The organism is Sphingomonas chungangi, assembly GCF_013778325.1.
In the GTDB taxonomy this organism is placed as follows: domain Bacteria; phylum Pseudomonadota; class Alphaproteobacteria; order Sphingomonadales; family Sphingomonadaceae; genus Solisphingomonas; species Solisphingomonas chungangi.
In genome coordinates, this window is record NZ_JACEIB010000007.1 from 225,044 (window position 1) to 337,561 (window position 112,518).

Here is a 112,518-nt window from a genome sequence, read left to right on the forward strand (position 1 = left end):
CGCACAGACCCAGCAGGCGGCCGCCGCCCACGCCGAGGCGGCGCATGCCCAGGCGGCCGAGCGCATGCAGGCGGAGCGTGCCCGGCCCGAACCGGCGATGCATGCCGCCGCCCCCCAGCACGCTGAGGGCCAGCATGCCGAAGGGCCGCATCGCCACGAATGATCGGTGGCGACGGCCTTGCCGTCATGCTTGAACGGGTCCGGCACATGGAGAGACGGGGCAGATGCTCAAGCTGATCGGCAAGGACGGCCGCGAGACGGATATCGGCACGGCGGTCTGGGCCGACCTCTGCGAGCCCGAGGAATCGGAGATCGCAGAGGTCGAGCGCCGCTTCGGCTTCAAGGTGCCGGATCGTGAGGATCTGTCCGAGATCGAGCTCTCCAGCCGCCTGCGCACGCACGAGGGCGCGCTGGTGATGAGTGCCCCGCTGATCGCCCGTCACGGCGATGCCGGCGTGCTGTCGCCGACCGGCTTCATCCTCGCCAAGGATGCGCTGGTCACTGTGCGCTTCTGCCAGATGACCGCGTTCGACCAGGTGCATGAGGAGTTTGCCAGGGGCGATCATGAGGTCGGCGGGCAGGAGGTGCTGGTGCGCCTGCTGGAGGATATCATCGATCGCTCGGCCGACCGGCTGGAGCGTGTCGCCGAGGACCTTGCCAAGGCCAGCCACTCGATCTTCCGCGAACCGGAGAAGGATGCGCCGAAGAAGCGGCTCGGCCGCGAGACGCGGCGGCTGCGCGCGCTGATGGTCGGCGTCGGGCAGGCCAGCGAGCAGATGGTGAAGGTGCGCCACGCGTTCCTCGCCATCGGCCGCATCGCCAATTTCGTGCTCGATCGCTGCGAGCCGAAGATCCCCGAGGCGCTGCACGACCGGCTGGTGGCGGTGAAACACGACATCGAATCGCTCGACGAGTTCGAAAGTTCGCTCACCGGCCGCGTGCAGCTGCTGATCGACGCCGCCACCGCCTTCATCTCGATCGAGCAGAACGATGTCGTGAAGGTGCTGACCGTCGTCTCGGTGGCGGGCGTGCCGCCGGTGCTGGTGGCGGGCGTCTATGGCATGAACTTCCACGACATGCCGGAACTGAGCTGGCCGTGGGGCTATCCCTTCGCCTGGGCGCTGATGATCGTCAGCACGATCCTGCCGGTGCTGTGGTTCAAGTGGCGGGACTGGTTGTAAGTCTCCGCAGGATCGCGCCCAGCTTCTCCTCCATCGCCGGATCGCGCGCCGCCGGCACGGTGAGCAGCGCATGGTCGAGCACCGTGTCGATCGGCGAGGGCGTGCGCTCGGCCGGCAGCGCCTTGGCGAACGCCTGCACCAACTTGCGCGCGGTCGCGCCGTTGGCGTGCATCTGCGCCACCACGTCGGTGGCGACCACGCCGGCCTCGTCCTCCCGCCAGCAATCGTAATCGGTGACCATGCCGACCAGGGCGTAAGGCAGCTCCGCCTCGCGGGCGAGGCGCGCCTCGGGCATGGCGGTCATGCCGATGATGTCGGCACCCCACTGGCGATACATCAGGCTCTCGGCCCGCGTGGAGAATTGCGGGCCTTCCATCGCCAGATAGGTGGCGCCGGTCGCCGCGTCGCCCCCCGCCGCCTCGACCGCCGCCGCCGCGGAGGCGGAGAGGCGCGGGCAGGTCGGATCGGCGAGCGAGACGTGGGCGACGAGGCCGGTGCCGAAGAAGCTTGCCGGCCGCGCCACCGTCCGGTCGATGAACTGGTCCACCACGACGAAGCGCCCCGGCGGTAGCTCCTCGCGCAGCGATCCCACCGAGGAGATGGCGAGCAGGTCGGTCGCACCCAGCTGCTTCAGCGCATCCACATTGGCGCGGGCGTTGATTTCAGAGGGCGGGATGCGGTGCCCGGCCCCATGACGCGGCAGGAACAGCAGCCGCGTCGTTCCGATCCGACCTTCGAGGATCGCATCGGACGGCCTGCCCCACGGCGTCTCGACATCGTGGCGAGCGATCTCCTCCAGCCCCGGCAGCGCGTAGAGGCCGGAGCCGCCGATGATGCCGATCGTCCAGCCGCCCATGCGCATGCCCTTCTCGGTTGACGCGGGCTTCACGCCCCAGCAAGGCCTTGCCCATGCGCTTCTTCTCCGACAACGCCGCCGCCGTCCATCCCGCCGTGCTGGAGGCACTGGCCGCCGCCAACCGTGTCGATACCGCCTATGACGGCGATGCGCTGAGCAAGAGCCTCGACGGCGCCTTCTCGGATCTGTTCGGGACGGATTGCGCGGCGCTCTGGGTCTCGACGGGAACGGCCGCGAACTGCCTCGCGCTCGCGGCGATGGTGCCCCCGCACGGCGGCGTGCTCTGCCATCGCGAGGCGCATATCAACACCGACGAGGCCGGCGCACCCGAATTCTACACGCACGGCGCCAAGCTGATGCCGCTCGACGGCGGGGGCGCCAAGCTCGTGCCGGAAACGGTCCGTGACGCCCGCCGCGCGATCCGCGCCGACGTGCACCAGGTCCAGCCGCACGCGCTCTCGATCACCAACGCCACCGAATACGGGCTGGTCTACCGGCCTGACGAGGTGGCGGCGCTGGGCGAGGTGGCGAAGGAGCTGGGTCTCGGCTTCCACATGGACGGCGCGCGCTTCGCCAATGCGATGGCGACGCTGGGCGGCCATCCCGGCGATGGGACGTGGCGCGCAGGCGTCGACGCGCTGAGCTTCGGCTTCGTCAAGAATGGCGGGCTGTCGGCCGAGATGCTGATCTTCTTCCGCCGGGAATGGGCCGAGGTCGCGAAGATCCGCCGCAAGCGCGCCGGGCATCTGAACTCGAAAGGCCGCTATCAGGCTGCGCAGGTGCTGGCGCTGCTGGAGGCGGATCGCTGGCTGGACAATGGCCGCGCCTCCAACGCCGGCGCGGCGGCGATCGCCGAGGCGGCCGGTGCCCGGCTGGTGCTTCCGGTGGAGGCCAACGAAGTGTTCCTGCGCCTGACGCCGGACGAAGCCGCGAGCCTGCGCGCGCAAGGCTTCGACTTCTACGACTGGGCCGAGGGCGAGGCACGCCTCGTCACCTCCTGGGATCAGCCCCGCGCCGAGATCGAGGCGCTGGCGGGCGCGATACGCGCACTCGGATCATGAGCGAGACGCTCGCCGGCACCAAGCCGCTCGGCGCATCGCAGCGGGCGCGGGTGGCGGTGCCCTTCATGGTCTGCACGCTCGTCTGGTCGTCGACCTGGCTGGTGATTCGCTACCAGCTCGGCGTCGTGCCGCCGAGCTGGTCGGTCGCCTATCGCTTCCTGATCGCCTGCGTCGCCATGATGGCCTATGCCCGCTTCACGGGCACGCGCCTGAAGCTGGCGCCGCGCGGACATGGTCTCGCCGCCGTCTATGGCCTGGCCCAATACTGCCTGAACTATTATTTCGTCTATCTGGCCGAGCGGACGGTGACGTCGGGCCTCGTCGCGGTGGTGTTCGCGCTGCTCGTGGTGCCCAATGCGCTGTTCGCCTGGATCTTTCTCAAGCAGGGCGTGTCGCGCGCCTTCATCGCGGGATCGGCGGTGGCGCTGGTCGGGCTGGCGCTGCTGTTCGGGCACGAGCTGGCCGCAGCACCCGCCTCCCGCGCGGTCATCCTGATCGGCATCGGCTGGTCGCTGGCCGCCGTGCTCTTCTCGTCGATCGCCAACGTGATGCAGGCGAGCAGGCCGGCCGCCGCCATCCCGGTGGCGACACTAATCGCGTGGGGCATGGCGTGGGGATCTTTATTCAACTGCGCGGGCGCCTTCGCGATGGACGGGCCGCCGGTGTTCGATCCGCATCCGGGCTACTGGCTCGGCACGCTCTATCTGGCGCTGATCGGATCGGCGCTGGCGTTCAGCTGCTATTTCTATGTGATCCGCGCGATCGGTCCGGGCCGCGCAGCGTATTCGAGCGTGCTGAGCCCGGTGCTGGCGATGCTGTTGTCGACGTTGTTCGAGGGCTATCGCTGGTCGCTTCAGGCGGGATTCGGCTGCCTGCTCGCGATCGCCGGGCTGGTGGTGGCGCTGCAGGCGAGACAGGCCGCCAGGCCGGCGCGATAATCGGGATAGCGAGGCTGCCAGCCGAGGATGCGCTTGGCCTTGCCGTTCGCGACGCGGCGGTTCTCAGCGTAGAAGGCGCGGGCCATCGGCGAGAGGCCGGCCGCGTCGAGCGAGCGCAGTGGCGGAGGTGGCCGACGAAGCAATCGGCAAGCCTCCTCGATCACCGCATTCTGGCTGCAGGGCGCATCGTCGGCGATGTTGTATGCACCGGGCGGGCCGTCGAAGCCGGCGATGATCGCGTCGACGATGTCGTCGACGTGGATGCGGCTGAACACCTGCCCCGGCAGGTCGATGCGCTGCGCGCGGCCCTCCGCCACCCGATCCAGCGCCGATCGGCCGGGGCCGTAGATGCCGGGCAGGCGGAAGACACGAGCACCGCGCTCCAGCCACTGCGCATCGGCCTCGGCGCGGGCGGAGCGGCGGCCTGAGCCGGTCGGTGCGCTCTCGTCCACCCACGCCCCGCGGGTGTCGCCATAGACGCCGGTGGAGGAGAGATAGCCGAGCCTATGGTCTGGCAACAGCGCGCCGTACCGGTACAGCACCGGATCGCCGTCGTCCGGCGGCACGGAGGACAGGATGTGCGTGGCGCCCGCGATCGCGATGCGCACCGACTCTTCGTCCTCGAACGCCATCGCATCGGCCGAAGCCTCCCGCCGCGTGCCCAGCACCGTCCACCCCGTTGCCCGCCACCGTTCAGCGAGCCGCGAGGCGGTGTAGCCCAGGCCGAAGATCAGGATTCCCGCCATTCGCGTCGTTGTAACCACGTCGCCCCGTCCGTAGAAGCCTCACCATGGATCAGCACAGCGCCATCGCGACTCCGCCCGCCCCGACCCTCCGCCTCGATTACCGTCCGCCGGCCTGGCTGGTGCCGTCGATGCGGCTGGATTTCGATCTCGATGCGGCGGCGACTCGCGTGCGCGCGACACTAGAGGTCGAGAAGAACCTCACCGACGGCGCGCCGCGCGGGCCGCTCGCGCTGGACGGTGCGCCGGGGATGAAGCCGGTGTCGGTAAAGATCGATGGCCGACTGCTCGCAGAAGGCGAGTGGCGGGTCGAGGACGACCAGCTCGTCATCGACCTCGTCGGCCCCAAGCACGTCGTCGAAACCGAGGTGGTCATCTCGCCGGATAAGAACACGCAGCTGATGGGGCTCTATGCGTCCGGCGGCCTGCTCTGCACCCAGTGCGAGGCGGAGGGATTCCGCCGGATCACCTTCTTCCCCGATCGGCCCGACGTTCTCTCGCGCTACACCGTGAAGATGATCGCCGACCGCGCGCTCTATCCGGTGCTGCTCGCCAACGGCGATCTCGTCGGTGAGGGTGAGGCGGAGGATGGCCGCCACTGGGCCGAATGGCGCGATCCCTTCCCCAAGCCCTGCTACCTGTTCGCGATGGTTGCGGGCGACCTGAAGGCCAATCGCGACAGCTTCACCACCATGTCCGGCCGCGAGGTGCAGCTCGGCATCTGGGTACGCGAGGCCGATCTGCCGCGCACCGAACATGCCATGGGGGCGCTCAAATCCTCGATGGCGTGGGACGAAACGGTCTATGGCCGCGAATATGATCTCGGCATCTTCAACATCGTGGCGGTAGCCGATTTCAACTTCGGCGCGATGGAGAATAAGGGCCTCAACGTCTTCAACTCGCGCTACATCCTCGCCGATCCCGAGACGGCAACCGATGCCGATTACGATGCGATCGCGGGCGTCGTGGCGCACGAGTATTTCCACAACTGGTCGGGCAACCGCGTCACCTGCCGGGACTGGTTCCAGCTGAGCCTGAAGGAAGGCTTCACCGTCTTCCGCGACCAGGAATTCTCCGCCGATCAGGGCAGCCGCGCGGTCAAGCGGATCGAGGACGTCCGCGTGCTGCGCGCGGCGCAATTCCCCGAGGATGGCGGACCGCTGGCGCATCCGATCCGGCCCGACAGCTATCTGGAGATCAGCAACTTCTACACCGCGACCGTCTACAACAAGGGCGCCGAGGTGATCCGCATGCTGCACACCATGCTGGGGGCGGACGGCTTCCGGCGCGGCACCGATCTCTATTTCGAGCGTCACGACGGCACCGCCGCCACCTGCGAGGATTTCGTCCGCGCGATGGAGGACGCCAACGGTGCCGATCTCGCGGATTTCCGACGTTGGTACAGTCAGGCCGGCACCCCGCGTGTCCGTGCCGCGCTGAGCCACGAGCCCGGCACCGCCAGGGCGCGGCTGACGCTGGAGCAGACCGTGCCGCCGACGCCGGGGCAGGACGATAAGCAGCCCATGCCGCTGCCGCTGCGCCTGGCCTTGTTCGGCGCAAAGTCCGGCAAGCCGATCGTGCCCGAGCGTATCCACGTGCTGCACGATGCGAGCGCCGAGATCCTTTTCGAGGGGGTGGACGAGCAGCCGGTGCTCTCGATCAACCGCGGCTTCTCGGCGCCGGTGATCGTCGAGACCAACCGCAGCTCGGCCGATCTCGCCTTCCTGTCGGGCCATGACGACGATCCCTTCGCCCGCTTCGAGGCGATGCAGCAGCTGATGATCGACACGCTCGTCGCCGCGATCGAGGGGCGCGCGTTCGACGAGGAGGCGGTGATCGAGGCGGTGCGCAATACGCTGACCGACAAGGCGCTCGACGCCGCCTTTATCGGGGAGGCGGTGCTGCTGCCGAGCGAGGCATTCCTCGGCGATCAGCTGGCGGTGATCGATCCGTCGGCCATCCGCAAGGCGCGCTCCCACCTGCGCCAGCGGCTCGGCCGCGAGCTGGAGGCGGAGTGGCGCGCCGCCTACGCCGCCTGCGCCGGCAACCGCTTCGAATATACGCCGTCCGCCAAAGGCCTGCGCCGGCTGCGCACGGTGGCGCTCGGCTATCTCGACGATGGCGGCGCGGCCGATGCGGCGAAGCTGGCGCTCGCCCAGTTCGAAGGCGCCGACAACATGACCGACCGGCAAGGTGCCCTCTCCACGCTCGCCAACGGTACCGCGCCGGAGCGTGAGACGGCGCTCGCCGCCTTCTACGATCGCTACAAGGGCGATGCGCTGGTGCTGGACAAATGGTTCACCACGCAGGCGATCTCGATGCGCGACGATACCGCCGAGGCGGTGGAGAAACTGGCCCAGCATCCCGATTTCACATTGGCGAACCCCAACAGGATGCGCGCGCTGGTCGGTGCCTTCGCGGCCAACCAGTTCGCCTTTCACGTGGCCGACGGGCGCGGCTACCGCTTCGTGGCGGACATGATCCTGAAGGCGGACAGGCTCAATCCGCAGTCGGCGGCGCGGCTGGTGCCGCCGCTCGGCCGCTGGCGGCGGTTCGAGCCGCGCCGCGCCGCGCTGATGAAGGCCGAGCTGGAGCGGATCGTCGCGACGCCGGGCCTGAGCAAGGACGTATTCGAGCAGGCGAGCAAGAGTTTGGCCTAGCCGCCTGATCCTCCCCCGCCAGGGGGAGGGTGGCGCGCGTAGCGTGACGGAGGGGGCGGGCGGCGGAGTTTGATCGGCCGGGGTATCGCAGTCCTCCCCTTCCGTCGCCACCTCCCCTGGCAGGGGAGGATGAAGACGTTACCGTCCCACCCAATCCGCGACCTGAGCCGCTACATCATTCGCGGCGGCGTTGATCGCAGCACCGGCGCTGCTCTCGTCGATCTTGCCGTTCACCGGCGCCTTCGCCTCGAAGCGGCGAGTCTCCACCTGATCGCCCGAGCGAACCAGCGTCGCGTCATAGACCACCGACGCCTGGTTGCCGCTGGCGTCGATCCCGAACTCGCTGATCCGTCCGCCGAGCCGCGGGCCGGACGTCAGGGCGGCGTCGCGTGGGGTCAGCGTCGGGCGGCCGGTGCGCGCCGTGATCGTCTCGGCAAGCAGGTCGCGGAAGATGTGGCTGGGCGCGTCGATCCACTGCGCGTCCTTCACATAGGCCACCTCGGTTGCGCCCACGCGCACCGGCACACGGTTGTTCGACAGTTCCACCGGCGCCGACGGGAAGCTGACCGACACCGCCATGCCCTTGGCCAGAACCACGCCGCTGTTGGCCGGCGCCTCGGTGACGGGCGTCAGCCGCAGCAGCTGCGGCGGCACCTTGGCGCCGAAGCTGACACAGCCGGCCAGCACCAGCGGCAAGGCGATCAGGGGAAGGACACGCTTCGTCATCATATTCTCCCCCATCTCAATGCCCCTTATAATCCGGCAGCTTGCGGCCGAGCACGCCGCCGCCGCCCGAATTGAGCCGGTTAGCCGTCTGGGTCAGCGCCTCGGCCATGTCGGAGAGGTCGCGGACCAGCTGGTCGATCTGCGGCGCGGTCTGCTTGCTGAGCCTCTGCACGCCCGGCTTGGCCTGGTCGATCATCTCGTTGAGATTGTCCGCGGCCTGCTTGGCCGACGCGATCGTCTTGTTGAGATTGTCCATCAGCGGGCGGCCCTGCTTGTCGAGCAGGTCGTTGGTCGTGCCGGCCACCTTGCTGATCTGCTCGGCCGCATCGCCCGCCTGCTTGATCGCCACCTGCGTGTTGGCGAGCGTCTGCTTCAGCTGCGGCGTCGCATCGGCGAGGTCGGACGAGACCTTGTCGATATTCTGCAGGATGTGGCGGATCGAATTCTGGTTGCGATCATCGAGCAACTGGCCGAGCCGGTCGGTCAGCACCTGCAGCTTCTTCATCAGCTCCGGCGCGGAATTGAGCAGGCCGGCGAGCGCTCCCGGCCGCGTCGGGATCACCGGCACGCCGAACGGCCCGACGTCGGTGATCGGCGGCTCGCCCTTCTGCGCGCCGCCGAGATTGACCTGGGAGACGCCGGTGAAGCCGACGCCCGCGACGGTGGCGGTGGTGCCCTTCAGGATCGGGGTGTTCTCGTCCACCGAGATGCGCACGCGCACGAGGCTCGGCTGGTCCGGCATCAGCTTGATGTCGTCGATCTTGCCGACCGGCACGCCCGAAAAGGCGACCGCCGAACCCTTCGCCAGACCGTCCACCGAATTGGGGAAGAAGATGTCATATTCCCGCTGGTGGCCGTTGCCGACCTGCATCATCCAGATGATGAAGGCGACCGCGATGGCGACGATGGCGAGCACCACCCCGCCGACGAGCACATGGTTAGAGCGCGTTTCCATCAAGTCCCCTCGTCGGTGCCAAGTTCGTCACTGCCGGTGAGCTTGGTCGCCTCTTGCGGGGAGAGGGCGTGCTTGCTCTCCTCCTCGGCGCGCTCGGCAGAGTCCTCGGCCGCGCGGCCGCGCGGTCCGTTGAAATATTCCTGGATCCACGGGTGATCCAACGCCACCAGTTCCTCGATCGTTCCGACCGCCACCACCTTCTTGTCGGCGAGCACCGCGACGCGGTCGCAGATGGCGTAGAGCGTGTCGAGATCGTGGGTGATGATGAAGACGGTGAGGCCCAGCAGGTCGCGCAGCGTCTTGATCAGATTGTCGAACGCGGCGGCGCCGATCGGATCGAGGCCGGCGGTCGGCTCGTCGAGGAAGATCAGTTCCGGGTCGAGCGCCAGGGCGCGGGCGAGGCCGGCGCGCTTGCGCATGCCCCCCGAAAGCTCGGACGGATATTTGCTCGAGCTTTCCGGCGGCAGGCCGGAGGCGACGATCTTGTAGGTGGCGATCTCGTCGAGCAGCTGGTCGTCGAGCTTGGGATAATATTCGCGGATCGGCACCTGCACGTTCTCGGCCACCGAGAGCGTCGAGAAGAGCGCGCCGCCCTGGAACAGCACGCCCCAGCGCTTGCGCACCGCCTCCGATTCGACATCGGAGCTGCCGCCGGTGGTGAGCTCGCCGAACACCTCCACCTCGCCGGCGGTGGGCTGCTGCAGCCCGATGATCGACCGCATCAGCACCGACTTGCCGGTGCCCGATCCGCCCACCACGCCGAGGATCTCGCCGCGCTTCACATCGAGATCGAGATTCTCGTGAACGACCTGCTCGCCGAAGCGGTTTTCGAGGCCGCGCACGCGGATGATGATATCGTCCTCGGGCTCCGGCGCGGGGCGGGGACGCTGGGCGCGGCTCGCCATCAGATCCACCCGATCGAGGCGAAGAAGACGGCGAAGAAGGCGTCGAGCACGATCACCAGGAAGATCGACTGCACCACCGCGCTGGTGGTGCGCAGGCCCACCGCCTCGGCATTGCCTTCCACCTGCATGCCCTGGAAGCAGCCGGCCATGGCGATGATCAGCCCGAACACCGGCGCCTTGATGAGGCCCTGATAGACGTCGGTCATTGGCACGACCTCGCGGATGCGCGCGACGAAGGTGACCGGCGGCAGGTTGAGCGACAGCCAGCTGAACAGTCCGCCACCGATCATCGCCATCATCGCCGCATAGAAAGCGAGGCAGGGCATCATCAGCACTGCCGCGATCACGCGGGGCAGCACCAGCGCCTCCATGGGGGCGAGGCCGATGGTGCGCATCGCGTCCACTTCCTCGGCGAGCTTCATCGATCCGATCTGCGCGGCGAAGGCGGAGCCGGATCGGCCGGCGACCATGATCGCGGTCATCAGCACGCCGAGCTCGCGCCAGGTCAGGCGGCCCACGAGGTTGATCGTATAGACCTCGGCGCCGAACTGGCGCAGCTGGATCGCGCCCTGCTGGGCGATGACGATGCCGATCAGGAAGCTCATCAGGCCGATGATCGCGAGTGCGTCCACGCCGACCACCTCGAACTGCTTGATCGTGGCGTTGGTGCGGAAGCGCTTGGGGTTCAGGATCACGTTCCAGAAGGCGATCAGCGTCGCGCCGAAGAAATCGACGAGTCCGATCAGCGTGCGCCCGGCGATCGACGTCGCAGCGCCGACATGTTCCAGCACGCGGCGGAAGGAGGGGCCGTCGTCGGGCTTGATCTGGAACGGCTTGTCCACCGTGCCGACCTTCTCGATCAGCTCCTCGGCCTTCTCGCTCGCGCCCTCGACCTTGACGTCGTGGTCGCGCTTCAGCCGGTGGACGATCCAGGCGCCGACCGTGTCCATGCGATCGACGCCCGACAGATCGACCGTGTCGGGCGAGGTGTCGAGCCGCTCCAGCCGGTTCGGCACGTCGCCCAGCTGCGCGAGCGTCCAGCCGCCCGTGAAGCGGAGCGTCCGGTCTTCCTGCGTGAAGTCGGCGGCGGCGGCTTGGGCGGTCGTCATGCGGTGCGGAGGATGCGGCAGAACGAAGCCCCCGGCAAGCGGGCAGAATTTGTGTCGCGGATGAGATGCGTTGCGGCCGGAAACCTGCCAAAGGGGCGGCCATGGGTTCGGAAGTGCATCAGGGCGTCGCGTTCCTCGGCGTCGCGCGAAACGATACGCGCGTCTTCGGGCTGACCCCCGCCGAGCGCGCGCGCCGCTTCGCCGCCAAGGCCAAACTGGCGCCGGTCGATCGGGTTCCCGCGCAAGGCCCGGTGATCGTCGCCGATCTTGGTTTCGCCTGGGATCCGGCCTGGCTCGCTTACCTACGCGATCATCGTGACCTGGCCGTGACATGGCGGGGCCGACCGGCGCTGGTCAGCTGTGCCGACGCTGCGCAGGCGGCCGCGGTGGCTGCCGCGATCGAGGCGGGCGCGCCGTTGCCGCCGGGCCTTGCCGTTCAGGATGCCGAACTCGACGCCAGCCTCTACAATGCGTCGCTGCGCAAGCGCGAGAACGCCTATCTGCTGCCGCTGGCGCCCGAAGCCGTGCGGGTCATCGAGAAGGCCAGCTACGACGCCAGCTACAAGGGGGTGACCGATATCCTCACCCTCTATCTGTGGCGGGGCGCGGCGTTCTACATCACCCGCTGGGCAGCGTACATGCGGATGACGCCCAACATGATCACCCTGTTCGGCATGATACTGTGCGTCTGGGCCTTTTTCCTGTTCTGGGAAGGGCATTTCGCCGCGGGCCTGCTGGTCGGGCTGGTCTTCATGGTGCTCGACACGGTCGACGGCAAACTGGCGCGCTGCACCGGCACTTCGTCCGAATGGGGCAACATCCTCGATCACGGCGTCGACCTCGTCCACCCGCCCTTCTGGTACTGGGCGTGGGGGATGGGCTGTGCGGCGTGGGGGCTGGCCTTCGGATCGACCGAGTTCTGGACGATCATGATCGTGCTGGTCGCCGGCTACGCCGTGCAGCGCGCGATCGAGGGCGCGTTCATCGCGGCCTTCGGCATCCATATCCATGTCTGGGAGCGGATCGACAGTCGCTTCCGCCTGATCACCGCGCGCCGCAACCCGAACTACATCCTGATGTTCGCGAGCCTGATCGTGATGCGGCCGGACTGGGGGCTGATCTGGGTGGCATGGTGGACGGCGCTCTCCTGCCTGTTCCATCTCGTCCGGCTGGGGCAGGCCTATGCGGTACGGGCAAAGGGGCGAGAGGTGGTCTCTTGGTTGGTCTGACCGCGCTGCTGCTGGCGGGGCGGCGGCCGGGCACCGATGCGCTGGCGGCGAGCCGGGGCGAGACGCTCAAGGCACTGATCCCGGTCGCGGGCACGCCGATGGTGGCGCGCGTGGTCGAAACCCTGTTCGCGACGCCCGACATCGCGCAGGTCCGCGTGATGACGCAGGACACGGCGGCGATCGGCGCCGTGCTGCCGGACGATCCGCGCCTCGGCTTCCTGCAATCGGGCAGCGGCATCGCGCTGTCCGTCTCGTCGGCGTTGAGAAGCGGCGATGCGCCATTCCCGCTCTTCCTCACCACGGCGGATCATGCGCTGCTGCGGCCCGAGACGATCGTCGAGTTCCTGTCCGCCGCACAGGGCGCCGATGTTGCGGTCGGCGTGGTCGAGCGAGCGGTCGTGGAAGCGCGCTTCCCGCAGACGAAGCGCACGTGGCTGCGCTTCCGCAAGGGTGACTGGACGGGCGCCAATCTCTTCTATTTCGCCTCCCCCGCCGCACTGCCGGTGATCGAGAGCTGGGCCTCGGTCGAGCAGGACCGCAAAAAGGGCTACCGACTGATCGCCGGCTTCGGGATCGGCCTGCTGCTGCGTGCCGCCACCCGGACGATCACGCTGCACGACGCGGTGGCGCGAGCCGGCAGGCGGCTGGGCGCCAACGTGCGGATGGTCGGCCTCTCCGATCCGCTGGCGGCGGTGGACGTCGACAAGATCGCCGACCTCGAACTGGCCGAAGCGGTGCTGGAGGGCCGGGCGTGACCGAGATCGCCATCTACGACATGGACCGGACGATCACGCGCACCGGCACCTATACGCCTTTCCTGATCCATGCCGCGCTGCACCGTGCGCCGTGGCGGCTTCTGTTCCTGCCCTTCGCACTGCTGGCGATGCTCGGTTACGCGCTCAAGATGATGACGCGCGCGCGGCTGAAGGAGATCAACCAGTCGCTGCTGCTCGGCCGCCGAATTTCACGCGCGGACCTCGCCCCGCTCACCGCCAGCTTCGCCGAGCGCGTGTGGCAGCTCAACACCTTGCCCGGCGCACTCCGCCAGATCGAGGAGGATCGTGCCGCCGGCCGCCGCCTCGTCCTCGCTACAGCCTCCTACCGCCTCTATGTCGAGGCGATCGCTGCGAAGCTGCGCTTCGACGACGTGATCGCCACCAACTCGATCATCGGCATCGACGCGCGGGTGACGGCGAAGATCGATGGCGAGAATTGCTACGGCCCCGCCAAGCTCCGCATGATCGAGAGCTGGTTCAGGGCCGAAGGAATCGATCGCGCGAAGGTGAAGGTGCGCTTCTATTCGGACCACGCCTCCGACGCGCCGGTGATGGAATGGGCCGACGAGCCGTTCGCGGCCAATCCCAGCACGAAGATGCGCGCGCTCTCCGCGAAGCGGGGATGGCCCATCGTCGATTGGGACCTGTGATCAGGCGCAGTCGCGGATGATATTGCTGGCGTAGAAAAGGTGTCGGCCGTCCTCGACATCGGCCATCGCGGCGAGCTTGCCGGCCAGATCCTGCAACCAGCGGGCATCATCGTCATTCGCCGCGCGCTGGGCGCGGACATGGCATTGCACCGCCTGATAGCGGAGCTCGATCTGATCCAATTTCGCCTCCCTTCGCTGCAATGCCGCATGAACGCGGATCAGCCATTCGGGTCGTAGTTAACCGACGATTAGAGCTTCTTGTGCGACGAACCGAAAGAAAACATGGTTAAGGCACTTTCACCATGATTGCGGCGTTCTGGCCCGATCGAGGATAATTCGCCATGGATGTCGAGCATCTGCAAATCGCCCTGGAGACGGCCCGCCGCAGCGGGATGACCCCGCGCGAGGCGCTGATCCATTGGGATCTGGCGGGCGGCGTCGCATCGGGCGAGGGATCGGTCCACTGGGCGATCCTCGCGATCGATCTGGCGATGGAAGGGCGGCCGGTCGCACCGGCCGCCCCGCCGGTCACACCGCCCTGAGCGCCTGATCGAAGTCGGCGATCAGGTCGTCGGCATTTTCGACGCCCACCGAGATGCGCACCAGATTGTCGGTGATGCCGAGCTCCTGCTTGCGCTCGTCCGGCACCGAGAGGTGCGTCATCGCCGCCGGGCAGGAGGCCAGCGTCTCGGTGCCGCCGAGGCTGACCGCGAGCTTGGCGATCTTCAGCGCGTCGAGAAAGGCGAAGCTCTCGCGCTCGCCACCCTTGAGGTAGAGCGAGAAGGTCGATCCCGCGCCCGTGCAATGGCGGTTGTAGATGTCGGCCTGGCGGCTGCCTTCCTTGAGGAAGCCGAGATAGCCGACGCTCTCCACCTTCGGATGATCGCGAAAGAAGGCGCAGACCTTGGCGGCATTCTCGCCCGCGCGGCTCATGCGCAGCTCCAGCGTTTCCAGTGAACGAAGCAGCATCCAGGCCGTGTTCGGATCGCTGATCGTGCCGATGGTGTTGCGCATCATGCGGATCGGATCGATCCACGCCTTGCGCCCCGAGACGCCGCCTGCGACGAGATCCGAATGGCCGCCGGCATATTTGGTGAGGCTGTAAACCACTAGATCCGCGCCGTGCTGGAGCGGCTGCTGCCACAGCGGCCCCAGGAAGGTATTGTCGATCGCGATCGGCGGCTTGGCCTCACCGTCGAGCAGCCGGTCGCGCACTCGCGACACCGCTTCGATATCCACGAGTGCGTTGGTCGGGTTGGCGGGGCTTTCGAGGTAGATGAGCGAGACGTTGCCCTGCGCCTTGGCGCGCTCGACGACGGACTCGATCTCGGCTTCGGTCGCACCGGCCGGGAAATCGAGGAAGGTGACGCCGAAGCGGCCGAGGATGCGGCCGATCAGCGTCTCGGTCGCCGCGTATAGCGGGGCGGAATGGACGATCACGTCGCCTGGCTTGACCAGCGCGAGCATCAATGTCGCGATCGCAGACATGCCCGAAGAGAACACCAAAGCGTCCTCAGCATCCTCCCATATGCCCAGACGATCCTCGAGGATTTCCTGGTTCGGCCCGTTGAAGCGCGAATAGACGAGCCCGTCGGCGCCGCCCGGCCGCTTGCCGGTCACACCTTCGAAGTGGCGCTTGCCCGCCGCTGCATTCTCGAACACGAAGGTCGAGGTCAGGAAGATCGGCGGCTTGAGCGACCCTTCGGACAGTGCCGGATCGAAGGCGTGGCCCATCATCAGCGTCGAAGGGGAGAGACGGCGCCCGCCCACCTCCAGCACGTCCGCCTTGGGGCGGCGGCGGGGGGTGGCGCCGGTCAGCTCGGCCTCGGTCTCTGGGGTCTTGTGATCGGTCATGATATCCTCTCGGAGTCGTCACGGCGTGACGCTATAGTATCACTTGTAACCGATTGGGGAGGACTTGCCATGTCGATCGCCGTCGTTTCGATACCCGTGACCGATCAGGCCGCCGCAAAGGCCTTCTATGTCGACAAGCTGCTGTTCGATGTGATGCGCGACGAGGCGATGGGGCCGGAGATGCGCTGGATTCAGATGCAACCGAAGACCGGCGGCTCGTCGATCGCGCTGACGACATGGTTCGAGAATTTGAAACCGGGCGGCCAAACCGGGCTGATGAACCATGTGCCCGATATCGACGCCGAATATGAGCGGCTGGTGAGCGTCGGCATCGAGGCCTCGCCGATCGAGGAACAGCCGTGGGGGCGCTTCACGATGTTCCAGGATCCCGACGGCAACGGCTGGATCTTCGCGACGCTGACCTCGCCGCAGGAATTCGTCACGAAGTAGGCAGCCCGATCAGCGAAATCTGACGCCCGTATCCCGGCTCGCCGCGATGGGTGGCGCGGCGGTAGCTGAAGAAGCGGTCCTCAGCCGGATAGGTGTCGAGGCCGAGCGCCTCGATTCGCCGCACGCCCGCCGCCGCGAGGCGCGCAACGACATAGGCCTCGATGTCGAACTGGTGGTGGCCGGAGCGGCCGGCGAGGAAGAAGCGCTCGTTCTCCGGATCTTGGGCGACGAAGCGGGCGAGAAAGCCATCGTCCACCTCGTAGCTCGCCCGGCCGATGCACGGGCCGACGGCGGCAGCGATGCGGCTGCGATCGGCGCCGAGCGTCTCCATCGCCTCGATGGTGGCGAGCGAGACGCCGCCGATCGCGCCCTTCCACCCCGAATGCGCGGCGCCGACCACGCCGGCCTCAATGTCCGCAAATAGGACCGGCACGCAGTCCGCCGCCAGCACGCCGAGCAGCATGTCGGGCCGGTCGGTGACCAGCGCGTCGGCATGAGGGCGGGTATCGTCGGGAAAGGCGTCCGCCACCACCGCGATCGCGCTATGGACCTGGTGCACCGTCGCCAGCCTCGCACCCGGCTTCACAGCCTCGACGGCGCGCCGCCGGTTCTCGTGGATCGCGTCGCGATCGTCGTCCGATCCGAGGCCGACGTTGAGGCCGGCATGGATGCCCGTAGAGACGCCGCCGCGCCGGCCGAGGAAGCCGTGCGGCACGTCGGCCAGCGCATCCGCCCTGATGACTTCGACCGTCATAGCGCCACGCAATAGATGCGGTCGTCGTCGGCCTGTTCGCCGACCATGAAGGGGTGCGCGCCGATCTCGACCATGCCGTAGCGCGCATAGAAGCGCCGGGCTCGGTGATTGTCCGAATAGACGCTCAGCACGAGATGCGGAGCATTCGCTTCGCGTGCGAGCCCGATCCCCCATTCCATCAGCGCCTGCGCGACCCCCTGACCCTTCCAGGGCGAGAGCACGTAGAGCTGCTTCAGTTCCGCCGCGCCCTCCGGCACCGGCGGGGACGGGAGGCCGCACGGACCCATCTTGCAGAAGCCGGCGATAGCGCCGTCGTCCACGGCAACGCGAATGCGATAATCGGGGTGCCCGATCTGCGCGGGCAGGCCGGCGGGGCTGAATGCGTCGCGCAGGAAGCTTTCGAGATCTTCCCTGCGGTAGAGATGGCCGAACGTCTCGACGAAGCTGTCCGCTGCCATCTTCGCCAGCGCGGGGCCGTCCTCGGGCCGTGCGTCGCGATACTCGATCATCCAAATCCTCCCGGCATCGGCCAGCCCGGCGCGGTGATCGCCAGCGCCTTGAACAAAGTGCCCATTGCGTCGGGCGCGCACAGGCGGCGCCACGCGGCCTCGATCTCGCTCTGGCGGTTCGGGGCCGCGCGGGCAAGCGTCGCGGCACGCGCGGTGATGCCGAGTGCGCCGAGCAGGGCACCCTGCGTCGTTACCTGGTGCGCAACGGCGCCCTCGGCATGCGCCGCCTCGGCCAGCGCCGCGAAGTCGACATGGGCGGTGAGATCCTGCTCGCCGGGCGCCGCGAAGGGGTCGGCGAAGCGGTGGCGGCGCAGCGCCTGCAGCGTGTCGCCGGCGAGCGGCCCCTCATAGCCGTAATCGATCGCCAGCAGCGCGCCGCCCTGCGCGACGATCCGCGCCGCGAGATCGCGCAGGATGGCGACGGAGGCGGGCGAGGTTTCGATCACGTCGCCGTCGCTCACCGCGTCGGGCACCACCGCATCGAAGCGCTGCGCGCCCACCGTGGGGACGAAGCGATCGCCGTCGCAATCGACCATCCGCTCGCGCCAGCCCGCTTCGGTGCGGACGATCTGGCGGATCGGGAGCGCATCGAAGAATTCGTTGGCGACGACGATCAGCGGCCGGTCGGTCGGCAGGGTATCGATGCCATCGTGGTGCGTCGCGCCCGGCACCGCTCGCCGTTGTGCCTCGCGCAGCAGCGGGCTGGTCTCGACGAGATGGGCAGGCGGCGTCAGCACCGCCTTGGCGATCGCGCGCAGCGCATCGGCCGAAAGCGTCCCCCGCCCCGGACCCAGCTCCACCCATGCAACGTCCGGCTTTCCAGCACGAAGCCACAGGTCCGCCGCCCACAGGCCGATCAGCTCGCCGAACATCTGGCTGATCTCGGGCGCCGTGGTGAAGTCTCCGGCGGCGCCCAGCGGATCGCGCGTCGCGTAATAATGGGCGTTGCACAGCGCCATATAGTCGGCGAGCGGGATCGGCCCGCCGCCCGCGATCAGGCGCCGCAGCCGCTGTTCGAGCTCAGGCGACGCTCTCGCTCCCGGCGATCGGCTCGATCCGCAGGCGACGGCCCCGCGCGGTCGCGATCAGGTAGATCCCGCCGATCAGCATCGGCAGATCGAGCAGCTGGCCCATATGGATGGTGGTGGCGAGGAAGGTGCCGTCGAACTGGCGATCGGGCTCACGGAAGAATTCCACGAAGAAGCGGAAGGCGCCGTAGCCGGTCAGGAAGGTGCCGCACAGCAGGCCGGGCTGGTAGCGCGCGGTCTTCGATTTCCAGAACATCAGGTTGAGGATGGCGAAGAGCATCAGCCCTTCCAGCCCCGCTTCGTAGAGCTGGCTCGGATGGCGCGGCCAGGGGCCGGCGGCGGGATCGGGGAAGACGATCGCCCATGGCACCGTCGTCACCTTGCCCCACAGCTCGCCGTTCACGAAATTGGCGAGGCGGCCGAAGAACAGACCGATCGGCGCCACGCAGGCGATGTAATCGGAGAAGCGCAGCAGGCTGAGCCCGTTGCGGCGGCAGAAGCTCCACATCGCCAGCGCCACCGCCGCGGTCGCGCCGTGAAAGGACATGCCGCCCTCCCACAATTTCAGCATGTCGACCGGGTTCTGGAGATAATTGTGGAGGTCGTAGAACAGGATGTAGCCGATCCTCCCGCCTGCGATCACCGCGATCGTCGCCCAGAAGACGAAATCGTCGGCATGGCGCCGCGCCATCGGGGCGCCGGGCCGGTCGATCAGCCTGAGCACGTACCACCAGCCGGCGAGGATGCCGGTGATGTAGGCGAGCGAGTACCAGCGCACCGCGAACCAGCCGATGCGGAAGATTTCCGGGTGGAGGTGGAGATCGGTGAAGTGGATGTAGTGGGCGGGCAAGATGCGGTCCTCGGGCGGCGAGCGCCTTCCTTAGAAGGGATGATGCGCGGGGGCTAGGCTGTGCGCCCGGCTCGCCGTATCACGATCGTCATGGCGGGGATTACGCGGCGCGGGCTTCTGATCGGTGGTGGGGCCGGCGTCGGGCTGGTCGTCGGCTGGAGCCTCTGGCCACGTCGTTACGGCGTGAACTTGGTCGCGGCGCCCGGCGAGACGATCCTCGGCCCCTTCCTCAAGATCGGCACGGACGGGCACGTCACCATCGTCGTGCCGCAGGTCGAGACCGGGCAGGGGGCGTGGACCGCTTTGCCCCAGATCCTCGCCGACGAACTGGGCTGCGACTGGCGGACGGTCGCCATCGAGCCCGCGCCGATCGGCCCGGCCTATGCCAACCGCCTCGCCGCCGAGATGCTGGCCGGGGACGTGCCGCCGCCCGCCCTGCGTGGCCTCTCCATGGCGGGCGCCGATCGCTGGGCGGCGGCGCATGATGCGATGCTGACCGGCTTCTCCACCTCGATCCGCGCGTTCGAGCAACCGTTGCGCGAGGCGGGGGCGACGGCGCGCGCACTGCTCTGCATGGCGGCGGCGGCGCATTGGGATGTCGACTGGCGCGCCTGCGACACCGATGCGGGCTTCGTGCTGCGCGCGCCGGACCGGATGCGCTTCGCCGATCTCGCCGCCGAGGCGGCGCGCCACACGCCGCCCAGGGAGCCGCCGCTGCGCGCGCCGCGCGGTCTGTCGGGAAGCGCGGTGACACGTCTCGATGCGCCCGCCAAGGTCGACGGCTCCGCCCGCTTCGCCGCCGACGTGCGGCTGACCGACATGCTGTTCGCCGCGATCCGGCAGGGGCCGCCGGGCGACAGCCGGCTGGTCGACTGGGATCGGGACGGCGCCAAGGCGATCCCCGATCTGTTCGCGGTGATCGACCAAGAGGACTGGATCGCGGTGCTCGCCGACAATCAGTGGGCCGCCAACCGTGCGCTGGACCGGCTGGCGCCGCGCTTCGAGACGCGTGGCGGACTGGCCGACACCGCCTCGATCGGCCGCGCGCTCGACGCGGCTCTGGCGGAGGACGGCGCCAGCATCGCGAGCCACGGCAGCCCGGACAAGCTGCTCGGCGCCAATGCGGTGCGCGCCGAATACAGCGCGGGTCTCGCCGCCCATGCCGCGATCGAGCCGCCGGCCGCCGCCGCGCGCATCCGGGGCGACCAGCTGGAGATCTGGGCCGCCACCCAAGTGCCCGCCGCTGCCCGTGCGGCGGCTGCCCGCGCGCTCGGTTTCTCCGAGAGCGACGTGACGCTTTATCCCATGCCGATGGGCGGTGGGTTCGGGCAGGGCTTCGATACGCGCGCCGTCGAGCAGGCGGCGATCCTCGCGCACAACAGCGGCCGGCCGGTGCAGCTGACATGGTCGCGCGTCGAGGCCTGCCTGCACGACCCCTTCCGCCCGCCAGCCAAGGCGCGGCTCGCGGCGGCGCTGGGGCCGGGCGGGACGATCGCGGCATGGCATGCGAGGATCGCGGCACCCGCCGCCCTGCGCGCAACCGTCGAACGTCTGCACCTCGGCGTCTCGATCGGTCATGGCCGCGAACCGGTGGCGGTCGAGGGTGCGCTGCCGCCTTATGCGATCGGCGCCTATGCGGTGGACCATCATCTTGCCGACATCGGCCTGCCGACCGGCGTGCTGCGCGGCGAGGCGGCCGGCGCCAACACCTTCTTCGCCGAGAGCTTCATGGACGAGCTGGCCGACGAGGCGGGCATCGACCCGCTGTCCTTCCGTATCGCCCAGCTCGGTGCCAATCCGAGACTCGCTCATTGTCTCTCCACCGTCGCCAAGGTGGGCGACTGGCAGGGCGGCACGCCTGGCACCGCGCAAGGGCTCGGCTGTTTCGCGGGCTATGGAAGTTTCATCGCAGTGCTCGCCGAGGCGCGCGTGAACAATGGCCGGATCGTCGTCGACCGGTTGTCGGCGAGCGTCGACTGTGGGCGCACCATCAACCCCGATCTGGTGCGCCAGCAGATCGAGGGGGGACTGCTCTTCGCGCTGCCGGCGGCGATCGGCGATGCCGTCACCATGACGCGCGGGCTGGTCGATCAGCGGCGGATCGGCGCGCTGGGTCCCCCCACGCTCGCACACGCACCCGAAATCCGGGTGGACATCGTTGCGAGCAAGGCCGATCCCGGGGGTGTCTCGGGCCTGGCCGTGCCGCCGGTCGCGCCCGCCATCGCCAATGCCATCGCCGCCGCTACCGGGCACCGTTGCCGCACTCTGCCGTTGAGCCTGCCCGTATGAAGCCCGCCGACCATCCCCCCATCCCCGCGCCGAAGATCGGCGTGCTGCTGATCAACCTCGGCACCCCCGACGCGTCGGAAGCGGGGGCGGTGCGCCGCTATCTCGCCGAGTTCCTGTCCGATCCCCGCGTGGTGGAAATCCCGCGCGTGGTGTGGAAGCCGATCCTTCACGGCATCATCCTGCGCACCCGGCCGGCGAAGTCGGCGCACGCGTACAGGCAGGTCTGGACGGAGCAGGGCTCGCCGCTCGCCGCGATCACGAAGGCGCAGGCGGAAGGGCTGAAGGGACGGTTCGGCGAAGGCGTGATCGTCGATTACGCCATGCGTTACGGCCGGCCGGCCATCGCCGATCGCCTCGCCGTGCTCAAGCAACAGGGGTGCGAGCGCATCCTGCTGGCGCCGCTCTATCCGCAATATTGCGCGGCGACGACCGCCACCGCCAACGACGCCGCCTTCGCCGCGCTGGCGGCCATGCGCTGGCAACCCGCGATCCGCACGCTGCCGCCTTATTATGATGACCCGATGTATATCGACGCGCTGGCGACATCGGTTCGCAGGAGCCTCGCCGCTCTGGATTTCGCCCCGGATGCGCTGATCGCCAGCTTCCACGGTATGCCGCAGCGGACGCTGGAACTGGGCGATCCCTATCATTGCCATTGCCGGAAGACCGCGCGCCTTTTGTCCGATACGCTGGGGCGGGAACTGCTTGTCACTTTCCAGTCCCGCTTCGGCCGCGCGAAATGGCTGGAGCCGGCGACCGACACGACGCTCGCCGCGCTGCCCGCGAAAGGGGTGAAGCGCATCGCCATCGTCGCGCCCGGCTTCGCGGCCGATTGCGTGGAGACGCTGGAGGAGCTCGCCATCCGCGGACGCGAGACCTTCCTTGCGGCCGGCGGCACTCACTTCGCCGCGCTTCCCTGCCTCAATGCCAGCCACGAAGGTCTCCCCATGGCCGAAAGTGTCATCAAGCGGGAACTTGAAGGCTGGATGGCCGTCCCCTAGGCTCAGAACAATTCTCGGATAAAGGAGAGGCTTGATGACCCGCGTAGCGATCGTGACCGGCGGCACCCGTGGCATCGGCGAGGCGATCAGCGTCGCGCTGAAGGACATGGGTATCAAAGTCGCCGCCAACTATGCGGGAGACGACGCCAGGGCCAAGGCCTTCTCCGATCGTACCGGCATCCCGTCCTACAAGTGGGACGTGTCGGATTTCGATGCGGTTCATGCTGGCGTGGAGAAGGTCGAGCATGATCTCGGACCGGTCGACATCATCGTCAACAATGCTGGCATCACGCGCGACAGCACGATCCTGAAGCAGAGCTACGAGCAGTGGAAGGCGGTGATCGACACCAATCTCGGCGGCTGCTTCAACATGGCGAAGGCGACCTTCCCCGGCATGCGTTCCCGTGGCTGGGGCCGGATCGTCAACATCGGATCGATCAACGGGCAGGCGGGGCAGTACGGACAGGTCAATTACGCCGCCGCCAAGTCCGGCATCCATGGTTTCACCAAGGCGCTGGCGCAGGAAGGCGCGAAGTTCGGCGTTACGGTCAATGCGATCGCGCCCGGCTATATCGACACCGACATGGTCGCCGCCGTGCCGGAGGACGTGCTGGAGAAGATCGTCGCGAAGATCCCCGTCGGCCGTCTCGGCCATGCGAGCGAGATCGCGCGTGGCGTGGCATTCCTGGTGGCCGAGGATGGCGGCTTCGTCACCGGCTCCACGCTGTCGATCAACGGCGGCCAGCACATGTATTGAAAGGGGCATCACGCGCGCCTCCGTTCGTCCCGAGCGAAGTCGAGGTACGCGCGACAGGTGCGGCGTTCGAGGCGCGCATCTCGGCTTCGGCCGGCACGAACGGTCTGGAGGGAGGCTTGGGTTGGCAGGGCCCGTGAAGCGCTCGGTCGCGATCGCCGGCCATTCTACCTCGATCAGCCTCGAGCCGATCTTCTGGGATGCTTTGGCGGAGGCGGCGGTCGCGCTACGGCTGCCGCTCTCGGCGCTGGTCGCGCGGATCGACGCCGCGCGGATCGAGGCGGACGACCCGCCCAATCTGGCGAGCGCGATCCGCGTCTGGCTGTTCGAACGCGAGCGGAACAAGCATCTCGAAAATTACGTTGATAACGACTCGCAATAACAGATCGATTCCGTTATAGCGATTTGCGCGACCTCCACCCTCGGTCGCCTTTCCACCTGGGCGGCGCCGCATCGGCGCTGCCCTTTTTGGCGAACGAAAGGCCCCGCCGGGCTGACCAAAGACCGGCAGGGCCAGGAGAAGGGCACCACGAAGGTTCGGGTGTGTGATCATCATTGCCCGTCGCGCGCATCCCGGCAAGAAATTCCCTATCTATTGAATAGAGAATAACTATCGGGCGTGAAAGACGCCCCTTGCGATGGCGCGCGCGACGCAATCGGCGGCCGCCGATCCGATCCGCAAGATCTCCCGCTGGCGGCCCGCGTCGGCGGGGAGCGCCACCGCATCGCCAGCAATCGCGAAGACGATGTCGCCGTCGAAGGGGGTGTGTGCCGGCCGGACGGCGCGGGCGATGCCATCCTGCGCCATCATCGCGACGCGCTTCGCTTCGCCCTTGTCGAGAGCGGCGTTGGTGGCGACCACCACCAGCGTCGTGTTGGTTCCGGCCCGCGGACGGGTCAGCCGCCCTTCGGCGGGCATCGGATCGTGGGCGAGGGGTATGCCGTCCGGCGCCGCTCCGCCATATTCTCCGTCGATTTCGAACGGCCATGCCCAGAACGTCTTGCCGTCGGGCATGAACACCGAGCCGACCGGGTTCACGGCCGCCAGTGCGCCGACCATCAGGCCTTCGCCCAGATCGAGCGACACCGATCCGATCCCGCCTTTAACCTGCCCCGCGCGCGCACCGCGGCCGGCGCCGACCGAGCCGAGCGCGAAATCCTCCTCCGCCGCATCCACGGACGCGAGGCCGAGCGCGCGATAGGGCGGCATCTCGCCCCAGTCCTTGTCGCCTTCGCCGGCGAGGTCGAAGAGAATGGCCGACGGCACGATCGGCAGCGCCTTGCCCTCCGGCGCCAGCTTCAGGCCGACCCCGCGCACCGACAGCCGCGCGACCACCCCGTCGGCCGCCGCCAGCCCGAACACCGATCCGCCCGATAACACTACCGCATGGACGCCCGGCACGAGATTCTCGGGCGCCAGGGTGTCGGTCTCGCGCACGCCCGGCCCGCCGCCGCGCACGTCCACCGCCCCCACCCAGGCACTGTCGGTCAGGATTGTGGTGACGCCGGTGCCCGCCGCCTCGTCGGTCGCATGGCCGACGCGCAAGCCCGGCACGTCGGTGATCAGGTTGCGCGGGCCGGGCCTCATACGCCCGGGTCCGCCTCCAGCACCGCCGAGTCGATCCGCCGTAGCATCACGGTGAAGGTTTCCAGCTCCGCATCGGAGAAGCGGCCGAACACCGCGCGCTCCATCTCCAGCGCCTTGGGTGCGACCGCCTCGTAGAGCCGTGTCCCGGCCTCGCTCAGCGCCAGCAGCTGGGAACGCCTGTCGACGGGGTTCGGCTTGCGTTCGATCAGGCCGCGATCGGCCAGCGCGATGGCCGCCCGGCTCACGGTCACCTTGTCCATCCGGCTAAGCGACCCGATCTCCTGCTGGGTGATCCCCTCCCGTTCGGCGATCAGCGCGACCAAGCGCCATTCGGGGATCGTTAGGCCGAACAGCGCCTTGTAGGTGTCCGCCACGGCATCGCTCACCAGATTGCTGGTGTAGGACAGGCGATAGGGCAGGAAGCGCTCAAGGATCAGGTCACGGGGCATCGCGTTGGGGACGGTAGCATTTGACACCGGGCCGACAAGTCCATTATAGTTGCAATTGATACTATATCAGGAGCGCATGCCATGATCGAGGGCAACCCGCTGGGCCTCAACGGCTTCGAGTTCGTCGAATTCACTTCGCCCGATCCGGAGGCGATGGGGCGGCAATTCGAGCAGCTCGGCTTCACCGCGACGCACCGCCATCCGACCAAGAACGTCACCCGCTACAAGCAGGGCCGCATCAACCTGATGCTCAACCGCGACGAGGCGGGGCGCGTCGCCTCCTTCCGGGGCGAACATGGTCCGTCTGCCAGCGCGATGGCGTTCCGCGTCTCCGATCCCGCCAAGGCGATGGAATGGGCGCTGGCGCACGGCGCCAAGCGCACCGACGAGGACGATACCGTCATTCAGGGCATCGGGGGCTCGTACCTCTATTTCATCGCCGACGATCACGATCTCTATGCCGACTGGGCGGAGTTCCCCGGCTGGCGCGACGCGGAGGCGCGCAACTCGGTGGGCCTCGACCTGCTCGATCACCTCACCCACAACGTCAAGCGCGGCCAGATGCGGGTGTGGAGCGAATTCTACCGCACGCTCTTCAACTTCGAGGAGCAGAAATATTTCGACATCAAGGGCAAGGCGACCGGCCTGTTCAGCCAGGCGATGATCGCGCCCGACAAGGCGATCCGCATCCCGCTCAACGAGAGTCAGGACGACAACAGCCAGATCGAGGAGTTCATCCGCGAATATCATGGCGAGGGCATCCAGCACCTCGCGCTGACCACGCCCGACATCTACGAGACGGTCGAGCGGCTGCGCCAGCGCGGCGTGAAGTTGCAGGATACGATCGAGACCTATTACGAGCTGGTCGACAAGCGCGTGCCGGGCCATGGCGAGGATCTCGACCGGATGAGGAAGAACCGCATCCTGATCGACGGTGCGGTGGGCGAGGAGGGCTTGCTGCTCCAGATCTTCACCGAGAACCTGTTCGGCCCGATCTTCTTCGAGATCATCCAGCGCAAGGGCAATGAGGGCTTCGGCAACGGCAATTTCCAGGCGCTGTTCGAATCGATCGAGCTCGATCAGATCCGCCGCGGTGTGATCGCGGTGGACGCGTAACACATAAATCCGTCCGGGCTGAGCCTGTCGCAGCCCTGTCCTTCCCTTGACCCGGGTTTGAGAAGAAGGACAGCCCTTCGACTAGCTCAGGGCGAACGGAGCGGAATGAGATGACTTCGCACTACCTCCCGGGCTTCGCCAATCATGTCTCCACCGAGGCGGTGCCGGGCGCGCTGCCGATCGGGCGCAACTCGCCGCAGAAGGTGCCGTTCGGCCTCTATGCCGAGCAGCTTTCCGGCACCGCCTTCACCGTGCCGCGCGCCGAGAATCGCCGCTCCTGGCTCTATCGGATGCGGCCGACCGCCAACCATGCGCCTTTCGCGCGTTATGAAGGCGCGAAGCTGCTGCGTTCCGGCCCGTTCGATGAGGTGCCGCCCAGCCCCAACCGCCTGCGCTGGGACCCGCTGCCGATCCCGTCCGAGCCCACCGATTTCGTCGACGGCCTCTTCACCTATGGCGGCAACGGCGATGTTGCGAGCGGAGACGGCTGCGGCATCCACCTTTACGCCGCCAATCGGTCGATGCGGGATCGAGTCTTCTTCTCGGCCGACGGAGAGATGCTGATCCTGCCGCAGCAGGGCAACCTTCGCATCGTCACCGAGATGGGCGTGCTCGACCTGCCGCCGCGCCACGTCGCGCTCATCCCGCGGGGCGTGCGTTTCCGGGTGGAGGTGGACGGGCCGTCGCGCGGCTATGTCTGCGAGAATTACGGCCACCTCTTCCGCCTGCCCGATCTCGGCCCGATCGGCGCCAACGGCCTCGCCAATCCGCGCGATTTCGAGACGTCGGTCGCCTGGTTCGAGGATCGCGACGAGCCCACCGAGGTGATCCAGAAATTCCAGGGCCGGCTCTGGACCACCACCCTCGATCATTCGCCGCTCGACGTGGTGGCGTGGCATGGCAACCTCGCGCCCTGCCGCTACGACCTCGCCCGGTTCAACACGATCAACACGGTGAGCTTCGATCATCCTGATCCGTCGATCTTCACGGTGCTGACCTCGCCGAGCGACACGCCAGGCACTGCGAACGTCGATTTCGTGATCTTCCCGCCGCGCTGGATGGTGGCGGAAGGGACATTCCGCCCGCCCTGGTTCCACCGCAACGTGATGAGCGAGTATATGGGCCTGATCGAGGGCGCCTACGACGCCAAGGAAGGCGGCTTCGCGCCTGGCGGCGGATCGCTCCACAACCAGATGAACGGCCATGGTCCGGACGTCGCCAGCTATGAGAAAGCGGTCGACGCCGACCTCAAACCACACAAGATCGAGAATACCATGGCCTTCATGTTCGAAAGCCGCCGCGTCATCCGCCCGACCCGCTGGGCGAGCGAGACTCCGCTGCTGCAGAGCGACTATGACGAGGCCTGGTCCGGATTCGAGAAGGCAAGGCTGCCGCGATGATCCTCCACAATTACTGGCGATCGGGTACTTCTTACCGCACGCGGATCGCGCTCAACCTCAAGGGGCTGACCTACGAGCAGCGGGCCTATGATCTGCGGGCCGGGATGCAGAAGGATGCCGCCTACAAGACGCTCAATCCGCAGATGATGGTACCCACGCTGGAGACCGACGACGGCGCGCTGCTGACGCAGAGCCCCGCCATCCTCGAATGGTTGGAAGAGCGCTATCCCGAACCGTCGCTGCTCCCGAAAAACGCGAACGAGCGGGCCATCGTGCGTGCGATGGCCGCGCTGATCGGCTGCGATATCCACCCATTGGGCAACCTGCGCGTGCTGGGCCAGTTGCGCACGCAGTTCGGCGCGGACGGCGCGGCCGTGAAGCAATGGACGGCGCGCTGGATCGGCGACGGTTTCGCGGCGCTGGAGACGCTGATCGAGCGGCATGGCAGGCGCTTCGCCTACGGTGACGTGCCGACCCTGATCGAATGCTATCTGGTGCCCCAACTCTATTCGGCCGAGCGGTTCGAGGTGGACGTATCGCCTTACCCGCGCCTGCTCGCCGCTGCCAACGCCGCGCGCGCCTTGCCCGAGGTCGAAGCGGCGCACCCCGATCGCCAGCCCGACGCCGATCCGCAATGAGCGCCAAAAATTGACAGGGGGCGAGCGGCTGTACGCCACGCCCGCCGGCGTGCGCCTCGGCCCGCGCGACCTGATCGCGGACGGAAAGGCGCGCAACTTCGTGCTGCAGATGAAGGCCGGGCGCTTCCACGGATTCGTGGTGCGTCGGGGCGATGCGGTGTTCGGCTATGTCGATCGCTGCCCGCATGCCGGTTTGCCCCTCACACAGACGCTCGACGATTATCTGACGCCCGATGGCGCGCTGATCGCGTGCAGCTGGCACGGCGCCTTGTTTCAGCCCGAGACCGGCGCCTGCGTCGGTGGCCCGTGCATGGGTCAGTCGCTGACCCCGTGGCCGGTGGCGTTGCGCGACGGGGCGATCGTCACGGCCTGAGCCGCTGGTGGAACAGGTGCGTCGCCATCGCGGCGCCCAGCACCGGGGCGAGCAGGTTGACGATCGGCAGCAGGAACACGCCCGTCACCATCATCCCCATCACCGCCCGGTCGCCGCGCGTGCCGCGCAGCCATGCCCGCGTCGCCGGGTCGTCGAGGTGCCGGGCCGCGACCATCTCGCCGAGGTCGCGGCCGAAGGCGACGCCGTTCACCGCCACGAACAGCAGCACCGTGCCGATCCCCGTCACCAGCAGCAGGATGTAGAAGGGCAAAGCGATCAGGTTGCAGATCAGCACGCGCAGGCTCGATTTCAGCCCCAGCAGCACGCCGCGCGCCCAGCCCAGTGGCTTGGCGGACGCCAGTGCCTCCGGATAGCGCCGCGCCTCCACCGCCGCGACGATGCGGTCCATATAGGCCGAGATCACGCCGATCGCGATCGCCGGGAACAGGAACCAGATGCCGAGCGCGGTAAGCAGGAAGGCGCCGAGGCCGCTCGTGCCGCCGCCCAGCGGGCAGCTGTCGTCCTCCGACCACCAACTGCACGGATCGGCCCCGTGCAGTGCCCAGCCGAGCAGGAATCCCAGCACCACGAAGATCGCCAGCGTCGTCAGCAGCGATCGGCCGAGGATGCGCAGCACCCGGACATCGCCGAGATCGTCGAGCGCGAGGAAGAAGGCGCGGATCATGCCGCCTCTACGGGCCAGTCGCGGCGCGGTTCCGTCGCTAGAACACCCGGCGCAGGTCGGCGAGCGCGCACTGGCCCTCGACGATCGGCGGCTGCTTGGCCGCGATCGCCATGGCGCTGGCGTTCTGGCGCCAGATGTGCAGGCTCGACCGGTTGATCGTGAACGGCCCGAAGCGGACGGCATCGGGCATGAACACCGCTTTCATCTCCGATCCGCCGCCGGTGTCCGGACGCGAGGGCGTGACCGTCCCCTTCTCCTCGTTGACGATCACGTCGAGCTGATAGGGGCGGGTGGGGTCCGCCATCGTGCAGGTGAGCGTGACGACGCCGTTCTGCGCCTGCGCGATCGATCGGCCGGACGCGGCTGCCAATCGCCGGCCGCGCGGCGCGGGCGCCTCCGGCGGGGTCACGCCGGGGACCACCAGCGCCGATTGCGGCAGCGGCGCCGGGGCCGCCGCTGCCGCGTCCTTCGCGGCCTGCTTCTGCGCCTCGGCGTCGCGCTCCGCCTGGTCCGCCTTCTCGTCCTCGGGCGAGAGGTCCTCCGATCGGGCGACGAACTCCGCGACATGCTGCCCGTGCGCGGACAGCGTCTTCATGATCTCGAACTCGCATTTCAGGTTGGCGCCGCGCGGCTCGATCACGCGCACCGGCGCGCCGAGCGCCCAGCTCTGGCTGAGGGTCTTCAGATTGTCGTCGGACACGGGATGCTGGCCATATTGGACGAAGCATTTGTCGTGCCTGGCGGTCACCACGATTTCCGGGGAGGGCGGAGCCGCCGGAGCGGAGGCGGACGCGGCTTGCAGGGCGAGCAGGAGACTCAGCATCGCGATGCAGACTATCGGCTGACCGGCCCGGCGCAAAGCGCGCATCACGCAGGCCCCGGCGGGGGCGCTGCGGACGATATCGATTCTTCTTGAAGAAGCTGGTCGGGGCGACAGGATTCGAACCTGCGACCCCCAGACCCCCAGTCTGATGCGCTACCAGGCTGCGCTACGCCCCGACCTAGGCGGCGCCCACTAGGGGAAGCCTCCGCGCTTGGCAAGCGCTCTTCGCCTTGATGGAGCGCAAGCAGCATGGTAGGCGCCCGCGCTTCAACACCAGGGCTGCGAGTAGACGCGCCCCAGCCAGGCTAGACCCGCACGATGTTCTCGTCCCCCGCATATGCCCAGGCCGCCGGCGGCGCGCCCGCTGCTTCCGGCTTCCTGACCTCGTTCGGCCCGCTCATCCCGATGATCCTGATCATCGGCATCATGTACATGCTGATCATCCGCCCGCAGCAGAACAAGGTGAAGCAGCATGCCGCGATGATCGACGCGGTGAAGAAGGGCGACACCGTCGTCACCGGCGGCGGCAAGATCGGCAAGGTCACCAAGGTGGACGGCGACGAGATCGAGGTTGAGATCGCGCCCAACGTCCGCGTCCGCGTGGTCAAGTCGACGCTGAGCAGCGTGCGCGGCGCCGCCGTCGCCAACGATCGCGCATAAGGGACGCGAGGGGGCCATGCTCGATTTCCCGCGCTGGAAGATCGCCTCGATCATCGGCGTATTGCTGATCGGCATCCTGCTCGCGGTGCCGAGCCTGATGCCCGAATCGACCGCCAAACAATTGGGCCTCGGCTTCGCGCCGCGCATCAGCCTCGGCCTTGATCTCGCCGGCGGCAGCCACATCCTGCTGGAGGCGGACACCGCCGACGTCGCCAAGACACGCCTGTCCAACATGGAGGACACGGTTCGCGCGGCGATGCGCAAGAACACGCCCGCCCCGATCGCGATCGGCGACATCTCGACCGCCAACAACGCGCTCAGCTTCTTCGTGCGCGATCCGAGCCAGATCGATGCGGCGGTGGACACCGCGCGCAACCTCACCCAGCCGGTCGGCACCAGCGGCACCCGGGACTGGACGGTGCAGGTGGTCGACAGCACCCGCATCGTGATGACCCAGACCCAGGGGGGCATCAACCAGTTCATCGATCAGGCGATGGCCGGCGCGGTCGACATCGTGCGCAAGCGCATCGACGCGCTCGGCACCAAGGAGCCGACGATCGCGCGCCAGGGCAGCGACCGCATCCTCGTCGAGGTGCCGGGCGTGCAGGATCCGACCGCGCTCAAGGCACTGATCGGCAAGACCGCCAAGCTGGAGTTCAAGCTGGTCGACATGGCGCCGGACAAGGCCGCGATCGCGGCGGGCCGGGCGCCGATCGGCGAGCAGATCCTATTTACCGCGCAAGGCCAGCCGGTGGTCGTCTATCGCCAGGCGATCCTGACCGGCAGCGATCTCAAGTCCGCGCGGCAGGATTACGACCAGAGCGGCCAGCCCGCCGTCTCGATTAGCTTCAATCCGAAAGGCGCCAAGGCCTTCGCCGAGACCACCCAGGCCAACGTGAACAAGCAGTTCGCGATGATCCTCGATGGTCAGGTGCTCTCCGCCCCGGTGATCCAGGTGCCGATCCTCGACGGCAATGCGATCATCAACGGCGGCAACTTCACCACCCAGTCTGCGCAGGCGCTGGCGATCTCGCTCCAGTCGGGCTCGCTGCCTATCGCGCTGAAGACGGTGGAGGAGCGCACCGTGCTCGCCTCGCTCGGCCAGGATTCGATCCATGCCGGCGTGATCGCGTCGGCCATCGCGGTCGGGCTGGTCGTGGTGTTCATGTTCGTCACCTACGGCCGCTTCGGCCTCTATGCGAACCTCGCCGTGATCATCAACGTGCTGGTGATCCTGGGCGGCATGGCGCTGCTCACCGCGACGCTGACGCTGCCCGGCATCGCCGGCTTCGTGCTGACGATCGGCACCGCGGTGGACGCCAACGTGCTGATCAACGAGCGTATTCGCGAAGAGCGGCGGCGCGGGCGCAACGTCGTCCAGGCGGTCGAGCTCGGCTACAAGGAAGCCAGCCGCACCATCTTCGAGGCGAACATCACCCACGCCATCTCCGGCATGATCATGCTCCTGCTCGGCTCCGGCCCGGTCAAGGGCTTCGCGGTGGTGCTGCTGCTCGGTATCGTCACCTCGGTGTTCACCGCCGTCACCTTCACGCGCATGCTGGTCGCAATCTGGATTCGCCGCCAGCGCCCGCAGACCATGAATATCTGAGGCCGCCATGCGCTTGCTCAAGATCGTCCCCGACAACACCAATATCGGCTTCGTCCGGCTGCGCGGCTGGGCATTCGGGCTCACCGCTTTGCTCACCGTCGCGGCGGCCGTGCTGGTCGGCGTGCGCGGCCTCAATTTCGGCGTCGACTTCGTCGGCGGCGTCTCGATCGAGGCGAAGTTCGACGGCACCGCGCCGCTCGGCGGGATGCGCGGCATCATCGATGGATTGGGCGTTGGCGAAGGCCAGCTTCAGCCGTTCGGCGACGGCTCCTCGGTCGATATCCGCCTGCCGCTGCCCACCTCCACCGACGAGGGTGCCAGCAACGCGATGGTCGCCAAGGTCGAGGCGGCGCTGAAGGTTAAATATCCGTCCGTGCGGTTCAACCAGGTGCAGACCGTCTCGGGCAAGGTCTCGGACGAGCTGATCTGGAAGGGCACGCTGGCCGTCGTGCTGGCGATCACCGGCATCGCGCTGTTCGGCATCTTCCGCTTCGAATGGCAGTTCGGCGTCGCGACCTTCATCTCGATCTTCCACGACGTGCTGATGACGCTCGGCTTCTTCGCGCTGACGCGGATGGAGTTCGATCTCAACATCGTCGCCGCCGTCCTCACCATCATCGGCTATTCGATCAACGACAAGATCGTGATCGACGACCGGATACGCGAGAATCTGCGCAAATACCGCCAGATGCCGCTGGGCGAGCTGATCGACCTCTCGGTCAACGAGACGTTGCCGCGCACGGTGATGACCTCGCTGACCATCCTGCTGGCGCTCGCCTCGCTGCTGTTGTTCGGCGGGCACGTGCTGCGCGGCTTCACCGCGGCGATGATGCTGGGCGTGGTGGTCGGCACCTATTCGTCGATCTACGTCTCCTCCTCGCTGCTGATCACGCTCGGCCTCGACAAGTCCCGCTTCCGCCAGATGGCCGAGGCGACCGACAAGAAGAAGGCCGCGCGCGCCCGTGCCGAGCGGATCGGGCCGAAGGACTGATGGCGAAATTCTCGCCCGATCCGGTCGCGTCCGGGCCGGCGATCCAGGCCATCGCGGAAGGCGGCTTCCGCATCGACGGCGAGTTGATGGAAGCCGCGCTGCTGACGCCGGAAAGCGCGGTGCCGTGGGCGCCGCCCGCTGTCGACGCGCTCGACCCGGCTGCGCTGGGCGATCTGCTGACGCGCGATCCGGCGCCGGAGTTCCTGCTGCTCGGCACCGGGCCGACGCTGCGCCGCCCATCACCGGCCTTCACGGCTGCGCTGGAGGCGCAGGGCATCGGCGTCGAGGTGATGGACAGCCGCGCGGCGGCGCGCGCCTGGGGCGTGTTGCGCGCCGAGGGGCGCGAGATCGTCTGCGCGTTGATGGGGCTGAGTTAGGCGACCAGTTCCGCGAGATGCGTGCGAAGCGCCACCGCGTTCGCATCCCAGGTGAATCGCTCGGCCGTCGCCCGCACCGTTGCTGGAGCGGGTGGCGAGGCCAGCAGCTCCTGCACCGCCGCCGCGATCGCCGCAGGCTCACGCGCTACGATTCGCCCCGCCTCCGGCCGATCGACCAGCTCGCGCGCCCCGCCGACGTCGCTCAGCACCAGCGGCGTGCCGCAGGCGAGCGATTCGACCCAGGCGTTGGCGAGGCCCTCCGAGGCCGAAACCAGCACTCCGACATCCGCCGCTGCCGCCAGGGCTGGCAACGCCTCGTGCGGCTGGCCCCCGAGCAGGCGCACGCGATCGGCCACGCCGATCTCCCGGGCCAGCAGCTCCAGCGCGTCATGCTCCGTGCCCTTGCCGGCGATCATCAGCGTGACGCCGGGCAGCTCCGCCAGAGCGCGGATCGTCAGGTCATGCCCCTTGCGTGGGATCAGCGCGCCGACCGAAAGCAGCAGCGGCCCGGACACGCCCAGCGCCGCCTTCGCCGCGGCGCGATCCGCGACGGGCTTGAAGCGATCGAGATCGACGCCGGTATAATGGACGCGAATCTTCTCCGCCGGCAGCCCCAGCGCCGTCATGTCCGCCTTGAGCGCGGCGCTGACCGCCAACATCCCGCCCGCCTCGCGACCGGCGCGCACCACTTGTCGCCCCGTCCAGCGGGCGCGTCCGAAATGGTGGATATCGTGGCCGCGCGCCTTGATCGACACCGGTGCGCCCAGCGCCCGGCCCATCCGCGCCGCCGCCGGCCCGTCGGGGAAGAAAAATTCCGCATCGATCACGTCGAAAGGGAAGTCTGCGCGGATCGTGCGCAGCAGCGGTAGCAGCGCACGCGCCATCAACATCGGATTCAATGCGCCGACGCCCGGCAGCGAAGGGAAGCGCGGCCGGTGGATCGACAGACCCTTCCACGTCTCGCGCTCCGGCAGCGCCTCCAGCCCCGCCGATTGCCCGAACCGCCGCAATATACCCGGCGGCGCGGCGATCGGCGCCACCACCCGCACCTCCACGTCCGGCAGGGCCGCGAGTCCGAGCGTCTGGCGCTCTACGAACACCCCGAAGGTCGGCCGCGCCGTATCCGGAAACAGCGTCGAGAGGGTCAATACGCGCAGCATCGCACCGCCTTCTGCCAGCGCCCCGTTAAGAAGCCATTCAGTGCGCGGGCGAAACTGTTCCGGCCCTCGTCACAAAGGCCTCTCCGGGCCGCTTCCCACAGCCGGATCGAGCCGCTAAGGATCGTCGCCATGCCACGTCTCGCCACCCGCCCGATCCTTATCGCCGCGCTCGCCGCCGCCGTCTTCGCGCCGCTGTCGGGCTGCGCCCACGGCAACAAGAAGAAGGCCGACACCAAGTTCATCGCACGGGACGTGGACACGCTCTACAACCTCGCCCGCGATCGGCTGGACAAGAAGCAGTACAAGGTCGCCGCCCAGCTGTTCGACGAGGTGGAGCGCCAGCATCCCTATTCGATCTGGGCCCGCCGCGCCGAGCTGATGAGCGCCTACTCCTACTATCTCGGCCGCAGCTACAACGATTCGATCCAGTCCGCGCAGCGCTTCCTGTCGATCCACCCGGGCAACCGCGACGCGCCCTACGCTTACTACCTGATCGCGATCGACTATTACGAGCAGATCAACGACGTCACCCGCGACCAGAAGATCACCCAGCAGGCGCTCGACGCGCTGGGCGAGCTGGTACGCCGCTATCCGAACACCAAATACGCCGCCGACGCGCGGCTGAAGATCGACCTCGTCAACGATCACCTCGCCGGCAAGGAGATGGAGATCGGCCGCTTCTACCAGCGGCGCGGCGAGTGGCTGGCCTCGATCATCCGCTTCCGCGTGGTGGTCGACAAGTATCAGACGACCACCCACGTGCCCGAGGCGCTGGAGCGCCTGACCGAATCCTACCTCGCGCTCGGCGTGCCGGCCGAGGCGCAGAAGGCGGCGGCGGTGCTGGGCAACAACTATCCCGGCTCAAAATGGTACGGCCGCGCCTTCAACCTGATGCACAAGAAGGCGCCGACCGAGGGCGAGATCAAGGACAAGAAGTCCAGGATCGACAGGAAGCACAAGAAGCTGATGAAGGGGTGAGCGCGTCCGCGCGTTCGCACCCTGTTCTCATGGACGCGCCGATAGGGTAAGGCGGCTGCGATGCTGATCCGGCTGGCCATCCGCGACGTGGTGCTGATCGAGGCGCTCGACCTCGATTTTTCCTCAGGCCTCGGCGCGTTGACCGGGGAGACCGGGGCGGGCAAGTCGATACTACTGGATTCGCTGGGGCTGGCGCTCGGCGCGCGGGCCGACAGCGGGCTGGTGCGGCACGGCGCACCGCAGGCGGTGGTGACCGCCAGCTTCGATGCGGGCGACGATGCCGCCATCGCCGCTTTGCTCGCCGAGAACGGGCTGGAAGGCGAGCCCGGCGAGCCGCTGATCGTGCGCCGCATCGTCAAGGCGGACGGCGGATCGCGCGCCTCGATCAACGACCAGCCCGTCTCCGCCGCCTTGCTGCGCGAGGTGGGCGGGCGGCTTGTCGAAATCCATGGCCAGCATGACGATCGCGGCCTGCTCAACGCCAGGGGACACCGCGCGCTGCTCGATGCGTTCGGGCGCTTCGACCTCACAAGCGTGGCGCAGGCCCATGCGCGCTGGCGGGCGGCGGAGGCGGCGCTGGAGACGGCGCGTGCCGACCTGGAGACTGCCGAGCGCGATCGCGAATGGCTGGAGCATGCGGTCGGCGAACTCGCCGCCCTTGCGCCCGAGCCCGGCGAGGAGGAGGCGCTGGCGAGCGAACGCTCTGCTATGCAGAAAGGCGCGCGGCTGGCCGAGGACCTGTCCGGCGTCACCGCGCATCTCGACGGATCGGACGGCGCGCTGGCAGGGCTGCGGCAGGCGGCGCGGCGGCTCGACCGGATCGCGCACGAGCATGAGGCGCTGGCGACCGCGCTGGCGGCGCTCGATCGCGCGGTGATCGAGGCCTCCGAGGCGGAGGATGCGCTGACCGCCGCCGGGCGAGCGATGGCCTTCGATCCCGAACGGCTCGACCGGATCGAGACGCGGTTGTTCGATCTGCGCGGCCTCGCCCGCAAGCATCGTGTCCAGCCTGAGGAGCTGCCCGCGCTCACCGAGGAGCTGTCCGGCCGCCTCGCGCGGATGGCGGCGGGCAGCGAGGGGTTGGCGGCGCTGGAGAAGGCCGTCGCCACCGCTCGCAAGGCCTATGAGACGGAGGCCGCAGCGCTCTCCGAGGCGCGGGCGGAGGCGGCGCTCAGGCTCGACAAGGCGGTGGCGGCCGAACTGGCGCCGCTCAAGCTCGACGCCGCGCGCTTCCGCACCGCGATCGAGCGGCGGCCCGAGGCGCAATGGGGTGCGGAGGGCCGCGACCGCGTCGAGTTCCTGATCTCCACCAACCCCGGCGCGCCCTTCGCACCGCTGGTGAAGATCGCGTCCGGCGGCGAGCTCTCCCGCTTCATCCTCGCGCTCAAGGTGGCGCTGGCCGAGGCGGCGGGGGCGCGCACGATGATCTTCGACGAGATCGATCGTGGCGTTGGTGGCGCGGTGGCTTCGGCGATCGGCGAGCGGCTGGCGCGGCTGGCGGACAAGGCGCAATTGCTGGTGGTGACCCACTCCCCGCAGGTCGCGGCGCGCGCGGCGCGGCAATTGTTGATCGCCAAGAGCCACGACGGCATCGTCACCCGCACCGGCGTCCGCCTGCTCGACGAGGCCGAACGCCGCGAGGAGATCGCCCGGATGCTGTCGGGCGCCGAAGTGACCGACGAGGCGCGCGCGCAGGCGGGGAAGCTGCTGGCGGCGTGAGCGCTCGCGAAGTTGACGAAGTTGACAGGGTGAGAGGCTGAAACAAGGCATTCCTACAGGCTGATCGACGGTGAGAAGGTGCGGATCGGCTGACTCGATTCGCCGCGAGCGTGACAGACGAAATCCTAAATTGGAAGGATGACCACCCTCAACGTCCGCCCGTCGCTCCTGCGCGGGCAGGAGTCCATCACTTGAGCTTTCATCCTTGCGGAACGGTGAGGAGATAGGCCCCTGCCTGCGCAGGGGCGACGAGATAGCTGCTAACGCCCCGCAAGCGGCCCTTCCAGTCGCGATCAGCGATACCCGAAACCGGACGTTGCTGATATTAAGCGTCCGCCAGCGTGACGGAATTGGTAGACGTATCGCTACAGCGATCCCGGCGACGGGTGCGGGTTCGATCCCCTGCCGCTGGCATCGGCAACTACTGCTCCAGTGGCCGCCGTTCCCGGCGATAGTCCGCTTGCTCCGATCCTGCCATTCGTTCAGGTTTGAGCGCGAATGAGAGGTGTCGATGTCACTGTTTGATGAGAATGCCAAAATCCTCGCTGGCATGGCGAGGGATGGCAGCAATCTTGGCCCTTCTCGCCTGGTCGATTTCTCGCATGTATTCCCCGATCATGCTTCGGCGAAAGCGTTTGCCGACGAGTGCAGCATGGACGGCCTCAAGATCGACATCGTGGAAACCGAACGAGATGACGATCCTTGGGACGTCACTGTCTCAAAGGAAATGGAGCCTTCGGCGGAGAACGTCACTTCGTGGGAAGAGCGTTTCCACGCAAGCGCTCGGATATATGGAGGCCGGGCAGACGGCTGGGGTTTCTTTCGCGTCTGACGGGCGGCTAACGCCCCAGTTGTGGTCATTGGGATGCCACGGACGCTTCTCGAGAGCAGACGACGATGCCATAAAACTCTTGTTATCGCGCCCCATTGAGCGAAGGGTCATCCGTGTCGATCACTGAAACCGTTTGGGCGGTCGCTCCGCTTGTTATGGTGCTTGCTGCTCTGCTGGCATTCTCTAATAGGCGTAGGCGCACAGCAGACTACGCGGAAGCTCGGGCTGCGAAAACGGAGCTTTCGCCTTGGGTGAGATGGACTGAACTCCTGAGCGCCATTGTTTCCTGCCTCGTTCTGGGGAAGATATCTTTCGGCATCTTCGAGCTATTTATTGGTCCATCACGGACCTCTGCCGCGCAATCAGGAGCATCGGCTGTCTATGCTGTGATTGGTATCGGCGGCATCGTCCTGCCTCTCGGATTTCTTGCAGCTAACTTTTTGAGTTGGGCCGTTCCGGCACTTCGTCGCGAAAACGAAAAGGCGTTTCGAGGCCACCGCATCTCGTTCACATCCGCCAACACGGGCCTCATAAAAGCTGCTTACGTATCGGTGCCGGTTGGCATTTTGGCCTTATCCATTGCGGCGATCGAACCGTGGGCGCGGTAACGATTTGCATTTGGCATGTCCGCTAAGCCCGGTTCACCGCCCGGAACCTGCCTTGCGCCTTTCCACCAACTCCAGCCATTCCCGTAAAGGCGGATCTACCCGATCGCCAGCCAGTCGAGCGTGGTCTTCACCATCGCTCCGGCAGGCCCGTCCCCCTCCAGCCGCAGCGCATGTTCGTCCGCCTCCGGCAATTCCAGCGTAGCGAGCTGGCTGTCGAGCAGGCTCGCCGGCATGAAATGTTCTCGCCGTGCCGCCATGCGACGCTCCAGCACCGCACGCGGCGGATCGAGCAGCACGAAGGCGGGGGGCGGCTCCAGACCTTGTCGCAGCCGGTCGCGATAGCGTCGGCGAAGCGCCGAGCAGCTGACCACGCCGCCATCGCGATGCGCGTGCATCCAGTCGTTGAGCGCGGCCAGCCACGGGGCGCGGTCCGTGTCGTCGAGCGGCTGTCCGGCCCGCATCTTGGCGACATTGGCGGGCGGGTGGAGATCATCGCCCTCGCAGAAGGGTATGCCGAGACGCCGGGCCAATACCATCGCGACCGTACTCTTGCCCGATCCCGATACGCCCATGACGACGACAAGCGGGGGCGTCACTGCTCCCCCATCTCCCCGTCACCCTTATACTTGATCTCCAGAAACCGGTTCTGCGTCGCCAGCGCCTTGAGGTCGTTGTCGGCCAGCCGGGCGTTCATGCGGGCGATTTCCTCGCCGATCGTGCCGAGGCCTTCGACCAGCTGCTTGTCGGGCGAGGGGCCGCCGTTGAGCGGCTGGCGGCGGAGCGACGGCGGCACCTTCTGGTAGCCGCGCACCAGTTCGGGCAGTTCGTCGCCGATCAGGCGGCGCGCCTCCAGCGCCTCCGGGGAGCGCGCGTCCAGCGCCGCCAACTGCGGGGTGATCGCGTCGAGGCTGGCGGTCAACTGGTCGAGCTGGCGCTGCGCGGGCGAGGGGAGGGCCGGGCGCTGCTGCTCCAGCCATTCGCCGGTCTGGCTCGGCAGCAGGTGGAGGTCGGTGCTCGCCACCTTCTCGGGCGTGAAATCCGGCGCGCGGGACCACAGGATGATCGCCACCGACACCAGCGCCATCGCGATCATCGTCAGGAACACGCCCTCGGCCTGCAGCGGCATGACGAAGCCTATCGCGATCGCCACCGCCAGAATGGCGAGGCAGGCCAGCACCACGCGCTTGGCGATCCGCATGAAGGCGGCCTTGCGCCGCTCGCGCCGGCGCCGCGCCGCCGCCCGGCCCTCGGGCGAGATGCGCCGCAGGAAATCGGCGGCGTGTTCGATGATGTCGTCGCTGCCGGGCATCAGTCGATCTTGAACGCTTCTTCGCGCGCCGACGATTCGGCCTGCGCCGCGCCCTCGGCCCGCGCGATGTAGCCGCGCGATTTCTCGACCTCGTCGGTCAGCACGTCGACCGTCTGCTTCATGTTGCCGAGCGCCTGCAGCTTGAAATTGTCGATCGCGTCCATCGTCGAATAGATGTTCTGGAAGGCGCGCTTCAGCGTGTCGATCGGGATGGTGCTGGCGGCGGCCTGCTGGTGGATCGCGCCGGTCTGGTTCTTGAGCATCGTGCCGGTCGAATCGATGATGTTCGCGGTGGTGGTGTTGAGCGCGGTGATCTGGTCCAGCACCAGCTTCTGGTTGGTCAGCGCCTGCGCCACCGTCACCGCCGTGCGCAGCGCCGCGACGGTGGTGGTCGACGCGCGATCGACGCCCTTCACCAGCTCGACATTGTTCTTCTTGACGAGGTCGAGCGCGAGATAGCCCTGCACCGTCACCGCCATCTGGGTGAGCAGATCCTGCGTGCGCTGGCGGACGTAGAAGAGCGCGCTTTCGCGGATCGCCTTGGCCTTGGCGGGATCGGTGCTGTCCAGATCGAGCGCCTTCTGCTCCAGCCGGCTGTCCAGCGTCTTGGCGACGTGGATCATCTGCTCGAGCTTGCCCATCGCCGCCCAAAGCCCCTGCCGCTCGACGTCGATCGCGGCATTGTCCTTGAGCAGCTCGTCCTTGCCGCCGGCGAGGTGCTGGAGGATCGTCGAGATGTGGTTCTGTGCCGATTTGTAGCCGTCGAAATAATTGCGCATCTTCGATCCGAACGGGATGATCCCGAAGATCTTGCGGCTGGTGAACAGGTCGCCCTTGGTGGCGGGATCGAGGTCCTCGATCGTGCGGCGCAGCTCGGCGAGGTTGGTGCCGACGTTTCCGTCCTTGTCCATCGCCTTGGTCGGGCGATCGAGGAAGCGGTTGGAGTGCCCGGCCGCCTCCATGATCTCGCGGCGGCCCATGTTGGTGATCTGATCGACCTGCTTGCCGAACTCCGGCGAGTTGCTGTCGGTGGCGACCAAAGTCTCGACGAAGCTGTCGACCTTCTCGTCGAGCTTGGTGCGGACCTTGTCGTCGACGGGGACGAGGCCGATCGCCTTCTCCGGCGCGAGCGCGGGGACGGGCGCCGGCGGGGTCAGCGTCAGCTCGACGGGCGTGTCAATCGCGGTGTCGGTCGCCATCCGGTGGTCCTGTCCTCACTGTTCGGGCGTGAATGTAGGATGGAGGGACTGTCTTGTTCAAGTGACACGCTCAACTCATCCTCCCCCGCCAAGGGGAGGTGGCACGCGAAGCGTGACGGAGGGGGCGGGCGGCAAAGTCCTCACCGGAGAGCGCATCGCTGTCCTCCCCCTCCGACGCCCTGCGGGCGCCACCTCCCCCTGGCGGGGAAGGATTTGTTGGGTCACGCCCTCACCAGCCCCGGTTTTCCGCTCGCCACCGCCCACTTCGCGGCCGTGGCCACCGGCGCGTCGCGCTTCTCCACCGTCTCCACGGTGCGGTAATCGCCGACGCAGCCCTCGCGCGTCACCTCGGTCATCACATAGCCGCGCTGATCGTTGATCCATTTCACGAAGCTGTTGTTGGCGAGGATGTTGGCGCTGTTGTCGTCGTCCGGGCGATCGCCGTTGGAGGTGATCGAGGTGGAGACGAACTCGCTGGCCACGATCTTGTCGCGCAGGATCAGGTCGTTGGCATAGTTGCGATGCTCGTCGCCCGTCACCACCAGCACGTTGCCGCCGGGCGCCTTCGCGAAGATCTCCAGAAGGTGCTGCTGGGCCGCCGGATAACCGCCCCAGCTGTCCATGTTGTAGATCGGCTGGCTGCCGCCGGGTTCGCGCCGATCGGGGATGGCGAGCATCACCTGCTGCGGCACGATGTTCCAGCTGTTGCGGCTGGAGCGGAAGCCCTCCTCCAGCCAGCTCCATTGCGCGGCGTTGAGCATGTCCTGACCGGGTGCATGGCGGGCGGCGCAGTCCGGCTTGAAATTGTCGCCGCAGGGCTGGTCCGAGCGATAGAGCCGCGTGTTCGGGTAGTGGAAGCGCGCGAGGCTGCCGTAATCCACCCGGCGGTGGAAATCGACGATGCCGTCGGCGGTGGGTTTGCAGCGCACCGGCATATGCTCGTACCAGGCCTGCAGCGCGGCGCGGCGGCGATAGACGAACATTTCGGGCGGATCGTTCTCCTGGTCGTAGATCGAGGCCCAGTTGTTCTCCACCTCGTGATCGTCATAGGTGCAGTACCAGCCGCAGACGGCGTGGGCCGCCTGCAGGTCGCCGTCCAGCTTGGTGTCGGCGTAGCGGACGCGGTAGTCCTCCAGGCTCATCGGCGTCGGGCGCGAATAGCGGCGCACCGGCGTGATCGGCAGGCCCTCGCGGTCGCGCGGCCAGGGATCGTGATATTCGTAGATGTAATCGCCATAGTGGAACATGAAGTCGGGGTTCTGGCGGGCGGCGTCGCGATAGGCGGTGTACCAGCCATGTTCGAGATGCTGGCAGCCGACTGCGGCGAAGCGCACCTTGTCCACCGTGGCGCCGGGCGCGGGGAGCGTGGTGACGCTGCCGACATAGCTGGGCAGGCCCTCGCAGATGAAGCGGTAGAAATAGCGCGTCGCGGGCTTCATGCCCGTCACGTCGATGTGGAGCGAATGGGCGAGCTCCGGCCACGCCTGCTCGGTGCCCTTGGCGACGATCTGCTTGAAGCCTTCGTCGGTGGCGACTTGCCAGTCGACCGCCACCGGTTTCATCGGCATGCCACCGTTCGGCTCCAGCGGCTTCTGCGCGAGGCGCGTCCAGAGAATGAAACCATCGGGCGTCATGTCGCCCGCCGCGACGCCGAGCTGGAAGGGAAACTCGCTGAACGACAGCTGCGCGCGGGCGCGGCCGGTCAGCACGAAGGGCGCGGCGACGAGGCCACCGATGAGCGCACGGCGCGTGGGGGTGATGAGGCTGGTCATGCCTCATGGGCTATCTTTCGCCCGTGTCGGTTTTGTTGCAAGGCGGCCGCGAAAGGAGCGTGCCGATGAGCTGGGATCGCTGGTGGCTGTTCGCGGTGACGGTGTTCCTGATCTCGGGGACGCCGGGGCCGAACATGCTCCATGTCATGACCCGATCGGTGCGGCACGGCTTCGCGCGCTCGATCTGGGCGATGGCGGGGTGCATGAGCGCGGTGCTGCTGGCGCTGGTCGCCTCGGCGGCGGGTGTGGGGGCGTTGCTGCTCGCCTCGCCTCACCTGTTCGATGCGCTGCGTTATGCGGGCGCGGCCTATCTGGCGTGGCTGGGGATCAAGGCATGGCGCGGCGCGGGCAAGAGCGCGGCGGGGATGGACCCGGACGTGCCGGTGGCGGCAGGCGCCTCGGCCTTCGCCCTTTTTCGCGACGCGCTGTTCACCGGCCTGTCCAACCCCAAGCTGATCCTGTTCGCCGCCGCGCTCTTCCCGCAGTTCGTCAGCCAGAAGGCCGGCTGGGCGCCGCAGTTCGCGATCCTCACCGGCACCTTCGTGGTGATCGAGACCGGCTGGTACGTCGCCTATGCCGCCGGCGGGCGCCGCCTCGCCTCCTGGCTCGCCTCGCCGGAGCGCCAGCGGCTGTTCGATCGCGCGACCGGATCGCTCTTCTTCCTGTTCGGCGCCGGATTGATCGCAGCGCGCGCGTAGTTGCTGCATCGCGCCATCTCGGCTATGGGCGCGCCCACAACTCCGACAGGATCATATTTTCATGGCGCTCCGCAACGTGGCGATCATCGCCCACGTCGATCATGGCAAGACCACGCTCGTCGACCAGCTCTTCCGTCAGTCCGGCACCTTCCGCGACAACCAGCGCGTCGAAGAACGCGCGATGGACTCCAACGATCTGGAGAAGGAGCGGGGCATCACCATCCTCGCCAAGCCGACCTCGGTCGACTGGACGCCGCCCGGCGCGAGCGAGAGCATCCGCATCAACATCGTCGATACGCCTGGCCACGCCGATTTCGGCGGCGAGGTGGAGCGCATCCTCTCGATGGTCGACGGCGTCGTCCTGCTGGTCGATTCGTCCGAAGGCGCGATGCCGCAGACCAAGTTCGTCACCGGCAAGGCGCTGGCGCTGGGTCTCCGCCCGATCGTCGTGGTCAACAAGGTCGATCGCCCGGACGCGCGCATCCAGGAAGTGCTGGACGAGGTGTTCGACCTGTTCGTCAGCCTCGACGCCACCGACGAGCAGCTCGATTTCCCGGTGCTCTACGCCTCGGGCCGCAACGGCTATGCCTCCACCGACATGGACGCGCGCGAAGGCACGCTGATCCCGATGTTCGAGACGATCGTGAACCACGTTCCGGCGCCGAAGGTCGAGGTCGACGGCCAGCCGTTCACGTTCCTCGTGACGTTGCTCGATCGCGACAACTTCCTCGGCCGCATCCTCACCGGCCGCGTGAACTCCGGCACGGTGAAGCTCAACCAGCCGATCCACGCGCTCGATAACGACGGCAAGATCATCGAGACCGGCCGCGCCTCCAAGATCATGTCCTTCCACGGGCTCGAGCGCGTTCCCGTCGAGGAAGCCAAGGCGGGTGACATCATCAGCCTCGCCGGCCTGACCATCGCCACCGTGGCGAACACCATCGCCGACGTGACCGTCACCGAGCCGCTGCACGCGCAGCCGATCGATCCGCCGACGCTGTCGATGCGCTTTGCGGTGAACGATTCGCCCTTCGCCGGGCGCGAGGGCAGCAAGGTCACGTCGCGCATGATCCGCGACCGCCTGTTCCGCGAGGCCGAGTCCAACGTCGCCGTGAAGGTGACCGAGAGCGCCGACCGCGACAGCTTCGAGGTCGCCGGCCGCGGCGAGCTCCAGCTCGGCGTGCTGATCGAGACGATGCGCCGCGAGGGCTTCGAGCTCGGCATCAGCCGCCCGCGCGTGCTGTTCGGCGAGGACGAGGCCGGCAAGAAGACCGAGCCGTACGAGACCGTCGTCATCGACGTGGACGATGAATATTCGGGCACGGTCGTCGACAAGATGAACCAGCGCAAGGCCGAGATGACGGACATGCGCCCGTCCGGCGGCGGCAAGACCCGCATCACCTTCTCGGCCCCGTCGCGCGGCCTGATCGGCTATCACGGCGAGTTCCTGTCGGACACGCGCGGCACCGGCATCATGAACCGGCTGTTCGAGAAATACGGCCCGCACAAGGGCAATATCGAGGGCCGCAAGAACGGCGTGCTGATCTCCAACGGCAATGGCGAGGCGAACAGCTACGCGCTCGGCCCGCTCGAGGAGCGCGGCATCCTGTTCGTCGGCCATGGCGAGGCGCTCTACGAGGGCATGGTGGTCGGCGAGAACGCCAAGACGGACGACCTCGAGGTCAATCCGATGAAGGCGAAGCAGCTCACCAACTTCCGCGCCTCGGGCGGCAAGGACGACGCGATCCGCCTCACCCCGCCCAAGCGCATGACGCTGGAGCAGGCGATCGCCTATATCGACGACGACGAGCTGGTGGAGGTGACGCCCAAGTCGATCCGCCTGCGCAAGCGCCACCTCGACCCGAACGAGCGCAAGCGGGCGAAGCGCGCGGCGGCGTAAGCGGTCGACGCACGGAATGGGAAAGGCCGCGTTCCTTCGGGAGCGCGGCCTTTTTCGTGCACGCTCGGCGCTCGCAGGGCCGGCGCGCGCGGATCGATCGCGATGCTGCGGCATTACGCTCTCCTGGGACAGGAGGGTCGGATGGTGCAATTCGGGTACAAGCTGATGACGGAGGAGCATGGCCCCGCCGCCCTCATCGAGAACGCGCAGCGCGCCGAGGCCGCCGGCTTCGATTTCGTCTCGATCTCGGATCACTTCCACCCCTGGCTGGAGGCGCAGGGCCATGCGCCCTTCGCGTGGAGCGTGCTGGGCGGCATCGCCCAGGCAACCTCCCGCATCGGTATCGCGACCGGCCTGATCTGCCCCATCATCCGCTACCATCCCGCGATCATCGCGCAGGCGGCGGCGACGATCGCGGTGATGTCGAAGGGCCGCTTCACACTTGCCGTCGGGGCGGGCGAGCGGCTGAACGAGCATGTCACCGGTGATCGCTGGCCCTCGACGCCGGAACGCCACGCGATGCTGGGCGAAGCGATCGACATCTTCCGGACGCTCTGGTCCGGCGGCGTCCACAGCTGGTCCGGCGAATGGTACGTGGTCGATCACGCCCGCCTCTACGACCTACCGGACGATCCGATCGACGTCGTCGTGGGCGTCAGCGGCCCCGCGTCGGTCGCGCTCGCCATCGACAAGGCCGACGGCATCATGGCCACGGAACCGAAACCCGGGCTGGTCGACGGCTTTCGCGCCGAAAAGGCCGGGCCGGCCTATGCCGAGGCGCTGCTCTCCTACGCGCCCACCCGGCAGGCGGGGCTGGAGCAGGCGCACAGGACGTTCCGCTTTTCCGCGCTCGGCTGGGCCGTGAACAGCGAATTGCGCGATGTCGACGGGTTCGAATCCGCATCGCGGTTCGTGCGGCCGGAGGACCTGGAATCGTCGATCGCCGCGGGACCGGATGTCGATGCGCATCTCGCCGTCATCAAGACATATGCCGATGCCGGCTTCGACCGGATCGTGCTGACCTGCCCCGGCCAGGAGCAGGCCCGCTTCATCGACTTCTTCGAGAAGGAACTCCGCCCGAGGCTGTGATCCTCATTCCTCGTCGGGATAGGGACCCTTGCCGCCGTCCGCGATGAACTGGTCGGTGCGCGCATCGATCACGCGCATCGGCACCGATCCCAGCTGCAGGATCGCGTCGTGGAAGGCGCGGATGTTGAATTTCGGCCCCAGCGCCTTCTCGGCGCGCGCGCGGTCGTCGCGGATCGTCTTCTCGCCGAGATAATAGCTCAGCGCCTGGCCGGGCCAGGAGATGTAGCGATCGACCTCGGTTTCGATGTCGTGATCGGCGAGCGCGGTGTTGTCGTGGAGGTACTTCTGCGCCTGTTCGCGCGTCCAGCCGAGATGGTGGACGCCGGTATCCACCACCAGCCGCGCCGCGCGCCACATCTGGAAGCTCAGCATACCGAATTTCTCGTAAGGCGTCTGGTACATGCCCATCTCGTCGCCGAGCCGCTCGCAATAGAGTGCCCAGCCCTCGCCATAGGCCGAGATATAGCCTTCCGAGCGGTAGCGCGGCTGGTCCTTGTTCTCCTGCGCCAGCGGGATCTGGAAGGCGTGGCCGGGCGCGCTCTCGTGGAGCGTCAGCGCGGTCAGCTGGTAGAGCGGGCGGCTCGGCAGATCGTAGGTGTTGACCAGATAGACGCCCGGCCCGCCGCGCCCCGAGGTGTAGGTCGGCGCGATGTCGGCGGGGACGGGGACGATGGCGAAGCGGGCGCGGGGCAGGTGGCCGAACCATGTCGAGGCCTTGCCGTCGAACATCTTGGCGGCCCAGGCGGCGCGATCGAGCAGGGCCTGCGGGGTCTTCGCATAGAATTGCGGATCGGTGCGGAGGAATTGCAGGAAGGCCGGGAAATCGCCCTTGAAGCCGGTCTGCTTCATGGTGGCCAGCATCTCGGCATGGATCGAGGCGACCTGCTGCAGGCCGTAGGCATGGATCTGGTCCGGCGTCATGTCGAGCGTGGTGAACTCGGCGATCTTGCTGCGATAATAGGCTTCGCCGTCGGGCAGCTTCTCGGCGGCCAGCACCGGGTTGGCGTGGGGAAAGTAATCGGTCTTCCAGTAATCGAGCAGCTTCGCGTAGGCGGGCACCACCTTCGCCATGATGACCGTGCGGGCCTGCGCACGAAGCTGCTCCGCCCGCGCGGCGGGGATGTTGCCGGGCATCTCCTTGAAGGGCGCCCACCAGCCGGTTTCCTCGGCGGTCTTCGCGTTTGCGATCGTCGCGATCGATCCGTCGCGGCCCTCCAGCGTCGCCTTGGGTGCGGTGAAACCGCGCGCCTCGCCGGCCTTCATGTTGGCCATCTGCTGGTCGAAATAGCGCGGCGTCTCGGACAGCCGGCTGATATAGTTCCGATATTCCTGGTCGGATCGCAGCGGCTTGGGATCGACGTCGATCTGCCAGAATGGCGAGTCCGAATTGACCGGTTTCTCCCATTCGCGGAATGTCTGCTGGGCGGCAAGCGCCTCGATCTGGCCGCGATAGACCGCGTAATTGACGCGGTTCTCCGGGCTCAGCGCCGTTTGGGGAATGGCATCGAGTTGGTGGAGCATGTCGTTCCACTTCGCGGTGCGGACCGCCTGCGCGGCGGGCGACACGTCCGGCAGGTGAGGCGGCATGATCGCCGCCGGGCCGCGCTCGGTCGGCTCGCCGCTGTCGGCGAGGCGCCAGAGATATTCGTCGTTGGAGAGCGTGAGGAAACGCGCGTTCCAGTCCGGAGCGGGCGCCGCCGCGATCAGCAGTGGCAGCAGAAACACGGCACGGCGCATCGGCAAACTCCCCGTTGGAACGGGCGCGACCTTGCCCCGCGCGTCACGCCATCGCAACCGCTTCGGCGGAGAGCATGTAGGCGCCGCCGATCGTGTGGATCAGCGGGCGCGCGAAGCCGATGTCCACCTTGGCGCGCATCCGCGAGACGGTGACGGCGACGACGTTGGTGCCGGGATCGAAGCGCCGCCGCCAGACGCTGCGGAACAGCGCCATGCGATCGACCGGCCGGTCGCGGTGGCGCGCCAGCTCGCCCAGCACCGCGAATTCGCGCGGGTGGAGGGGCAGGGCCTTGCCCGACCGTTCGGCCTTGCGATCGACCAGATCGACGGTGAGGTCGGCGCAGGCGATCGGCGGCATGCGGCGGGTGCGCAGGATTGCGCGCAGGCGCGCCGCCAGCTCGGCCGGATCGGCGGGATCGGCCAGCACGTCGGCCGCGCCGCGATCGAGCAGGGTGGCGCGGGCGAGCGGGTCGGCGGGGCCGTCGATCACCAGCAGCGGCAGGCTGGCGGCGGTTTCCAGCAGCAGCCGGGGAAGCTCGGCGGCGTGGACGAGCAGCGCATCAGCATCGATCGCATCGGCGGGAAGGACGATGACGCCATGCGTCGACAGGGCATCGAGCAACGACGCATGCCCGCTCCCCGGCATCGCCACCCTGACGATCACGCGCTTTCCCCCATCGCCCGAGAATGGCGTGGCGGCGGTGGCGCGATAGGCGTTACGCGTCGGTTTCGGATCGACCTGCGGCCCATGCGAGGATGCCCGGCAGATCGGCCAGCGCCCGGATCGCGGCGCCGGAGACGGCGGGATCGCCGAGGCGCGCCGCGCCGTCCAGCAGGGCGTGGCGGGACACCGCGTCCGGCGTCACACCTGCCAGCGCCTGCATCGCTCCGATCCGGATGCGATCGACCGGATGCCGCCGCATCAGATGGTGGAGAAGGTCCTCGCCATTGCCGCCGCCCATGTGCGCGGCCAGCGGCAGCAGGCCCTCGATCGCGGTGGTGTTGAGCAGCCTGTCGACCCGGCCGCTCGCCGGATCGAAGCGATACTGGTTGCGCCACGGCTCGCGTCCGCTCGATTCCATGATGTTGAGCGTCACCGAGAAGGCGGCGGGCGGCTTCTGGTCGTGCACGTCGCGATGCGCGCGATAGAGCATGATGCGACCCGGCTCGAGCCGGTGCCGCCCCGTGTAGCGCAGGTCCGTCGCTTCGTCCGGCTGCAGGGTCAGCGCCTCGCCGTCATACTCCCAGTAATCGGATTCGTAGCCGGGGCCGTGGTGGCCCACAGTCAGGAAGCTGAAATTGTGATCGTGCGGCAGGTCGTAGAAGAAGGCGGAGCGCCCGCTGGCGCGCAGGATGGCATCGCCTTCCGCCGGCCACATGTTGGCGCGCAGGAACCAGTTGGTCGGCCCGCGCGCGAGCATGATCACCTGCGGGCCGTAATGATCGCGGCCATCGCGCGCGCCGCCTCGCTTCAACTCCTCGATCGCCGAGGCGGCCAGGAACTCGCGGTTGGCGCACAGCGCGGCGAGGATCGGCGCGGCGGCATCCCATGCGCCCTCCGCCTCGGGATCGAAGCCGAGATCGGTCAGCCGCTCGACGGCTTCCTCGAGCGTGATCGGCGCGGGCCGCGGGCCGGGATCGATCAGGCGGGGCACGGGATGCTCGCGGCCGCCGTCCGCGCAAGGGCACGCAGTTCCGGATCGGGATCGGCCTGCGCCATCTCGTCGAGGCGACGGGCGGCGGCATCGGCATCGAGCGCCAGCCACTCGCGCAGGGCATGCCACCGCACGAACGGCTCGGCCGCGCGGGACGCCGCACCGAAGGCATCCGCATCGGGCCGGTCGAGCGCGGCGAGCAGGGTCGTCAGCAACTGCGTCCGCGAGGCGCGCTCCGATGCGGCGCCGGTCGCGGTCAGGCGCAGCGTCGCGCGATCATATTCGCAGGCGGTCGGCGCGGTGCCGGCAAGAATCGTCGCGTGGAGCAGCAGCATGTCGGATCGGGCATGATCGACGAGGAAGCTCGTCGTCCGCCCATCGACCGCGATCAGTTCGCCATCCCGCAGTCGATGGATACCCGCCGCCTGGCAGCGATCGAGCGGTGCGCCATCGCGCCATCCGCCGGTCCACAGCGAGAGCGTCGCGCCGCCGCCCCTGAGCGCGCGGATCAGCGAGGCATGGCCGGGAAAGGCGATCGACCCGTCGATCCGCCGTCGCTTCTTCGCGGCCATCCGGTCGAGCGCGCCGACGCCGAGGCCGATCACCGCGTGGCGCCCCGCGTAAAGCAGCAACCCGGCCTGCACGTCGCTGTGCAGCGGCACCAGCGGCGGCTCGAAGAACGGATCGCGCCGCACCTCCGCGACCAGGCGCGCGACGATGGCTTCCGCCCAGCCGGCATCCTCCAGCAGCGGCCGGACATGCGCCGCGACTTCCTCGGCGGTCGGCTCGGCGAGCCGGTCGAGCGCGCAGGCCAGCGCCGGCAACGGCGTATCGCGCGCCCAGCCTCGCGCGAAGGCGGACACAATTGCCCGCGTTTTCGCACGCGCGGCGGCGTCGCCCATCCACGCGGCGAGCGCCGGGCCCATGGTCAGCCGCCCCCCGGCCCCGGCAGCGAATTGTACATGCCGATCGTCACCACCGCGCTGAAGCAGATCGATCCGCCCACCTCGGCGCGTTGCAGCGTGCCGAACAGGCCCACCGGCCGTGCCATCTCCGGTATGGCATCCAGCGCGATCCGCCGGCGTGCGCGAGTCTCCGAAGCTTCTTGCATGGTCCCTTCCCCTTCGATCGGTGCGTCCGGAGGCTAGGATTGCAGGCGGGGCGCCGGGAAATTACATCGCTGTAACCGCCGCCCGCGACATGCCGTTGCCGCCCGCGCGGGCGGCGGCTATCGCGGCAGGGATGACCCAGCGCAGCCACTTCAATTCGGGGTTGACCTTCGATCCCGCCCTGGCGGCGAAAACCGTCTCGTCCTTCGGGCACAACGGCGCGATCGGGGCGCGGTACATCGCGCACGGCGAGGACTGGGTCGAGCTGGCGCTCGATTATCGGGCCGAGCTGGTCGGCGACGAGGAGACGGGCGTGCTCGCCTCCGGCCCGATCATCGCGCTGATGGACATGGCGACCAGCCTCGCCACCTGGGTGCGGCGCGGCCGGTTCGAGCCGCAGGCGACGCTCGACTTGCGGATCGACTATCTGCGCGCCGCCGTGCCCGAGCGGACGGTGATCGGGCATGGCGAATGCTACCGCCTCACCCGCCGCATCGCGTTCGTACGCGGTATCGCGCATGACGGCGATCCCGAGGACCCGATCGCGCACGTCGCCGGCACCTTCATGATGACGGACGCGGCCTGATGGGTGCCCGGCCGAAATTGCCGCCCTATGGCCATTTCCTGGGGATATCGGTGGAAGATTGCGAGAACGGGCCGCTGTTCCGCATGCCGTTCGGCATATCGGTGACGGGGCGCCCGCACTTCCTCCATGGCGGCGCGCTCGCCGGCCTGCTGGAGATCGCCGCGGTCGGCACGCTGATGGCGGCTTTGCAGGGCGAGGCGGGGGTCAGCGTCAAGCCCGTCAACGTCACCGTCGATTTCATGCGCGGCGGGCGCGAGCGCGACACGTTCGCGGCAGCCACGGTGCTGCGGCTGGGCACCCGCATCGCCAATGTCGAGGCGCTCGCCTGGCAGGAGGATCGCGACAAGCTCATCGCGTCGGCGCGCATGACGCTGATGGTGCGCCGGCCGACAAGGAATGAAGAAGGATAGACGATGGCCTATTGGGTGCTGCGTTCGGAGCCGGACGCCTATTCGTGGGACGATCTCGTCCGCGACGGCGCGACCGAGTGGAACGGCGTGCGCAACTACACCGCGCGCAATTTCCTGAAGGAGATGGCGGTCGGCGACGAGGCGCTCTTCTACCATTCCAATACCGAGAAGGCGGCCGTCGGCATCATGGCGGTGACGCGCACCTGGCAACCCGACGGCGACGACGGCAAATGGGCGAGCGTCGCGGTGAAGCCGGTGCGGCCGCTGGCGCATCCGGTGACGCTGGTCGCGATCAAGGCCGAACCGAAGCTCGCGAACCTGATGATGCTGAAGCAATCGCGGCTGTCGGTTTCGAAGGTCGAGCCGGACGAGTGGGCGCTGCTGCTGAAGATGGCGGAGACATAATCCTCCCCTGGCGGGGGAGGATCAGATCAGGGCGCAGGGCAAGCCGCCCCTGCAGGATCGGCGTCCAGCTTGAGGCCGACGATCGAGACCGTGAGGCCCGCATCCGTCCCGAGCAGGAAGGGCTGGGAGACTTTCGAAACGTCCGTGCCCGCCTTGCGGAAGCAATCGAGCGGGATCTTGGCGCTGGTCCATGCCCCGGGTGCAGCGCCGGCGAACAGGCTGGTGGCGTCGATCACGGCCTTGTCGCCCACGCCGAGCGTCACCCTGCCTGCCGGCTTCGCATCCACACGATAGTCGATGCGCAGGCTCATCTGCGCGTTGGTCTGGCGCGAGAGGTCGATGCTCGGGCCGGTGACGCGGACATGGCCCGCGCCGGTGAAGGCATATTGCCGCGCCGCCTCCTGCCGCCCGGCGCCGTCGACATTCTTCATCGTCACCGCGCCGTCCTCGGAGAGCTTCCACGGCGGGGCGACCTTCCCCGGCGTGAAATAGGTCGAGACGTTGGCGAGCGAGGTGTCGATGCCCGGCACCTCGCTCAACTGCGGAACCGTAATGCGGCTGGCGTAGGTCAGGCCGTAGCCGTAGGCGAACAGCGGATCGTAGCCCGGCTGGCCGACATTGTTGGCGAACTGCGCCGCGTTCTTCGGCCAGCTGAAGCTGAGCCTGCCGCGGAAATCCTTGTTCGGCGTGCCGTCCTTCTTCGCGACCAGCACGTCGGCGATGCCTTCGCCCTCGGTGCCGGGCAGGAAGGCGGCGACGAAGGCGTCGGACTGGTTGAGCTCCGGATTCACCCAGAGCGGACGGCCCGAGAGGAACACCGAGACGACCGGGATGCCCTGCGCCTTCAACGCCTTGAGCTCGGCCAGCGCCTGCTTGTCGCCGGGCTGGAATTCCAGCGTGGCGATGTCGCCGACCATCTCGGCATAAGGCTGCTCCCCAAACACGACGACGGCGACATCGGGCTTCGGCCCCGTCACGCTGCCGTCCGCGCTCAGCGTCGCGGTGCCGCCGGCCGCCTCGATCGCGGCCTTGAGGCCGCCCCAGATCGTCGTCGCGCCGGGGAAATCGGCATTGGTGTTGCCGGTCCCTTGCCACGAGAGCGTCCAGCCGCCCGATTGCAGTCCGACATCGTCGGCATGGCTGCCGGTGACGAGCACCTTCTGCCCCGGCTTGATCGGCAGTAGCGCGCCGTTGTTCTTGAGCAGCACCAGCGATTCGGCCACCGCCTGACGCGCCACCGCGCGATGTTCCGGCGCGCCGAGCTCGGCCTTCACCTCATAGGGCCGCGCCGGATCGAACAGGCCGAGCTTCGCCTTCACGCGCAGGATGCGCCGCACCGCATCGTCGACGCGGGCCATCGGGATCTTGCCCTCCTGCACCTCGCGCAGGGTGTTCTCGAACAGCGCCTTCCAGTCGTTGGGCACCATCGCCATGTCGAGCCCGGCATTGAAGGTCGCGGCGCAGTCGCCGGGCGTGCAGCCGGGCACCTGCCCATGCGCGTTCCAGTCGCCGACCACGAAGCCCTCGAAGCCGAGCCGGCCCTTGAGCACGTCGGTCAGCAGGCTCTTGTTGCCGTGGTTCTTCACGCCGTTCCACGAGGAGAAGCTCGCCATCACCGTCATCGCCCCGGCGTCGATGCCGGAGATGTAGCCGGGCGCGTGCGTATCGATCAGCGTCCGCTCGTCGATCCGCGCGTCGCCCTGGTCGATGCCGTCATGGGTGCCGCCGTCGGCGATGAAATGCTTGATCGAGGCGGCGACCTTGCCGTTCTGGACGCGCGTCGTGCCGGGCGCGCCCTGCAGGCCGCGCACCATCGCGGCGGCGTACAGTTTCGTGATGTCGGGGCGTTCCGAATAGCCTTCGTAGCTGCGCCCCCAGCGATCGTCCTGCGGCACGGTGACGGTCGGCCCGAACGCCCAGTCGAAGCCGGAGGCTGCGCTCTCCGCCGCCGTCACCGCGCCGATCTTCTCCATCAGCGCCGGATCGCGCATCGCACCGAGGCCGATATTGTGCGGGAAGACGGTCGCGCCCAGCACGTTCGAATTGCCGTGCACCGAATCCATGCCGAAGATGGTCGGGATCGGGACGTGGCCGGGGCGCTTCTCGATCGCAATCTGGCGGAAGGCTTCGGCAGTCTTGATCCAGTCGCCCACCGGCCCGCGATCGTTGCCGGAGAGGGGCGGGGAGTTGCCGCCGCCCAGCACCGATCCCAGCGGATATTCGCGCAGTTCCTCCGGCTTGATCGAGGAGATGTCGCCCTGGATCATCTGGCCGACCTTCTCGCGCAGGCTCATCTGCGCCATCAGCCTCGTGACGAACGCCTCTGTCTTCGCGTCGACCAGCCCGACGCTGTGCGCTTTCGGCCAGAGTGCGGGATGGGCGGTCTGCGCCATGGCGGACGTGGTCGCGAGAAGGGCCGCGCCGGCGGCCAGAACGAAGCGCATCTCTCTCTCCCTGTCGGCGGCTCGAAGGCGGCCGCCGCTGCGATATCTTGTGGCTGACATCGTTGACAATGACAAGCGCTGTCATCATTCAGAGAACAATGCTAACAGCCCCCGCGGGAACGGTTGCCGTCGATGTGACGTACTGACGGGGCCGGAATGGAGAGGCTGAATGACTGAACTCGTTGCCGTCGATATCGGGGGGACCAATGCCCGCTTCACCATCGCGACGGTGAAGGACGACGGTGCGATCGAGCTGGGCGAGGTGGTGACGCTGCCCACCCATGCCTATGCCAGCCTGCGCAGCGCGTGGGAGGCGTTTTCGGAGAAGGTCGGCCGGCCGCTTCCCAAGGACGGCGCGATCAGTTTCGCCGGTCCGGTCGACGGCACCGTGCTCAAGCTCACCAACAGCCCGTGGGTGCTGCGGCCCGAACTGATCCCGTCCGCGCTCGGCCTCGACCGTTACGAGCTGGTCAACGATTTCGGCGCGGTCGCCTATGCGGTGAGCCGCGTCGGCCCCGAATATCTCCGCCACGTCTGCGGGCCGGACGTGCCGCTGCACAAGGAGGGCTCGATCAGCATCGTCGGCCCCGGCACCGGACTTGGCGTGGCCCTGCTCCACCGTGGCAGCCGCGGGCACATCACCGTCATCACCACCGAGGGCGGCCATGTCGATTTCGCTCCGCTCGACAAGCTGGAGGACCAGATCCTGCAGCGCCTGCGCGATCGCTACCGCCGCGTCTCGACCGAGCGGATCGTCGCCGGCCCGGGCCTCGTCAATCTCTACGAGGCGCTCGCCGCGATCGAGGGGCGGAACGTGCCCCACGATATCGATGATAAGGAACTTTGGAAGCTCGCGCTGTCCGGCTCCGACGTGCTGGCCTCGGCGGCGCTCGACCGCTTCTGCCTGTCGCTGGGATCGGTGGCGGGCGACCTCGCACTGGCGCACGGCGCGTGGAGCGGCACGGTGATCGCCGGCGGCGTCGGCGTGCGCATCGCGGATCACCTGCCGATCTCGGGCTTCGCCGGCCGCTACACCGCCAAGGGGCGGTTCGAGGCGCGCATGGCGCAGATTCCGGTGAAGCTCATCACCCACCCGCAGCCGGGGCTGCTCGGCGCGGCCGCGGCCTTCGCCGAAAAGCACTGCCGATAATCGCCTTCGCAGGTGCAGCATAGGCCTTGCGCCGCTCCTCCAGCGGCGTAAGGAAGCCCGAATGGACGGGACGACTCCCGACGCGCAGATGGCGCCCCACGTCGCCGCCGCCGGCCCGCACGCCGGCGTCGGCTTTCGCGAGTTCGTTGCCCTGGTGGCGGCGATGATGGCGATGAACGCGCTCGCCATCGATACCATGCTGCCGGCGCTGCCGCAGATCGGCGGTTCGCTCGGTATCACCGACGAGGGCCAACGGCAGTGGATCATCACCGCCTATCTGCTGGGCTTCGGCGGAGCGAACATTCTCTATGGCCCGGTCTCGGATCGGTTCGGGCGGCGGCCGATCCTGCTCGGCGGCATGGCCTTCTACGCGCTCTTCTCGCTGGGCACGGCGATCACACCCACCTTCGAGCTGCTGCTCGTCTGCCGCGTTATGCAGGGTGTGGCCGTCGCCGCAACCCGCACCGTCACCGTGTCGGTGGTGCGCGACTGCTATGGCGGGCGGCAGATGGCGCGCGTGATGAGCCTCGCGATGATGGTGTTCATCATCGTGCCGGTACTCGCCCCATCTCTCGGCCAGGTGCTGATGCTGTTCGTGCCGTGGCGCGGCCTGTTCTGGGCCTTGTGCCTCTACGGGGTGGTGGTGGCGGCCTGGGCTGGGCTGCGCCTGCCCGAGACATTGCATCCCGAATATCGCCGTCCGATCGCGCTCGGTTCGATCATGGCTGGCATACGCCGCAGCCTGACCGAGCGACAGGCGCTCGGCTACATGCTCACCCAGACGGTGATCACCAGCGCGATGTTCGGCTTCATCAACTCGGTCGAGCCGATCTTCGCCGACGTGTTCCACAGGCCCAAGCTCATGCCCGCCGTGTTCGCCGCGATCGCCAGCATGATGGCGGTCTCTTCGCTGATCAATTCGCGCATCGTCGAGCGGCTGGGCACGCGGCGCGTCTCGCACGGTGCCCTGCTGGGGTTCATCGCGATCGAACTGGTTCACCTCGCCATCGCCATGTCGGGGCACGAGACGATCCGCAGCTTCGCGCTGTGTCAGGCACTGGCGATGTTCTGCTTCGGCCTGTCGATGGGCAATTTCGGCGCGATGGCGATGGAGCCGCTCGCCGATGTGGCCGGCACCGCCGCCTCGCTCCAGGGCTTCGTCACGACGTCCGGCGGCGCGCTGCTCGGCTTCGCGATCAGCCAGAGCTTCAACGGCACCACCGTGCCGATGACCGCCGGCTTCGCTCTGGCCGGCTTGGCCGGGCTGGCGATCATCCTGGTGACCGAGGGCGGACGCCTGTTCCGCCCTCGCATGGGTGCCTGAGACCTCAGTCCGCGAACAGCAGTGCCGGCACCTCGATCAGTTTGCGCACCGCCTGGATGAACTTCGCCGCGTCCATGCCGTCGACCACGCGATGATCGAAGGACGAGGACAGGTTCATCATCTTGCGCACCTCGATGCGGCCGTCGATCACGACGGGACGCTCGACCATCTTGTTGACGCCGACGATCGCCACCTCGGGCCGGTTGATCACCGGGGTCGAGACGATGCCGCCGAGCGCGCCGAGCGAGGTCAGTGTGATGGTGGAGCCGGACAGCTCCTCGCGCTTGGCCTTGCCGCGTCGGGTGGCGTCGGCGAGGCGGACGATCTCGGCGGCGAGACCCCACACGTCATAGGCCTGCGCGTCGCGGATGACGGGGACGGAGAGGCCCGCGTCGGTCTGCGTCGCCATGCCGAGATGCACGGCGGAGTGGCGCTGGACCACGCCCGCCTCGTCGTCGAAGCGGGCGTTGACCATCGGGAAGTCGCGCGCCGCCTTGCTGATCGCGCGGATCAGGAAGGGCAGCATGGTGAGCTTGGGCCGCTCGCCGCGCGTCTCGTTCATCGCGGCACGCAGCGCCTCGACGGCGGTGACGTCCACCTCGTCCACGTAGGCGAAATGCGGGATGCGGCGCTTCGCCTCGGCCATGTTCTCGGCGATCCGGCGGCGCAGGCCGGCGACCTTGATCTCCTCGATCTCGTCCTCGCCGGCCGCGATCGGGGCGGCAGTGGAGCGCGCCGGGACAGAACCGCCGCCCTGATATTTCAGGAAGGCGTCGAGATCGGAATGCTTCACCCGGTCGCCGGCGGCGGGGTGGACGTCGCCAAGATCGACACCCAGCTCCTTGGCGCGCTGGCGCACGGCGGGGGAGGCCAACACCTTGCGCGTCTCTCCCCCGTTCGTGCTGAGCGAAGTCGCAGCACGGGCTTCAGGCGCCGCGCTCGCGGCCCGTCCTTCGACAGGCTCAGGACGAACGGTGTCCTGTGGGGCGGGCGCTGCCACCGGCTCTTCCTCCGCAACCGGAGCAGGCGCAGCCTCCTCGCCACCCTCGGTCTCGAACACCACGAGCGTCGATCCGATCGCGATCTGGTCGCCGACCGCGCCGGCCACCTCGATCACCTTGCCGGAGACCGGCGCCGCCATCTCGACGGTCGCCTTGTCGGTCATCATGTCGGCGACGGGCTGGTCCTCCTCGACCATATCGCCGACCTTGACGTGCCAGGTCACGATCTCGGCCTCGGCGATGCCTTCGCCGATGTCGGGGAGGCGGAAGTTTACGCGCGCCATGCGATCAATCCTTCATCACGCGCTTGAGCGCCTGGCCCAAGCGGACGGGTCCGGGGAAATAGGCCCATTCGAGGCTGTGCGGGTAAGGCGTGTCCCATCCCGTCACGCGCTCGATCGGGGCCTCGAGATGGTGGAAGCAGCGCTCCTGCACCTGCGCGGACAGCTCGGCGCCGAAGCCCGAGGTGCGCGTCGCCTCGTGGACGATCACGCAGCGGCCGGTCTTCTCGACCGAGGCGGCGATCGTCTCGATATCGAGGGGAACGAGGGTGCGCAGGTCGATGATCTCGGCATCGATCCCGCTTTCCTGCGCCACGCCCAGCGCGACGTGGACCATCGTGCCGTAGCAGAGGATCGTAACCGCCTCGCCGGCACGCACCACGGCGGCCTTGCCGAGCGGGATGTTGTAGTAACCCTCCGGCACCTCGGACGAGTCATGCTTGGACCAGGGCTGGACCGGGCGATCGTAATGGCCGTCGAACGGGCCGTTGTAGATGCGCTTGGGCTCGAAGAAGAGTACCGGGTCCGGATCCTCGATCGCCGCGATCAGCAGACCCTTGGCGTCGTAGGGGTTGGACGGGATCACCGTCTTGAGTCCCGAGACGTGGGTGAAGATGCCCTCGGGCGACTGCGAATGGGTCTGCCCGCCGAAGATGCCGCCGCCGAAGGGCGAGCGCACCGTGATCGGGCAGGTGAAGTCGCCGTTCGAGCGATAGCGCAGCCGCGCCGCTTCCGAGATGAGCTGGTCCATGCCCGGATAGATGTAGTCGGCGAACTGGATCTCCGGCACCGGGCGCAGGCCGTAGGCGGCCATGCCGATCGCGACGCCGATGATGCCGCATTCGTTGATCGGCGCGTCGAACACGCGGGTCTTGCCGTATTTCTTCTGGAGGCCCGCGGTGGCGCGGAACACGCCGCCGAAATAGCCGACATCCTCGCCCAGCACGGTGACGCCGTCGTCGCGCTCCATCACGACGTCCATGGCGGAATTGATCGCCTGGATCATGTTCATGCGGGTCATACGCCGGCCACCCTGCGTTCTTCGATGCTCTGCTCCATCTGTTCCTTCAGGTGCGGCGGCATTTCGGCGAAGACATCTTCGAAGATCGTCTCGAAGCCGTGGTTGAAGGCGGTGCCGGAGAGGGTGCCGAGCTTCTCGGCTTCCTTGCCCGCATCGCGGACCTGCGCCGTCACCTCGGCCTTGAGCGCTTCGTGGCTGGCGTCGTCCCATTCGCCGATCGCGATCAGGTGTGTCTTCAAGCGCTCGATCGGATCACCGAGCGGGAAGTGCTGGCCCTCGTCGGCGGGGCGGTAGGCGCTGGGATCGTCCGAGGTGGAGTGCGCCTCGACGCGATAGGTGAAATGCTCGATCAGGGTGGGGCCGTGGTTGGAGCGGGCGCGCTCGGCGGCCCATTCGGTCGCGGCATAGACGGCGAGCGCGTCGTTGCCGTCCACGCGTAGCGCCGCGATGCCGTAGCCGAGGCCCCTTGCGGCAAACGTCGTGTTCTCGCCGCCGGCAAAGCCCGCGAAGGAGGAGATCGCCCACTGGTTGTTGACGATGTTGAGCACCACCGGCGCGCGGAACACGCTGGCGAAGGTGCAGGCGGCATGGAAATCGCCCTCCGCCGTGGTGCCCTCGCCGACCCAGCTCGCCGCGATGCGGGTGTCGCCCTTGGCGGCCGACGCCATCGCCCAGCCCACGGCCTGCGGATATTGCGTGCCGAGATTGCCCGAGATGGAGAAGAAACCCGCTTCCTTGGCCGAATACATGATCGGCAGCTGGCGGCCCTTCAGCCGGTCGCCTGCGTTCGAATAGATCTGGCACATCATGTCGACCAGCGACCAGTCGCGCGCGATGAGCAGGCCCTGCTGGCGGTAGGACGGGAAGCACATGTCGTCGCGATCGAGCGCGAAGGCCTGGGAGACGGCGATCGCCTCCTCACCGGTGCACTTCATGTAGAAGCTGGTCTTGCCCTGCCGCTGGGCGCGGAACATGCGATCGTCGAAGGCGCGGGTCAGCGTCATCGCGCGCAGGATGGCGCGGATGCGATCGGGCTCGAGGCGCGGGTTCCATTCGCCGACGGCCTTGCCCTCGGGATCGAGCACGCGGATCAGGGTGAAGGGGTAGTCGCGCAGCGTGTTCGGCGCGGCGGCGATGTCGGGGCGGGCGACGCTGCCCGCCTCGGGAAGCGGCATGTCGTCGAACGACACCTTGTCGCCGGGCCGGTATTTCGGCTCGGGCACGTGGAGCGAGAGCGACCGCAGGTTGCGGCCCGGCTCGTCGGCCATTCCATCCTCCTCAACGGATCATCCGCATGACGACAAACGCCGCGCGAATCCGATCGGCTCCCTAGCGCTGCCCACCCGAGAGGAAAAGAGGGTATTGTAATTATGTTATGTTGCAGCGCAGCTTAATTACCCTTCTGTGAAACAGGCACAGCGAAGCTGCCGCGCTGCACAGAGGGGTTGCCGGACACCGCGCCGGGCGCCGCATTGGCGATCGGCGGGGCATTTTCCCAGCCGCCGCCGAGTGCCTTGAACAGCGAAACTTGCGCGTCGGCAACCTGCTGATCCGACTGGGCGAGCGCCGAGCGCGCCGAAGCGCGATCCTGCTCGGAGACCAGCAGGTTCAGGAAGTTGTCGCGCCCGGTATCGAAGCGGATGCGCGAGAGCTTGGCGGCATCGTCCGCCGCCGCCGCCGCGCGGGCGAGCGCCGCATTCTGGTCGAGCGCCGCCGAATAGCGGGCGAGCGCCTGCTCGGTTTCCTTGAGCGCGGTCAGTACCGTGCCCTGGAAGCTGGCCAGCGAGGCGTCGGTCTGCCCCCTTGCCTGGCGGATCTTGGCGGTCGCCACTGCGATATTCGGGAAGGTCCAGCTGATCAGCGGGCCGACCGAATAGCCGAACGAGGCCGACTTGCCGATGTCGCCGATATGCGGTGCACCCAGCGACAGCGATCCGGCGAGCGTCACCGAGGGGAAGAGCGCGGCGGTGGCGACGCCGATCCGCGCGGTGTCCGCGGCGAGCGTGCGCTCGGCCTCGCGAACGTCCGGCCGGCGAGCGAGGAGGGTGGCGCCGTCGCCGACCGGGATCACCGTCTTCACCTTGGGCACGATCCGGCAGGCCGACGCGTCGCCGTCGATCTCGGCCGGCGGACGGCCGGTCAGCGCGGCGAGGGCGTAGAGCTGGGCACGGCGTTCGCCCTCCAGCTGCGGCACCTGCGCCTTGGCCTGCTCCACCGTCACTTCCGCCTGGTCGACATCGCGACGCGTGCCGCGCCCTGCATCGAGCAGGCGCTGCGTCAGATCGCGGGTGTTGCCCTGCAGGCGCGCCGTCTCGCGCGCCACGTCGGCCTGCGCGGCATAGCCGCAGGCGTCGGCATAGCTTTGCGCGACCTGCGCGGCGATCGAGATGCGCGCCCCGTCGAGCGCGGCCTGCGCGGCCGCCGCATCGCCCCGCGAGGCCTCGATCGAGCGCGAGACGCGGCCAAACAGGTCCACCTCGTAGGACGCATCGAAGCCTGCCTGATAGTAGTTGAAGTCGTAGTGGCTGGGGCCGTTGCCGCCGCCGGTGGGGACGGTCGTCGTCGATCCACCCGTCGCGGTGCCGGCGCTGTCGCTGTCGGCGCCGACGCGGATGCGATTGTATCCCGCCGAGAGATCGGTGGTCGGAAGCCGCCCGGCCCGCGCCTCGCTGAGCACGCCGCGCGCCTTGCGCAGGTTGCCGGCCGCGACGCGGATGTCGGTATTGTAGGCGAACGCGTCCTGGATCAGCCGGTCGAGCGCCGGATCCTGGAACATCTCCCACCATTTGTCCGGCAGCGGCTGGCCCGACAGCATGGTCGACGCCTGCCCCTCTACGAAGGGCTGCTTGGCATCGGCCTGCACGACCGGAGGCTTGTAGTTCGGCCCCACGGCGCAGGCGGCGAGCGCCAGCGCGGGCAGGACGGCGAGGGGGCTGCGAAGGCGCATCATCTTAATAGCCTCCCTCGGTCACGGGCTCGCCCGGCTTCCTGCGCCGCCACGCCCGCGTCTTCTCCTGCACCTTCTCGCCGAGCATCTTGGTGATCACGTAGAAGCTGGGCGTGAACATCAGGCCGAAGAAGGTCACGCCGATCATCCCGAAGAACACCGCGACGCCGAGCGCCTTGCGCATCTCCGAGCCGGGGCCGTTGGAGATGACCAGCGGCAGCACGCCGAGGATGAACGCGATCGAGGTCATCAGGATCGGGCGAAGGCGCTGGTGGGCGGCGCGCTCGGCCGCTTCCCGGTGGCTGAGGCCGTCATCCTCGCCCTGGCGGGCGAACTCGACGATCAGGATCGCGTTCTTGGCGGCGAGGCCGACCAGCACGACGAGGCCGATCTGGGTGAGGATGTTGTTGTCCATCCCCATCAGCCCGACGCCGACGATCGCGGCCAGCAGGCACATCGGCACGATCAGGATCACCGCCAGCGGCAGGATCACGCTCTCATACTGGGCCGCCAGCAGCAGGAAGACGAACAGCACGGCGAGACCGAACACGTAGATGCCGGTATTGCCCGCCTGCTCCTGCTGATAGGCGAGGTCGGTCCACTCGAAGGTCATACCCTTGGGCAGGATCTGCTGGGCGAGGCCCGCCATCGTCTTGAGCGACTGGCCCGACGAGAAGCCGTGCGCGGTGTCGCCCTGCAGCTCGGCGGACGGATAGAGGTTGTAGCGCACCACGCGCCACGGGCCTGCGTCATTCTCCATCTTGAGCACGGCGGCCAGCGGCACGGTGCCGCCGCCGCTCGCGCGGGTCCGCAACTGTTCGATGTCCGAGCTCTGCTGGCGGAAGCCCGCGTCCGCCTGCGCGGTCACGCGCCAGGTGCGGCCGAGATAGTTGAAGTCGTTGATGTAGGTGGAGCCGAGATAGGTGCCGAGCGTCGAGAAGATGTTCTCCACCGGCACGCCGATCTGCTCGGCCTTCTCGCGATCGATGTCGGCGAACAGGCGCGGCGTCTTGGTGTTGAAGGTGGTGAAGGCGGCCTGGATGCCCTGCGCCTTGTTGGCGGCCATCATCATGCCGAACGCGGCCTTCTCCAGCGCCTGGTAGCCGGCACCGTTGCGGTCCTCGATCTCCATCTTCCAGCCGCCGCCGGTGCCGATGCCCGAAACCGGGGGGGGCGGGATCAGCAGGATGTTGCCGGCGGTGATCTGCGAGAGCGATTTGCGCAACTCGCTTGTCAGCGTCTCGATGTCGGCGCGCTGCGACTTGGCCTTGAGCGGCGTGAAAACCACGGCGGCGTTGGGAGCGGTGGTGAAGGTCGCACCGTCGAAGCCCGTAAAGGCGACGGTGCCTTCCAGCGCCGGATTCTGCAGCACGATCTTCTGCACCTGCTGCACGACCTGATCGGTCCGCTCGAGCGAGGTGCCCGGCGGCATCTGCACGACGCCGATCAGATAGCCCTGGTCCTGCGCGGGGATGAAGCCCGTGGGGGTCGCATAGAAGCGCCAGCCGGCGAGCAGGATCAGGCACACATAGGCGACGCCCATCAGCGACAGTCGCCGAACGAGCTTGCCGGTGAGCTTGCCGTAGCGATCGGACATGCGATCGAAGGTGCGGTTGAAGCCGTTGGCGAAGCGGGTGGGATAGCCGCGCCAGCCTTCCTTCACCCGTTGCTCGTGCGCGTGGGGCTTGAGCAGCAGCGCGGCGATGCTCGGCGACAGCGTCAGCGAGACGAAGGCCGAGATCGCGGTGGCCGACACGATGGTCAGCGCGAACTGCTGGTAGAACTGGCCCGAAATGCCCGGGATGAAGGCGGTCGGCACGAACACGCCGCACAGCACCAGCGCGATCGCGATCAGCGCGCCGGAGACTTCGTCCATCGTCTTGTGCGCGGCCTCGCGGGGGGTGAGGCCTTCCTCGGCCATCAGGCGCTCGATATTCTCGATCACCACGATGGCGTCGTCGACGACGATGCCGATCGCTAGCACGAGCCCGAACAGCGAGAGGTTGTTGAGGCTGAACCCGAACGCCTCCAGCACCGCGAAGGCGCCGATCAGCGAGATCGGGATGGCGATCAGCGGCACCAGCGCGGCGCGCCAGCTCTGCAGGAACAGCAGCACCACGATGCTGACGAGGATCAACGCGATGTAGAGCGTATGCTCCACCTCGTCGATCGAGGCCGAGATATAGTCGGTCGGGTGGTAGGCGACCTTGTAGGCCATGCCCGGCGGGAAGCTCTTCGAAGCCTCCGCCAGCGCGGCTTTCACCGCATCGGCCGTGGCGAGCGCGTTGGAGCCGGGCAGCTGCTTCACGCCCAGCATCGTCGCGTGCTGGCCGCTATAATAGCCGTTGGTGGTGTAATCCTGCGCGCCGAGCTCGATTCGCGCCACGTCGCGCAGCCGGGTGAGGCTGCCGTCGGTGCCGCGCTTCAGGATGATGTCGCCGAACTGCTCGGGCGTGGTCAGCCGGCCGAGTGCCTGCACGCCGAGCTGGAAGGCGGCGCCATTCTTGCCGAAGGGCGGTGCGCCGACCGAACCGGCCGCGACCTGCGCGTTCTGCGCCTGGATCGCCGCGACGATCTCGTCGACCGTCAGGTCGCGCGACTGGGCGAGATCCGGGTCGATCCAGATGCGCATCGCATAATCGCGCGCACCGATCTCCAGCGTGTCGCCGACGCCCTGGATGCGCTTGATCCGATCGGTCACCTGCAGGGTGACGTAGTTGGAGATGTATTGCTCGGACAGCGAACGATCGGGCGAATAGAAAGCGATCGCCATCAGGATGTCGGGCGAGTTCTTGCGCACCGTCACGCCGATGTTGCGCACTTCCTGGGGCAGGCGGGGCTCCGCCTCCGAAACGCGGTTCTGCACCAGCACCTGCGCCTGATCGGGATCGACGCCCTGCTTGAAGCTGATGGTCAGCGTCATCGTGCCGTCGCCGACCGAGGAGGACGACATGTAGATCATGCCCTCGACGCCGTTGACCTGTTGCTCGATCGGCACCGCGACGGTGTCCGCCAGCGTCTCGGCGGTGGCGCCGGGATAATTGGCGGTCACCACCACCGTCGGCGGCGCGATGTTGGGATATTGGGCAACCGGAAGCTGCGGATAGGAAATGGCACCGACGATCACGATCAGGATCGACAGCACCGCCGCGAAGATCGGCCGCTCGATGAAGAAATGCGGGAAGCGCATGGACGCGTCCTATCAGCCCGCCGTGGTGGCGGTGGAGGCCTGCGGCACGGTGACGGCCGGCGTATTGGGCGACGTATCGGGCGCGCGCGGCTTGATCACCGTGCGGGTCGGCTGCACCGGCATGCCGGGCTGCAGCGCCGCGATGCCGTCGAGCACGACGAGATCGGTGGGGGCGAGGCCGTCGCGGATCGCGCGCAGGCCCTGCACCTCCGGCCCGGTCTCCACCGTGCGCTGCACGACCTTGCCGTCCTGGCCCATCACGAACACCATCTTGCGATTCTGGTCCGCCGTGATCACCTCGTCTGGCACCAGCATCGCCTTGTAGGTGCCCGAGCCGAGCAGGCGCGCGCGGCCGAACATGCCGGGCGTCAGGAAATGGTTGGGGTTCTGCACCACCGCATGCGCGCGGATCGTGCCGGTGTTGGGATCGAGCGCGTTGTCGACGAACTGCATCTGGCCGTGCCAGTTGTAGCCGGTTTCGTCGGAGAGCTGGATGTCGACCGGATTGTGCGTGCTGCGCGAGGAGCCGCGCTGGCCCTGCTGCGCCTCGCGCAGATATTTCAGGTAGAAGCTCTCGGCGCCGTCGAACGAGAACCAGATCGGATCGAGCGAGACGACGGTGGTGAGCAGCGTGCTGTTCGCCACGACCTGATCGCCGAGCGACACGCGCTTGTCCGACACGCGGCCGGAGACCGGCGCGCGCACGGTGGTGAAGCTCAGGTTCAGGCGGGCATTGTCGGCGTTGGCGATGGCGGCCTGGAGGCTCGCCTGTGCGGTGCGGACCTGCGCCTGGTCGTTCTCCAGCTCTTCCTTGCTGACCGCCTGCACCTTGACGAGATCGGCCGAGCGCGCCGCCACGGACTTCGCGTTGGTCAGCGTGGCGCGGGCCGACGCGACCTGCGCCTCGGCCTGCTCCAGCGTCGCGCGATAGGGGCGCGGATCGATGACGAAGAGCGGCTGGCCTTCCCTCACGTCCTGTCCGTTCCGGAACAGCACCTGCGTCACCACGCCGGTGATGCGCGCCGACAGGTTGACGCTCTGCGGCGCCTCGAACTTGCCGACATATTCGTCCCAGTCGACCACGTCGCGGACCAGCGGGGTCGCGACGGAAACATGCGGAGTCGGCGGCCCGGGCGGTGCCTGATTCCCCTTGGAACAGGCGGCGAGCAGCGCGAAAGTGAAGACGGCAGCAGCGGTCCGGGTCATCTGGCCCCTTTCTATTGCGGTGCAGCAATAGTCCCTGTCGGTCGGATGGCAAGTTATTTTTTTACCGGTCGGTATGTTTTGCCACCGTGCCGAACCTGTATAGGGTCAAGCTGGCACCTTTGCTAGCCACCCCCCTTTATCCCGAGAGATGACAGCGTTAGACGGCGCAAACCCTAGGGAGATGCGAAGATGGCCGATGTCGATGCCCTGATGCGCAAGGCGCCGGTGATTCCGGTGCTGGTGATCGATCGGCTGGAGGATGCCGTGCCGATCGCCGAGTCGCTGGTGGCCGGAGGCCTGCCGCTGCTCGAAGTGACGCTGCGCACGCCGGTCGCGCTCGATGCGATCCGGGCGATGGCGCAAGTGCCGGGGGCGGTGGTGGGCGCCGGTACGGTGCTTAATCCGCAGCAGATGGACGACGCGCGGGGGGCGGGCGCCACCTTCATCGTCTCGCCCGGCCTCACCGCCCCGATGGCGAAGGCGGCGGCGGAGATGGACATCGATTATCTGCCCGGCGTCGCCAATCCGGCCGACATCATGGCCGGCCTCGATCTCGGCCTCACCCGGTTCAAATTCTTCCCGGCGGAGGCGATCGGCGGGCTGAAGGCGCTCAAGGCCTATGCCGGCGTGTTCCGCGACGTCCGCTTCTGCCCGACCGGCGGCATCACCGCCGAGACCGCGCCGCAATGGCTCGCGGAGCCGGCGGTGCTGTGCGTCGGCGGTTCGTGGCTGGTGCCGAGCGGCGCGATCGACGAGGCGGCGATCCGGCAGCGGGCGGAAGCGGCGGCAACGCTCAGGGCCTAGCCGCTGCGCTCCTGCTCCGCGCATAGGCGAAATAGACGACCAGCCCGATCGCGTTCCACACGAAGAAGCGCACCTGCGTGCCGACCGGCAGCGTCGCGAACAGCAGCAGGCAGCCGACCACGCCGATCACCGCCACCAGCGAAGCGGCCGGCACGCGGAACACCCGCTTCCGGCCCGGATCGCGCTTGCGCAGCACCACCATCGACACGCACACCGCCACGAAGGCGCAGAGCGTGCCCGCATTGGCCAGCGCCGCGATCTCGGCGAGCGGCAGGAAGGCGGCGATGGCCGCGACGATGATCGCGGTGCCGATCGTCACCGCCACCGGCACGCCGCTCTTTGGGTGGACCCGGCCGAGCCCCTCCGGCAGTAGCCGGTCGCGCGCCATCACGAAGAAAATCCGCGTCTGGCCGAACAGGAAGGCGAGGATCACCGTCGGCAGCGCGATGATCGCGACCGCGCCGAAGACCTTGGCGGCGGTCGTGCTGCCGAACGAGCGCAGGATCAGTGCCAGCGGTTCGGCCGATTGGGCGAAGCTCGCCACCGGCGCCGCGCCGATCGCGGTGGCGGCGATCACCATGTAGATCACCACGCACGCCGCCATCGATCCGACGATGCCGATCGTCATGTCGCGGCCGGGATCCTTGGCCTCTTCGGCGGCGGTGGAGACGGCATCGAAGCCGTAGAAGGCGAAGAAGATGATCGAGGCCGCGGGCAATACGCCGAGCTTGATCAGCTTGTCCGGATGGAGCGGGTCCGGCCCGGCATGGGGCAGCACGCCGTTGGGAAAGAAGGGGTGGAAGTTCGCCGCGTCGAAATGCGGCAGCGCCACGGCCACGAACATCGCCAGCGCCGCGATCTTGAGCGCCACGAGGATAGTGTTGAGCGTCGCGGACTCGCGCGTGCCGACCAGCAGCAGCCCCGCCACCACCGCGATGATCGCGACCGCCGGCAGGTTGATCACGCCACCGAGTTCCGGCCCGTTGGCGAGCGCCTTGGGGATGGTCCACCCCATGCCGTCCATGAAGCCGGTGAAATAGCCCGACCAGCCGACCGCCACCGTCGAGCAGACCACCGAATATTCGAGGATCAGGCTCCAGCCGACGATCCACGCGATCGTCTCGCCCACGGCGACGTAGGAGTAGGTGTAGGCCGATCCCGATTGCGGGATCATCGTCGCCAGCTCGGCATAAGCGAGCGCGGCGGCGGCGCAGACCAGCCCCGCGATCAGGAAGGACAGGATCACGCCCGGCCCGGCGAGGCCGGCGCCGGTGCCGATCAGCGTCAGGATGCCGGTGCCGACGATCGCGCCGACGCCGAGCGCCACGAGATGCGGCCAGCCGAGCGTGCGATGCAGCTTGTGCGCGGCGTCGGCGGGTGGCGCCTCGATGGGCTTGAGCGGACCCCAGAGGCTCATGCGATCATCCCGCCGAGCCGGTGAAATTGACAAGTTTGACACCCGCCACCGCCGAGGCGGAACGGTCTGTCGTGGTGGTCGCAAATGTTACGGATCGTCATGCGGCGACCGTGACAGACGAAATCCTACATGGGAAGCTTCGTCTTCGAGCAGGCCTGATCATCCAGAACCCGTTCGGCCTGAGGAGGGACTGAGCGCAGTCGAAGGCCCGTCTCGAAGGGCGTTGCGTGGCGCATGTGCTTCGAGACGCCGCTTCGGCAGGCTCAGCGGCTCCTCAGCACGAACGGCTTTGGAATAGCGGGTCAAAGTTCCGGCGGCCGCCCGATCGCGGCGCGGCCGATCGCCGGATCGTCGGTGAAGAAGCCGTCGATCCCTGCTGCGATGTAGGTCTTGATCTCAGCCAGCGATCCCGCTGGATTGCGGGCGTTGAGGCCATCGCCATTCTGGAAGTCGGCGGCGAGGAAGGTGTTTTCCGGGCGGAACGTCCACGGTTGCACCAGCAGCCCCGCCTTGTGCGCGTCCGCCGTCACCGGAGAGACGTGCGCCAGTCGCTTGTTCGGCCCGAGCGGAATGATCGTGCGCGTATCGGGCGCGAGGATGTCGGCGTAGCGGGCGATGTCGGCGAGGCCCGCAGGCTCCATCATCTGGTTGAAGGTGAGCGTACCGCCCGCCTTCACCACGTCGGCGGGGCGATCGTCGATGCCTTCGGTGAGCTGCATGAGCTGCACGTTGCCGGGCCGGCCGAGCTTCTGGCGGATATATTTGAGGTTCGCGATCTCGAATGACTGGATCACCAGCGGCCGCGTGCGGGTCTGCCAGTGGCGGCCCAGCGTATCGAGGAAGCGGTCCTCCATCGGCAGGCCCACCGAGGCGAAATAGGTGGAGTGCTTGATCTCCGGCACCAGCCCGATTGTGCGCCCGCGCGCGAGGCTCTCGGCGGCGCAGAAGTCGATCATCTCCTCCCACGTCACCAGATCGAACCAGCCGTCCATCTTGGCGTTCTCGGTGCGGATCTGGCCCAGCCGCTCCTTGGCGCGCAGGGTCTTCAGCTCGGCGAGCGTGAAGTCCTCGGTGAACCAGCCGACCTGCCTCTCGCCGTCCACCACCTTCCCGGTCCTGCGGCCGGCGAATTCCGGATGGGACGCGATATCGGTGGTCTCGACGATGTTGTTCTCGTGGCGGATGATCAGATGGCCGTCCTTCGTGGCGCACAGATCGGGCTCGATGAAGTCCGCCCCGTCCTCGATCGCCTTGGCGTAGGAGGCGAGCGTGTGCTCGGGCCGCAGCGCCGAAGCGCCCCTGTGGCCGTAGATCAGGATCTTTCGCTCCGGCGCCGCCATGGCGCGAGCCTGCCCCGCCGCGTTGCTCGCGACAAGCCACGCGGCACCGGTGCCGCCCAGCATCCGTCTGCGGCTGATATCCATCCGACGCCCCTTGCACGCTCCAACGAAGCGGATCGCTAGGCGCCCCATGCGACAGTTGCGTGACGCAGCCCCGCAGCAGCTTGGCCACGCGAAAACGTTGCAGACATGAATAGGAAAGACTCGCAATATCTTTGTTGACAGGAATGCGAGTCATTCGCATTAGCCTCGCCGAAACGATCAGAGACATCGAAGGGGCCGATCATGTCCGTATCCACCAAGCCCGCGCCGTCCGGCGCGCCCGCATTCCTGGCACTCGCCTGCGTCGGCGCGATCCTGACACCGGGGAGTGCATGGGCGGCCGATCCGGCTGCGCCGGCGACGGGCGATGCGGCCGGCGGCGGCACGGCGGATGCGGGCGAGGGCGGCAGCCATCGCGAGCAGTGGATCACGGTGAAGGGCACCTATGCCCGGCCCGACGTCGCGTCGGCCAAGTCGACCGCCTCGCTGCTCGACACGCCGCAGACCATCACCGTCATCGACAAAGCGACGCTGCAGAAGCAGAACCTGCTGACGCTGCGCGATGCGCTCACCACGCTTCCCGGCATCACCTTCGGCGCGGGCGAGGGCGGCGGCGGCTTCGGCGATTCGATCAACCTGCGCGGCTATTCGGCCAATACCGACATCACCATCGATGGCGTGCGCGACAGCGCCCAGTACAGCCGTACCGAGACCTTCGATCTGCAGCAGATCGAGGTCTATAACGGCGCCAATTCGGTGTTCAACGGATCGGGCTCGGTCGGCGGCACGATCAACCTCGTCTCCAAGTTGCCCGAAAAGCGGGACGAGACCGTGATCGGTGCCAGCGGCGGCACCGACGATTATTATCGCGCCACGCTGGATTCGAACATCCGCGTCAACGATCTCGTCGCTTTCCGGCTGAACGCGGTTTACCACCATAACGATGTGCCGGGCCGCGATGTCGAGCGCTACAAGCGCTACGGCGTGGCGCCCGCTGTCACCATCGGCATCGACAGCCCGACGCGCTGGACGCTGATGGGCTATTACCAGCATGACGACAACGTGCCGCAGTACGGCGTGCCGTATTTCCCGGCCTTGGGCGGCAAGCCGGACGGCATCCCCTACGGCCAGTATTTCGGCTATGCGAACGTCGATCGCCAGAAGCAGACGATCGGGCAGCTGACCTCGATCGTCGAGCATGATTTCGACGATCGCTTCTCGATCCGCAACCTCACGCGCTGGGAGGAGATCAAGCAGACCACCGTGGTCGATCCGCCGCAGGCGGGCGTCTTCCACCTCGGCGACATCTGCATCACCGGCGCGGCGCCGCTCGGCTATGTGCCGGAAGGGGCGGGCGGCACCTGCAAGTCGGGCAGCATCGTCGTGCCGGAGGGCAGCTACCTGCCCGGCGGCCCGCGCGGCAACCTGCGCGATACCCGCAACACGATGCTCTACGATCAGGTCGACCTGCGCGGCCGCGTGCAGACCGGCCCGGTCAGCCACGAATTCGTGCTCGGCGCCTCGGCCGCCTGGGAGCATTACAATCTCGATACCGGCAAGCTGTTCATGAACGCGGACGGCAGCAATCCGTACGCGGCGAGCGGCCTGCCGCAGATCATCATCGGCGGCGATCCGGTCGATTATACCGGACCGCTCAACTATGTCCGGTCGAGCAAGCCCTACGGCTCGCGCGACGACTATGCCGCCTACCTGTTCGACACCTCGCGCATCGGCGAGCTGTTCGAGGTGAATTTCGGGCTGCGCTGGGAGCATAGCGTCGGCGACTTCACCACGATCAACTACAACGTGACGCCGGGAGCCGCGTTCGAGACGATCAGCGCCAACATCCCGCAGCACACCAGCGACAATCTCTTCTCCTATCGCTTCGGCGGCGTGTTCAAGCCGACCCGATCGGTGAGCCTCTACGTCGCCTACGGCAATTCCAAGACGCCCTCGATCTCGACGGTCAACGGCGGCTGCACCACCGGCACGGTCGGCACCTCGACCTTCGTCAACTTCTGCGATTTCGCGCCCGAGAAGGCCAAGAATTACGAGATCGGCGCCAAGGCGGACCTGTTCCACCACCACCTGCAGCTGACCGCCGCTTTGTTCCGCAACGAGCGGCTCAACTTCCGCCTGCCCTCGACCGGGCTCGACGAGAGCGGCAACAGCGTCTCCGTGCAGGTGCCGGGCGGCAAGTCGCGAGTCGATGGCCTCGCGCTCGGCGCCAGCGGCAACATCACGCGCGCGTGGACGATCTTCGCCAACTACACCTATCTGAAGAGCAAGGTGATCAAGAGCCTGCCGGACGATTGCGAGGCGAACCCCACCGGCACGGCCGCCTGCAACACGCTGTATCTGGCCGCGCCCCTGCAGGGCGGTCCGCTGCAGCAGACGCCCAAGCATTCGGGCAGCCTGTTCACCACCTACCAGCTGCCCTTCGGCCTGCAACTCGGCTACGGCCTCACCTACGAGGGCAGTTTCGCGATCGTCACCAATCCGTCGGCGCTGATCGACGGGAAATATCCCAAGTCCAAGGACTGGCTGACCCATCGCTTCTTCGCGAGCTACCCGGTGACGCCCAAGCTGACCGCGCAGGTGAACGTGCAGAACTTCACCAACACGCATTATTACACCAGCATCCGCAACAACGGCTGGGCGATCCCCGGCGCGACGCGCTCCGCGACGTTCAGTCTGTTCTATAATTTCTGATGACTGCTCCCCCTCCCTGAAAGGGAGGGGGTTTGGGGGTGGGTCTTGGCGCGCGATACGGTAGAACCTGCGTTCATGACATCCGTATCGCAAGGCCAATGCCCATCCCAACCCCTCCCCGACAGGGAGGGGCTTTTCCGATGATGATCGAAATCCCCGCCGTCCTTGACGCTGGCGGCGTCGCCCGGCTGCGCGCGATCATCGATGCGGGCGAATGGGTGGACGGCAACGCCACCTCCGGCCCGCAGGCGGCGCTCGCCAAGCGCAACGAGCAGATCGCCGAGGACAGCCCGGCCCACCGCGAGGGCGGCGCGATGGTGCTGGAAGCGCTCGGACGCTCCCCGCTGTTCATCGCCGCGGCGCTGCCGGCCAGGATCTTTCCGCCGCTGTTCAACCGCTACGCCGGGGGCCAAGGCTTCGGCACGCATATCGACAACGCCATCCGCATGAAGCGCGGCACCGATTTCCGCATCCGCAGCGATCTCTCGGCGACGCTCTTTCTCTCCGATCCCGACAGCTATGACGGCGGCGAGCTGGTGATCGAGGGCAGCTTCGGGCGCCAAGCGGTGAAGCTGCCGGCCGGGCACATGATCCTCTATCCCGCCTCCAGCCTGCACCAGGTCGAGCCGGTGACGCGCGGCGTGCGGGTGGCAAGTTTCTTCTGGCTCCAGTCCATGGTACGGGACGGAGAGGCGCGGCGCCACCTGTTCGAGCTCGACCAGTCGGTCCAGACGCTCGCCGCCGAGCGCGGGCAGGACGACGCGACGGTGATCCGGCTGACCGGCCTCTATCACAACCTGCTGCGCCGCTGGGCGGATACCTGATTCTCTCTCGTGATTTGCGATTGACTATCAATATCTATCATGCCAGCGGGACCGAATACGGAATCGCGGGTAAGGGGCGTATCGCATGGCCGGCAAGCAGGCGTGGCGGAAGGCGTGGTGGCAGGTCCACAAGTGGCTGGGCCTCGCGCTGATGATCCTGTTCGTGCCGCTCGGCCTGTCGGGCGTCGTGCTGGCGTGGGACGATGCGATCGATCACGCGCTCAACCCGCAGCGTTACGCCGCGCACGGGGCCGCGACGCTGGCGCCTTCCGCTTATGCCGCCGCGGCGAGCGGGGCGCTCGGGCCGGGCGTGCTGGTCTCGCAAATCCGCTATCCCAGGAAGGATGGGCCCGTCGTGGTGACGGCGATGGCCTCGTCGCGCGGCGACCACAAGAAGCATGATCAGGCGGGCGGCGGCGGACAGCAAAAAGGCGGCGGCATGCCGCGCGCGACCGTCTGGCTCGATCCGCAGAGCGCGCGGGTGCTGGATGTGCAGAAGGCGGATGGCGGCCTGATCCGTATCGCGCACGATTTTCACGGCAGCCTGTTCGTGCCGGGCGGCGGCCTGGGCCGCGCGCTGGTCGGGTTGCTCGGAGTCGCCATGTTCCTGATGGCGGTGGGCGGCATTTGGCTGTGGTGGCCGCCGGTCGGCGGCGTGCTCAAGGGCTTCCGCTGGCGGCGGGGGGACCGGAAACTCGACACCAACCTGCACCACCTCGCCGGCCTCTGGATTGCGCTGCCGCTCGCCGCGCAGGCCTTCACCGGCATCTGGATGAGCTGGCCGCAGATGATGGCGACGGTCGGCCTCGCGCCGGCCCGCACCGGCCCGATGGAACGCGCGCGGATGATGCCGGCAGCGGACACGACGCTCACCGCCGATCAGGCGCTCGCCGACGCGCGGGCCTCAATGCCGGGGCAGCCGTCGATGATCGCATGGCCGGTCGGCGGCAGCGGCCAGTGGCGCGTGACGATCGGCCGGAGCGAGATGCTGGTGGACGACGCCACCGGCGCCGCCAGCCCCGCGCCGCCGCGCCCCGGCAACGGCCTCGCCATGGCGATGCGCCACTATCACGACGGCACGACGCTGGGCACGCCGTGGCGGGTGCTGATGATCCTCTTCGGCCTGTCGCCGACACTGCTGGCGATCACCGGCCTGACGATGTGGCTGCGCGGCCGGCGCTGGCGCAAGGCGGCGGTTGCGCGCAAGGGCCGCGTGCGCGAGCCCGTCGCCGCCGCCTGAGCCTCAGGCTTTCTTCGGCCCGCTCGCCGCGAAGGCGGCGCCCTGCGGATCGGTCGCGACGACGATCCACGCGCCGCCCGGCACCTCGTGCGGTCCGCGCTGGATGGTGCCCCCGGCATCGGCGATCCGCTTCGCCGCCGCGTCGATGTCGTCGACGGTGATGTAATAGAGCCAGGCGGGTGCCGGACCGGGCACCGACATCATGCCACCGACATGCACGCCGTTGACCGTGAAGGTCTGGTAGGTGCCCATGTCGCCCATATCGACGGCGATCTCCTTCGCCCAGCCGAACAGGCCGGAATAGAAGCGCCACGCGCCTTCCCAGTCGGAGGTGGTGAGCTCGTGCCAGCCGATCGCGCCGGGCGTCTCGGGCGAGATGTCCGGCTGCGGCTCGCCCGCGCCCTTGAAGATCATGAACAGGGCGCCCTGCGGATCGGCGCAGACGGCGAACCGCCCGACCATGGGGATGTCGTCCGGCCCGTAATGCACCGCGCCGCCGGCGTCCTTCACCTTCTCCGCCATCGCATCGACATCGTCGACGCCGATATAGCCGCGCCAGCTCGGGCTCTGGCCCTGCATCTCGGGCATGATCGCTATGAAGCCTGCGACGCCGCGCGTGCCGGCATTGGCGATGCGATAGTCCATGCCCGGCAGGCCCGAGGAGACGATGTCCCAAGCGCCGCTAACGGTCTCGTAGAAAGCCCCGGCCTCGTCGAGATCGTTGGCGGCATATTCGTACCAGACGAAATCACCTTGCTTCATGTCGTCCTCCCTCGTTGCGGTGAGCATAGACCCGGCAGCAGTCCGCTCAGTGACAGGCCGCTTTTGGCGATGCGCTTTCATATTCGTCGTGGCGGCGCACGAAGTTCATCGTCGCGTCCTCGTTGCGGCCCTTGGGCGCGCGATCGAGGATCATCAGCGTGCCGATCCAGTCCTCGATGCCGCGCGCATAGGCGGAATAGGTGTGGAAGACGGTGCCGTCGGAATCCTTGAAGAAGGCGCTCATGCCCGGGCTCTCGGTGCCGTCGTCGCGCACCTCGATGCCTTCCTCGGCGAAATTGTAGTCGATGCGGCCGCTGGCGAGCTGCTCGGGCGTCCACGACACGTGATAGTCGTAGTTGAAGTCCGATCCGTGCGACGATGCCCACGGGAAGCGCCAGCCCATGCGGCCTCTGTAGGCCGCGATCTTCTCCAGCGGCGCGCGGCTGATCGCGGTGAGCGTCACGTCATGGTTGTTGAGGTGCGCGAGCGTGCCGTCGAACGTCTCGGCCAGGAAGGAGCAGCCGGGGCACCCCGCCTCCCAGTCCGGCGCCAGCATGAAGTGATAGACGACGAGCTGGCTGCGCCCGTCGAACAGATCGGCGAGGCTCTTCTGGCCGCTCGGCGTCTGGAAGCGATAATCCTTGTCCACCTTCACCCACGGCAGGGCCAGCCGCTCGGCATTCACCGCGTCGCGCAGATGGGTCTCCTCCTTCTCGCGGGCGAGCAACGCGCGGCGTGCCTCCAGCCACTCCTCGCGCGATACGACAGCATGATCGGTCACGGCTTCCTCTCCTCGGATGCGACTCGGGAATGCTTGACTTGATATGTTGGTATCAACATATCTCATGGCATGTCAAAGACGGTGCCGTTCGAGACCACCATCGAGGTGCGCGACGCCTGTCTCTGCCTGCATGCCCAACGCGCGGCGCGGGCGCTCGCGCGGCGTTTCGACGTGGCGCTGAGACCGGTGGGCCTGACCAACGGGCAGTTCTCGCTGCTGATGGCGCTCAATCGGCCGGCACCGCCACCGATGGCGCCGGTCGCGCAGTTGCTGGCGATGGACCGCACCACGCTGACCGCCATGCTCAAGCCGCTCGAACGGCGCGGGCTGGTCGAGGTGAACGCCGATCCGAAGGACCGCCGCAACCGCCTGATGGCGCTTACCGATGCGGGGCTGGAGGCCCTTGGGGCGGCCGTGCCGATCTGGCGTGCGACGCATCATGAGGTGGAATCGAAGCTGGCCGATGCGGATGCATTGCGGGTTGGGCTGATTGCACTTTGCTGACTCGCTCGACCATCGTCTAGCTTGCTGGAATCAGGGGCAAACCATAGTGAGGCGGCGTTCCGGGGGAAGATGCCGGTCGCCGCGACCCTGAGCCGGGGGGACAGTCGATCGCGCGGCCGGCATCTTGACGGACTTGCCATCTTCCAGCGTTGTCATACATGCTGCGGTGCAACCAGCCGGAGCGCCGCATGACCTTTCCCAAGCCGACGACGCACGTCCATCCCGCGCTGGTGATTGTCGCGCTGGCGGTGGGCGGTTTCGCGATCGGCACGACCGAATTCGCCTCGATGGCGCTGGTCCCCTATTTCGCGCGTGGCCTCCATATCGACGAGCCGACCGCCGGGCACGTCATCTCGGCCTATGCGCTGGGCGTGGTGGTGGGCGCGCCGCTGATGGCGGTGATCGGCGCCAAGCTCGCGCGGCGCACCCAGCTGATCGCGCTGATGCTGTTCTTCGCGCTCGGCAACGGGCTGTCGGCGATCGCCCCGAGCTACGGCTGGATGCTGGGTTTCCGCTTCCTCGCCGGCCTGCCGCACGGCGCCTATTTCGGCATCGCCGCCCTGGTGGCGACCGGGCTGGTGCCGCCCGACCGCAGGGCGACGGTGATCGGGCAGATCTTCCTCGGCCTCACCGCCGCGACCGTGATCGGCGTGCCGGCGGCGAGCTGGATCGGGCAGGCGGTCGGCTGGCGATCGGGCTTCGCGATCGTCGCCGGCCTCGCGCTGCTGACGGCGGCGCTGGTGGCGATCTTCGCGCCGCGCGATGCCGCGCATCCTGATGCCAGCCCGCTGCGCGAGCTCGGCGCGTTGAAGAACGGGCAGGTGTGGCTGCTGCTCGGGATCAGTGCGATCGGTTTCGGCGGGCTGTTCTGCGTCTACACCTATCTGGCCACGACGCTGACCGACGTGACCCATGTCTCGCCGGGCTTCGTGCCGGTGGTGCTGGCCGTGTTCGGGCTGGGTATGACGGCGGGCAATATCGTCATTCCCTGGTTCGCCAACCGCGCGCTGATGCCGACCGGCGGCGGGCTGCTGCTCTTCTCGGCGGCGACGTTGCTCGTCTTCCCGCTGGCGGCGCCGAACGTCTGGCTGGTGATGGTCGACGTGTTCCTGATCGGGCTCGGCGGTTCGCTGGGCGTGGTGCTGCAGCCGCGCCTGATGGACGTGGCGGGCGACGCGCAGCAGCTGGCGGCGGCGCTCAACCATTCCGCTTTCAACACCGCCAATGCGCTGGGACCGCTGCTCGGTGGCCTCGCCATCGACGCCGGCTGGGGCTGGACCTCGACGGGGCCGGTGGGCGCTTGCCTCGCGCTGGGCGGCTTCGCGATCTGGGCGGTGACGGTGTGGGACGACAAGCGGCGGGCGATGAAGGTAGCAATGGCTTAAGAGCCTTCTCCCGCTTTTCGCGGGAGAGGGCTTGAAAGTCAGATATCCTTCGTGATCCCTACGAACACGCCCCGGCGGGGGCCATATTCCGGCGCGCCGACGCCGACGCCGTTGCCGTCGCGGATCTCGTATTTGTGGTCGAGCACGTTGGTGACGTCGAGCCGCACCTCCAGCCCCGGCCCGTCGAACTTGTGGCTCGCGGTCAGGTTGAACTGGGCATAACCCTTCAGGTGCGCGCCGTTGGGAATATCGTCGCCGTTCGGCAGCTCCAGATCGGTGCGCAGGCCCGATCCGTAGAGCATGTCGCCGCCCAGCTTCGATCCGCGCAGGAAACCATCCTCGAAGCTGTAGGAGATGCCCGCCGAACCCGTGTAGGTCTGGTCGTGATCCAGATAGATATAATGGTTGGCGATATACGTGAGATCGCCCGGATCGAAGCTGAACTGGCTGGAGACGATGTCCTTGCCCTGCGCCTTGGCGTAGGCGAAGTTGCCGTAGATCATCCACGGCCCGCGCTGGTAGCTGATGCTCCCTTCGACGCCGTGGATCTTGCCGTGCCGGTAGTTGAACGGTGTCAGGATGATCGGCGCGCCGAACTGGCCCTCGTCGATCAGGTTCTTGGACTTGCGATAATAGCCATCGATGCTGACGGTGAACGCGCCGAACTTCTGTTCCACGCCGGCATCGAAATAATTCTGGCGCTCGGCATAGGGCGTGGTGTCGAGCGCCTTGGGGTCGGTCGGTGCGGCGCTGGTATGCTGCAACGAGGTGATGTCGGTGGTCGCGACATTCTCGAACGGCGGCGGCGAGAAATAGCGCGCATAACCGATGTGGAAGGTGGTGTCGCGCGACGGCTGCCACACCGCGTTGACGCGTGGGCTGAACTGATGCTCGCAGCGATAGCCGCAGTAATGATCGAAGCGGCCGCCGAAGTTGAGCGTCACGGTGGGGACGATCTTCCACTCGTCCTGCAGATAGACGCTCTCGGTCCATTCGGTCGCCGTGTCGTGGGCGAGCAGGCTTTCGGGCTGGCCGGTCTGCGTGAAGACCGTGCCGTCGGCATTGAAGTCGCCGGGGAAGACGAAGGTATCGGTGTCGCTGACGCCGCGATCGCGGCTGACGATCACACCGCCGCGCAGCGTGTGGTGATCGGAGATCTTGTAGGCCGCCTCGGACTGGATGCCGACGGTGAAGTCCTGTTTCTTGGCATCCTGCGCCTGCCCGTTGAACAGCAACTCGCCGGTGACGTCCGGCCGATACACCAGCTCCGAATAGCGCGCGTAAAGCGAGGTCTGCCAGGTGAAGGCGCCGTCATGGTGCAGCCACGAGACCGCGCCGAAGCCGGTCCGCTCCAGTTGCCGCTCGTTCAGATCGTTGGAAAGATAATCCTTCTGCCCGTCGATGTTCCAGCCGGGGTTGCCGTCGGCGGCGTGCAGGTCGCGCGGGTTGGGGATCTGGAAATAGTCGTTGGAGAAGCCGCCGAGGAAGGAGACGCGGTCGCTGTCGCTGACGATGTGATCGACATAGGCGAAGGCGTTTTCCTGATCGGTCTTGTCGTGCAGCGGGTTGGATGAGCCGTCGACGCTCTCGATGCCCAGGCGGTTGTGGGTGTAGCTGCCCGAGACGAAGTAGTTGGTAGAACCCGTGGAGCCGCCATAATCGAAGCTCGGCTCGATCGTGTCGTGGCTGCCGCCGTAGAGGCTGATCTCGCCCTTGTTCTGGAAGCCGGTCTTGGTCGTGATGTCGACGATGCCGGCGGTGCGCAGGCCGTATTGGGCGGGCAGCGCGCCGGTCAGCAGGTTGAAGCTGTTGATCAGCCGGGGGCTGAGCGTCTGGCCGAACACCGCGAGGCCTTCCGGCAGGATGGTGCCGTTGATGCGATATTGCAGGCCGTTATGGTCGTCGCGGACGTGGAGCTGGCCGAAGCCGTCCTGCACGACGCCCGGCACCTGCAGGATCAACTGGTTGAGCGGCTGGTTGTCGCCGCCGGGCAGCTTCTGGATGGTCGCCTGGTCGACCCCGTAGGCGGTGGCGCCGAGCGACGGCTGGATCGAGGCGCGTGCCTCGTCGAGCTTGTGGCCGGTCACGACGATCGCCTTGGCGTTGCTGGCCTTCGCGGCGGCGGCGTCCGCATCCTGATCGGTAGTCACCGGCGGCGAGGCCGCGGCATGGGCGGCGGCAGGCAAGGAGAGGGCGGCAACACTGATCAGCAACGCGAACTTGGGGGACATGCGAATCTCCGGAAACGGGTCGCCGCGTGAGATAGTGTATCATCACATATGCCGCCAAGTGAAAAACGGGTAATGGACGTATCCCTTCGCACCTGCGGCATAAACGCCACAGCGATTTGTCACCTTGAAACCGCCGCGCCTTTTCCACATCTCTCCGAGATACGGGGAGGCTGGGGTGAAACATTTTCTAGGTTCAGCATGGCGGCATAGCCGAAAGGCGGCGTTCGCCCTTCTGCTCATGGTGATCGTCGCCGGCCTGGCGCAAACGCTGCCGGCGGATTTCGCGTTGTGGATGGGCGCCGAGACACTGGCCTATCTCGACGTGGTGATCGGCGTCGCCTTTGTAGCCTCGATGACGAAGGTCGGCCCGCTTCTCGCTTACCTGCGCGTTCGAAGCACCGGCCTGGTCCGCCGCGTCAAAAGACGTGCGCGGCGGTCTTCGGCGCGAAGATTGCCGTCGCCGCCCGACGAGGAGGGGCCAGCTTTCGCCCTCGCGTGACACTTGCCAACGACCGTCCAAGGGATCACTCGGGCGGGCATGACGGGGATGCAGGAAAGAGGCTGGTGGAAACAGGAGGTGCGCGCGACGCTGGCGCTCGCTTACCCGCTGGTGCTGACCAACCTCGCGCAGGCGCTGATCCCGTCGACCGACGTGGTGCTGCTCGGCTGGGCGGGGCCTCGGGTGCTGGCGGCGGGTGCGCTCGGCGTGAACCTCTACAATGCCTGCATGATCTTCGGCGTCGGCGTGATGATCGCCGCTTCGCCGATGATGGCGAAGGCGTTGGGCCAACGATCGCACAACGTCCGCGAGGTGCGGCGCACCGTGCGGCAGAGTCTGTGGGCGGCGGTGGCGCTGGTCATCCCGATCTGGCTGCTGCTCTGGCATGCGGAAGGGCTGCTGCTGCTGTTCCGGCAGGATCCGAAGCTCGCGCATGAGGCGTCGCATCTCGTGCGGCCGATGATGTTCGGGATGCTGCCGCTGTTCGTCTATCAGGTGCTGAAGTCGTTCGTCTCCGCGCTGGAGCGGCCCGGCTGGGCCTTCGCGGTGGGGGCGTTCGCGGTCTTTTCCAACGCGATCCTCAACTACGCGCTGATCTTCGGGCACTTCGGTCTGCCGGCACTCGGCTTGTTCGGCGCCGGGCTGGGGAGCACCATCTCCAACAGCGTGATGGCGCTCGGCCTCGCCATCGTGGTGACGCGGCACAAGCGCTTCCGCCGCTATCATCTGTTCGGCAATTTCTGGAAGGCGGACTGGCCGCGTTTCATGCACGTGTGGCGGCTGGGCTTCCCGATCGCGGTGACGCTGGGGATGGAGGTGACCATCTTCAACGCCGCCGTCTTCCTGATGGGCCTGATCGGCGAGCCGGAACTGGCGGCGCATGCGGTGGCGATCCAGATCGCCTCGCTCTGCTTCATGGTGCCGCTCGGCATCGGGCAGGCGACGACGGTGCGGGTCGGGCTGGCCTATGGCCGGCGGGACCGGGTGGGCGTGACCCGCGCGGGCTGGGCGGCGTTCGCCGTGACGATGGCCTTCATGGTCGCGCTGGCGGCGCTGATGCTGCTGGCGCCGCGCCTTCTGGTCGGGCTGTTCATCGAGGCGCGTACGCCGGCCGACGCGCATGTCGTCGATCTCGCCGTGGCGTTCCTGACGGTGGCGGCGTTGTTCCAGCTGGTCGACGGCGCGCAGGCGGTGGGGGCGGGGATGCTGCGCGGCATCCACGACACCGCCGTGCCGATGGTGTTCGCGGCGCTCGGCTACTGGGTGATCGGCTTCGGCACAGCGATCCTGTTCGCCTTTCACCTCGGCTGGGGCGGGGTGGGCGTGTGGATCGGGCTGGCGGCGGGCCTCGCCACGGCGGCGGTGCTGATGATGACGCGGTGGAGCCGGCGCGAGAAGCTTGGGCTGATCTAGACGCGGGCCAGCTTCACCAGCGCCCCGTCGAGCGCCTGCAGGAAGCGCGAGCGATCCTCTTTTGAGAAGGGCGCGGCGCCGCCGATCTGGTCGCCACCGGCGCGGAGATCCACCATGATCGCGCGCACCGCGATGGCGCTGCCGATCGAGGCGGCGGTGAAGGGCTTGCCGGTCGGCGCCAGCACCGCCGCGCCCGCCTTGAGACAGCGATCGGCGAGCAGGATGTCGGCCGTCACCACCACGCAGTCCGGGCCGGCCAGCTCGGCGATGCGATCGTCGGCGGCATCGAGCACGTTGGTGACGGTCTCGCGGTGGATCAGCGGGTGGGGCGGCACGCGCAGGTGCGAATTGGCCACCAGCGTCACCGGTACCTCGCGCCGGAACGCCACCTTATAGACCTCTTCCTTGACCGGGCAGGCGTCCGCATCGACGAGGATTCTCAACGGCGCGGACCCGGCCGGGCGCCGCGCGGCGGCGGCCCGCCGCGACGATGGCGATGCGGCGCGCCGGGACCGTTTGAGGCCGGACCGCCCCGCGCCGGGGCTCCGCCGGGCGCCGGCTCGATCGTCACGTCATTGTCGTCCTTGCCGGCGGTGCGCTTGACCGACTGCTGGAAGCGCTGGGCGGCGGCAGGGTGGATCTCGAACAGGGTCTCGTTCGGCATGATCCGGATCGCGCCGACCTCGCTTTTGGTGATGTGGCCGCGCCGGCAGAGCAAAGGCAGCAGCCAGCGCGGATCGGCATTGTGCTGGCGGCCGACGTCCATGCGGAACCAGACACCCTCGATCCGCTCGCGCCGCTCGGGCGGCCCGGCGTCGGAGCCTTCGACCAGCGATTCCGGCGCGGGCAGCTTGGCGCGGTGCGCCTGCACTAGCATCGCGGCGATATCCTCGGGCGTGCGCTCGGCGATCAGGCGCTCGGCCAGCGCGCGATCCTCCTCCTCGATCTCGACGGGAAGGAGCAGCGTCTCGATCAGGCGCTCGCGATCGGCCTTCATCACCTCTTCGGCACTCGGCGCCTGCATCCATTGCGCGTTGATGCGCGCGCCCTTCAGCATCGCGTCGACGCGGCGGCGGCGCGGATAGGGGACGATCAGCGCGGCGATGCCCTTCTTGCCGGCACGGCCGGTGCGGCCGGAGCGATGCTGCAGCGTCTCCGCGTCGCGCGGCAGTTCGACGTGGATGACGAGGCTGAGCGAGGGCAGATCGATGCCGCGCGCCGCGACATCGGTGGCGACGCAGACGCGCGCACGGCGGTCGCGCAGCGCCTGCAGCGCGTGGTTGCGCTCGGACTGGCTGTGCTCGCCCGACAGCGCCACCGCCGAGAAGCCGCGATCGGCGAGGCTGGCATGCAGGCTGCGCACCGCGTCGCGGGTCGCGCAGAACAGCATCGCGGTGTCCGGCTCGTGCAGGCGCAGCAGGTTGACCACCGCATTCTCGATGTCCGAGGGCGCGACGGTGACGGCCTGGTAGCTGATGTCGCCATGGCCGCGATCCTCGCCCACCGTCGAGATGCGCAGCGCATCCTTCTGGTAGCGCTTGGCCAGCGCCACGATGGGCTTGGGCATGGTCGCGGAGAAGAGGAGTGTGCGGCGACCCTCGGGCGTCGCGTCGAGAATCTCTTCCAGGTCCTCGCGGAAACCCATGTCGAGCATCTCGTCGGCCTCGTCGAGGACGGCGACCTTGAGCTGCGACAGATCGAGCGCGCCGCGCTCGAGATGGTCGCGAAGGCGGCCGGGCGTGCCGACGACGATGTGCGCGCCCTGCGCCAGGTTGCGACGCTCCTTGGATGCGTCCATGCCGCCGACGCAGGTGGCGATCCAGGCGCGCGCCTCCTTGTAAAGCCACATCAGCTCGCGGCTCACCTGCAGCGCCAGCTCGCGCGTGGGGGCGATGATCAGCGCCTTGGGCGGGCCGGACGGGCCGGCGCTCCCGGCCTCGTCGAGGATCTGCTCGGCGAAGGCGAGGCCGAAGGCCACCGTCTTGCCCGAACCGGTCTGGGCGGAAACGATCAGGTCGCGGCCATGGGCCTCGGGCTCGATGACGGCGGCTTGCACGGCGGTGGGCGCTTCATAGCCGCGCGCGCGCAACGCCTCCGACAGGGAGGCGGGAAGACTTGAAAAGGGCATGGCGCGCCACATGGGCCTTTTTGGCGAGAAGGCAAGGAGAATCTGCCAAGCTCGATCGGTGATGGCAGCGCTGCCATAAAGGCTTGCGGCTCCGCTGCCATCTGTTACCCATGGTCGCCGAGAAGGCCGGCAACCGGCCGGCACATGGATCGGGAGGGGGCGATGCGCCAGGGCGCGACGTCATCATATGCGGGTTTCATCGCGCTGATCAGCGGCGTCGCCACGATCGGCGGCTTCCTGTTCGGCTTCGACAGCGGCGTGATCAACGGCACCGTCGAGGGGCTCGCGCAGGCGTTCCACACGACCAGCGCGGGCACCGGCTTCAACGTCGCCTCGGTGCTGCTCGGCTCTGCGGTGGGCGCGTTCGCGGCCGGATCGCTGGCGGACGTCTATGGCCGCCGCTCGATCCTGATCATCTCGGCGGTGATGTTCTTCTTCTCCGCGATCGGCGCGGGTGCGGCCACCGGCTCCGCGATGTTCGTCGCCGCGCGGCTGCTCGGCGGCTTCGCGGTCGGCGCGGCCTCGGTGCTGTCCCCCGCCTACGTGGCCGAGGTGACCCCGGCAGCGACGCGCGGCAAGCTTTCGACGCTGCAGCAGATCATGATCAACGTCGGCCTGCTGGGCTCGTTCATCTCCAACGCCCTGCTCGCGCATTTCGCCGGCAGCGCGACGCATCCGCTGTGGGGTGGCCTTGAGGCATGGCGCTGGATGTTCTGGATGCAGACCATCCCCTCGGCGGTCTTCTTCTTCGCGCTGCTCACGATTCCGGAAAGCCCGCGCTATCTCGTCGCGCGCGGCCGCAGGGACGAGGCGCATGCCGTGCTCGACAAGATCATGGACGATGCCGAGGCGAAGCAGAAGATCGGCGAGATCGAGGCCTCGCTCAACCGCGATCACAAGCCGAGCCTCGCCGATCTCAAGGACCCGGCCACCGGCCGCATCCGCAAGGTGGTGTGGGCGGGCGTCGGCATCGCCGCCTTCCAGCAGCTCGTCGGCATCAACGTGATCTTCTATTACGGATCGGTGCTGTGGCAGTCGATCGGCTATACCGAGGCGGCGTCGCTGGGCTTCAACATCCTGACCGGCGTGCTGGCGGTGATCTCCTGCCTGATCTCGTCCAACCTCGTCGACCGGGTCGGGCGTAAGCCGCTGCTGCTGGTCGGATCGGCGGGCATGGCGGTGACGCTGGTGATCGTCGCGATCGCGCTTTCCACCGGCACGACCGACGCCGGCAACAAGCTGACGCTGGCCTACACGCCCGGCATGATCGCGGTGGTGAGCGTCTACGTCTATTCGATCTTCTTCAATCTCAGCTGGGGGCCGGTCGTCTGGGTGATGCTGGGCGAGATGTTCCCCAACCAGGTGCGCGGATCGGCGCTGGCCGTCTCGGGCCTGTCGCAGTGGGTGGCGAACTTCGCCATCACCATGACCTTCCCGATCCTGCTCGCCTCGATCGGGCTGGTCGGCGCCTATGCGGTCTATGCCTTCTTCGCGGCTGTCTCGATCCCGTTCGTGGCCAAGCTGGTTCAGGAGACTAAAGGCGTCGAGCTGGAGGCGATGCAGGGCTGAGCTTATACGGAACGGATCACGGGACGGCGCGCTTCGTCCCGTGATCGATCGGAAGGAGAGGCCCGATGCTCGTCCTGCACACCTGGACCACGCCCAACGGGAAGAAGGTACCGATCCTGCTGGAGGAGCTGGGCCTCTCCTACGAGATCCACTTCGTCAACATCGGCAAGGACGAGCAGTTCGAGCCGGAATTTCTGGCGATCTCGCCCAACAACAAGGTGCCCGCGCTGGTCGATCACGGCGCGGAGGGTGGGCCGCTCTCCATCTTCGAAAGCGGCGCGATCCTGACCTATCTGGCCGACAAGCATCACAAGTTCCTTGCGCCGTCCGGCCATTCCCGGTGGAAATCGCAGGAATGGCTCTATTGGCAGATCGGCAGTCTCGGGCCGATGCTCGGGCAGCTCGGCTTCTTCGCGGTGCGCTCCAAGGAAAAGGCGCCGCTCGCGATCGATCGCTTCACCGAGGAGTGCGGGCGGCTGCTCGGCGTGATGGAAAGGCGGCTGGCGAAATGCCCTTATCTGGCGGGCGAGGAGTACACGATCGCGGACGTCGCCTGCTATCCGTGGATGGTCGGCGCCACGACGATGCTCAAGGACGCGCTCGGCGAGCATCTCGACAAGAAGCCCGCCATCGATCGCTGGATGCAGGAGATCGGCGGCCGCCCCGCCGTGCAGCGGGGCATGGCGATCAAGCCGCCGGCGGGGATTTAGCCGGTCTCACCCCCAACCGTTCGTGCTGAGGAGCCGCTGAGCTTGTCGAAGCGGCGTCTCGAAGCACAGCCGCAGCGCATGCCCTTCGAGACGGGTCTTCGACTTCGCTCAGCCCCTCCTCAGGGCGAACGGCGTTGGGAACAAGTTTACGTCAGCCCGCCGCCCAGTGTCGAATAGAGCGTCACTAGGTTGGTCTCGCGCTGCAGGCGGCTCGTCACCAGCGCCTGCTGCGCGATGTAGAGCGTGCGCTGCGCATCCAGCGTGGTCAGGAAGCTGTCGATGCCGCTCTTGTAGCGGGCCAGCGACAGCGTCGCCGCTTTCGAGGCCGCATCGACCTTGTCCGATCGCGCCCCGACCTGCTCGCCGATCGTGCCGCGCATCGCGAGTGCGTCGGAGACTTCGCGGAAGGCGGTCTGCACCGCTTTCTCGTAGGTGGCGACCGCCGCCTGCTTGCTCGCCTGCGCATAGCGGAGGTTGGCGAGGTTCTTGCCGAAATCGAAGATGGTCTGCGTCGCCGATCCGCCCGCGCTCCATGTCCACGCGCCACCGGTGAACAGGCCGGTCAGCGCGGTGGAGGCGGTGCCGGCGGCGGCGGTCAGCGAGATGGTCGGGAAGAAGGCCGCGCGCGCCGCGCCGATATCGGCGTTGTAGCCCTTGAGCAGGTCTTCGGACTGCAGGACGTCCGGGCGCTTGAGCAGGATCGTGGAATCGAGCCCCGCCGGCAGGTCCGCCATCGTGAAATCGCCCGTGCCGATGCCGGACGGCAGAAGATCGGCGGTGACGGTGGTGCCGACCAGCAGGTTCAGCGCATTCTGGTCCTGCGCGATCTGGGTGGTGAGCTGCGCCACATCGTAGCGCGCATCCTGCAGGTTGGTCTCGGCCTGCTGCACGTCGAGCTCGGAGGCGATGCCCTTGTCGAACTGCGCGCGGGTGATGCCGACCGTCTGCTGGTAGGCGGTGAGCGTCTGCTTCGACAGCGCGAGCTGATCCTGATCCGATCCCATCGTCAGCCAGGCGCTGGCAATCTCGGCGATCAGGCTGATGCGGGTGGCATCGGCACCGGCCTGGCTCGCGAAATAGGTCTCCTGGGCGGCCTTGGTGAGGTTCCGCACGCGGCCGAACAGATCGAGCTCGAAGGCGGAGATGCCGATGTCCGCCGAATAGCTGTGGCGCGTTCCCCCGCCGGTCGACGAACCGCTGGACGTCGAATTGCCGTGGCTCACCGTGGCGGCGGCATTGGCATCGACCGTCGGGAACAGGTCGGCGCGCTGGGCGCGATACTGGGCGCGCGCCTGCAGGATGTTGGCCGCCGCGATGCGCAGATCGCGATTGTTGGCGAGGCCGAGCGCGATCACCTGCCGGAGCTTTTCGTCGGTGAAGAAAGCCTTCCAGCCGATCGCGGCGACGTCCTGCGTGCCGGCGGCGGCCGGATAGGCCGGCCCCTGCGGGAAGCTCGAAGGCGCGGCGAGCGCCGGCCGCTGGTAATGCGGCGCGAGATCGCAGCCGGCCAGCATGGTGGTGATCAGGAAGAGGGGAAGAAGGCGACGGTGCAACGGCCGATTCCGTGAAATTGTCTTTCCCTTGACCCTGCTGAACACCAGCGGCAGGCGAATGGCAAGCGGCAGCGTCACCAAATCGTCCTTTCGTCGCATTACGGATGCTTCATTGGGTTTTGGGCGCGGGTGATGCTACCGGCGCCCGATGAATACCGCCGGGGGGCGGTCCGGGACCGGATGTTGAGCCAAGCGTCGTTGCCCATTGCCGAAGATCGCGGGTCGCGCCGTCTGCTGGCGTCGATCCACGATGTCGGCCCTCGCTTCGAGCGCGAGGTGGATCAGCTCGCCGATCGCCTGTCGCGCCATCTCGGCGGACCGCGCTTCGCGATGCTGGTGGTGCCGGATCATTGGGGGCAGGCGCCGCTGGTCGGCGCGCGCGCCTTCCAGGCCAGATTGCGGGAGTGGGCCGACGGCGGCGTCGAGATGTTCGTGCACGGCTGGACGCATCGCGACGACAATCGCTCAAAGGGCTTCAGGGCGAAGCATATGACGGCGGGCGAGGGCGAGTTCTCCGCCCTGTCCCAGGCCGAGGCGCTGCGCCGCATGACCGAGGGCCGCGCGCTGATCGAGGATATCACAGGCAAGCCGGTCGCCGGCTTCATCGCGCCGGCCTGGCTCTATAGCCCGGGCGCGAAGGCGGCGCTGGGCGAGGCGGGCTTCGCCATGGCCGAGGATCATATGCGCGTCTGGCGGCCTGCCGACGGCGCCGTTCTGGCCAAAGGCCCGGTTGTCACCTGGGCGAGCCGCAGCCGGTCGCGCATTCGCTCGTCGCTGGCTTTCTCGGCAGTGGCGCGCACCGCGCTCAGGCCGCTGCGCACGCTGCGCATCGCGGTTCATCCCGGCGACACGACCGTCCCGGCATTGCTCGACAGCATCGACGCGAGCCTCGCCGCCGCCATGCGGGATCGCACCGCCGGCCGCTATTCCGATCTTGTGAAGAGGAAATGAGCTTGGAGATCAGCCACGAGCGCATGCTGCGGGACGGCGAGCCGGTGAGGCTCGACGACTGGATCGAGCATGGCGGCCCGACCCCGCAGCTGGAGGCGCTCGCCACCGGCGCGCCCAAGTGGCGGCAATGGCTGGGGCCGGTCCTCTCCTTCGCGATCGTCGGCGCGGTGCTGTTCAAGATCGGGGGCATCGATTACGCGCGGATCGCCGCGATGCTGCCGCTCAACCCGTTGTTCTGGATGGCCTTCGCCGCCGCCTACATGGCGCAGCCGGCGACCGAGTGGGTGATCTTCCGCCGTCTGTGGAACCTGCCCGGCACCGCAATCTGGCCGCTGATGCGCAAGCAGGTCGGCAACGAGGTGTTGCTGGGGTATATCGGCGAGGTCTATTTCTACGGCTGGGCGCGGCGCAATGCCGATCTTGTGGCGGCGCCGTTCGGGGCGATCAAGGACGTCACCATCCTGTCCGCCATGCTCGGCAACCTGACCACGGTTGTGGCGCTGATGATCGGCTGGCCCTTGCTCGCCGAGTTGCCGGCGGGGCTGCACGTGCAGGCGCTGAGCGGATCGATCGGCGTGGTGGTCGTCACCTCGCTGGCGGTGATGCTGTTCCGCCACAAATTGTTCAGCCTGCCGCGCCGCGATCTGTGGTTCGTGTCGGCGATGCATCTGCTGCGTATCGTCGGCGGTACGGTATTGTCGGCGACGATGTGGCATATTCTGGTGCCGTCCGTGGCGCTCGCCTCGTGGGTGATGCTGGCGACGCTGAGGCTGCTGGTGAGCCGCCTGCCGCTGATCCCCAACAAGGAACTGGTGTTCGCCGGCCTGGCCCTGTTCCTGATCGGCCGCAACGCCTCGGCGGCGGACGCCATGGCGCTGATGGCGGGCCTGTTCCTCGTCACCCACCTGGCCGTTGGCCTCGTTCTGGGGGCGGGAGAGCTGGTCGGCACGGCGCGCAAGGCGGCGACTGCATGAGGATCGTCGACGTCTGCGCCTTCTACGCCCCGCGCGGCGGAGGGGTGAGGACGTATGTTGATCGCAAGCTGGCGGCGGGTGCCGCTTACGGCCACGAGATCGTCGTGGTCGCGCCGGGCGAGGAGTATCGCACCGAGGTGCGGGGCGAGGGCGCACGGATCGAGTGGATCCCGGCGCCGAGGATGCCCTTCGATCGCACTTACCGCTACTTCCCCGATCAGGAGTCCATCCACGCCGCGCTTGACCGGCTGAAGCCCGATTTCGTCGAGGCCTCGTCGCCCTGGCGCGCTGCCGAGGCGGTGGCGAGCTGGCGCGGTTCGGCGCCTCGGGCGCTGTTCATGCATGCCGATCCGCTGGCGGCGTATGCCTATCGCTGGTTCGGGCCGGTCGCGAGCCGCGAGGCGATCGACAAGGGTTTCGACTGGTTTTGGCGGCATCTGCGCCGTCTGGACGCGCGCTACGATCTTGTCGTGAGCCCCAGCCGCAGCCTCGCCGACCGGCTGGCCGAGGGTGGTCTGCGGCAGGTCGTCACCAATCCGCTGGGGATCGCGTCGGGCGAATTCTCGCCGGCGCATCGCGACGAAGGGCTGCGCGCCGAACTGCTGCGCCGCTGCGGCCTCGGGTCCGATGCCACGCTGCTGATCGGCCTCGGTCGTCATGCGCCGGAGAAGCGCTGGCCGATGGTGGTCGACGCCTGCATGGCGGCCGGCGTCGAGCGGCCGGTCGGCCTCGTCCTGATCGGTGGCGGACGGGACAAGGCGAAGGTGATGCGCCACGTCGGCGGCAATCCGCATGTGCTGCTGCTCGCGCCGGTGACGGATCGTCCTGCGCTGGCGCGACTGCTGGCGAGCGGCGACGCGCTGATCCACGGCTGCGAGGCGGAGACCTTCTGCCTCGTCGCGGCCGAGGCGCGAGCGTCGGGCCTGCCGGTCATCGCCCCCGACCTGGGTGGGGCGGCCGATCATGCACGCGACAGCGGCGGCGAGGTGTATCGTGCGGCGGATGCATCGTCGGCGGCGCAGGCGGTGGTGCGGCTGATCGATCGCGGCGTGGCAAGGCTGGGTGCCGAAGCGCGTGCGAGGGCGGGCGGAACGCGCAAGCTGGACGCGCACTTCGCCGAACTGTTCGCGAGCTACGAAGCGATTGCGAACGGCGCGCGGGTCGCCGCCTAGATCTCCAGCTGACTGCCCAGCTCGACCACGCGGTTCGAAGGGAGCTTGAAGAATTCCATCGCGCTCTCCGCGTTGCGCATCATCCAGGCGAACAGCTTCTCGCGCCATACCGCCATGCCCGGCTTGTCGGAGGCGACCAGGGTCTGGCGGCCGAGGAAGAAGCTCGTCTCCATCAGCTTGAAGGGCGGGCCGCATTCGCGCGCCATGGCCATCGCGGCCGGCACGTCGACCTCCTGCATGAAGCCGTATTTCAGCACGATGCGGTAGAAATCCGGCCCGAGCTCGGTGAACTCCATCCGGTCGGCATCGTCGACGTGCGGACGGCCCATCACCTTCACCGTCAGGATCACGATCCGTTCGTGAAGCACCTTGTTGTGCTTGAGGTTGTGGAGCAGCGCCGGCGGCGCGCCTTCGGGCGAGGCGGAGAGGAACACTGCGGTCCCCGGCACACGGCGTACCGACTTCGACGCCGTCTTGATGAAGAGCTCAAGCGGCATCGCGCTCTCGAACAACCGCTCGCGCAGCAGGCGGCGGCCGGTCGCCCAGGTGGTCAGCACCGTGAAGGCGCAGGCGCCGACCAGCAGCGGGAACCAGCCCCCGTCGGGGATCTTCGTCACGTTCGAGGCGAAATAGGCGCCATCGACGATCAGGAAGGCGCCGACCAGCAGGCCGGCCGCCCACTTGTTCCACTTCCAGATGGTGAAGACGAGGATGCCGACCATCAGGCTGGTGATCACCATCGTGCCCGTCACGGCGATGCCATAGGCCGAGGCGAGGTTGCCCGAGGATTTGAAGGTCAGCACCAGCATCAGCACGAAGATCAGCAGCAGCCAGTTGACCAGCGGCACGTAGATCTGTCCGGCGGCGCTCGCGCTGGTGTGGGTGATGCGCAGGCGCGGCAGGAACCCGAGCTGCACCGCCTGCTGCGTCACTGAATAGGCGCCCGAGATCACCGCCTGGCTGGCGATCACGGTCGCGATGGTGGCGAGGCCGATGAGCGGGAGCTGTGCCCAATCGGGGGCGAGGCGGAAGAAGGGATTGTCGATCGCCTTCGGATCGTCGAGCAGCAGCGCGGACTGGCCCAGATAGTTGAGCAGCAGGCAGGGGAAGGCGACGTAGAGCCATGCCACGCTGATCGACTTGCGGCCGAAATGGCCCATGTCCGCATAGAGCGCCTCGGCCCCCGTCACCGCCAGCACCACCGATCCGAGCGCGAGGAAGGCCAGCTTCGGATCGAGCAGGAAGAAGTTCAGCGCCCACCAGGGATTGATCGCGGCGAGGATCGACGGATCGCGCAGGATGCCGCTGAGCCCCATGATCCCGATGATCAGGAAATAGAAGAGCATCACCGGCCCGAAGATGATCCCCACCTTCGCTGTGCCGTAGGACTGGATCAGGAACAGCCCGATCAGAATCACGATCGAGATCGGCACCACCCATTGCGCGAAGCTCGGCCCGACGATTTCCAGCCCCTCGACCGCCGACAGCACCGAAATGGCCGGCGTGATGATCGCGTCGCCGTAGAAGAGCGCGGTCGCCAGCACGCCGAGCAGGACGATGCCCTTGGTCCACTTGATCTTGCCGGAGCGCACGATCAGCGCCAGCAGCGCGAGGCTGCCGCCCTCGCCGTCATTGTCCGCGCGCATGGTGACGAGGACGTACTTGATCGTCACGACCAAAGTCATCGTCCAGAAGATCAGGCTGAGCACGCCGAAGATGTGCGGCCGGTCGATCGCCAGCGGGTGCGGGCCGGCGAAGCTCTCCTTGAGCGAATAAAGCGGCGAGGTGCCGATATCGCCGAACACCACGCCGATTGCGCCCAGCGCCAGCGGCAACATCTTGCCCGAGCCGTGCTCGGAGGAGGAATGAGTGGTGTCTGTCATGGATGTCCGTTGGGCGTGAACGCGCGGGCGTCGCTATGGGGCTTGTCCATATCGAAATCCATGTCCGGCCGTTAGCTTCGTGGTGGCGTTTCGAGGGATCGCATTAAATCCGCATAAAGTCCGCGTGTGGCGGGACGCAAAAAGAAAGCCCGCCGCACGGATCGTGCGACGGGCCTCGAGGGGGGAGTGGGTTCGGCCGAAGGGGTCCGGCCGAACCTGAACTCCGGGGGAACTTAGAAGCGAAGCTGGCCGAACAGACCGATCTCGCTGTTGGTGGCGCGCTGGCCGCTCAGCAGCGTCACGCTCGGCGCGTTCTGGTTGCCCAGAGCCTCCGAGATCAGGCCGTCGTTGGTACCGACCTCGCGCTTATAGACCAGGGCCAGGTCGACGATCTTGACCGGCTCCCACTGGATACCGGCATTGAAGTAATGCTGCTTGAAGTCGTCGTTGGTGGTCTTGTTCGGCGTGATGTGGTCGTAGCGACCGAACACGCTCCAGGTCTTGGCGAAGTTCACGTTGCCGAACACCGTCCAGCCGTCGGCCTTGTCGGTGGCGACCGTGTTGGTGTTCTTGTAGTTCTTGGCGTGGAAATATTCGCCGCCGATCGTGAAGAGCTTGGTCTTGTAGCCAGCCGCCGCGTCCAGGCGGGTCGCGGTGCGGATGTCGCGGGTCGCGCCGCCCGGCAGCGCGATCACGGCGCCCTGCGTGTCGTTGCCGAGCTTGCCCGAATAGCCGCCGACGCCGGCGAAGAAGCCCTTGTAGCTGGTCGAGACGCGGCCTTCGAAGTCGACCGACTTCGTCACCTTCACGTTGCGGTAGCCACCGCCGTCGATGACCGAGAACTGATAGCTGAACAGGCCGCCCGCGAGATCGCCGAGGACGTGGATGCCCCAATCGGCCGAGGTGCCGTAGCCCGTGCGGTCGATGAGCGTGTTCTCGATGTGGCGATAGCCGTACTGGTTCTCGATCCACGGCACCCACGGCAGGTCGGCCGCGCCGGCGCGGATGATGAAGGCCGGGTTCAGCTTGGCCTGGAGATAGGCCTTCTTCACGTAGAAGCCGCGGCCGACGAGCGCGGTCGAGTTGGCCGGCGCAGCCGCGCTGTTCGCGTTGAAATTGTAGTTCGAGGTCGAGCCGACGACGTTCGAGATGTCCATCGTCACGTTGCCCGAGAAGATCGGGCTGAACGTGTGATCGATGCCGATGTACATCCGCTTGACGTCGAAGCCGGTGCCGTTGCCGGCGGTGCCGCCGGTCGTCCGCTTGCCGTCGATCTTCTGCGTGACGTTCGAGAAGTTGAAATACATACGGCCCGAGATCGACGTGCTGTTGGCCCAGGCGAACTTCTCCTTGGGCAGCTGCGCGGCGAGCTGCGTCTTCACCTGCGACGGCACCTCGGCGGCCTGCGTCTGCGCGGCGGCGGCCGTGGTCTGCGCCTGCGCGGCGGTCGCCTGCGCGGCGGCGGCGGTGTTCTGCGCCTGGTTGATCTGCGCGGTCGCCTGCGCCGAGTTCTGCTCTTGTGCGTCGAGTCGCGCGGTCAGAGCCTCGACCTGCGCCTTCAGCGCTTCGATCTCGGCGTTGGTGCCGTTGCTGCGCGCGGCAGCGTGGCGCTTGGCGGTGTGCTTCACCGGCTTGGCGAGCGCCGGGCCGGCGGCGATCATCGCGATACCCACGCTCGCGCCTGCGAGCAGGTTGAATTTGCTGGTCATGAAAAGCCCCTTTCGAAAGCCCGCCGCTCGCGGGCCGTCGAGGGGGCGGGTAGCCCTCCACGGTGACTCGTCTGTGATGGAAATGTTACGGATAAGTGACAGATGTCACAGGTGCATCCATGCCACACCCACACTGATCGAGATCAATTGCATTTATATATGGCGCTGATACGCACTTGCGCCGTGGCACGTGGCTGGACGATCCCGCTTCTGCGCTCGGAGCGCTCGGTCAGCCGGTTCGTGCTGGCGTGCATGGCGTTGGGATTCATCGCGCTGATCGGTTCGGCGGGCACCGCCGGCTGGTTCGTGATGAAGGCGCAGGACCACGCCACCTGGGTGGAACACACCTATGAGGTGGAGCGGCGCATCTCGACGCTGCGCGTGCTGATCGAGCGGCTGGAGGTCGCGCGTCGCGGCTATCTGCTGTCCCATCGGCAACAGACCAAGGACACCTTCCTCACCACGGTGAAGGATGAGGTGCCCCTCGTCTCGGACCTGCGCCGCCTCACCGCCGACAATCCCGTGCAGCAGCAGAATCTTGATCGGTTCCAGGCGCTGGCGGTCCAGCATTTCCAGCTGCTTTCCCGCTCGCTGGTGCTGGCGGACAAGGCGCCGGAACTGGCGGCCGCCATCTTCACCCACGATCAGAGCCTCGGCGTCACCCGCGATCTGCGCGCCGTCACGGCTGCCATGTTGGAAGAGGAGAACAGGCTCCTCGAACAGCGCATCGCCGCCCAGCGCGAGGCGGTGAACATCCTGTTCTACGTCCTTGCCTTTGCCGGCGCGCTGGCGGTGGCGACGGCGATCTTCTCGATCCTCGTCCTGCGCCGCTACACCGGCAGCCTTGTCGCATCGCGCGAGGAGGTGCTGCAGCTCGCCGACGAACTGGAGGATCGCGTCGAGGAGCGGACCCGCGACCTTTCCCGCGCCAACGAGGAAATCCAGCGCTTCGCCTATATCGTCAGCCACGATCTGCGCTCGCCGCTGGTCAACGTGATGGGCTTCACCGGCGAGCTGGAGGCGGCGACCAAGCCGCTCGCGGCGCTGGTCGACAAGGTGGAGGCGGAGGCGCCGCAGCTGCTCGATCAGGACGCGGCGGCGGCCGCGCGCGAGGATTTGCCGGAATCGATCGGCTTCATCCGCACCTCGACGCAGAAGATGGATCGCCTGATCAACGCGATCCTGCGCCTGTCGCGCGAGGGCAAGCGCGTGCTGACGCCCGAGCGGATCGACCTCGGCCAATTGGCGGACGCCGTCGTCGCCTCGCTCCAGCACCGGCTCGACGAACTGGGCGCAGTCGTCACGGTGCAGCGGCCGATGCCGTCCGTCGTCGCCGATCGCCTCGCGGTGGAGCAGATGCTTTCCAATCTCGTCGAAAATGCGGTCAAATATCCGAAGCCCGGCGTGCCGGGGCGGATCGCGATCTCCGCCGCGGGTGATCGCGGGCGGGTGGATATCGCCGTCGCCGACAACGGTCGCGGCATCGATCCGCGCGATCACGAGCGGATCTTCGACCTGTTCCGCCGTTCCGGCCAGCAGGACCAGCCGGGTGAGGGAATAGGCCTCGCGCATGTCCGCGCGCTCGCGTACAGGCTGGGCGGCTTCATCAGTTGCAAGTCCGCGCTCGGGGAGGGTGCGACCTTCACGCTCAGTCTCCCCGCGCAGCCCACCACCCAAGGATAAAGTCATGAACGCCCACCAGCCCGTCACCATCGTGATGATCGAGGACGACGAGGGCCACGCCCGCCTGATCGAGAAGAATATCCGCCGCGCGGGCATCTCGAACGACATCAAGCATTTCACCGACGGCACCTCGGCGCTGGCGCATCTCTACGAGGCGCCCGACGGTCCGGCGCTCAACGGCCCGGCGCTGATCCTGCTGGACCTCAATCTGCCGGACATGTCGGGCACCGATATCCTCCAGAAGATCAAGGCGGAGGGCAATCCGCTGCGTCGCACACCGGTGATCGTGCTGACCACCACCGACGACAAGGTGGAGATCCAGCGCTGCTACGATCTCGGCGCCAACGTCTACATCACCAAGCCGGTGGACTATGAGAATTTCGCCACCGCGATCCGCCAGCTCGGCCTGTTCCTGGCGGTGATCCAGGTGCCCGACATCGAGCCGGAGGGCTGACGCTACCCGATGCAAGGCGCGCGCATTCTCTATATCGACGACGATGCCGGCCTATGCCGGCTGGCGACGCGTGCGTTCGAGCGGATGGGCTGCACGATCGACACTGCGCAGAGCGGCGCCGAGGGCGTCGCCAAGGCGGCGCTCGGCGGGTTCGACCTGATCGCGGTCGATCACTTCATGCCCGGGCAAGATGGCCTCGAGACGCTGACCCAGATCCGCGCGCTGCCGGGCGCACCCCCGGTGGTGTACGTCACCGGATCGGAGGACAGCCGTATCGCCATCGCCGCGCTCAAGGCCGGCGCCGCCGACTATGTGATCAAGACGATCGGCGAGGACTTCTTCGCGTTGCTCGGCTCCGCCTTCCAGCAGGCGCGCGCCAAGCAGCGGCTGGAAGTCGCCAAGGCGCAGGCCGAAGAGGAATTGCGCCACAGCAACGCGCGATTGGAGACGCTGCTCAAGGAGGTGAACCACCGCGTCGCCAATTCCCTGCAGCTGGTCTCCGCCTTCGTCCACATGCAGTCGGCCGCCTTGCCCGACGCCGCGGCGAAGAGCGCGCTGCAGGACGTGCAGCGCCGCATCCAGGCGATCGCGCAGGTCCACCGCCGCCTCTATACCGGCGACGCGGTCGATACGGTGGCGATGGACGATTATCTGGCGGCTTTGGTCGCCGAGCTGCAGGAAACCTGGTCGACGCCCGCCGCGCCGCGCGTGCTGACGCTCGCCAGCGAGCCGATCCGGATGAAGACCGATCGCGCCGTCTCATTGGGCGTGATCGTCAACGAACTGGTGTCGAACGCCTGCAAATATGCCTATCCGGCGACCGGGTCGGGCGAGGTGCGGATCGCGCTGACCCGCGATGGCGAGGATCGCTTCCTGCTCAAGGTGGAGGATGACGGCTGCGGCATCGAGGCGGACGCCAAGCCCAAGGGTACCGGTCTCGGCACCAAGGTCGTCCGCGCGATGGCGAAGAGCCTGCAGGCCCAGCTCAGCTACGATCTGGAGCATCGCGGCGTGCGAGCGATCCTCAGCGCAGCGTGCTGACCGGGTGACATAAAGCCCGTTCGTGCTGAGGAGCCGCTGAGCTTGTCGAAGCGACGTCTCGAAGCACGGCCGCAATGCATGCCCTTCGAGACGGGCCTTCGACTTCGCTGCGCTTCGCTCAGTCCCTCCTCAGGGCGAACGGATTTTGCTGGAAAAACTCAGTGCGCCGCGACCACACCCGGCCGGCGTGTGTCCATCGGCGGCAAATCGAACAGCACCTCCGACTTTTCCGCCTTCACCCAAGCCAAGGTCGGATCGATCGGGCCGTCGAACGCGATGCCGAGTCGGCCCTTCGCGCCCCAGCGGATATGCCCGGCGACATGGCCGAGACGCGGCAGCTCGATCTCGACCAGATCGTCGACGCGCGGCGGATAGGCGCATTCGCACATCATCCCGCCGCTCGATATGTTGCGGATCTTGATCGGCATGCGGTTGCCGGCATTCGCCTTGCGGATCGAACCGGTGAGCAGAACCGAATAGCGATGCTCGCGCTCCACCTGCCGGGGCGTCGCGGCGGCGGGGTCTGCATCGGGCACGAGCGAGAGGTGGGCGGTGCTGGACATGGCGGAATGATACGCTCGCGTCGGTGAAAGGCTGGTAAACGCGCCGCTCACCATGCGACCAATCATGCTATTCGGGAACGCTCTCTCCGGACCCACCGAGTTCCGCCGGGAAGTCCCTGAGCTTCGGCAGGCCGTCCTTCATCGGCAGCACCGTCTCGGCGTAGTTCACATGCACGGCGGGCGCGAAGGCGAGATCCGGGATCGTCGCCGCGAACACGTCGACCAGCTCGATCGGCGGGTGCCGGGTCATCAGGTGGCCGCCGCACTTCGTGCAATACTGGCGGTGGCTGAGCGCGGTCTTGGCGAAGGTCGCGACATGCTCCTCGCCGCTCGTCACGGTGACGGCATCGGGTTTCCACAGGCTGAAGGCGTTGACCGGCCCGCCCGACCAGCTGCGGCACGAACGGCAATGGCAATAGCCCATCGCCTCGGGCTCGCCCGAAACCTCGATCGTCACCGCGCCGCAGAAGCAGCTGCCCGTATAGGTCATGATGCGCCTCCCCATGGAAAGCCCTCTCCCGCTTTTCGCGGGAGAGGATTGGGTGAGGGTCTTCTTCTTTTTGTCTTCGGGCAAGAGGGTCGAAGGAAGAAGACCCTCACCCTCGCCACCGCCGCGCGGCGGGTCCTCTCCCTCTCCCGCAGGCGGGAGAGGGCTTATGTTTACTTCTTCGCCGGAACCGGGAAGCCGTCCTCCCGCAGCGTCGCGTCGATCGTCGCGTCGCGGCCTCGGAAGTTGCGGTAGGCGATGGCCGGGTCGATCGTGTTGCCGACCGACAGGATATCGGTCTGGAAACGCTTCGCCGTCGCCGGATCCCAGGGCGAGCCGGCCTCGGTGAAGGCCTCGAACGCATCGTTGTCGAGCGTCTTGGCCCACAGATAGCCGTAATAGCCCGCCGCATATCCCTCGCCCGAGAAGATGTGGCCGAATTGCGGGATGCGGTGGCGCATCACGATCTCGGAGGGCATGTCGATCTCGGCCAGCGTCGTCTTCTCGAACGCCTTAGGATCGGTGACGGTGTCGCCCGCCAGATGCAGCTTCATGTCGACGATCGCCGAGGCTTCGGTTTCCACCACCGAGAAGGCGGTGTTGAACGTCGCCGCCTTCTTGATCTTCGCGACCAGCTCGGCGGGCATCTGCTCACCCCTGGCGTTGACGAGGAAGTGCAGCACCTCCGGCGTCATCAGGTAATGCTCGTTGAACTGGCTGGGGAATTCCACGAAGTCCCTATCGGTGTTGGTGCCCGACAGCGAACGATAGGTGACGTTCGAGTTGAGCCCGTGCAGCGCGTGGCCGAATTCGTGGAACATCGTGTCCGCGTCATCCCACGAGATCAGCACCGGCTGGCCGGGCGTGCCCTTCACGAAATTGGCGTTGTTGGAGACGATGGTCGGCACGTCGCCGTCAACGCGGCTCTGCTCGCGCCAGGCGTTCATCCATGCGCCACTGTTCTTGCCGGCGCGCGCGTACGGATCGAAATACCAGAGGCCGACATGCTGACCGTTCCGCTTCACCTCGTAAACGGTGACGTCGGGTTGGAAGACGGGGAGTCCTTCCACCTTGGTGAAGGTGAAGCCGTAGAGCCGGTTGGCGGCGTAGAACATCGCCTCGCGGACGTGATCGAGCTGCAGGTAGGGCTTCACCTCGTTGAGATCGAGGTCGTACTTCGCCTTGCGGACCTTCTCGGCATAATAGCGATAGTCCCACGGCGCGATCTTGAAGCCGCCATGCTCGGCATCGACGATCTTCTGCATCTCGGCGACGTCCTTGTGGACCTGCGCGACGGCCGGCACGAACATCGCCATTTCGAGATCGAGCGCGGCCTGCGGCTTCTTCGCCATCGTGTCGGCGAGGTGCCAGTCGGCATAGGTCTTGTAGCCCAGCAGATTGGCCTTCCGCGTGCGCAGCTTCAGGATCTGGACGACGATCGCGTTGTTGTCGTTGGCGTTGCCCATGTCGCCGCGCGACGTCCACATGCGGAACGCCTTTTCGCGGAGCGCCCGGTCGGACGAATAGGTGAGGAAGGGCTCGACCGCCGAGCGGGTGTTGGCGATGCGATACTGGCCGGCGGGGAGCTTGTGGCCCTTTGCGTCCTCGGCATAGCCCTCGATCTGCGCGTCAGGCAGGCCGCCGAGCTGATCCTTGGTGAGGGTCAGCGCGTAATTCTCCTCGTCGGCCAGCTCGTTCTGCGCGAACTTGGTCTGGAGCGAGGCGAGCTGCTGGTTGACGTCCGCCAGCTTGGCCTTGTCTGCGGGCGAGAGCCTGGCGCCCTGCTGGGCGAAATTGTTCCAGGTGACCCAGACGAGGCGCTGCTGCTCTGGCGTCAGCTTCGCCTTGTCGGGCGAGTTGTAGACGGTGTCGATGCGCGCGAAGAGCTTGGCGTTCTGGGTGATCTTGTCCTGGAAGCCCTGCAGGATCGGCGACATCTTGGTGTCGACCGCCTGGAAATCGGGCGTGTTCAGATTGCCTTCCCAGATGCCGTAGAGCGCATAGACGCGGTTGAGCGCCTCGCCGGATTTCTCCAGCGCGAGGATGGTGTTGGCGAAGGTCGGATGGGCCGGATTGTTGGCGATCGCGTCGATTTCCTTCTGGTCCATCGCCATCGCGGCGGTCAGCGCCGGCTCGAACTGGGCGACGGAGTAGGTATTGAAGGCCGGTTCGCCGCCATAGGGGCCGGTCCACGGCGCGAGCAGCGGGTTGGCGGGGGCCGCAGGCGTGGCGGCGTGCGCGGCGCCGACGATGAGGCCCGCGCTGGCCGCGCCGAGCATCAGCTTCTTGATCATGATTGTTTGAACTCCCTGGTGCGGCGCCGTCGCGCGCGCTTCTCGATCCGAGGGCGGTGTGTTGCCCTTGTGCTACAGAATGGAGCGGGATGGGGGTGGGGTCAACCACATCCGTTCGCACTGAGCTTGTCGAAGTGCTGACCTTCTTCTGCGACCTCCAACGAAGGAAGGGCAGGGCTTCGACAGGCTCAGCCCGAACGGAGCTCTCAGTTCGGCCCGTTCCCCTCCGCATGGCCGCGCGACATGGCGGGCGTCACCGGCGGCGTGTTGCTCGACGCGCTCGCCACGATCTCGTCGTACCAGGCGGCAAGGTCGCGGTGCATCATGCGCAGCGCGTCGGGATTGAGGTAGGCCATGTGGCCTGAGGGATAGTAACGGAAGGCGATGTTCTGCGCCTGTGCCGACTCGAGGCCCATATGGTGCAGGTCGTATTCCGTGCCGAAGAAGGGCGTCGCCATGTCGTAATAGCCGTTCAAGGACAGCAGGTGGAGATAGGGGTTGGTCCGCATCGCCGCCGAGATGTCCACCGCCACGTCCGGCGCGGCCTGCTTGCCGCGGCCGCCGCCCGGCGCGTCGTGCGTCCAGTCCCACTTGAAGCCGTCCAGCCCGTAGGCGGAGACGCGGTAGGGCATGTCGGTGCGGTAGTTCAGCTCGCGCTGCACATAATCGTTGAAGCTGGCGATGAACGCACCCGAGATCGCGGTGTCGGACGCGTCATATTCCGGCCGCTCGCCCGCCGCATCCGCGTCGATGCCGGTATAGCGGCTGTCGTAGCGGCCGACGGTCAGCCGCTGGTCGCGCAGCAGCTCCTTCTGGAAGCGGGCGAGATCGACGCGCAGATTGGCATCGAGGATGAATTGCGGCGAGAGGCCGGTCAGCGCCGCCATCTGCTGCGCGATCTGTGCGCGCGTCTGCGGATCGAGCGCCGACCCTTGAGCCAACGCGGCCGCGTAGGGGCCGGACGCCCATTGCTTCGCCTGCTCCACCACGGTCGCCACGTCGGCGGGCGGGTTGGCGAGCTTGTGGTGATACCAGGCCGTCGCCGCGAAGCTCGGCAGATAGTTGATGTAGATCTGGTCGAAGCCGGGCTGTCTGATGCCGTAGTTGAGGATCGACGACAGGATCACCGCGCCGTTCAGCGCCATGCCGCGATCCTGCAGCAGATAGGTCAGCGCGCCGGTGCGCGTGGTGCCGTAGCTTTCGCCGAAGATTACCTTGGGGCTCTGCCAGCGGGCGTTCTTCGTCACGTAGCGCATGATCGCGCGGGCGAAGCCGTCGGCATCCTGATCGACGCCCCAGAAGTCCTTGTCCTTCTTGTCGCCCAAGGCACGCGAATAGCCCGTGCCGATCGCATCGACGAACACCATGTCGGTCTTGTCGAGCAACGTCTCGGGATTGGGGCCGAAGGCGTAGGGGGCGGGCTTGATATATTCGGGGCTGGCGGTCTGCACGCGCTCGGGCGCGAAGCTGCCCATGTGCAGCCACAAGGTCGAGGAGCCGGGGCCGCCATTGTAGAAGAAGGTGACGGGGCGGCGTTTGTAGTCCTTCACGCCGTCGGCCGTGTAGGCGACGTAGAAGACCGAGGCGATCGGCTTGGCATCGTCGTCGCGGATCGTGAGCGTGCCGGCGGTGGCGGTGTATTTCATCGGCCCGGCATGGGTGGTCGCGACATGGTGGGTGACGGAGGTCTGCTCCATCACCGGGGGCTTCACCCAGCCGGCCTGCGCATCGTCTTCCTTGTCCTGCTCATGGCCCTTGGCGACGGCGGACTTGTCGTCGGTCTTGCCCGGCTTGTCCTGCGCGATGGCGAGCGAGGGCAGGGCGATCGCGGCGGCGAGCGCGAGGAGCGGCAGGCGGATACGCATCGGGGGGAGTCCTCTTTGTGGTTCACACAAACGGCAGGCCCCCCGGCCCCGTGCCGCACATCCGTATAACAGCGCCTCTTGCTGCAATGCGCAAGACGGAAATGCTACAGGAAGGGCGCCGCTACCTCCGGCGGGATACGCAGGGGGCGGCCGGTCGCCTTGTCGAGCATCGCCCATGTCGTCTTCGAACGGACGTGCGGCTTGCCACCCTCGCCGACGAACTCGACGAAGCGATCGAAGCGGGCGCCCGTGGGGGCATCGCCCACCCACGTCCGCGCCGTCACCGTGCCGCCGGGGCCCAGGCCGCGCAGATAGTCGATCTCGTGCCGCACGACGACCCAGACATAAGCCGCGATGTGCGCAGGATCGGCGGTCGCGGCCCAGTGCGCGGTCGCGACGTCCTGGATCCAGCGGACCCACGCGGCATTGTTGACGTGGCCGAGCTCGTCGATCTCGGCGGGGGTGGCGGTAAAGGGGAGGATGAAGACGGGGCGATCGGTCATAAGCGAGCGTGACCTTAGCCCTCTCCCGCTTTTCGCGGGAGAGGGTTGGGTGAGGGTCTTCGACGGGTCCCCTCCTTATCCCGCGAAAGCGGGAGAAGGCTCAGGAAAGCGCCTCGATCATGAAGGCGAAGGCCTCCGCCCGTTCCGTGATCGATGTGAACCGGCCTGACTTGCCGCCATGACCCGCGCCCATGTTGATCTTGAGCAGCAGGGGGTTGGCATCGGTCTTCAGCACGCGCAGCTTCGCGGCCCATTTGGCGGGCTCCCAATAGGTGACGCGCGGATCGTTGAGGCCGCCGGTGATCAGCATCGGCGGATAGGCCTGTGCCGAGACCTGATCGTAGGGCGAGTAGCCGCGGATCAGGTCGAACGCCGCCGCGTCGGTGATCGGGTTGCCCCACTCCGGCCATTCGCCGGGGGTGAGGGGAAGGCTCTCGTCCTGCATGGTGTTGAGCACGTCGACGAACGGCACGTCCGCCACCACCGCGCCCCACAGATCGGGATCGGTATTGGCGACCACGCCCATCAGCTCGCCGCCCGCCGATCCGCCCTGGATGGCGATGCGGCCTGCGCTCGCGAAGCCGGCCTCGATCAGCCCCTTCGCGGCATCGGAGAAATCGTGGAAGGTGTTCCAGCGCTTCTCTGCCTTGCCGTCGAGATACCAGCCGTAGCCGAGATCGTCGCCGCCCCGGATGTGGGCGATCGCGCAGGCCCAGCCGCGATCGAGCAGCGAGAGCCGGTCGGTCGAGAAACTCGGCGGGATCGCGATGCCGTAAGCGCCGTAGGCGTAGAGGTAGAGCGGGCCCTTACCGTCCTTCGCGAAATCCTTGCGATAGACGATCGACACCGGGATCGAGACGCCGTCGCGGGCGGGCACCATCAGCCGCTCGGTGGCGTAGAGCGAGGCGTCGTAGCCCGACGGCACCTCGCGCACCTTCTTCGTCGCCAGCGTCCGCGCCGCCGGATCATATTCGAACACCGTGTCGGGCGTCACCATCGAGGCGTAGCCGATGCGGTAGCCCGGCGAATCGAACTCGGGATTGGTGCCGAGCGACGCGGTGTAGCTTGCCTCCGGGAAGGCGACGCGATGTTCGTCGCCCGCGTAGGTGCGCAACCGGATCTGGTCGAGCCCGTCGACCCGTTCCTCGATCACCAGATGCTGCGCGAAGCTGGAGAGGCCGCGAATATAGACATGGTCCGATCCGGCGATCACCGTCTCCCACTCGCCGGGGGCCTCGGGCGAGGCGACAGCGACGCGGAAGTTGATGTGATCGTCGTTGGTGTGGACCCACAGCTTCCCATGCGCCGAATCCACGCCATATTGCCGCTTCGCCTTGCGCGGGGCGATCAGCAGCGGCGCGGCCGAGGGATCGGTGGCGGGCACCAGCCTGATCTCGCTGGTCTCGTGGTCGTTGGTGCCCAAAATGATCCACTGCCGGTCCTGCGTGCGGCCGACGTGGACGTTGAAGCCGATATCCTCCTTCTCCTCGTAGAGCGTCGGATCGCCCGCCGGATCGCTGCCCAGCCGATGCAGGCGTGCGCGGTAGGTGCGCCAATTGTCGTTGACCTCGGTATAGGCAACCGCGTCCGACCCCGCAGACCACACCACGCCGCCGTTGACGACCTCGCTCACCGTCTCGATGTCCGCGCCCGTCGCGAGATCGCGGATCTTGAGCGTGAAGCGTTCGGCCCCGTTGCTATCCGACGACCACGCCGCGAGCCTGCCGTCCGGGCTCACGGCCAGCGCGCCGAGCCGGAAATAGTCCTTGCCCTCGGCCTCGGCGACCTCGTCGAGGATCACCTGCCCCGGCTCGGTGGTGCCGGTCGGGCGGCGCATCCAGCGGCGATATTGCGCGCCCTTCTCGAACGCCCACCAAAAATCCCAGTCGCCGTCCCTGCGCGGCACCGAGGCGTCGTCCTCCTTGATGCGTCCCTTCATCTCGGCGAACAGCGTATCGACCAGCGGCCGCACCGGCGCCATAGCCGCCTCGAAATAGGCATTTTCCGCCTTCAGATAGGAGAGCACCGTCTCGTCGGTGACGTTGGGGTAGCCCTGATCCTTCAGCCAGAAATAGTCGTCGGAGACGGTCCGGCCGTGCCGCTCGTAGCTATGCGGGTTGCGGGCGGCGAGCGGCGGAGCGGGGAGCTGGGAGGGATCGATCATGCGCGGCTTTGTGGGGGCGGGGCGTCCGGCGCGCAAGCGGGGCATCGACGAGGCGCGTTAGGATATCGTTCACGAATGCGGGTCCAGAACGGTCCCCGGGGGGCAAGGATAGGGTCACATGCTCGCCATTTCCGTCAATCGCTTGCCGCTCCGTCTCGGACCAGCCGCCGCGCGCTTGGCCGCTCTCGTCGCAGCGCTGTCGCTCGCTGCACCGTCGATTGCGCAGGGAGCGACGGCCGTCATCGTCCCGCCTCCGCCTCCCGCGCCCGCGCCCTCGGCACCGGCCTATCCGTACCCCGTCTATCCGCTGCCCGGCTGGGTGCATCCAGACGGCATGCGGTGCGAGCAGGATCGGCTGCTGACCGACAGGACGCCGTGCGGCGCCCAGACCGAGGCGCAACAGCTCCCGCCATGCCAGCAAGATCGCCTGCTCACCGACCGGACACCCTGCACCAAACCTTAGCGTGCTCTCCCGCACCCTTCACCCTGGCGCCGAACAGGACTATCTAGGTGCGATGTCTACTTATGCCGATCGCCTCGCCGCGCTGCGCGACGAGCTTGCCCGCCGCCGTCTCGACGGCTTCGTCGTGCCGCTCACCGACGAGCACATGTCCGAATATGTCGGCGCCTATGCCCAGCGCCTCGCCTGGCTGACCGGGTTCGAGGGCTCGGCCGGCACTGCCGTCGTGCTCCCCGAGGCGGCGGCGATATTCACCGACGGCCGCTATACGCTGCAGGTGCGCGAGCAGGTCTCGGCCGATCAGTGGAGCTACCAGTCGGTGCCCGAGACCTCGGTTTCGGCGTGGCTGAAGGCGCATGCGCCCAAGGGTGGCCGGATCGGCTACGATCCGTGGCTTCACACCAAGGGCTGGGTCGACGCCGCGAGCAAGGCGCTGGCCGCGCGCGGTGCCGAACTGGTCGCGGTCGAGACCAACCCGATCGATGCGGTGTGGGCGGACCAGCCGCTTCCCTCCAATGCGCGCCTCGTCGTGCAGCCGGACGATCTCGCCGGTCAGTCGGCGGCGGCCAAGCGCGCCGATGTCGCCGAATGGCTCGATGCGCAGGGCGCCGACGCGGTGGTGCTCTCCGCGCTCGATTCGATCGCCTGGGCGTTCAACGTGCGCGGTGCCGACGTCAGCCGCACGCCGGTCGCGCTCGCTTATGCGCTGGTCAATGCGGACGCCACGGCGGACCTGTTCGTCGACCCCGAGAAAGTGGACGAGACGATCTCGGCGCACCTCGGCAATTCGGTGCGGGTGCAGCCGCGCAGCGCCTTCGCCGGTGCGCTCGACAGCCTGAAGGGCAAGACGGTCTCGGTCGATCCGGATCGTGCCGTCGCGGCGATCTTCAACCGTCTGAATGCAGCCGGCGCGACGCTGAGCGAGGCGCGCGACCCGACCGTGTTGCCCAAGGCGATCAAGAACCAGGCGGAGATCGCCGGCACGACGGCCGCGCACATCCGCGACGGTGCGGCGGTGACGCGCTTCCTCCACTGGATCGACACGGTCGCCGCGCAAGGCGGGCAGGACGAGCTGACCGCCGCCGCGCAACTCGAGGCCTTCCGGGCCGAGACCGGCGTGCTCAAGGACCTGTCCTTCGACACCATCTCCGGTGCCGGGCCGAACGGCGCGGTCGTGCATTACCGCGTCTCCGAGAAGACGGTGCTGCCGATCGAGCCGGGCTCGCTCTATCTCGTCGATTCGGGCGGGCAATATGCCGACGGGACGACCGATATCACGCGCACCGTGCCGATCGGCGAGCCGACCGCGGAGATGAAGGACCGCTTCACCCGCGTGCTCAAGGGCCATATCGCGCTCGCCCGCGCGATCTTCCCGCAGGGCACGCGCGGCGGACAGCTGGATACGCTGGCGCGGCAATATCTGTGGGAGGTGGGGCTCGATTACGCACACGGCACCGGCCATGGCGTCGGTGCCTACCTTTCCGTGCACGAGGGGCCGCAGCGCATCGCGCAGCCGTCGGGAGGGCAGGCGGGCGGCGACGAGCCGCTGCGCGCCGGCATGATCCTCTCCAACGAGCCGGGCTATTACAAGACCGGCGCCTACGGCATCCGCATCGAGAATCTGGTGCTGGTCGAGGATCGCGCAGTGGAAGGGGCGGAAAAGAAGCTGCTCGGCTTCCACACCATCACGCTGGCGCCGATCGACCGGCGGCTGGTGGACCTGTCGCTTATGTCGCTGGCCGAGCGGGAATGGCTCAACGCCTATCACGCCCGCGTCCGCCGCGAGATCAGCCCGCTGATTCCGGCCGACGTACAGGGCTGGCTGGAACAGGCGACGGCGCCGCTGTGAGGCAGGTTGTCCGATAGCGAATATCGTGGCGGCTCGACCACGGGCGGGCGATGGGGTTGCGGGTTCGCGATCCTCTTCGGTCTGCCCGTCGGGATTTTCCTGACGCTGGTCGCTGCGATGGGCGACTGCATGCCCGGCGTGCAGTGCCACAAGGGCATTCTGCTGGACGTAATCCTGCCCACCGCCGCGCTGGCGGCTGTCATCGGATTTGGATCCCGTTGGATCATCAACGCCGCCATCCGTCGGCGCCGGGATGATCGCTGAAGCTCAGTCGTCCTTCGGCGGCGCGGGCTCGTCCTTCTCCCGCGCCTGTTCCTTGCGGCGGCGGAGATTCTGGCGGAGCGCCTCGGCAAGGCGCTTTTCGCGGTCGGTATGGGCGGTCATGGGATCGGGCTAATCCGATCGTCGCGATCCGCGCAAGCCGCCTTGACGGCGCCGCCCACATTCTCCATAGGGCCGGCCTCGCCGCCCGGTCAGCCGGGCGCGCGGACCGGGCCGTGCTGCCGTAGCTCAGTGGTAGAGCGCATCCTTGGTAAGGCTGAGGTCGTGAGTTCAATCCTCACCGGCAGCACCACCCCGGTTCAGAAAATCCCGTGCCCGATCACCAGACGCGCCAGCCCGACGAGCAGGACAACCAGGTTGAGGTTGCGCCCGGCATTGCCGCTCGACAGCACGCCGATGCCGAGGCCGACCACCGCGATGGGCAGGATGAACCAGTAGAGCCACCCGAACAGCGGCAGGAACGCGACCATCGCGGGGACAAGCGCGATCAGGCCGATCAGGATCGAGATCAGGTTCAGCATAAGCTGACTATCACTCGGGCCGGGCGGTTTGCCAAGACGCCAGTCAGCCTTCGCGGATGGCGTCGACGCGATCGGGATAGAAAGCGAGATGCCCGGCGATCGCCGCCACCGCCTCGTGCGGATGCTCGTAGCTCCACGCCGCGTCGGCCGAGCGCTCGCCGCCGGCGGGAATGCTGAAATAGCTGGCATCGCCCTTGTAGGGGCAATGCGTGCCATGTTCGGTGCGGACGAGCGCCGACATCTCGACATCCCCGCGCGGAATGTAATGGACCGGCGGATAGTTCGCCTCCCGCAGCGTCAGCGCGCGGGTGGTGTCGGCGATCGTGCGGCCGTCGACGATGACGGTGATGCGCCGGGTGGCGGGCTCGATCGTGATCGGGTGATCGGGGCCGGGGATCAGGACGGGTCTGGCAGCCATGACGGTCTCCTCGTCGCGAGGGGGTGATATCGGGTCGCTTGTTTTGAAATGCCAGTGCCTCCCGCCGTTGACAGGACCGCGCGCGGGGTCTCTCATCCGATCAAGCACTTGAGGGGACGAACGGGTGGCGAAGCGGTGGAGGCTCGGCCTGATGGCGGCGGCGCTGCTCGCGACCGTCGGCGCCGCGCCGGCGCCGGTCCACCGCATCGTCGCGGTGGGCGATCTCCACGGGGACTTCGCCGAGTGGCGCGCGATCGCTACAGCGGCCGGGCTGATCGACGCGAAGGGCGATTGGGCGGGCGGCGACACGGTGCTGGTGCAGACCGGCGACGTGGTCGATCGCGGGCCGGATTCGCTCGATATCCTGACCGACCTGATGCGGATGCAGAAGCAGGCGCCCAAAGCCGGGGGGCGGGTGATCACGCTCGTCGGCAATCACGAGGCGATGAACGTCACCGACGATCTGCGCTACGTGTCGGCGGGCGATTATGCAGCCTTTGCCACGAAGGATTCGGCGGCGCTGCGCGATCGGCTCTACGAGGCCAACAAGTCTGAGATCGAGGCGGCCTATCGCCGGAAGGACCCGGCGATGACGCCGGACGCGATCCGGCAAGCATGGATCGCCGCGACCCCGCTCGGCATGATCGAGCACCAGCAGGCCTGGCATCCCGAGGGACGGATCGGGCGGTGGGTGGCGAACAATCCGGCGGTGGTGCTGATCGACGGCACTTTGTTCGTCCATGGCGGGATCGGCGCGGCCTACGACCAGCTGCCGATCGACCAGATCAACCGCAAGGTCGACGATGCGCTCAGGGCGCGCGATCAGGCCGATGGCGCGATCATCAACGATCCGCTCGGGCCGCTCTGGTATCGCGGGCTCGTCTCGCGCGATGCCGATCCCGATGCGCCCAAGCCGCTGCCGGGGGCGCCGCAGATCTCCATCGATCAAGAGCTGGATCAGGTGCTCGCCGCCTATGGGGCGAAGCGGATGGTGATCGCGCACACGCCGAACCTCGCCGGCATCACGGTGACGCACGATGGCAAGCTGATCCGCATCGATACCGGCATCTCGGCTTATTATGGCGGGGTGCCAAGCTATCTCGAAATTCTCGACGGGCGGCTGGTGCCGCACGCCGTTCCACGCACGCAGGGAGGGGGCTCCGACAATGCGCATGCTTCGAAAGACGATGATGATCGCGGCCGCGTTGCTGGCGCCGTCGGCGCTCCGGGCGGCTGACACGCCCAAGCCGCTCTTCGCAAGCGACGCGCCGCTGCACATCACCATCCAGTCCGCCATGTTCCGTTCGAGCGGCGTCGCCCGCTCCAATTCCCTGGTGGACGGCACGCTGACGGTCGATGGCGCGCCGCCGATCCCGATCAAGCTCGGGCTTCGCGGCATCACCCGCAAGGAGAGCGACGTCTGCCAGTTTCCGCCGCTGCGCGTGGAATTTCCGGCCAGGCCTCCTGAGGATTCGCTCTTCGCCGGGCAGAAGAAGCTGAAGCTCGTCACCCACTGCCAGTCGCGCGAGGGATTCCAGCAATATCTCCTGCTCGAATATGCCACCTACAAGATGATGAACCTGGTGACGCCGCTCAGCTTCCGCGATCGGCTGG

Annotated in this window: 106 protein-coding genes, 2 tRNA genes and 1 pseudogene (2 of these 109 only partly in view); 57 read left to right on the forward strand and 52 right to left on the reverse strand. The window is 67.5% G+C overall.

Annotated features, from left to right (window positions below; all coding sequences use genetic code 11):
- Positions 1-163, forward strand: partial view of a hypothetical protein gene (locus HZF05_RS12260; protein ID WP_181638859.1) — the 3' end only. It extends 1,466 nt beyond the left edge of the window; only the last 163 of its 1,629 coding nucleotides appear in the window; its start codon lies beyond the left edge, outside the window; the stop codon is at positions 161-163.
- 61 nt (positions 164-224) lie between these two features.
- Entirely contained in the window at positions 225-1,181 is a 957-nt protein-coding gene (locus HZF05_RS12265) for a CorA family divalent cation transporter (RefSeq protein ID WP_160366650.1), read from the forward strand.
- Here HZF05_RS12265 and mtnP read toward each other — a convergent pair.
- A complete protein-coding gene (gene mtnP / locus HZF05_RS12270) occupies positions 1,159-2,037 on the reverse strand; it encodes an S-methyl-5'-thioadenosine phosphorylase (protein WP_160366772.1) in 879 nt (292 codons plus the stop codon). The genes HZF05_RS12265 and mtnP overlap by 23 nt on opposite strands.
- Positions 2,038-2,090: 53 nt before the next feature.
- Here mtnP and HZF05_RS12275 point away from each other — a divergent pair, with 53 nt between their 5' ends.
- Both HZF05_RS12275 and HZF05_RS12280 read left to right on the forward strand, forming a co-directional pair.
- Entirely contained in the window at positions 2,091-3,098 is a 1,008-nt protein-coding gene (locus HZF05_RS12275; RefSeq protein WP_160366651.1) for a threonine aldolase family protein, read from the forward strand.
- The gene (locus tag HZF05_RS12280) at positions 3,095-4,036 is read left to right on the forward strand and encodes a DMT family transporter (protein WP_160366652.1); all 942 of its coding nucleotides are present in this window, start codon (positions 3,095-3,097) and stop codon (positions 4,034-4,036) included. The genes HZF05_RS12275 and HZF05_RS12280 overlap by 4 nt, the downstream gene beginning before the upstream one ends.
- Here HZF05_RS12280 and HZF05_RS12285 read toward each other — a convergent pair.
- Positions 3,952-4,782 carry a Rossmann-fold NAD(P)-binding domain-containing protein gene (locus HZF05_RS12285; protein WP_160366653.1) on the reverse strand — a complete coding sequence of 277 codons (831 nt, stop codon included), beginning with the start codon at positions 4,780-4,782 and terminating at the stop codon, positions 3,952-3,954. The genes HZF05_RS12280 and HZF05_RS12285 overlap by 85 nt on opposite strands.
- A 44-nt stretch (positions 4,783-4,826) precedes the next feature.
- On the opposite strand from HZF05_RS12285, the gene pepN reads away from it, so the two are divergent.
- The gene (pepN, locus tag HZF05_RS12290; protein WP_160366654.1) at positions 4,827-7,439 is read left to right on the forward strand and encodes an aminopeptidase N; all 2,613 of its coding nucleotides are present in this window, start codon (positions 4,827-4,829) and stop codon (positions 7,437-7,439) included.
- Between the two features lie 138 nt (positions 7,440-7,577).
- Here the strand turns inward: pepN and HZF05_RS12295 are convergent, their stop codons facing one another.
- The 4 genes from HZF05_RS12295 to HZF05_RS12310 are packed head-to-tail and all read right to left on the reverse strand — an operon-like array spanning position 7,578 to position 11,134.
- The gene (locus HZF05_RS12295; protein WP_160366655.1) at positions 7,578-8,165 is read right to left on the reverse strand and encodes an ABC-type transport auxiliary lipoprotein family protein; all 588 of its coding nucleotides are present in this window, start codon (positions 8,163-8,165) and stop codon (positions 7,578-7,580) included.
- Between the two features lie 16 nt (positions 8,166-8,181).
- A complete protein-coding gene (locus HZF05_RS12300; RefSeq protein ID WP_160366656.1) occupies positions 8,182-9,120 on the reverse strand; it encodes an MlaD family protein in 939 nt (312 codons plus the stop codon).
- Positions 9,120-10,025, reverse strand: a complete 906-nt coding sequence (locus HZF05_RS12305; protein ID WP_160366657.1) for an ABC transporter ATP-binding protein — start codon at positions 10,023-10,025, stop codon at positions 9,120-9,122. The genes HZF05_RS12300 and HZF05_RS12305 overlap by 1 nt, the downstream gene beginning before the upstream one ends.
- Positions 10,025-11,134 (reverse strand): ABC transporter permease, encoded by a 1,110-nt coding sequence (locus HZF05_RS12310; RefSeq protein ID WP_160366658.1) that lies wholly within the window; start codon positions 11,132-11,134, stop codon positions 10,025-10,027. The genes HZF05_RS12305 and HZF05_RS12310 overlap by 1 nt, the downstream gene beginning before the upstream one ends.
- Positions 11,135-11,235: 101 nt before the next feature.
- Here HZF05_RS12310 and HZF05_RS12315 point away from each other — a divergent pair, with 101 nt between their 5' ends.
- From HZF05_RS12315 to HZF05_RS12325, 3 genes are read left to right on the forward strand one after another with little or no spacing between them, the layout of a single operon-like run.
- Positions 11,236-12,363: a CDP-alcohol phosphatidyltransferase family protein gene (locus tag HZF05_RS12315; RefSeq protein WP_160366659.1), complete on the forward strand. Its 1,128-nt coding sequence runs from the start codon at positions 11,236-11,238 to the stop codon at positions 12,361-12,363.
- Positions 12,351-13,118 (forward strand): nucleotidyltransferase family protein, encoded by a 768-nt coding sequence (locus HZF05_RS12320; protein ID WP_160366660.1) that lies wholly within the window; start codon positions 12,351-12,353, stop codon positions 13,116-13,118. Before HZF05_RS12315 ends, HZF05_RS12320 begins: the two co-directional genes overlap by 13 nt.
- The gene (locus HZF05_RS12325; protein WP_160366661.1) at positions 13,115-13,789 is read left to right on the forward strand and encodes an HAD-IB family phosphatase; all 675 of its coding nucleotides are present in this window, start codon (positions 13,115-13,117) and stop codon (positions 13,787-13,789) included. The genes HZF05_RS12320 and HZF05_RS12325 overlap by 4 nt, the downstream gene beginning before the upstream one ends.
- On the opposite strand, the gene HZF05_RS12330 is transcribed toward HZF05_RS12325, so the two are convergent.
- On the reverse strand, positions 13,790-13,969 hold the full coding sequence (locus tag HZF05_RS12330; RefSeq protein WP_160366662.1) for a hypothetical protein: 180 nt from the start codon (positions 13,967-13,969) through the stop codon (positions 13,790-13,792).
- Positions 13,970-14,130: 161 nt separating this feature from the next.
- Between HZF05_RS12330 and HZF05_RS12335 the strand changes: the two genes are divergently transcribed.
- A complete protein-coding gene (locus HZF05_RS12335; RefSeq protein WP_160366663.1) occupies positions 14,131-14,331 on the forward strand; it encodes a hypothetical protein in 201 nt (66 codons plus the stop codon).
- On the opposite strand, the gene HZF05_RS12340 is transcribed toward HZF05_RS12335, so the two are convergent.
- Positions 14,318-15,643: a cystathionine gamma-synthase family protein gene (locus tag HZF05_RS12340; protein WP_160366664.1), complete on the reverse strand. Its 1,326-nt coding sequence runs from the start codon at positions 15,641-15,643 to the stop codon at positions 14,318-14,320. The genes HZF05_RS12335 and HZF05_RS12340 overlap by 14 nt on opposite strands.
- A 69-nt stretch (positions 15,644-15,712) precedes the next feature.
- On the opposite strand from HZF05_RS12340, the gene HZF05_RS12345 reads away from it, so the two are divergent.
- Positions 15,713-16,093, forward strand: coding sequence for a VOC family protein (locus tag HZF05_RS12345; protein ID WP_160366665.1), 381 nt, complete (start codon positions 15,713-15,715; stop codon positions 16,091-16,093).
- On the opposite strand, the gene pgeF is transcribed toward HZF05_RS12345, so the two are convergent.
- From pgeF to lgt, 4 genes are all read right to left on the reverse strand, one after another.
- Entirely contained in the window at positions 16,083-16,847 is a 765-nt protein-coding gene (gene pgeF / locus HZF05_RS12350) for a peptidoglycan editing factor PgeF (RefSeq protein WP_160366666.1), read from the reverse strand. The two genes, HZF05_RS12345 and pgeF, sit on opposite strands and share 11 nt — an antisense overlap.
- Positions 16,844-17,356: a GNAT family N-acetyltransferase gene (locus HZF05_RS12355; protein WP_160366667.1), complete on the reverse strand. Its 513-nt coding sequence runs from the start codon at positions 17,354-17,356 to the stop codon at positions 16,844-16,846. Before HZF05_RS12355 ends, pgeF begins: the two co-directional genes overlap by 4 nt.
- A complete protein-coding gene (locus HZF05_RS12360) occupies positions 17,353-18,315 on the reverse strand; it encodes a class I SAM-dependent methyltransferase (protein ID WP_160366668.1) in 963 nt (320 codons plus the stop codon). The genes HZF05_RS12355 and HZF05_RS12360 overlap by 4 nt, the downstream gene beginning before the upstream one ends.
- Positions 18,316-18,376: 61 nt before the next feature.
- The gene (lgt, locus tag HZF05_RS12365) at positions 18,377-19,234 is read right to left on the reverse strand and encodes a prolipoprotein diacylglyceryl transferase (RefSeq protein WP_220129822.1); all 858 of its coding nucleotides are present in this window, start codon (positions 19,232-19,234) and stop codon (positions 18,377-18,379) included.
- A 90-nt stretch (positions 19,235-19,324) separates the two neighbouring features.
- Here lgt and HZF05_RS12370 point away from each other — a divergent pair, with 90 nt between their 5' ends.
- From HZF05_RS12370 to HZF05_RS12385, 4 genes are all read left to right on the forward strand, one after another.
- The gene (locus HZF05_RS12370; protein ID WP_160366774.1) at positions 19,325-21,523 is read left to right on the forward strand and encodes a molybdopterin cofactor-binding domain-containing protein; all 2,199 of its coding nucleotides are present in this window, start codon (positions 19,325-19,327) and stop codon (positions 21,521-21,523) included.
- A complete protein-coding gene (hemH, locus tag HZF05_RS12375) occupies positions 21,520-22,524 on the forward strand; it encodes a ferrochelatase (protein ID WP_160366669.1) in 1,005 nt (334 codons plus the stop codon). Before HZF05_RS12370 ends, hemH begins: the two co-directional genes overlap by 4 nt.
- Before the next feature lie 34 nt (positions 22,525-22,558).
- Positions 22,559-23,281, forward strand: coding sequence for an acetoacetyl-CoA reductase (gene phbB, locus HZF05_RS12380; RefSeq protein WP_160366670.1), 723 nt, complete (start codon positions 22,559-22,561; stop codon positions 23,279-23,281).
- A gap of 121 nt (positions 23,282-23,402) precedes the next feature.
- Positions 23,403-23,660 carry a ribbon-helix-helix domain-containing protein gene (locus HZF05_RS12385; protein WP_160366671.1) on the forward strand — a complete coding sequence of 86 codons (258 nt, stop codon included), beginning with the start codon at positions 23,403-23,405 and terminating at the stop codon, positions 23,658-23,660.
- Positions 23,661-23,888: 228 nt separating this feature from the next.
- Here HZF05_RS12385 and HZF05_RS12390 read toward each other — a convergent pair whose 3' ends face one another.
- Complete coding sequence (locus HZF05_RS12390; protein WP_160366672.1) at positions 23,889-24,866, reverse strand: P1 family peptidase; 978 nt, start codon at positions 24,864-24,866, stop codon at positions 23,889-23,891.
- A complete protein-coding gene (locus HZF05_RS12395; RefSeq protein WP_160366775.1) occupies positions 24,863-25,315 on the reverse strand; it encodes a MarR family winged helix-turn-helix transcriptional regulator in 453 nt (150 codons plus the stop codon). The genes HZF05_RS12390 and HZF05_RS12395 overlap by 4 nt, the downstream gene beginning before the upstream one ends.
- 81 nt (positions 25,316-25,396) lie before the next feature.
- Here HZF05_RS12395 and hppD point away from each other — a divergent pair, with 81 nt between their 5' ends.
- The 4 genes from hppD to HZF05_RS12415 all read left to right on the forward strand — a co-directional run bounded on the left by hppD (position 25,397) and on the right by HZF05_RS12415 (position 28,842).
- Positions 25,397-26,431, forward strand: a complete 1,035-nt coding sequence (hppD, locus tag HZF05_RS12400; protein ID WP_160366673.1) for a 4-hydroxyphenylpyruvate dioxygenase — start codon at positions 25,397-25,399, stop codon at positions 26,429-26,431.
- 110 nt (positions 26,432-26,541) lie between these two features.
- The gene (gene hmgA / locus HZF05_RS12405) at positions 26,542-27,831 is read left to right on the forward strand and encodes a homogentisate 1,2-dioxygenase (protein WP_160366674.1); all 1,290 of its coding nucleotides are present in this window, start codon (positions 26,542-26,544) and stop codon (positions 27,829-27,831) included.
- Positions 27,828-28,469, forward strand: coding sequence for a maleylacetoacetate isomerase (gene maiA / locus HZF05_RS12410; protein ID WP_160366675.1), 642 nt, complete (start codon positions 27,828-27,830; stop codon positions 28,467-28,469). The genes hmgA and maiA overlap by 4 nt, the downstream gene beginning before the upstream one ends.
- 10 nt (positions 28,470-28,479) lie before the next feature.
- A complete protein-coding gene (locus HZF05_RS12415) occupies positions 28,480-28,842 on the forward strand; it encodes a Rieske (2Fe-2S) protein (RefSeq protein WP_160366676.1) in 363 nt (120 codons plus the stop codon).
- Here the strand turns inward: HZF05_RS12415 and HZF05_RS12420 are convergent.
- From HZF05_RS12420 to HZF05_RS12430, 3 genes are all read right to left on the reverse strand, one after another.
- The gene (locus tag HZF05_RS12420; RefSeq protein ID WP_160366677.1) at positions 28,832-29,527 is read right to left on the reverse strand and encodes an EI24 domain-containing protein; all 696 of its coding nucleotides are present in this window, start codon (positions 29,525-29,527) and stop codon (positions 28,832-28,834) included. The genes HZF05_RS12415 and HZF05_RS12420 overlap by 11 nt on opposite strands.
- Positions 29,528-29,564: 37 nt before the next feature.
- On the reverse strand, positions 29,565-30,275 hold the full coding sequence (locus tag HZF05_RS12425) for a hypothetical protein (protein WP_160366678.1): 711 nt from the start codon (positions 30,273-30,275) through the stop codon (positions 29,565-29,567).
- Between the two features lie 174 nt (positions 30,276-30,449).
- Positions 30,450-30,526, reverse strand: a tRNA-Pro gene (locus HZF05_RS12430).
- A 142-nt stretch (positions 30,527-30,668) separates the two neighbouring features.
- Here HZF05_RS12430 and yajC point away from each other — a divergent pair.
- From yajC to HZF05_RS12450, 4 genes are read left to right on the forward strand one after another with little or no spacing between them, the layout of a single operon-like run.
- Positions 30,669-31,010, forward strand: coding sequence for a preprotein translocase subunit YajC (gene yajC / locus HZF05_RS12435; protein WP_160366679.1), 342 nt, complete (start codon positions 30,669-30,671; stop codon positions 31,008-31,010).
- Between the two features lie 16 nt (positions 31,011-31,026).
- Positions 31,027-32,619 carry a protein translocase subunit SecD gene (gene secD, locus HZF05_RS12440; protein ID WP_160366680.1) on the forward strand — a complete coding sequence of 531 codons (1,593 nt, stop codon included), beginning with the start codon at positions 31,027-31,029 and terminating at the stop codon, positions 32,617-32,619.
- Between the two features lie 7 nt (positions 32,620-32,626).
- The gene (gene secF, locus HZF05_RS12445; RefSeq protein WP_160366681.1) at positions 32,627-33,610 is read left to right on the forward strand and encodes a protein translocase subunit SecF; all 984 of its coding nucleotides are present in this window, start codon (positions 32,627-32,629) and stop codon (positions 33,608-33,610) included.
- Complete coding sequence (locus HZF05_RS12450) at positions 33,610-33,987, forward strand: Mth938-like domain-containing protein (RefSeq protein WP_160366682.1); 378 nt, start codon at positions 33,610-33,612, stop codon at positions 33,985-33,987. Before secF ends, HZF05_RS12450 begins: the two co-directional genes overlap by 1 nt.
- Here the strand turns inward: HZF05_RS12450 and HZF05_RS12455 are convergent.
- Entirely contained in the window at positions 33,984-35,147 is a 1,164-nt protein-coding gene (locus HZF05_RS12455) for a glycosyltransferase (protein WP_160366683.1), read from the reverse strand. The genes HZF05_RS12450 and HZF05_RS12455 overlap by 4 nt on opposite strands.
- Before the next feature lie 129 nt (positions 35,148-35,276).
- On the opposite strand from HZF05_RS12455, the gene HZF05_RS12460 reads away from it, so the two are divergent.
- From HZF05_RS12460 to HZF05_RS12480, 5 genes and pseudogenes are all read left to right on the forward strand, one after another.
- Positions 35,277-36,125, forward strand: a complete 849-nt coding sequence (locus tag HZF05_RS12460; protein ID WP_160366684.1) for an outer membrane protein assembly factor BamD — start codon at positions 35,277-35,279, stop codon at positions 36,123-36,125.
- A 60-nt stretch (positions 36,126-36,185) separates the two neighbouring features.
- Positions 36,186-37,844, forward strand: coding sequence for a DNA repair protein RecN (gene recN, locus HZF05_RS12465; RefSeq protein ID WP_160366685.1), 1,659 nt, complete (start codon positions 36,186-36,188; stop codon positions 37,842-37,844).
- A gap of 335 nt (positions 37,845-38,179) precedes the next feature.
- Positions 38,180-38,258: pseudogene (locus HZF05_RS12470) on the forward strand.
- Between the two features lie 97 nt (positions 38,259-38,355).
- The gene (locus HZF05_RS12475; RefSeq protein ID WP_160366686.1) at positions 38,356-38,676 is read left to right on the forward strand and encodes a ribonuclease E inhibitor RraB; all 321 of its coding nucleotides are present in this window, start codon (positions 38,356-38,358) and stop codon (positions 38,674-38,676) included.
- A gap of 113 nt (positions 38,677-38,789) precedes the next feature.
- Complete coding sequence (locus tag HZF05_RS12480; RefSeq protein ID WP_160366687.1) at positions 38,790-39,284, forward strand: hypothetical protein; 495 nt, start codon at positions 38,790-38,792, stop codon at positions 39,282-39,284.
- Between the two features lie 95 nt (positions 39,285-39,379).
- Here the strand turns inward: HZF05_RS12480 and HZF05_RS12485 are convergent, their stop codons facing one another.
- From HZF05_RS12485 to HZF05_RS12500, 4 genes are all read right to left on the reverse strand, one after another.
- Positions 39,380-39,880, reverse strand: a complete 501-nt coding sequence (locus HZF05_RS12485; protein ID WP_343046885.1) for a gluconokinase — start codon at positions 39,878-39,880, stop codon at positions 39,380-39,382.
- On the reverse strand, positions 39,877-40,593 hold the full coding sequence (locus HZF05_RS12490) for a hypothetical protein (RefSeq protein ID WP_160366688.1): 717 nt from the start codon (positions 40,591-40,593) through the stop codon (positions 39,877-39,879). The genes HZF05_RS12485 and HZF05_RS12490 overlap by 4 nt, the downstream gene beginning before the upstream one ends.
- A complete protein-coding gene (locus HZF05_RS12495; protein ID WP_160366689.1) occupies positions 40,593-41,792 on the reverse strand; it encodes a toxic anion resistance protein in 1,200 nt (399 codons plus the stop codon). Before HZF05_RS12495 ends, HZF05_RS12490 begins: the two co-directional genes overlap by 1 nt.
- Before the next feature lie 221 nt (positions 41,793-42,013).
- The gene (locus HZF05_RS12500) at positions 42,014-43,564 is read right to left on the reverse strand and encodes an alkaline phosphatase D family protein (protein ID WP_160366690.1); all 1,551 of its coding nucleotides are present in this window, start codon (positions 43,562-43,564) and stop codon (positions 42,014-42,016) included.
- A gap of 65 nt (positions 43,565-43,629) precedes the next feature.
- On the opposite strand from HZF05_RS12500, the gene HZF05_RS12505 reads away from it, so the two are divergent.
- From HZF05_RS12505 to HZF05_RS12515, 3 genes are all read left to right on the forward strand, one after another.
- Complete coding sequence (locus HZF05_RS12505; protein ID WP_160366691.1) at positions 43,630-44,262, forward strand: LysE family translocator; 633 nt, start codon at positions 43,630-43,632, stop codon at positions 44,260-44,262.
- A 61-nt stretch (positions 44,263-44,323) separates the two neighbouring features.
- Entirely contained in the window at positions 44,324-46,162 is a 1,839-nt protein-coding gene (gene typA / locus HZF05_RS12510; protein WP_160366692.1) for a translational GTPase TypA, read from the forward strand.
- A gap of 141 nt (positions 46,163-46,303) precedes the next feature.
- Positions 46,304-47,251, forward strand: coding sequence for a TIGR03557 family F420-dependent LLM class oxidoreductase (locus HZF05_RS12515; RefSeq protein ID WP_160366693.1), 948 nt, complete (start codon positions 46,304-46,306; stop codon positions 47,249-47,251).
- Between the two features lie 3 nt (positions 47,252-47,254).
- Here the strand turns inward: HZF05_RS12515 and HZF05_RS12520 are convergent, their stop codons facing one another.
- From HZF05_RS12520 to HZF05_RS12540, 5 genes are read right to left on the reverse strand one after another with little or no spacing between them, the layout of a single operon-like run.
- Positions 47,255-48,988 carry a DUF885 domain-containing protein gene (locus HZF05_RS12520; RefSeq protein WP_160366694.1) on the reverse strand — a complete coding sequence of 578 codons (1,734 nt, stop codon included), beginning with the start codon at positions 48,986-48,988 and terminating at the stop codon, positions 47,255-47,257.
- Between the two features lie 43 nt (positions 48,989-49,031).
- Complete coding sequence (locus tag HZF05_RS22310; RefSeq protein ID WP_160366695.1) at positions 49,032-49,652, reverse strand: winged helix-turn-helix domain-containing protein; 621 nt, start codon at positions 49,650-49,652, stop codon at positions 49,032-49,034.
- A 52-nt stretch (positions 49,653-49,704) separates the two neighbouring features.
- Positions 49,705-50,643 carry a transposase gene (locus HZF05_RS12530; RefSeq protein WP_160366696.1) on the reverse strand — a complete coding sequence of 313 codons (939 nt, stop codon included), beginning with the start codon at positions 50,641-50,643 and terminating at the stop codon, positions 49,705-49,707.
- Positions 50,631-51,569, reverse strand: coding sequence for a hypothetical protein (locus HZF05_RS12535; RefSeq protein ID WP_160366697.1), 939 nt, complete (start codon positions 51,567-51,569; stop codon positions 50,631-50,633). The genes HZF05_RS12530 and HZF05_RS12535 overlap by 13 nt, the downstream gene beginning before the upstream one ends.
- A 2-nt stretch (positions 51,570-51,571) precedes the next feature.
- A complete protein-coding gene (locus HZF05_RS12540) occupies positions 51,572-51,754 on the reverse strand; it encodes a hypothetical protein (protein ID WP_160366698.1) in 183 nt (60 codons plus the stop codon).
- A gap of 131 nt (positions 51,755-51,885) precedes the next feature.
- Here HZF05_RS12540 and HZF05_RS12545 point away from each other — a divergent pair, with 131 nt between their 5' ends.
- From HZF05_RS12545 to HZF05_RS12555, 3 genes are read left to right on the forward strand one after another with little or no spacing between them, the layout of a single operon-like run.
- Complete coding sequence (locus HZF05_RS12545; RefSeq protein ID WP_160366699.1) at positions 51,886-52,338, forward strand: PaaI family thioesterase; 453 nt, start codon at positions 51,886-51,888, stop codon at positions 52,336-52,338.
- A complete protein-coding gene (locus tag HZF05_RS12550) occupies positions 52,338-52,748 on the forward strand; it encodes a PaaI family thioesterase (RefSeq protein ID WP_160366700.1) in 411 nt (136 codons plus the stop codon). The genes HZF05_RS12545 and HZF05_RS12550 overlap by 1 nt, the downstream gene beginning before the upstream one ends.
- 3 nt (positions 52,749-52,751) lie before the next feature.
- On the forward strand, positions 52,752-53,153 hold the full coding sequence (locus tag HZF05_RS12555; RefSeq protein ID WP_160366701.1) for an EVE domain-containing protein: 402 nt from the start codon (positions 52,752-52,754) through the stop codon (positions 53,151-53,153).
- A 26-nt stretch (positions 53,154-53,179) separates the two neighbouring features.
- Here the strand turns inward: HZF05_RS12555 and HZF05_RS12560 are convergent, their stop codons facing one another.
- Entirely contained in the window at positions 53,180-55,597 is a 2,418-nt protein-coding gene (locus HZF05_RS12560) for a glycoside hydrolase family 3 protein (RefSeq protein ID WP_160366702.1), read from the reverse strand.
- A 169-nt stretch (positions 55,598-55,766) separates the two neighbouring features.
- Here HZF05_RS12560 and glk point away from each other — a divergent pair, with 169 nt between their 5' ends.
- Both glk and HZF05_RS12570 read left to right on the forward strand, forming a co-directional pair.
- On the forward strand, positions 55,767-56,747 hold the full coding sequence (gene glk / locus HZF05_RS12565) for a glucokinase (RefSeq protein ID WP_160366703.1): 981 nt from the start codon (positions 55,767-55,769) through the stop codon (positions 56,745-56,747).
- A 61-nt stretch (positions 56,748-56,808) separates the two neighbouring features.
- On the forward strand, positions 56,809-58,071 hold the full coding sequence (locus HZF05_RS12570) for a multidrug effflux MFS transporter (protein ID WP_160366704.1): 1,263 nt from the start codon (positions 56,809-56,811) through the stop codon (positions 58,069-58,071).
- A gap of 4 nt (positions 58,072-58,075) precedes the next feature.
- Here HZF05_RS12570 and HZF05_RS12575 read toward each other — a convergent pair whose 3' ends face one another.
- The 6 genes from HZF05_RS12575 to HZF05_RS12600 all read right to left on the reverse strand — a co-directional run bounded on the left by HZF05_RS12575 (position 58,076) and on the right by HZF05_RS12600 (position 67,717).
- Positions 58,076-59,356, reverse strand: a complete 1,281-nt coding sequence (locus HZF05_RS12575) for a dihydrolipoamide acetyltransferase family protein (RefSeq protein ID WP_160366705.1) — start codon at positions 59,354-59,356, stop codon at positions 58,076-58,078.
- Positions 59,357-59,360: 4 nt separating this feature from the next.
- The gene (locus HZF05_RS12580; protein ID WP_160366777.1) at positions 59,361-60,365 is read right to left on the reverse strand and encodes an alpha-ketoacid dehydrogenase subunit beta; all 1,005 of its coding nucleotides are present in this window, start codon (positions 60,363-60,365) and stop codon (positions 59,361-59,363) included.
- A gap of 5 nt (positions 60,366-60,370) precedes the next feature.
- Positions 60,371-61,642, reverse strand: a complete 1,272-nt coding sequence (locus HZF05_RS12585) for a 3-methyl-2-oxobutanoate dehydrogenase (2-methylpropanoyl-transferring) subunit alpha (RefSeq protein WP_160366706.1) — start codon at positions 61,640-61,642, stop codon at positions 60,371-60,373.
- A gap of 122 nt (positions 61,643-61,764) precedes the next feature.
- Positions 61,765-63,324, reverse strand: coding sequence for an efflux transporter outer membrane subunit (locus HZF05_RS12590; protein ID WP_160366707.1), 1,560 nt, complete (start codon positions 63,322-63,324; stop codon positions 61,765-61,767).
- A 1-nt stretch (position 63,325) separates the two neighbouring features.
- On the reverse strand, positions 63,326-66,511 hold the full coding sequence (locus HZF05_RS12595; protein WP_160366708.1) for an efflux RND transporter permease subunit: 3,186 nt from the start codon (positions 66,509-66,511) through the stop codon (positions 63,326-63,328).
- A 12-nt stretch (positions 66,512-66,523) separates the two neighbouring features.
- On the reverse strand, positions 66,524-67,717 hold the full coding sequence (locus HZF05_RS12600) for an efflux RND transporter periplasmic adaptor subunit (RefSeq protein ID WP_160366709.1): 1,194 nt from the start codon (positions 67,715-67,717) through the stop codon (positions 66,524-66,526).
- Positions 67,718-67,906: 189 nt separating this feature from the next.
- Here HZF05_RS12600 and eda point away from each other — a divergent pair, with 189 nt between their 5' ends.
- Complete coding sequence (eda, locus tag HZF05_RS12605; RefSeq protein WP_160366710.1) at positions 67,907-68,521, forward strand: bifunctional 4-hydroxy-2-oxoglutarate aldolase/2-dehydro-3-deoxy-phosphogluconate aldolase; 615 nt, start codon at positions 67,907-67,909, stop codon at positions 68,519-68,521.
- On the opposite strand, the gene HZF05_RS12610 is transcribed toward eda, so the two are convergent.
- Together HZF05_RS12610 and HZF05_RS12615 are read right to left on the reverse strand one after the other, a co-directional pair.
- Positions 68,511-69,938, reverse strand: a complete 1,428-nt coding sequence (locus HZF05_RS12610; RefSeq protein WP_160366711.1) for an amino acid permease — start codon at positions 69,936-69,938, stop codon at positions 68,511-68,513. The genes eda and HZF05_RS12610 overlap by 11 nt on opposite strands.
- A gap of 302 nt (positions 69,939-70,240) precedes the next feature.
- The gene (locus tag HZF05_RS12615; protein WP_160366712.1) at positions 70,241-71,362 is read right to left on the reverse strand and encodes a glycerophosphodiester phosphodiesterase family protein; all 1,122 of its coding nucleotides are present in this window, start codon (positions 71,360-71,362) and stop codon (positions 70,241-70,243) included.
- Positions 71,363-71,563: 201 nt separating this feature from the next.
- On the opposite strand from HZF05_RS12615, the gene HZF05_RS12620 reads away from it, so the two are divergent.
- From HZF05_RS12620 to HZF05_RS12630, 3 genes are all read left to right on the forward strand, one after another.
- Positions 71,564-74,032, forward strand: coding sequence for a TonB-dependent receptor (locus HZF05_RS12620; RefSeq protein ID WP_160366713.1), 2,469 nt, complete (start codon positions 71,564-71,566; stop codon positions 74,030-74,032).
- A 140-nt stretch (positions 74,033-74,172) separates the two neighbouring features.
- The gene (locus HZF05_RS12625) at positions 74,173-74,856 is read left to right on the forward strand and encodes a Fe2+-dependent dioxygenase (RefSeq protein ID WP_160366714.1); all 684 of its coding nucleotides are present in this window, start codon (positions 74,173-74,175) and stop codon (positions 74,854-74,856) included.
- A gap of 85 nt (positions 74,857-74,941) precedes the next feature.
- A complete protein-coding gene (locus HZF05_RS12630) occupies positions 74,942-76,096 on the forward strand; it encodes a PepSY-associated TM helix domain-containing protein (RefSeq protein WP_160366715.1) in 1,155 nt (384 codons plus the stop codon).
- A gap of 3 nt (positions 76,097-76,099) precedes the next feature.
- On the opposite strand, the gene HZF05_RS12635 is transcribed toward HZF05_RS12630, so the two are convergent.
- Entirely contained in the window at positions 76,100-76,858 is a 759-nt protein-coding gene (locus tag HZF05_RS12635; protein WP_160366716.1) for a VOC family protein, read from the reverse strand.
- 46 nt (positions 76,859-76,904) lie between these two features.
- A complete protein-coding gene (locus HZF05_RS12640; protein ID WP_343046886.1) occupies positions 76,905-77,639 on the reverse strand; it encodes a DUF899 domain-containing protein in 735 nt (244 codons plus the stop codon).
- A gap of 69 nt (positions 77,640-77,708) precedes the next feature.
- On the opposite strand from HZF05_RS12640, the gene HZF05_RS12645 reads away from it, so the two are divergent.
- A complete protein-coding gene (locus HZF05_RS12645; protein ID WP_160366718.1) occupies positions 77,709-78,143 on the forward strand; it encodes a MarR family winged helix-turn-helix transcriptional regulator in 435 nt (144 codons plus the stop codon).
- A gap of 188 nt (positions 78,144-78,331) precedes the next feature.
- Positions 78,332-79,528 carry an MFS transporter gene (locus tag HZF05_RS12650; RefSeq protein WP_160366719.1) on the forward strand — a complete coding sequence of 399 codons (1,197 nt, stop codon included), beginning with the start codon at positions 78,332-78,334 and terminating at the stop codon, positions 79,526-79,528.
- A gap of 38 nt (positions 79,529-79,566) precedes the next feature.
- On the opposite strand, the gene HZF05_RS12655 is transcribed toward HZF05_RS12650, so the two are convergent.
- The gene (locus HZF05_RS12655; protein WP_160366720.1) at positions 79,567-81,759 is read right to left on the reverse strand and encodes a TonB-dependent receptor; all 2,193 of its coding nucleotides are present in this window, start codon (positions 81,757-81,759) and stop codon (positions 79,567-79,569) included.
- Positions 81,760-81,997: 238 nt separating this feature from the next.
- Here HZF05_RS12655 and HZF05_RS12660 point away from each other — a divergent pair, with 238 nt between their 5' ends.
- Complete coding sequence (locus HZF05_RS12660) at positions 81,998-82,258, forward strand: hypothetical protein (protein WP_160366721.1); 261 nt, start codon at positions 81,998-82,000, stop codon at positions 82,256-82,258.
- A gap of 39 nt (positions 82,259-82,297) precedes the next feature.
- Complete coding sequence (locus HZF05_RS12665; protein WP_160366722.1) at positions 82,298-83,671, forward strand: MATE family efflux transporter; 1,374 nt, start codon at positions 82,298-82,300, stop codon at positions 83,669-83,671.
- On the opposite strand, the gene HZF05_RS12670 is transcribed toward HZF05_RS12665, so the two are convergent.
- Both HZF05_RS12670 and HZF05_RS12675 read right to left on the reverse strand, forming a co-directional pair.
- Positions 83,668-84,114, reverse strand: coding sequence for a YaiI/YqxD family protein (locus HZF05_RS12670; RefSeq protein ID WP_160366723.1), 447 nt, complete (start codon positions 84,112-84,114; stop codon positions 83,668-83,670). The genes HZF05_RS12665 and HZF05_RS12670 overlap by 4 nt on opposite strands.
- Positions 84,111-85,799, reverse strand: coding sequence for a DEAD/DEAH box helicase (locus tag HZF05_RS12675; protein WP_160366724.1), 1,689 nt, complete (start codon positions 85,797-85,799; stop codon positions 84,111-84,113). Before HZF05_RS12675 ends, HZF05_RS12670 begins: the two co-directional genes overlap by 4 nt.
- A 162-nt stretch (positions 85,800-85,961) precedes the next feature.
- On the opposite strand from HZF05_RS12675, the gene HZF05_RS12680 reads away from it, so the two are divergent.
- Complete coding sequence (locus HZF05_RS12680; protein WP_160366725.1) at positions 85,962-87,368, forward strand: sugar porter family MFS transporter; 1,407 nt, start codon at positions 85,962-85,964, stop codon at positions 87,366-87,368.
- 65 nt (positions 87,369-87,433) lie between these two features.
- Positions 87,434-88,078: a glutathione S-transferase family protein gene (locus HZF05_RS12685; RefSeq protein ID WP_160366726.1), complete on the forward strand. Its 645-nt coding sequence runs from the start codon at positions 87,434-87,436 to the stop codon at positions 88,076-88,078.
- A gap of 146 nt (positions 88,079-88,224) precedes the next feature.
- Here HZF05_RS12685 and HZF05_RS12690 read toward each other — a convergent pair whose 3' ends face one another.
- A complete protein-coding gene (locus HZF05_RS12690; RefSeq protein ID WP_246331956.1) occupies positions 88,225-89,631 on the reverse strand; it encodes an efflux transporter outer membrane subunit in 1,407 nt (468 codons plus the stop codon).
- 183 nt (positions 89,632-89,814) lie between these two features.
- Here HZF05_RS12690 and HZF05_RS12695 point away from each other — a divergent pair, with 183 nt between their 5' ends.
- Genes HZF05_RS12695 through HZF05_RS12705 form a run of 3 tightly spaced genes read left to right on the forward strand, consistent with a single transcriptional unit; the run spans position 89,815 to position 92,728 of the window.
- Positions 89,815-90,582, forward strand: coding sequence for a DUF2334 domain-containing protein (locus HZF05_RS12695; protein WP_246331957.1), 768 nt, complete (start codon positions 89,815-89,817; stop codon positions 90,580-90,582).
- 2 nt (positions 90,583-90,584) lie between these two features.
- Positions 90,585-91,556 (forward strand): hypothetical protein, encoded by a 972-nt coding sequence (locus HZF05_RS12700; protein ID WP_181638861.1) that lies wholly within the window; start codon positions 90,585-90,587, stop codon positions 91,554-91,556.
- Positions 91,553-92,728, forward strand: coding sequence for a glycosyltransferase (locus HZF05_RS12705; protein WP_160366729.1), 1,176 nt, complete (start codon positions 91,553-91,555; stop codon positions 92,726-92,728). Before HZF05_RS12700 ends, HZF05_RS12705 begins: the two co-directional genes overlap by 4 nt.
- Here HZF05_RS12705 and HZF05_RS12710 read toward each other — a convergent pair.
- Together HZF05_RS12710 and HZF05_RS12715 are read right to left on the reverse strand one after the other, a co-directional pair.
- Positions 92,725-94,611, reverse strand: a complete 1,887-nt coding sequence (locus HZF05_RS12710; protein WP_160366730.1) for a potassium transporter Kup — start codon at positions 94,609-94,611, stop codon at positions 92,725-92,727. The genes HZF05_RS12705 and HZF05_RS12710 overlap by 4 nt on opposite strands.
- A 233-nt stretch (positions 94,612-94,844) precedes the next feature.
- Complete coding sequence (locus HZF05_RS12715; protein ID WP_160366731.1) at positions 94,845-96,320, reverse strand: hypothetical protein; 1,476 nt, start codon at positions 96,318-96,320, stop codon at positions 94,845-94,847.
- Positions 96,321-96,479: 159 nt separating this feature from the next.
- Here HZF05_RS12715 and HZF05_RS12720 point away from each other — a divergent pair, with 159 nt between their 5' ends.
- From HZF05_RS12720 to HZF05_RS12730, 3 genes are read left to right on the forward strand one after another with little or no spacing between them, the layout of a single operon-like run.
- Entirely contained in the window at positions 96,480-98,003 is a 1,524-nt protein-coding gene (locus tag HZF05_RS12720) for a sensor histidine kinase (RefSeq protein WP_160366732.1), read from the forward strand.
- Positions 98,004-98,007: 4 nt separating this feature from the next.
- Positions 98,008-98,457, forward strand: a complete 450-nt coding sequence (locus HZF05_RS12725; protein ID WP_160366733.1) for a response regulator — start codon at positions 98,008-98,010, stop codon at positions 98,455-98,457.
- A gap of 9 nt (positions 98,458-98,466) precedes the next feature.
- Positions 98,467-99,498, forward strand: coding sequence for a histidine kinase dimerization/phosphoacceptor domain -containing protein (locus HZF05_RS12730; RefSeq protein ID WP_160366734.1), 1,032 nt, complete (start codon positions 98,467-98,469; stop codon positions 99,496-99,498).
- Positions 99,499-99,656: 158 nt separating this feature from the next.
- Here the strand turns inward: HZF05_RS12730 and HZF05_RS12735 are convergent, their stop codons facing one another.
- The 6 genes from HZF05_RS12735 to HZF05_RS12760 form a co-directional block, all read right to left on the reverse strand.
- On the reverse strand, positions 99,657-100,061 hold the full coding sequence (locus HZF05_RS12735; RefSeq protein WP_160366735.1) for a PilZ domain-containing protein: 405 nt from the start codon (positions 100,059-100,061) through the stop codon (positions 99,657-99,659).
- A gap of 67 nt (positions 100,062-100,128) precedes the next feature.
- Positions 100,129-100,551, reverse strand: coding sequence for a GFA family protein (locus HZF05_RS12740; protein ID WP_160366736.1), 423 nt, complete (start codon positions 100,549-100,551; stop codon positions 100,129-100,131).
- Between the two features lie 170 nt (positions 100,552-100,721).
- A complete protein-coding gene (locus HZF05_RS12745; protein WP_160366737.1) occupies positions 100,722-102,842 on the reverse strand; it encodes a M3 family metallopeptidase in 2,121 nt (706 codons plus the stop codon).
- A 206-nt stretch (positions 102,843-103,048) separates the two neighbouring features.
- Positions 103,049-104,707, reverse strand: a complete 1,659-nt coding sequence (locus HZF05_RS12750) for a S10 family peptidase (RefSeq protein WP_160366738.1) — start codon at positions 104,705-104,707, stop codon at positions 103,049-103,051.
- Positions 104,708-104,811: 104 nt separating this feature from the next.
- Entirely contained in the window at positions 104,812-105,210 is a 399-nt protein-coding gene (locus tag HZF05_RS12755; RefSeq protein WP_160366739.1) for an acyl-CoA thioesterase, read from the reverse strand.
- Between the two features lie 100 nt (positions 105,211-105,310).
- Complete coding sequence (locus HZF05_RS12760; RefSeq protein ID WP_160366740.1) at positions 105,311-107,374, reverse strand: S9 family peptidase; 2,064 nt, start codon at positions 107,372-107,374, stop codon at positions 105,311-105,313.
- A 118-nt stretch (positions 107,375-107,492) separates the two neighbouring features.
- Here HZF05_RS12760 and HZF05_RS12765 point away from each other — a divergent pair, with 118 nt between their 5' ends.
- From HZF05_RS12765 to HZF05_RS12780, 4 genes are all read left to right on the forward strand, one after another.
- Positions 107,493-107,837, forward strand: a complete 345-nt coding sequence (locus HZF05_RS12765) for a hypothetical protein (protein WP_160366741.1) — start codon at positions 107,493-107,495, stop codon at positions 107,835-107,837.
- 52 nt (positions 107,838-107,889) lie between these two features.
- Entirely contained in the window at positions 107,890-109,683 is a 1,794-nt protein-coding gene (locus tag HZF05_RS12770) for an aminopeptidase P family protein (RefSeq protein WP_160366742.1), read from the forward strand.
- 6 nt (positions 109,684-109,689) lie between these two features.
- Positions 109,690-109,947: a hypothetical protein gene (locus HZF05_RS12775; protein ID WP_160366743.1), complete on the forward strand. Its 258-nt coding sequence runs from the start codon at positions 109,690-109,692 to the stop codon at positions 109,945-109,947.
- 235 nt (positions 109,948-110,182) lie between these two features.
- A tRNA-Thr gene (locus tag HZF05_RS12780) sits at positions 110,183-110,257 on the forward strand.
- 7 nt (positions 110,258-110,264) lie between these two features.
- On the opposite strand, the gene HZF05_RS12785 is transcribed toward HZF05_RS12780, so the two are convergent.
- The gene (locus HZF05_RS12785; protein ID WP_160366744.1) at positions 110,265-110,486 is read right to left on the reverse strand and encodes a hypothetical protein; all 222 of its coding nucleotides are present in this window, start codon (positions 110,484-110,486) and stop codon (positions 110,265-110,267) included.
- A gap of 43 nt (positions 110,487-110,529) precedes the next feature.
- Entirely contained in the window at positions 110,530-110,904 is a 375-nt protein-coding gene (locus HZF05_RS12790; protein WP_160366745.1) for a DUF427 domain-containing protein, read from the reverse strand.
- Between the two features lie 124 nt (positions 110,905-111,028).
- Between HZF05_RS12790 and HZF05_RS12795 the strand changes: the two genes are divergently transcribed.
- Together HZF05_RS12795 and HZF05_RS12800 are read left to right on the forward strand one after the other, a co-directional pair.
- On the forward strand, positions 111,029-112,141 hold the full coding sequence (locus tag HZF05_RS12795; protein ID WP_160366746.1) for a metallophosphoesterase: 1,113 nt from the start codon (positions 111,029-111,031) through the stop codon (positions 112,139-112,141).
- On the forward strand, positions 112,071-112,518 hold the start of the coding sequence (locus tag HZF05_RS12800) for a hypothetical protein (protein ID WP_181638862.1). 590 nt of this gene lie beyond the right edge of the window; the window shows 448 of its 1,038 coding nt (coding positions 1-448); the start codon lies at positions 112,071-112,073; the stop codon falls past the right edge of the window. Before HZF05_RS12795 ends, HZF05_RS12800 begins: the two co-directional genes overlap by 71 nt.

Bases quoted from the DNA above. Each gene is read 5' to 3' on its own strand.
- HZF05_RS12265 (WP_160366650.1), top strand. From the start codon at position 225: ATGCTCAAGCTGATCGGCAAGGACGGCCGCGAGACGGATATCGGCACG.
- mtnP (WP_160366772.1), bottom strand. From the start codon at position 2,037: ATGGGCGGCTGGACGATCGGCATCATCGGCGGCTCCGGCCTCTACGCG.
- HZF05_RS12275 (WP_160366651.1), top strand. From the start codon at position 2,091: ATGCGCTTCTTCTCCGACAACGCCGCCGCCGTCCATCCCGCCGTGCTG.
- HZF05_RS12280 (WP_160366652.1), top strand. From the start codon at position 3,095: ATGAGCGAGACGCTCGCCGGCACCAAGCCGCTCGGCGCATCGCAGCGG.
- HZF05_RS12285 (WP_160366653.1), bottom strand. From the start codon at position 4,782: ATGGCGGGAATCCTGATCTTCGGCCTGGGCTACACCGCCTCGCGGCTC.
- pepN (WP_160366654.1), top strand. From the start codon at position 4,827: ATGGATCAGCACAGCGCCATCGCGACTCCGCCCGCCCCGACCCTCCGC.
- HZF05_RS12295 (WP_160366655.1), bottom strand. From the start codon at position 8,165: ATGACGAAGCGTGTCCTTCCCCTGATCGCCTTGCCGCTGGTGCTGGCC.
- HZF05_RS12300 (WP_160366656.1), bottom strand. From the start codon at position 9,120: ATGGAAACGCGCTCTAACCATGTGCTCGTCGGCGGGGTGGTGCTCGCC.
- HZF05_RS12305 (WP_160366657.1), bottom strand. From the start codon at position 10,025: ATGGCGAGCCGCGCCCAGCGTCCCCGCCCCGCGCCGGAGCCCGAGGAC.
- HZF05_RS12310 (WP_160366658.1), bottom strand. From the start codon at position 11,134: ATGACGACCGCCCAAGCCGCCGCCGCCGACTTCACGCAGGAAGACCGG.
- HZF05_RS12315 (WP_160366659.1), top strand. From the start codon at position 11,236: ATGGGTTCGGAAGTGCATCAGGGCGTCGCGTTCCTCGGCGTCGCGCGA.
- HZF05_RS12335 (WP_160366663.1), top strand. From the start codon at position 14,131: ATGGATGTCGAGCATCTGCAAATCGCCCTGGAGACGGCCCGCCGCAGC.
- HZF05_RS12340 (WP_160366664.1), bottom strand. From the start codon at position 15,643: ATGACCGATCACAAGACCCCAGAGACCGAGGCCGAGCTGACCGGCGCC.
- HZF05_RS12345 (WP_160366665.1), top strand. From the start codon at position 15,713: ATGTCGATCGCCGTCGTTTCGATACCCGTGACCGATCAGGCCGCCGCA.
- pgeF (WP_160366666.1), bottom strand. From the start codon at position 16,847: ATGACGGTCGAAGTCATCAGGGCGGATGCGCTGGCCGACGTGCCGCAC.
- HZF05_RS12355 (WP_160366667.1), bottom strand. From the start codon at position 17,356: ATGATCGAGTATCGCGACGCACGGCCCGAGGACGGCCCCGCGCTGGCG.
- HZF05_RS12360 (WP_160366668.1), bottom strand. From the start codon at position 18,315: ATGGCGCTGTGCAACGCCCATTATTACGCGACGCGCGATCCGCTGGGC.
- HZF05_RS12370 (WP_160366774.1), top strand. From the start codon at position 19,325: ATGGCGGGGATTACGCGGCGCGGGCTTCTGATCGGTGGTGGGGCCGGC.
- hemH (WP_160366669.1), top strand. From the start codon at position 21,520: ATGAAGCCCGCCGACCATCCCCCCATCCCCGCGCCGAAGATCGGCGTG.
- phbB (WP_160366670.1), top strand. From the start codon at position 22,559: ATGACCCGCGTAGCGATCGTGACCGGCGGCACCCGTGGCATCGGCGAG.
- HZF05_RS12390 (WP_160366672.1), bottom strand. From the start codon at position 24,866: ATGAGGCCCGGCCCGCGCAACCTGATCACCGACGTGCCGGGCTTGCGC.
- HZF05_RS12395 (WP_160366775.1), bottom strand. From the start codon at position 25,315: ATGCCCCGTGACCTGATCCTTGAGCGCTTCCTGCCCTATCGCCTGTCC.
- hppD (WP_160366673.1), top strand. From the start codon at position 25,397: ATGATCGAGGGCAACCCGCTGGGCCTCAACGGCTTCGAGTTCGTCGAA.
- hmgA (WP_160366674.1), top strand. From the start codon at position 26,542: ATGACTTCGCACTACCTCCCGGGCTTCGCCAATCATGTCTCCACCGAG.
- maiA (WP_160366675.1), top strand. From the start codon at position 27,828: ATGATCCTCCACAATTACTGGCGATCGGGTACTTCTTACCGCACGCGG.
- HZF05_RS12420 (WP_160366677.1), bottom strand. From the start codon at position 29,527: ATGATCCGCGCCTTCTTCCTCGCGCTCGACGATCTCGGCGATGTCCGG.
- yajC (WP_160366679.1), top strand. From the start codon at position 30,669: ATGTTCTCGTCCCCCGCATATGCCCAGGCCGCCGGCGGCGCGCCCGCT.
- secD (WP_160366680.1), top strand. From the start codon at position 31,027: ATGCTCGATTTCCCGCGCTGGAAGATCGCCTCGATCATCGGCGTATTG.
- secF (WP_160366681.1), top strand. From the start codon at position 32,627: ATGCGCTTGCTCAAGATCGTCCCCGACAACACCAATATCGGCTTCGTC.
- HZF05_RS12450 (WP_160366682.1), top strand. From the start codon at position 33,610: ATGGCGAAATTCTCGCCCGATCCGGTCGCGTCCGGGCCGGCGATCCAG.
- HZF05_RS12455 (WP_160366683.1), bottom strand. From the start codon at position 35,147: ATGCTGCGCGTATTGACCCTCTCGACGCTGTTTCCGGATACGGCGCGG.
- HZF05_RS12460 (WP_160366684.1), top strand. From the start codon at position 35,277: ATGCCACGTCTCGCCACCCGCCCGATCCTTATCGCCGCGCTCGCCGCC.
- recN (WP_160366685.1), top strand. From the start codon at position 36,186: ATGCTGATCCGGCTGGCCATCCGCGACGTGGTGCTGATCGAGGCGCTC.
- HZF05_RS12475 (WP_160366686.1), top strand. From the start codon at position 38,356: ATGTCACTGTTTGATGAGAATGCCAAAATCCTCGCTGGCATGGCGAGG.
- HZF05_RS12490 (WP_160366688.1), bottom strand. From the start codon at position 40,593: ATGCCCGGCAGCGACGACATCATCGAACACGCCGCCGATTTCCTGCGG.
- HZF05_RS12495 (WP_160366689.1), bottom strand. From the start codon at position 41,792: ATGGCGACCGACACCGCGATTGACACGCCCGTCGAGCTGACGCTGACC.
- HZF05_RS12500 (WP_160366690.1), bottom strand. From the start codon at position 43,564: ATGACCAGCCTCATCACCCCCACGCGCCGTGCGCTCATCGGTGGCCTC.
- HZF05_RS12505 (WP_160366691.1), top strand. From the start codon at position 43,630: ATGAGCTGGGATCGCTGGTGGCTGTTCGCGGTGACGGTGTTCCTGATC.
- typA (WP_160366692.1), top strand. From the start codon at position 44,324: ATGGCGCTCCGCAACGTGGCGATCATCGCCCACGTCGATCATGGCAAG.
- HZF05_RS12515 (WP_160366693.1), top strand. From the start codon at position 46,304: ATGGTGCAATTCGGGTACAAGCTGATGACGGAGGAGCATGGCCCCGCC.
- HZF05_RS12520 (WP_160366694.1), bottom strand. From the start codon at position 48,988: ATGCGCCGTGCCGTGTTTCTGCTGCCACTGCTGATCGCGGCGGCGCCC.
- HZF05_RS12535 (WP_160366697.1), bottom strand. From the start codon at position 51,569: ATGGGCCCGGCGCTCGCCGCGTGGATGGGCGACGCCGCCGCGCGTGCG.
- HZF05_RS12540 (WP_160366698.1), bottom strand. From the start codon at position 51,754: ATGCAAGAAGCTTCGGAGACTCGCGCACGCCGGCGGATCGCGCTGGAT.
- HZF05_RS12545 (WP_160366699.1), top strand. From the start codon at position 51,886: ATGACCCAGCGCAGCCACTTCAATTCGGGGTTGACCTTCGATCCCGCC.
- HZF05_RS12550 (WP_160366700.1), top strand. From the start codon at position 52,338: ATGGGTGCCCGGCCGAAATTGCCGCCCTATGGCCATTTCCTGGGGATA.
- HZF05_RS12555 (WP_160366701.1), top strand. From the start codon at position 52,752: ATGGCCTATTGGGTGCTGCGTTCGGAGCCGGACGCCTATTCGTGGGAC.
- HZF05_RS12560 (WP_160366702.1), bottom strand. From the start codon at position 55,597: ATGCGCTTCGTTCTGGCCGCCGGCGCGGCCCTTCTCGCGACCACGTCC.
- glk (WP_160366703.1), top strand. From the start codon at position 55,767: ATGACTGAACTCGTTGCCGTCGATATCGGGGGGACCAATGCCCGCTTC.
- HZF05_RS12570 (WP_160366704.1), top strand. From the start codon at position 56,809: ATGGACGGGACGACTCCCGACGCGCAGATGGCGCCCCACGTCGCCGCC.
- HZF05_RS12575 (WP_160366705.1), bottom strand. From the start codon at position 59,356: ATGGCGCGCGTAAACTTCCGCCTCCCCGACATCGGCGAAGGCATCGCC.
- HZF05_RS12580 (WP_160366777.1), bottom strand. From the start codon at position 60,365: ATGAACATGATCCAGGCGATCAATTCCGCCATGGACGTCGTGATGGAG.
- HZF05_RS12585 (WP_160366706.1), bottom strand. From the start codon at position 61,642: ATGGCCGACGAGCCGGGCCGCAACCTGCGGTCGCTCTCGCTCCACGTG.
- HZF05_RS12590 (WP_160366707.1), bottom strand. From the start codon at position 63,324: ATGATGCGCCTTCGCAGCCCCCTCGCCGTCCTGCCCGCGCTGGCGCTC.
- HZF05_RS12595 (WP_160366708.1), bottom strand. From the start codon at position 66,511: ATGCGCTTCCCGCATTTCTTCATCGAGCGGCCGATCTTCGCGGCGGTG.
- HZF05_RS12600 (WP_160366709.1), bottom strand. From the start codon at position 67,717: ATGACCCGGACCGCTGCTGCCGTCTTCACTTTCGCGCTGCTCGCCGCC.
- eda (WP_160366710.1), top strand. From the start codon at position 67,907: ATGGCCGATGTCGATGCCCTGATGCGCAAGGCGCCGGTGATTCCGGTG.
- HZF05_RS12610 (WP_160366711.1), bottom strand. From the start codon at position 69,938: ATGAGCCTCTGGGGTCCGCTCAAGCCCATCGAGGCGCCACCCGCCGAC.
- HZF05_RS12615 (WP_160366712.1), bottom strand. From the start codon at position 71,362: ATGGATATCAGCCGCAGACGGATGCTGGGCGGCACCGGTGCCGCGTGG.
- HZF05_RS12620 (WP_160366713.1), top strand. From the start codon at position 71,564: ATGTCCGTATCCACCAAGCCCGCGCCGTCCGGCGCGCCCGCATTCCTG.
- HZF05_RS12625 (WP_160366714.1), top strand. From the start codon at position 74,173: ATGATGATCGAAATCCCCGCCGTCCTTGACGCTGGCGGCGTCGCCCGG.
- HZF05_RS12630 (WP_160366715.1), top strand. From the start codon at position 74,942: ATGGCCGGCAAGCAGGCGTGGCGGAAGGCGTGGTGGCAGGTCCACAAG.
- HZF05_RS12635 (WP_160366716.1), bottom strand. From the start codon at position 76,858: ATGAAGCAAGGTGATTTCGTCTGGTACGAATATGCCGCCAACGATCTC.
- HZF05_RS12645 (WP_160366718.1), top strand. From the start codon at position 77,709: ATGTCAAAGACGGTGCCGTTCGAGACCACCATCGAGGTGCGCGACGCC.
- HZF05_RS12650 (WP_160366719.1), top strand. From the start codon at position 78,332: ATGACCTTTCCCAAGCCGACGACGCACGTCCATCCCGCGCTGGTGATT.
- HZF05_RS12655 (WP_160366720.1), bottom strand. From the start codon at position 81,759: ATGTCCCCCAAGTTCGCGTTGCTGATCAGTGTTGCCGCCCTCTCCTTG.
- HZF05_RS12660 (WP_160366721.1), top strand. From the start codon at position 81,998: ATGGTGATCGTCGCCGGCCTGGCGCAAACGCTGCCGGCGGATTTCGCG.
- HZF05_RS12665 (WP_160366722.1), top strand. From the start codon at position 82,298: ATGACGGGGATGCAGGAAAGAGGCTGGTGGAAACAGGAGGTGCGCGCG.
- HZF05_RS12675 (WP_160366724.1), bottom strand. From the start codon at position 85,799: ATGCCCTTTTCAAGTCTTCCCGCCTCCCTGTCGGAGGCGTTGCGCGCG.
- HZF05_RS12680 (WP_160366725.1), top strand. From the start codon at position 85,962: ATGCGCCAGGGCGCGACGTCATCATATGCGGGTTTCATCGCGCTGATC.
- HZF05_RS12685 (WP_160366726.1), top strand. From the start codon at position 87,434: ATGCTCGTCCTGCACACCTGGACCACGCCCAACGGGAAGAAGGTACCG.
- HZF05_RS12705 (WP_160366729.1), top strand. From the start codon at position 91,553: ATGAGGATCGTCGACGTCTGCGCCTTCTACGCCCCGCGCGGCGGAGGG.
- HZF05_RS12710 (WP_160366730.1), bottom strand. From the start codon at position 94,611: ATGACAGACACCACTCATTCCTCCTCCGAGCACGGCTCGGGCAAGATG.
- HZF05_RS12715 (WP_160366731.1), bottom strand. From the start codon at position 96,320: ATGACCAGCAAATTCAACCTGCTCGCAGGCGCGAGCGTGGGTATCGCG.
- HZF05_RS12720 (WP_160366732.1), top strand. From the start codon at position 96,480: ATGGCGCTGATACGCACTTGCGCCGTGGCACGTGGCTGGACGATCCCG.
- HZF05_RS12725 (WP_160366733.1), top strand. From the start codon at position 98,008: ATGAACGCCCACCAGCCCGTCACCATCGTGATGATCGAGGACGACGAG.
- HZF05_RS12730 (WP_160366734.1), top strand. From the start codon at position 98,467: ATGCAAGGCGCGCGCATTCTCTATATCGACGACGATGCCGGCCTATGC.
- HZF05_RS12735 (WP_160366735.1), bottom strand. From the start codon at position 100,061: ATGTCCAGCACCGCCCACCTCTCGCTCGTGCCCGATGCAGACCCCGCC.
- HZF05_RS12740 (WP_160366736.1), bottom strand. From the start codon at position 100,551: ATGACCTATACGGGCAGCTGCTTCTGCGGCGCGGTGACGATCGAGGTT.
- HZF05_RS12745 (WP_160366737.1), bottom strand. From the start codon at position 102,842: ATGATCAAGAAGCTGATGCTCGGCGCGGCCAGCGCGGGCCTCATCGTC.
- HZF05_RS12750 (WP_160366738.1), bottom strand. From the start codon at position 104,707: ATGCGTATCCGCCTGCCGCTCCTCGCGCTCGCCGCCGCGATCGCCCTG.
- HZF05_RS12755 (WP_160366739.1), bottom strand. From the start codon at position 105,210: ATGACCGATCGCCCCGTCTTCATCCTCCCCTTTACCGCCACCCCCGCC.
- HZF05_RS12760 (WP_160366740.1), bottom strand. From the start codon at position 107,374: ATGATCGATCCCTCCCAGCTCCCCGCTCCGCCGCTCGCCGCCCGCAAC.
- HZF05_RS12765 (WP_160366741.1), top strand. From the start codon at position 107,493: ATGCTCGCCATTTCCGTCAATCGCTTGCCGCTCCGTCTCGGACCAGCC.
- HZF05_RS12770 (WP_160366742.1), top strand. From the start codon at position 107,890: ATGTCTACTTATGCCGATCGCCTCGCCGCGCTGCGCGACGAGCTTGCC.
- HZF05_RS12785 (WP_160366744.1), bottom strand. From the start codon at position 110,486: ATGCTGAACCTGATCTCGATCCTGATCGGCCTGATCGCGCTTGTCCCC.
- HZF05_RS12790 (WP_160366745.1), bottom strand. From the start codon at position 110,904: ATGGCTGCCAGACCCGTCCTGATCCCCGGCCCCGATCACCCGATCACG.